This is a genomic window from Vibrio caribbeanicus ATCC BAA-2122, from assembly GCF_000165125.1.
Classification (GTDB): Bacteria; Pseudomonadota; Gammaproteobacteria; order Enterobacterales; family Vibrionaceae; genus Vibrio; species Vibrio caribbeanicus.
The window spans coordinates 1-115343 of the sequence record NZ_AEIU01000088.1; the positions used below are offsets into that span (position 1 = coordinate 1).

At 40.8% G+C, this 115343-nt stretch carries 86 protein-coding genes, 2 tRNA genes and 4 pseudogenes (1 of these 92 running past the window's edge); 52 read left to right on the forward strand and 40 right to left on the reverse strand.

What is annotated here, in order from left to right; genetic code table 11:
• From RH40_RS14145 to RH40_RS21105, 4 genes and pseudogenes are all read right to left on the reverse strand, one after another.
• On the reverse strand, positions 1 to 744 hold a 744-nt coding region (locus RH40_RS14145; protein WP_009602270.1), incomplete at its 3' end, for a hypothetical protein.
• A gap of 15 nt (positions 745 to 759) precedes the next feature.
• The gene (locus tag RH40_RS14150; RefSeq protein ID WP_009602271.1) at positions 760 to 7407 is read right to left on the reverse strand and encodes a non-ribosomal peptide synthetase; all 6648 of its coding nucleotides are present in this window, start codon (positions 7405 to 7407) and stop codon (positions 760 to 762) included.
• A gap of 306 nt (positions 7408 to 7713) precedes the next feature.
• Positions 7714 to 8664, reverse strand: coding sequence for a 2,3-diaminopropionate biosynthesis protein SbnA (sbnA, locus tag RH40_RS14155; protein WP_009602272.1), 951 nt, complete (start codon positions 8662 to 8664; stop codon positions 7714 to 7716).
• A gap of 296 nt (positions 8665 to 8960) precedes the next feature.
• Positions 8961 to 9122 (reverse strand): annotated as a pseudogene (locus tag RH40_RS21105) (ISAs1 family transposase); the annotation flags it as partial.
• Between the two features lie 78 nt (positions 9123 to 9200).
• On the opposite strand from RH40_RS21105, the pseudogene RH40_RS20540 reads away from it, so the two are divergent.
• From RH40_RS20540 to RH40_RS14185, 6 genes and pseudogenes are all read left to right on the forward strand, one after another.
• Positions 9201 to 9317 (forward strand): annotated as a pseudogene (locus RH40_RS20540) (IS3-like element ISVpa4 family transposase); the annotation flags it as partial.
• A 306-nt stretch (positions 9318 to 9623) separates the two neighbouring features.
• A pseudogene (locus RH40_RS21110) lies at positions 9624 to 9764 on the forward strand (thioredoxin domain-containing protein); the annotation flags it as partial.
• 242 nt (positions 9765 to 10006) lie between these two features.
• Positions 10007 to 11167 (forward strand): MFS transporter, encoded by a 1161-nt coding sequence (locus tag RH40_RS14170; RefSeq protein WP_039954768.1) that lies wholly within the window; start codon positions 10007 to 10009, stop codon positions 11165 to 11167.
• Between the two features lie 388 nt (positions 11168 to 11555).
• Positions 11556 to 12020 (forward strand): DUF4174 domain-containing protein, encoded by a 465-nt coding sequence (locus RH40_RS14175; RefSeq protein WP_009602275.1) that lies wholly within the window; start codon positions 11556 to 11558, stop codon positions 12018 to 12020.
• A gap of 696 nt (positions 12021 to 12716) precedes the next feature.
• On the forward strand, positions 12717 to 13877 hold the full coding sequence (locus tag RH40_RS14180) for an alpha-xenorhabdolysin family binary toxin subunit A (protein WP_241209899.1): 1161 nt from the start codon (positions 12717 to 12719) through the stop codon (positions 13875 to 13877).
• Between the two features lie 92 nt (positions 13878 to 13969).
• Positions 13970 to 16369 carry a hypothetical protein gene (locus RH40_RS14185; RefSeq protein ID WP_009602277.1) on the forward strand — a complete coding sequence of 800 codons (2400 nt, stop codon included), beginning with the start codon at positions 13970 to 13972 and terminating at the stop codon, positions 16367 to 16369.
• 113 nt (positions 16370 to 16482) lie between these two features.
• Here RH40_RS14185 and RH40_RS14190 read toward each other — a convergent pair whose 3' ends face one another.
• Positions 16483 to 26286 carry a retention module-containing protein gene (locus RH40_RS14190; protein ID WP_009602278.1) on the reverse strand — a complete coding sequence of 3268 codons (9804 nt, stop codon included), beginning with the start codon at positions 26284 to 26286 and terminating at the stop codon, positions 16483 to 16485.
• A 705-nt stretch (positions 26287 to 26991) separates the two neighbouring features.
• On the opposite strand from RH40_RS14190, the gene RH40_RS14195 reads away from it, so the two are divergent.
• Positions 26992 to 27963 (forward strand): GntR family transcriptional regulator, encoded by a 972-nt coding sequence (locus RH40_RS14195; RefSeq protein WP_009602279.1) that lies wholly within the window; start codon positions 26992 to 26994, stop codon positions 27961 to 27963.
• Positions 27964 to 28221: 258 nt separating this feature from the next.
• Here RH40_RS14195 and RH40_RS14200 read toward each other — a convergent pair whose 3' ends face one another.
• The 8 genes from RH40_RS14200 to RH40_RS14235 form a co-directional block, all read right to left on the reverse strand.
• Positions 28222 to 30534, reverse strand: coding sequence for a methyl-accepting chemotaxis protein (locus RH40_RS14200; RefSeq protein WP_009602280.1), 2313 nt, complete (start codon positions 30532 to 30534; stop codon positions 28222 to 28224).
• 236 nt (positions 30535 to 30770) lie between these two features.
• Positions 30771 to 31529: an SDR family oxidoreductase gene (locus tag RH40_RS14205; RefSeq protein WP_009602281.1), complete on the reverse strand. Its 759-nt coding sequence runs from the start codon at positions 31527 to 31529 to the stop codon at positions 30771 to 30773.
• Between the two features lie 12 nt (positions 31530 to 31541).
• Entirely contained in the window at positions 31542 to 32444 is a 903-nt protein-coding gene (mmsB, locus tag RH40_RS14210) for a 3-hydroxyisobutyrate dehydrogenase (protein WP_009602282.1), read from the reverse strand.
• 16 nt (positions 32445 to 32460) lie between these two features.
• Complete coding sequence (locus tag RH40_RS14215) at positions 32461 to 33591, reverse strand: enoyl-CoA hydratase/isomerase family protein (protein ID WP_009602283.1); 1131 nt, start codon at positions 33589 to 33591, stop codon at positions 32461 to 32463.
• A 15-nt stretch (positions 33592 to 33606) separates the two neighbouring features.
• The gene (locus RH40_RS14220) at positions 33607 to 34395 is read right to left on the reverse strand and encodes an enoyl-CoA hydratase (protein ID WP_009602284.1); all 789 of its coding nucleotides are present in this window, start codon (positions 34393 to 34395) and stop codon (positions 33607 to 33609) included.
• Between the two features lie 11 nt (positions 34396 to 34406).
• The gene (locus RH40_RS14225; RefSeq protein WP_009602285.1) at positions 34407 to 35561 is read right to left on the reverse strand and encodes an acyl-CoA dehydrogenase family protein; all 1155 of its coding nucleotides are present in this window, start codon (positions 35559 to 35561) and stop codon (positions 34407 to 34409) included.
• A gap of 11 nt (positions 35562 to 35572) precedes the next feature.
• Complete coding sequence (locus tag RH40_RS14230) at positions 35573 to 37066, reverse strand: CoA-acylating methylmalonate-semialdehyde dehydrogenase (RefSeq protein WP_009602286.1); 1494 nt, start codon at positions 37064 to 37066, stop codon at positions 35573 to 35575.
• A gap of 28 nt (positions 37067 to 37094) precedes the next feature.
• Positions 37095 to 38315, reverse strand: a complete 1221-nt coding sequence (locus RH40_RS14235) for a thiolase family protein (RefSeq protein WP_009602287.1) — start codon at positions 38313 to 38315, stop codon at positions 37095 to 37097.
• Positions 38316 to 38557: 242 nt separating this feature from the next.
• On the opposite strand from RH40_RS14235, the gene RH40_RS14240 reads away from it, so the two are divergent.
• Genes RH40_RS14240 through RH40_RS14260 form a run of 5 tightly spaced genes read left to right on the forward strand, consistent with a single transcriptional unit; the run spans position 38558 to position 43522 of the window.
• Positions 38558 to 38935 (forward strand): MerR family transcriptional regulator, encoded by a 378-nt coding sequence (locus RH40_RS14240; protein WP_009602288.1) that lies wholly within the window; start codon positions 38558 to 38560, stop codon positions 38933 to 38935.
• A 53-nt stretch (positions 38936 to 38988) separates the two neighbouring features.
• Positions 38989 to 40158: an isovaleryl-CoA dehydrogenase gene (locus tag RH40_RS14245; protein ID WP_009602289.1), complete on the forward strand. Its 1170-nt coding sequence runs from the start codon at positions 38989 to 38991 to the stop codon at positions 40156 to 40158.
• 12 nt (positions 40159 to 40170) lie between these two features.
• Entirely contained in the window at positions 40171 to 41778 is a 1608-nt protein-coding gene (locus tag RH40_RS14250) for a carboxyl transferase domain-containing protein (RefSeq protein ID WP_009602291.1), read from the forward strand.
• 11 nt (positions 41779 to 41789) lie between these two features.
• Positions 41790 to 42593, forward strand: coding sequence for an enoyl-CoA hydratase-related protein (locus tag RH40_RS14255; RefSeq protein WP_009602292.1), 804 nt, complete (start codon positions 41790 to 41792; stop codon positions 42591 to 42593).
• A gap of 2 nt (positions 42594 to 42595) precedes the next feature.
• The gene (locus RH40_RS14260; RefSeq protein ID WP_009602294.1) at positions 42596 to 43522 is read left to right on the forward strand and encodes a hydroxymethylglutaryl-CoA lyase; all 927 of its coding nucleotides are present in this window, start codon (positions 42596 to 42598) and stop codon (positions 43520 to 43522) included.
• An 84-nt stretch (positions 43523 to 43606) separates the two neighbouring features.
• Here the strand turns inward: RH40_RS14260 and RH40_RS14265 are convergent, their stop codons facing one another.
• Positions 43607 to 44005 carry a ribosome recycling factor family protein gene (locus RH40_RS14265; protein WP_009602297.1) on the reverse strand — a complete coding sequence of 133 codons (399 nt, stop codon included), beginning with the start codon at positions 44003 to 44005 and terminating at the stop codon, positions 43607 to 43609.
• On the reverse strand, positions 43983 to 44915 hold the full coding sequence (locus RH40_RS14270) for a LysR family transcriptional regulator (RefSeq protein ID WP_009602298.1): 933 nt from the start codon (positions 44913 to 44915) through the stop codon (positions 43983 to 43985). Before RH40_RS14270 ends, RH40_RS14265 begins: the two co-directional genes overlap by 23 nt.
• Before the next feature lie 167 nt (positions 44916 to 45082).
• Between RH40_RS14270 and RH40_RS14275 the strand changes: the two genes are divergently transcribed.
• Positions 45083 to 46240: an MFS transporter gene (locus RH40_RS14275; RefSeq protein ID WP_338131536.1), complete on the forward strand. Its 1158-nt coding sequence runs from the start codon at positions 45083 to 45085 to the stop codon at positions 46238 to 46240.
• 73 nt (positions 46241 to 46313) lie between these two features.
• Here the strand turns inward: RH40_RS14275 and cra are convergent, their stop codons facing one another.
• Entirely contained in the window at positions 46314 to 47300 is a 987-nt protein-coding gene (gene cra / locus RH40_RS14280; RefSeq protein ID WP_009602300.1) for a catabolite repressor/activator, read from the reverse strand.
• A 316-nt stretch (positions 47301 to 47616) separates the two neighbouring features.
• Here cra and fruB point away from each other — a divergent pair, with 316 nt between their 5' ends.
• The 7 genes from fruB to RH40_RS14315 all read left to right on the forward strand — a co-directional run bounded on the left by fruB (position 47617) and on the right by RH40_RS14315 (position 55894).
• Positions 47617 to 48750, forward strand: coding sequence for a fused PTS fructose transporter subunit IIA/HPr protein (gene fruB, locus RH40_RS14285; RefSeq protein WP_039954773.1), 1134 nt, complete (start codon positions 47617 to 47619; stop codon positions 48748 to 48750).
• A 10-nt stretch (positions 48751 to 48760) separates the two neighbouring features.
• The gene (gene pfkB / locus RH40_RS14290; protein ID WP_009602303.1) at positions 48761 to 49750 is read left to right on the forward strand and encodes a 1-phosphofructokinase; all 990 of its coding nucleotides are present in this window, start codon (positions 48761 to 48763) and stop codon (positions 49748 to 49750) included.
• Positions 49747 to 51465, forward strand: a complete 1719-nt coding sequence (locus RH40_RS14295) for a PTS fructose-like transporter subunit IIB (protein WP_009602305.1) — start codon at positions 49747 to 49749, stop codon at positions 51463 to 51465. Before pfkB ends, RH40_RS14295 begins: the two co-directional genes overlap by 4 nt.
• A gap of 281 nt (positions 51466 to 51746) precedes the next feature.
• Positions 51747 to 52706, forward strand: a complete 960-nt coding sequence (locus RH40_RS14300; protein ID WP_009602306.1) for a tripartite tricarboxylate transporter substrate binding protein — start codon at positions 51747 to 51749, stop codon at positions 52704 to 52706.
• Positions 52707 to 52820: 114 nt separating this feature from the next.
• Positions 52821 to 53300: a tripartite tricarboxylate transporter TctB family protein gene (locus tag RH40_RS14305; RefSeq protein WP_009602307.1), complete on the forward strand. Its 480-nt coding sequence runs from the start codon at positions 52821 to 52823 to the stop codon at positions 53298 to 53300.
• A 1-nt stretch (position 53301) separates the two neighbouring features.
• Positions 53302 to 54822 carry a tripartite tricarboxylate transporter permease gene (locus RH40_RS14310; protein ID WP_009602308.1) on the forward strand — a complete coding sequence of 507 codons (1521 nt, stop codon included), beginning with the start codon at positions 53302 to 53304 and terminating at the stop codon, positions 54820 to 54822.
• A gap of 115 nt (positions 54823 to 54937) precedes the next feature.
• Positions 54938 to 55894 carry a tripartite tricarboxylate transporter substrate binding protein gene (locus tag RH40_RS14315; protein ID WP_009602309.1) on the forward strand — a complete coding sequence of 319 codons (957 nt, stop codon included), beginning with the start codon at positions 54938 to 54940 and terminating at the stop codon, positions 55892 to 55894.
• A gap of 96 nt (positions 55895 to 55990) precedes the next feature.
• Here the strand turns inward: RH40_RS14315 and RH40_RS14320 are convergent, their stop codons facing one another.
• The 6 genes from RH40_RS14320 to RH40_RS14345 form a co-directional block, all read right to left on the reverse strand.
• The gene (locus RH40_RS14320; RefSeq protein ID WP_009602310.1) at positions 55991 to 56758 is read right to left on the reverse strand and encodes a MipA/OmpV family protein; all 768 of its coding nucleotides are present in this window, start codon (positions 56756 to 56758) and stop codon (positions 55991 to 55993) included.
• Positions 56759 to 56998: 240 nt separating this feature from the next.
• Positions 56999 to 57511, reverse strand: a complete 513-nt coding sequence (locus tag RH40_RS14325) for a hypothetical protein (protein WP_009602311.1) — start codon at positions 57509 to 57511, stop codon at positions 56999 to 57001.
• Positions 57512 to 57664: 153 nt separating this feature from the next.
• A complete protein-coding gene (locus RH40_RS14330) occupies positions 57665 to 58117 on the reverse strand; it encodes a GNAT family N-acetyltransferase (protein ID WP_009602312.1) in 453 nt (150 codons plus the stop codon).
• Between the two features lie 313 nt (positions 58118 to 58430).
• Positions 58431 to 58505, reverse strand: a tRNA-Gly gene (locus tag RH40_RS14335).
• A 29-nt stretch (positions 58506 to 58534) separates the two neighbouring features.
• A tRNA-Gly gene (locus RH40_RS14340) sits at positions 58535 to 58609 on the reverse strand.
• A gap of 197 nt (positions 58610 to 58806) precedes the next feature.
• Positions 58807 to 60807 (reverse strand): HAMP domain-containing methyl-accepting chemotaxis protein, encoded by a 2001-nt coding sequence (locus RH40_RS14345; protein ID WP_009602314.1) that lies wholly within the window; start codon positions 60805 to 60807, stop codon positions 58807 to 58809.
• A gap of 448 nt (positions 60808 to 61255) precedes the next feature.
• On the opposite strand from RH40_RS14345, the gene RH40_RS14350 reads away from it, so the two are divergent.
• The 7 genes from RH40_RS14350 (at position 61256) to RH40_RS14385 (ending at position 69272) form a co-directional block, all read left to right on the forward strand.
• Positions 61256 to 62803: an alanine/glycine:cation symporter family protein gene (locus tag RH40_RS14350; protein WP_009602315.1), complete on the forward strand. Its 1548-nt coding sequence runs from the start codon at positions 61256 to 61258 to the stop codon at positions 62801 to 62803.
• Between the two features lie 478 nt (positions 62804 to 63281).
• The gene (gene pdhA / locus RH40_RS14355) at positions 63282 to 64388 is read left to right on the forward strand and encodes a pyruvate dehydrogenase (acetyl-transferring) E1 component subunit alpha (protein ID WP_009602316.1); all 1107 of its coding nucleotides are present in this window, start codon (positions 63282 to 63284) and stop codon (positions 64386 to 64388) included.
• Positions 64381 to 65364 carry an alpha-ketoacid dehydrogenase subunit beta gene (locus tag RH40_RS14360; protein ID WP_009602317.1) on the forward strand — a complete coding sequence of 328 codons (984 nt, stop codon included), beginning with the start codon at positions 64381 to 64383 and terminating at the stop codon, positions 65362 to 65364. The genes pdhA and RH40_RS14360 overlap by 8 nt, the downstream gene beginning before the upstream one ends.
• A complete protein-coding gene (locus RH40_RS14365; RefSeq protein ID WP_009602318.1) occupies positions 65364 to 66509 on the forward strand; it encodes a dihydrolipoamide acetyltransferase family protein in 1146 nt (381 codons plus the stop codon). The genes RH40_RS14360 and RH40_RS14365 overlap by 1 nt, the downstream gene beginning before the upstream one ends.
• A gap of 593 nt (positions 66510 to 67102) precedes the next feature.
• The gene (locus tag RH40_RS14370) at positions 67103 to 67594 is read left to right on the forward strand and encodes a helix-turn-helix domain-containing protein (RefSeq protein ID WP_009602319.1); all 492 of its coding nucleotides are present in this window, start codon (positions 67103 to 67105) and stop codon (positions 67592 to 67594) included.
• A gap of 342 nt (positions 67595 to 67936) precedes the next feature.
• Positions 67937 to 68569 (forward strand): VUT family protein, encoded by a 633-nt coding sequence (locus RH40_RS14380; RefSeq protein WP_009602321.1) that lies wholly within the window; start codon positions 67937 to 67939, stop codon positions 68567 to 68569.
• Positions 68547 to 69272 (forward strand): metallophosphoesterase family protein, encoded by a 726-nt coding sequence (locus tag RH40_RS14385; RefSeq protein WP_009602322.1) that lies wholly within the window; start codon positions 68547 to 68549, stop codon positions 69270 to 69272. The genes RH40_RS14380 and RH40_RS14385 overlap by 23 nt, the downstream gene beginning before the upstream one ends.
• A 72-nt stretch (positions 69273 to 69344) precedes the next feature.
• Here RH40_RS14385 and RH40_RS14390 read toward each other — a convergent pair whose 3' ends face one another.
• Both RH40_RS14390 and RH40_RS14395 read right to left on the reverse strand, forming a co-directional pair.
• Positions 69345 to 70301: an electron transfer flavoprotein subunit alpha/FixB family protein gene (locus tag RH40_RS14390; RefSeq protein WP_009602323.1), complete on the reverse strand. Its 957-nt coding sequence runs from the start codon at positions 70299 to 70301 to the stop codon at positions 69345 to 69347.
• A gap of 11 nt (positions 70302 to 70312) precedes the next feature.
• Positions 70313 to 71065, reverse strand: coding sequence for an electron transfer flavoprotein subunit beta/FixA family protein (locus RH40_RS14395; RefSeq protein WP_009602324.1), 753 nt, complete (start codon positions 71063 to 71065; stop codon positions 70313 to 70315).
• A 108-nt stretch (positions 71066 to 71173) separates the two neighbouring features.
• Between RH40_RS14395 and RH40_RS14400 the strand changes: the two genes are divergently transcribed.
• The 8 genes from RH40_RS14400 to RH40_RS14435 all read left to right on the forward strand — a co-directional run bounded on the left by RH40_RS14400 (position 71174) and on the right by RH40_RS14435 (position 82866).
• A complete protein-coding gene (locus RH40_RS14400) occupies positions 71174 to 72832 on the forward strand; it encodes an electron transfer flavoprotein-ubiquinone oxidoreductase (protein ID WP_009602325.1) in 1659 nt (552 codons plus the stop codon).
• Between the two features lie 379 nt (positions 72833 to 73211).
• On the forward strand, positions 73212 to 74444 hold the full coding sequence (locus RH40_RS14405) for an L-lactate MFS transporter (RefSeq protein ID WP_009602326.1): 1233 nt from the start codon (positions 73212 to 73214) through the stop codon (positions 74442 to 74444).
• Between the two features lie 61 nt (positions 74445 to 74505).
• Entirely contained in the window at positions 74506 to 76134 is a 1629-nt protein-coding gene (locus tag RH40_RS14410; RefSeq protein ID WP_009602327.1) for a VRR-NUC domain-containing protein, read from the forward strand.
• A gap of 85 nt (positions 76135 to 76219) precedes the next feature.
• Positions 76220 to 78577, forward strand: a complete 2358-nt coding sequence (locus tag RH40_RS14415; RefSeq protein ID WP_009602328.1) for a fatty acid cis/trans isomerase — start codon at positions 76220 to 76222, stop codon at positions 78575 to 78577.
• 325 nt (positions 78578 to 78902) lie between these two features.
• Complete coding sequence (locus tag RH40_RS14420) at positions 78903 to 79091, forward strand: hypothetical protein (RefSeq protein ID WP_009602329.1); 189 nt, start codon at positions 78903 to 78905, stop codon at positions 79089 to 79091.
• A gap of 249 nt (positions 79092 to 79340) precedes the next feature.
• The gene (locus RH40_RS14425) at positions 79341 to 81230 is read left to right on the forward strand and encodes a putative nucleotidyltransferase substrate binding domain-containing protein (protein WP_009602330.1); all 1890 of its coding nucleotides are present in this window, start codon (positions 79341 to 79343) and stop codon (positions 81228 to 81230) included.
• A gap of 7 nt (positions 81231 to 81237) precedes the next feature.
• Positions 81238 to 81957 (forward strand): 3'-5' exonuclease, encoded by a 720-nt coding sequence (locus tag RH40_RS14430; protein ID WP_009602331.1) that lies wholly within the window; start codon positions 81238 to 81240, stop codon positions 81955 to 81957.
• 33 nt (positions 81958 to 81990) lie between these two features.
• Positions 81991 to 82866 (forward strand): PhzF family phenazine biosynthesis protein, encoded by an 876-nt coding sequence (locus tag RH40_RS14435; protein WP_009602334.1) that lies wholly within the window; start codon positions 81991 to 81993, stop codon positions 82864 to 82866.
• Positions 82867 to 82893: 27 nt separating this feature from the next.
• Here RH40_RS14435 and RH40_RS14440 read toward each other — a convergent pair whose 3' ends face one another.
• Positions 82894 to 84465, reverse strand: coding sequence for a BCCT family transporter (locus RH40_RS14440; protein WP_009602335.1), 1572 nt, complete (start codon positions 84463 to 84465; stop codon positions 82894 to 82896).
• A 366-nt stretch (positions 84466 to 84831) separates the two neighbouring features.
• Between RH40_RS14440 and RH40_RS14445 the strand changes: the two genes are divergently transcribed.
• The 3 genes from RH40_RS14445 to emrD all read left to right on the forward strand — a co-directional run bounded on the left by RH40_RS14445 (position 84832) and on the right by emrD (position 87123).
• On the forward strand, positions 84832 to 85308 hold the full coding sequence (locus RH40_RS14445) for a MarR family winged helix-turn-helix transcriptional regulator (RefSeq protein ID WP_009602336.1): 477 nt from the start codon (positions 84832 to 84834) through the stop codon (positions 85306 to 85308).
• Between the two features lie 84 nt (positions 85309 to 85392).
• On the forward strand, positions 85393 to 85710 hold the full coding sequence (locus tag RH40_RS14450) for a cysteine-rich CWC family protein (RefSeq protein ID WP_412104805.1): 318 nt from the start codon (positions 85393 to 85395) through the stop codon (positions 85708 to 85710).
• 207 nt (positions 85711 to 85917) lie between these two features.
• Positions 85918 to 87123, forward strand: coding sequence for a multidrug efflux MFS transporter EmrD (gene emrD, locus RH40_RS14455; RefSeq protein WP_009602338.1), 1206 nt, complete (start codon positions 85918 to 85920; stop codon positions 87121 to 87123).
• Positions 87124 to 87253: 130 nt separating this feature from the next.
• On the opposite strand, the gene viaA is transcribed toward emrD, so the two are convergent.
• Positions 87254 to 88699, reverse strand: coding sequence for an ATPase RavA stimulator ViaA (gene viaA / locus RH40_RS14460; protein ID WP_009602339.1), 1446 nt, complete (start codon positions 88697 to 88699; stop codon positions 87254 to 87256).
• Positions 88700 to 88706: 7 nt separating this feature from the next.
• The gene (locus RH40_RS14465; RefSeq protein WP_009602340.1) at positions 88707 to 90359 is read right to left on the reverse strand and encodes an ATPase RavA domain-containing protein; all 1653 of its coding nucleotides are present in this window, start codon (positions 90357 to 90359) and stop codon (positions 88707 to 88709) included.
• 253 nt (positions 90360 to 90612) lie between these two features.
• Here RH40_RS14465 and RH40_RS14470 point away from each other — a divergent pair, with 253 nt between their 5' ends.
• A complete protein-coding gene (locus RH40_RS14470; protein ID WP_009602341.1) occupies positions 90613 to 91137 on the forward strand; it encodes an NUDIX hydrolase in 525 nt (174 codons plus the stop codon).
• A 10-nt stretch (positions 91138 to 91147) separates the two neighbouring features.
• On the forward strand, positions 91148 to 92161 hold the full coding sequence (gene ltaE / locus RH40_RS14475; RefSeq protein WP_009602342.1) for a low-specificity L-threonine aldolase: 1014 nt from the start codon (positions 91148 to 91150) through the stop codon (positions 92159 to 92161).
• Positions 92162 to 92200: 39 nt separating this feature from the next.
• Here the strand turns inward: ltaE and ppiC are convergent, their stop codons facing one another.
• Positions 92201 to 92479 (reverse strand): peptidylprolyl isomerase PpiC, encoded by a 279-nt coding sequence (gene ppiC / locus RH40_RS14480; protein ID WP_009602343.1) that lies wholly within the window; start codon positions 92477 to 92479, stop codon positions 92201 to 92203.
• A gap of 191 nt (positions 92480 to 92670) precedes the next feature.
• On the opposite strand from ppiC, the gene RH40_RS14485 reads away from it, so the two are divergent.
• The 3 genes from RH40_RS14485 to RH40_RS14495 all read left to right on the forward strand — a co-directional run bounded on the left by RH40_RS14485 (position 92671) and on the right by RH40_RS14495 (position 96382).
• Entirely contained in the window at positions 92671 to 93606 is a 936-nt protein-coding gene (locus RH40_RS14485) for a chemotaxis protein (protein ID WP_009602344.1), read from the forward strand.
• Positions 93607 to 93725: 119 nt separating this feature from the next.
• Positions 93726 to 94739: a GGDEF domain-containing protein gene (locus RH40_RS14490; RefSeq protein ID WP_009602345.1), complete on the forward strand. Its 1014-nt coding sequence runs from the start codon at positions 93726 to 93728 to the stop codon at positions 94737 to 94739.
• Positions 94740 to 95011: 272 nt separating this feature from the next.
• Positions 95012 to 96382, forward strand: coding sequence for an L-serine ammonia-lyase (locus RH40_RS14495; RefSeq protein ID WP_009602346.1), 1371 nt, complete (start codon positions 95012 to 95014; stop codon positions 96380 to 96382).
• A gap of 86 nt (positions 96383 to 96468) precedes the next feature.
• On the opposite strand, the pseudogene RH40_RS20410 reads toward RH40_RS14495, so the two are convergent.
• The 3 genes and pseudogenes from RH40_RS20410 to RH40_RS14505 form a co-directional block, all read right to left on the reverse strand.
• A pseudogene (locus RH40_RS20410) lies at positions 96469 to 96669 on the reverse strand (GFA family protein); the annotation flags it as partial.
• A 184-nt stretch (positions 96670 to 96853) separates the two neighbouring features.
• Entirely contained in the window at positions 96854 to 97141 is a 288-nt protein-coding gene (locus RH40_RS14500; protein WP_009602347.1) for a GFA family protein, read from the reverse strand.
• Positions 97142 to 97299: 158 nt separating this feature from the next.
• Complete coding sequence (locus RH40_RS14505) at positions 97300 to 98424, reverse strand: M14 family metallopeptidase (RefSeq protein WP_009602348.1); 1125 nt, start codon at positions 98422 to 98424, stop codon at positions 97300 to 97302.
• 266 nt (positions 98425 to 98690) lie between these two features.
• Here RH40_RS14505 and RH40_RS14510 point away from each other — a divergent pair, with 266 nt between their 5' ends.
• Positions 98691 to 100169, forward strand: coding sequence for a peptide MFS transporter (locus RH40_RS14510; RefSeq protein WP_009602349.1), 1479 nt, complete (start codon positions 98691 to 98693; stop codon positions 100167 to 100169).
• Positions 100170 to 100210: 41 nt separating this feature from the next.
• On the opposite strand, the gene RH40_RS14515 is transcribed toward RH40_RS14510, so the two are convergent.
• The gene (locus tag RH40_RS14515) at positions 100211 to 100912 is read right to left on the reverse strand and encodes a UTRA domain-containing protein (protein ID WP_009602350.1); all 702 of its coding nucleotides are present in this window, start codon (positions 100910 to 100912) and stop codon (positions 100211 to 100213) included.
• 125 nt (positions 100913 to 101037) lie between these two features.
• Here RH40_RS14515 and RH40_RS14520 point away from each other — a divergent pair, with 125 nt between their 5' ends.
• Both RH40_RS14520 and RH40_RS14525 read left to right on the forward strand, forming a co-directional pair.
• Positions 101038 to 101343: a hypothetical protein gene (locus tag RH40_RS14520; protein ID WP_009602351.1), complete on the forward strand. Its 306-nt coding sequence runs from the start codon at positions 101038 to 101040 to the stop codon at positions 101341 to 101343.
• A 186-nt stretch (positions 101344 to 101529) separates the two neighbouring features.
• Positions 101530 to 102213 carry a helix-turn-helix transcriptional regulator gene (locus RH40_RS14525; RefSeq protein WP_009602352.1) on the forward strand — a complete coding sequence of 228 codons (684 nt, stop codon included), beginning with the start codon at positions 101530 to 101532 and terminating at the stop codon, positions 102211 to 102213.
• A 10-nt stretch (positions 102214 to 102223) separates the two neighbouring features.
• On the opposite strand, the gene yjjG is transcribed toward RH40_RS14525, so the two are convergent.
• Positions 102224 to 102898, reverse strand: coding sequence for a pyrimidine 5'-nucleotidase (gene yjjG, locus RH40_RS14530; RefSeq protein ID WP_009602353.1), 675 nt, complete (start codon positions 102896 to 102898; stop codon positions 102224 to 102226).
• A 95-nt stretch (positions 102899 to 102993) separates the two neighbouring features.
• Here yjjG and RH40_RS14535 point away from each other — a divergent pair, with 95 nt between their 5' ends.
• The gene (locus RH40_RS14535) at positions 102994 to 103929 is read left to right on the forward strand and encodes a LysR family transcriptional regulator (protein ID WP_009602354.1); all 936 of its coding nucleotides are present in this window, start codon (positions 102994 to 102996) and stop codon (positions 103927 to 103929) included.
• Between the two features lie 81 nt (positions 103930 to 104010).
• Complete coding sequence (elbB, locus tag RH40_RS14540) at positions 104011 to 104661, forward strand: isoprenoid biosynthesis glyoxalase ElbB (RefSeq protein WP_009602355.1); 651 nt, start codon at positions 104011 to 104013, stop codon at positions 104659 to 104661.
• Between the two features lie 54 nt (positions 104662 to 104715).
• On the opposite strand, the gene secF is transcribed toward elbB, so the two are convergent.
• From secF to RH40_RS14560, 4 genes are all read right to left on the reverse strand, one after another.
• Positions 104716 to 105618 (reverse strand): protein translocase subunit SecF, encoded by a 903-nt coding sequence (secF, locus tag RH40_RS14545; protein WP_009602356.1) that lies wholly within the window; start codon positions 105616 to 105618, stop codon positions 104716 to 104718.
• A 2-nt stretch (positions 105619 to 105620) separates the two neighbouring features.
• Positions 105621 to 107468, reverse strand: coding sequence for a protein translocase subunit SecD (secD, locus tag RH40_RS14550; RefSeq protein ID WP_009602357.1), 1848 nt, complete (start codon positions 107466 to 107468; stop codon positions 105621 to 105623).
• A gap of 79 nt (positions 107469 to 107547) precedes the next feature.
• Complete coding sequence (locus tag RH40_RS14555) at positions 107548 to 108021, reverse strand: hypothetical protein (RefSeq protein ID WP_009602358.1); 474 nt, start codon at positions 108019 to 108021, stop codon at positions 107548 to 107550.
• 122 nt (positions 108022 to 108143) lie between these two features.
• Positions 108144 to 108806 (reverse strand): hypothetical protein, encoded by a 663-nt coding sequence (locus tag RH40_RS14560; protein WP_009602359.1) that lies wholly within the window; start codon positions 108804 to 108806, stop codon positions 108144 to 108146.
• Positions 108807 to 108861: 55 nt separating this feature from the next.
• On the opposite strand from RH40_RS14560, the gene RH40_RS14565 reads away from it, so the two are divergent.
• On the forward strand, positions 108862 to 109416 hold the full coding sequence (locus RH40_RS14565) for a hypothetical protein (RefSeq protein ID WP_009602360.1): 555 nt from the start codon (positions 108862 to 108864) through the stop codon (positions 109414 to 109416).
• Between the two features lie 38 nt (positions 109417 to 109454).
• Here RH40_RS14565 and RH40_RS14570 read toward each other — a convergent pair whose 3' ends face one another.
• Both RH40_RS14570 and phhA read right to left on the reverse strand, forming a co-directional pair.
• Positions 109455 to 109787 carry a 4a-hydroxytetrahydrobiopterin dehydratase gene (locus RH40_RS14570; RefSeq protein WP_009602361.1) on the reverse strand — a complete coding sequence of 111 codons (333 nt, stop codon included), beginning with the start codon at positions 109785 to 109787 and terminating at the stop codon, positions 109455 to 109457.
• Positions 109780 to 110583 (reverse strand): phenylalanine 4-monooxygenase, encoded by an 804-nt coding sequence (phhA, locus tag RH40_RS14575; protein ID WP_081455019.1) that lies wholly within the window; start codon positions 110581 to 110583, stop codon positions 109780 to 109782. Before phhA ends, RH40_RS14570 begins: the two co-directional genes overlap by 8 nt.
• Positions 110584 to 110793: 210 nt before the next feature.
• Between phhA and RH40_RS14580 the strand changes: the two genes are divergently transcribed.
• Entirely contained in the window at positions 110794 to 112788 is a 1995-nt protein-coding gene (locus RH40_RS14580; protein WP_009602363.1) for an acetoacetate--CoA ligase, read from the forward strand.
• A 137-nt stretch (positions 112789 to 112925) separates the two neighbouring features.
• Here the strand turns inward: RH40_RS14580 and RH40_RS14585 are convergent, their stop codons facing one another.
• Entirely contained in the window at positions 112926 to 113492 is a 567-nt protein-coding gene (locus RH40_RS14585; protein ID WP_009602365.1) for a class I SAM-dependent DNA methyltransferase, read from the reverse strand.
• A gap of 407 nt (positions 113493 to 113899) precedes the next feature.
• On the opposite strand from RH40_RS14585, the gene RH40_RS14590 reads away from it, so the two are divergent.
• Together RH40_RS14590 and RH40_RS14595 are read left to right on the forward strand one after the other, a co-directional pair.
• A complete protein-coding gene (locus RH40_RS14590) occupies positions 113900 to 114778 on the forward strand; it encodes a LysR family transcriptional regulator (protein ID WP_009602366.1) in 879 nt (292 codons plus the stop codon).
• A 172-nt stretch (positions 114779 to 114950) separates the two neighbouring features.
• Positions 114951 to 115343 carry the start of a cation efflux transmembrane domain-containing protein gene (locus RH40_RS14595; protein ID WP_009602367.1) on the forward strand. Its footprint extends 501 nt past the window's final position, so 393 of the gene's 894 nt are visible here — the first part of the coding sequence; its start codon is at positions 114951 to 114953; its stop codon lies beyond the right edge, outside the window.

Sequence of the window (115343 nt, forward strand, 5' to 3'; positions counted from 1 at the left end):
GTCTATAGCATTATTATTAAACTCTTCCTGCAAATTGAGTTCCGCTTCACTTAAAAAGTTTAGCGACTCTAAAGGTTCGTATAAATTTCCAACAATGTTAGTTAGCAGACATACAAAGTTATTTATGAATAGCTCATTCAGTTTGGTATGTGAATTTTCGTAAGAGGAGAAGTTTAAGCTGAATCTACCATTTGAATTATAAACATGTAGGTGTGCACTACAAGCAAGATTTGATATTTCTTCTTTATGGCATGAGTCATATGTGATTAAAAACTTTGATTTACTTTCTACGTGTAGCTGCCCACTTACGCTTTTTAATACATCAATATTCCCTTCGCAATGACTTAAAGACTCTATAATCTCAGACTTGCATTCCACAAATGCCTGTTTGAAGCTCATCTTACAATCAATATCATTGTTAAAGTAGACTTCACTTAAGGATTTAAATTCATTTACCTTACTAAAGGCTGGTGAGAATACCACAAGATTCTTTTTATAACGTGATAATAAAGCCTCTAGTGTTGTAAGAAAAAATCCGAAAACAAGTAAAGGTGAGTTGTTACATAACTCTCGGACTCTTTCGCTTAGCGCTGGTTCTAGCTCTATAGAATATTCTGACTTTAAACGTGGTTCTTCCCTATCAACATACTCTGACAAAAATAAACCTACATCTTTTGCAAGATTAAGCTCCCTAAATTTTCTTATCCAATACTCATTGTTGTTTTTTTCAATTATATTTTTCATTATACAGCCTAAATTTTAGAAAAGTTCCACTAGATTAGACATATTGTCCACTTCAATTTCTACAAGCGACAAATCAATATCACGGAGTAAAACGCTAGGCTTTGTTACAATAATATCGATAAGTTTCTGTAAACGGGCCTGCATCGTCTCTATAGTAAGTTTGCTGAATTTCGTACGATCGAATTCAATTGAACAAGTTAGCCCCTCGCTATCTGCTGCAAAGTCAAAAGATAACTCATACTTACTACTAAAATATTTCGTCGCGACTGAGCTCAAAGAAACAAGATCGTCTTTAAGTAGCTGAACATCTTCAAATGTAGCTGTAGAATCCGTATTAAAATCAACGTACGTATTATATAGATTTTCGCTATAAGATTTTGGAATAACCCCTAAGATCTCAACGAATGGATAAGCTTTGTGTTCTAGAGCCTCCATTACAAGCTCATTAACTTGCTCTATGATTTCACAGAAGTTACTCTCTGGTGAGAACTTTATTAGACGCAATGGCAAGCTATTTACAAAGTTTCCAATTTGACCTTCTAACTGAGGATGGTCTCTAAGTGCATAGGAACTACCGATAGTAATATCGGTTACTCCTCCATAATAGTAATATAGGCTGTAGATTAGGCTAAGCACACCAACATATGCAGTCGTGTTGTGATCCTTTATCAAAGATAAAAATTTTCTTGATGCTTCCTTTTCAAATCTTATGTTTAACCTATCTCCTCCTTCACCAGTATGGACACTATTACTGTAATCGTAAGGTAGTGTAGGCTTAGGAGACGGTCCATTATAAAATTGTGAGGCCCAATATTTCTTACTATTGAGCATTTTGTTACTCTCGACGGCCTCGTTGTACCAGATAGAAAAATCCTTATGTTGAATATCAAGAGGGGAAAGGCTAGAGATTCTGCCCATTAAGTTATCTTTGTAAGCTGAATAAAACTCATTGATGAATATGTCAGATGACCAACCGTCAAAGATTATATGGTGAAAATTAAATACTAGGTAAGATATAGAATTATCACATCTTATATAACTCAACCTAGATAGCGAATCACTTCCTAAGTCAAAGCAGTACTTAGATTCACTTTCTATTACTTTGTTAAGTAATTCCATGTCGTCACTTTGCCCGATAGAATCGTATGACCTAAAGCTGTTAACTAGTGGCAAACTATCTGGATCCAATACTGACTGCTTCAAACCTTCCTTTGTATTGATAAACTGTGTTCGTAAACTTTCATGTCGTTCAATTACAGTAAAATAAGCTAGACTTACTGCTTTTTCATCTATTTTACCTTCTAACTTAAAGACCATTGGCACATTATAGGCATACGCGTTTTTATTAATTTCGCTCGCAGCCCAAATACCCAACTGAAGTGGAGTGCACGGGTAATAGCTTTCATGTGGAATATTTCTTATAGGCTCTAAATTTGATTTAGATTTGTCTTTTATATAATTAGATAGAGATTCTATAGTTCTATATTTAAAAAGTTCTGCTAAAGTAATTTCTATCGATAACTCCTTACGAACTCTCGAAATCAACATTACCGCAGTCAAAGAATGTCCACCAATGCGAAAGAAATCGTCCTTTATACTAATTTCACTATTATTTAGTAAACTACTCCATATTTCTTTAAGCCTAATATCCGACTCGGCCCTGGGTGCATGATACTCAGTTACAGCGCTCTTATCTTCAGGCTTCGGAAGGCGTTTTTTATCTACTTTGTCGTTCTCATTTAGTGGGATTTCTTCTATTTGAATTATATATTCCGGAATCATAGCTTCGGGTAGTTTCTGAGCAAGATTAATTTCTACACTGCTAATATCCAACTTTTTGTTGTCTACTGAGCATACATATGCGCATAAGGTTAATTCACCAGATTTCTTCTCGGTTGCAATAACAACACTATGATTTATTTGTTCTAGGCTACATAGCTGGCTTTCTATCTCTCCCAACTCAATCCTATGCCCTCGAATTTTAATTTGGTTATCTTTTCTTCCGAAGAAGTCAAAATATCCTTTCGGATTGTACCTTCCTAAATCACCAGTTCTATAGAGTCGTTCTTGACCATCTACAAACGGATTATCTATGAAAGCGGCACTAGTCTTCTCAAGGTCATAGATATAACCACGCCCAACCCCTATTCCAGCCGCACAAATTTCACCTTTTATCCCGATAGGGCAAAGGTTCATGTTTGCGTCTGTTATGTACATCTTGAAGTTTTGTATTGGATTACCAATTGGCGTTGTCAACTCCGACACTGGAGATGTAATAAAATAGTGTGTAAAACCATCGGACGCTTCCGTTGCACCATATGCGTTTAGCATAGTAATCGTAGGGAAGTATTCTAACCATCTGGCGACGGCATTAGGTTGTAATGTCTCTCCCCCCATAGCCAGATATCTTAGCGGTAAGTGACATCTTGAGTTTAATGTGTCTAAATAATCGAGAAAGATAGTCAGGAATGAAGGCGACATTTCCAAAATGCTCACTTCTCTTTCATTTAAACGTTCAATCAGTTTTGGGAGGTCTAACATTGTACCTTTACTAAAGATACTGCTTTTCCCACCTACTATATGTGCCGTAAACAGTTGCCATATCGATATATCAAAGCTTTGAGAAGCGTCTTGAACTATAACTTCTTCAGAAGTCATCCCGAGGTCCACTACTTTGGCGACCATATGATTTAGCATGCCCAAGTGTTCAATCATTGCTCCTTTAGGCTGCCCTGTAGAACCGGAAGTAAAACAAATGAAAGCAACATCCTCGTCAAAACTATGATGTTCTTTCAGTAACTTCGGTTGATTATCAATATCGCTTGAACAATATCGACCGGGACCTTTCTCAGCATCGGTTTCATCAATGTATAGGGTATGCTTGATACATTTAGCTCGCGCAATTATTTGTTCTGACAGTGGTTCATGAGTTAGTTCGCTTATAACAAGCACTGATTGGGACTTTTTTATCATCGTTGCCATTCGATCTTGAGGCAAGCTTGGATCTAATGGCAGGTATATCATTCCCGCTTTCCATATCCCTAGGATGCTCACAGCCCAATTAACGGAACGTTCCAATATAACACTAATGACCGACTGATGATTTATCGATAAAGACAGTAAAAACTGTGCGAACTGATTACTTTTCTCTTCTAATTCAAGATATGTAATTGAATCGTTCTCGTCCTCAACAGCGATTTCATTGGGGTATTTTTTTGATGTTTCTATAAAGCAGTCAATAAAATTACTATGATTTGTCAATCCAACTGCTGTGTCATTGTACTTATCTATTATTTCAAGTTCTTTTTCCAATATAATTGGGAATGAGCATATTGTTTTATCTAAATCAGACATAGCCACTTTAACAATATTTTCAAAGTGCCCACATAAGTTTTCAATTTGAAAGTTCTCAAACTTACTTGAACAATACTTAATTTGGATGTTCAACTGCCCATTTCGCTCAAAGAATATGATATTTAAATCTACCAAAGAGTTCCTGTTGGTGGGTACATGATTAATATAACTTATATCTATCTCACTTTCACCAGAACCAATCTTAATTTGGTAATCAAAATCTTGATACTCAACTAAAACATTAAATAATGTATCTGAAGACTTGGCAATATTTTTTTGCAAGTAATAATATGGATAGCGTTGATTTTTAAAGCTATCATATATTTCTGACTTTGTGCTTTCAATTACATCAGATATTTTTTGCTCATGGTTAACCTTTGTACTCAGCAAAACTGTGTTTGAAAAGGGACCTATTAGGTCTTTTAGATCATGTCGAGATCGGCCATGAGCAACGGTAGCCAAGACAATATCATTCTGTCCCGTGTACCTATGAAGTAATATATTTAAAAATCCAACTAAAAGTGTATAAACACTTGTCTCTTGAACTCTAGCCTGCTCCCGTAGTGTATTTGTTAGCTGGACCGATAAATGATAATTATAATGAGATGAGTATAGCTCTGTTTCAGTTTTATCCGGTGATTTAAGATAAGGTAGTTCTAGCTTGTGACTTTCGTTAGAAAGCTTCTCTTTCCAGAATTTTTCACTCTCTATAAAGCTTTTAGAGCTTTCTTGTTCTATTAAACGTTTTGAGTATTCTGGGTACTGTAAACTTAACTCGGCTAAATCACAAGATTTCTGAGTGGATAAAGAGCTATATATGATAAATAGTTCATTTATTAGGTTACCTATAGAGAACCCATCAAAAATAATATGATGTAGTACAAGTTTTAATAAGTAACTTTTCTTACCTTCTTCAATTAATGAAGCTCGTATTAAAGGAGGTTTTGATAGGTCAAAGAAACCATTATTTACTTCGCTTTTATCAACACTATTCGTAACGTTAAGCCCATAAAATTTAGTATTAGATTGAAAGTCAATATTAAATTCCAAATCTTCTTTTATTATCTGTCTTGGTTCCCCATCTATTTCAACAAATGAGACCCTTAATATATCATGCCTTTCTATAAGTTTTAAAAATGCTCTTTGTAGAATTTCCTTATTGATTTGACCAGAAATATTTAGTTCAATTGGGCAATGATAAATATCCTGCATAGGTGCCAATTGGTGACTGATCCAAATTTGTTTTTGATTATAGGATAAAGGGAATCCTTGTTCTGTCTCTTCTTTATCATCTTTTCCTATATCCAATGAATCTGGAAGTATATAACTTGCCAGTCCTTTAGGCGTTGGCACTTGATAGATATCATTTAAATCAATCTCAAAATTATATTTAGATGAAATTTTAAAGCACAGTTCTATAGCTTTGAGTGAACTTCCGCCTAATGCAAAGAAATTATCTTCTCGATCAACATTTGTCCTTCCCAGTATCTTCTCAAATTGTTGACAGAGCCAACTTTCCATATCCGACATATTCTTATCAATGGTCTCTATACATGACAACTCGTTGCCGATATATTTAGCTAGCTCTTGAGGTGTAGAAGCTCTATAGATTTCGTTGTAATCTATCTGAAAGTCGTATTTAGAGGAGATTTCAAAACACATTTGTATGGCTTTAAGTGAATTGCCACCTAGTGAAAAGAAATTATCATTTATACCAACATCTTTTCTTTCCAGAATATCGTCAAATCGTTGACATAACCAACTAACGACATCGGGTTGTATTTCCTGCTTTTTATCTCTCTCTTCGAACGTATCTTCTGAATTTTTAGATATGAGTAAAAGTTTATCCTTATCAACTTTGCCATTTACAGTTAAAGGTATTGAGTCAACTACAAATGTTAGGGATGGTTGCAAGTGTTTAGGGAGGATTTCTTTCAACTTGTCGTTGAACTCAGACAAGATAAATTCTTTCTCGGTTATTAAAAAAGCTAGTATCTGTTTGCTTTCTTTCTGGATGATAACTTCCGCTCTCTTTACTAAAGACACAGCCGTTATTGTTTTTTTTATTTCTTCTAGCTCTACTCTTATTCCATTAATCTTTATTTGATCGTCTCTTCTCCCTAAGAATATTAAATCTCGATCACCACTCCTTTTTCCATAATCGCCCGTCCTGTATATTCTCAAGCTTTTTTCTGTATCTATCGTTATGAACTTTTCTTCTGTTAAAGACTTATTCCTCCAATAACCACGTGCGAGACCAGCACCCGAGATGCATATTTCGCCAATATCATCACCTTCAACTGGCTTTAGTTCATCATTTAATAATATTATTTCTACATTCGATATCGCGTCTCCTATACTAACTTCATTACTTTCAAGTGAGCACTTTTTCACACTCGAACACACAGCACCTTCAGTTGGGCCATATTCATTATATAGTTCGCAGTTGTTCGTCAATTCGAAATGTGATTTCACTAAGTCTAGTGTTAACGGCTCACCTGCTAAAGTAACCGACCTTACTGAATCGAAACTGCTAGCTAAATTTCCGAGTAGTATCTGATAGTAACTTGGAGTAAATAAAACATGAGTAATACTGTATTTCGAAATCAAATTGAGTATAGACTGTTTGGAAAATTGCTCAGACGAATTTTGAAGTACTAGTTTACCTCCAGAAATTAGTGAGGAAAATATATCTTCTAACGATGTATCAAAAGCATATGAAGCAAACTGTAAATGTGTGTCAATTTCGCTAAGATTATAATATTCCTTACGCCATTTTAGTGTATTAACAATATTTCTGTGTTCAACCATCACCCCCTTAGGGTGCCCTGTTGTACCAGATGTATAAATCATGTATGACAGATCAGATGATTTAACAGTTGGTAGTTGAACTTTTTTATAATTAAAGTCAACATCTTCCACTAAACAAGCTATGTCACTATTTAAAGAGCTAGTTTTCATCAAGTCTTCAGTTGTTAACACCAAATCTAGTTCAGCATCACTAATGATATGCTTAACTCTTGAACTTGGATAGCACGGATCTATAGGCACATAGGCATAGTTAGCTTTCATTATACCTATTAATGAGGCTATCATATGGGGAGACTTTTCCAACATCACCCCAATAAATCCTCCCGAATTACGACTCTTAACCTTAAGAATATGGTCAGCAATATTATCACTAAGTTTGTTTAACTCTGAGTAAGATAACCTCTTATCATTATATATAAGTGCAGTATTATCTGGAGTCAGTGTAGCCTGCACTTCAAAAAGTTGAACTAATGTGTTATTTGTTTCACGTTTAGACATTTTAAGTCCTTTAAATTCTATAAACTATGATTTAATAATGCAGATTTTTAGTAAGCCAAAACGTTCTTACTCGTTAAATAAGTGTGACACTGAAAACTATACAAGCTCAGATATATTCAACTTTTTGGAATATTGTTCTTCTAGTACTTCTGAAGCAGCTGTACGATTAGCATTTATCTACGAACCTTCTAGATATGCAATTGAATAGCCCGTCTCGTAATCATTAAGTAACATCAGTGCAGAAGCACGTTGTAAGTTGATTTAATATTTTCCATTTAGCTATCCACTTTATTCCGCTCATTTAACTTAAACCTCACAATTAGAATAATTTTTATGCACCCATTCATCGCAGTATATTGTGCTCACATACCTTTCACCGGAATCTGGACTTATCGCAACAACACTGCTTCCTTTGGGTATTTTCGATGCATATTTTTTAATAGCCGCAACTACAGTGCCTGTCGATCCTCCTGGTAAATAACCGTATTTGGACGCTATTTCCCTACACATTTTTATCGTTTCTATCTCACTCACTTGTATTTTATCCGTAAGATACTCGTCATCGAAAAAGAAAGGCATTACGCTAGCACCTAATCCCGGTATATGACGCTTACTTCTGGGCGCACCAAATGTCACAGATCCTATGGAGTCAACCGCAATAATCTTCGTTTTGGGTAATTGGTTCTTGAATGCATCTACACATCCCATTAGTGTCCCTGTAGTACCTGCTCCTACAAACAGATAATCTAAATTTGGAAACTCGTTGATAATTTTTTGAGCTGTCTTACTTGAGTGGGCTTCTATATTTGCAGGATTTCTATATTGGTTTAGCCATATTAAGTCTTTGTCATATGATAGCTGCTCTTTAATATATCTTATACGACTACCTAAATAACCATCTCGGTTATCTGGCTTGTCTATAACAATTACTTTAGCGCCATAAGCTTCCATTTGCTTTATATTGCTTTTCAATGTGTTTTTATCTACAACACATGTGAAATCATAGTTTCTAGAAGCACAGATCGCGCTTAGAGCAACTCCTAAGTTACCTGAACTAGATTCAATTATTCTATTTTTAGAAGCATCTATTCCATCGACTTCAGCAGCATCAATCAATGCTTTCGCAGTCTTTAGCTTAATTGAATGTCCTAGGTTAAAGCATTCTAATTTAATAATTACATCTAGATCATCAATTAGCCCATTAATTTCTAAGAATACGTCGTCATGAAGAACATCATCAATTTTTTTGAAAATCATAATAGTGAATCCATACGGCTAGAATGTGCTTATACTAAATTTCCAGTCTATAATGTGCACTAGTTCCCTCTCGATACCGACTAAATATAGACTGAACTACACTCCCAGTTAGCCTCTATTTTCGTACACAAATCGAACCTTTCATATATCAGTTTTTAAATTACCAAAGCATATGAAACTAATGTAACAACAAGATTTTAAAAGACAACATAATTCACGTAATTAATTGATAATTATCACATGATTTTAATTTTATATAATAACAAATCAATCGTAACCAATGGTATGGACTACGGCTAGCGCATTTTAATCCCAGGCTCCAACAGAGTTGAACGGCATTCATCATCCAGCCCCACCATTTTCTTTTTGCGTGCCATAATTTCAGATTTGCTTTCATCTTGCTTAATCAGATTTAACGCTATTTTTCTCATCACATTAAAGGCTAACGCGCCATTACCAGAGTGACCCCTGATTTTCGGACATGGCTTTAAGTTATTAATCTGTTTCGATATTACACCGAATGACAGGGACAGATTATGATTAGAAAACGTAGAAACCACTCTCCTAAGTTTAAAGCTAAGGTGGCACTTGCTGCCGCTAAAGGTGATAAAACTGTCGCTGAAGTAGCGCAGAAATATAATTTACACGCCAACTAAATATCGACTTGGAAAATGTTCTTATAGTCGCAAGCTTCGTGCCTTATTGCTCTGCATATATAAAACCAATAAGGTTGTCTAGATGCTCTTGAAACTTAACTTTATCATTAAGAATTCCAATGCCACTGAAATTCGTTAGCTCTTGAGAATATAATTATCAAACCTTACAAAAAGACTAAATTCAATAATAAACAATATATTAATCTCATTTTGACAATAAATTGAAATCCACAGAATGCTTGCGTTGGGTTTGTGCCTGTGTTCTCCGACGTTGTAGCCTAAAGGTCAAAATCTGCACGATTTGTAAAAGTCGATGCTGATCTTCAGCAAAACTTAGCCACAAAATACCAAATAAGAAGCCTGCCAACCATTATGGTGGTCAAAGATGGAAAAATGATTGACACCATGAATAGAAATTTAACAAAAACATCATTTAGCCAATGACTTACAAAAATAACTGGGTAATTAAATTAGTTATTTTAAAACGAATTTTAAGCTTTAATCACAGCCAAAAACATAATTTTATTTGCTCTTGATGACGATAAATTATTTTTGTCGTCAAGATCAAAAGCTTTCGCTTTACCTCAATGCCATTTAATCAGATAGTTGCGCAAAATTATCTCCTATACCTAAGTAACTTCAAAAATACTTGGAAACATAACAACTCATGATTTGAGGGCATGAAATTGGAAAATTCAACCTTTCCACATTCAAACGCACGCGTTTCAGTACCTGTTATCTCTCTGGCACTGTATGCCATAGCGTCAGGATATTTAATGAGCCTAATTCCTTTAATGCTCCCCCTAAAGGGCATGGATGAGAGTTTGGCAAGTATGCTAGCGAGTATATTTTACGCTGGTTTGCTTTTGGGTGCACTCGGTGTTGAACCTGTAATCAAACGATTCGGACACAAACGAGTCTTTTTGTTGTGTCTTTCAACATTTGCCCTCACAACTCTCAGTATTTCATTATACACAGACAGCTTTATATGGCTGACCAGCCGTTTTATTGCTGGTATCTCTGTTGCAGGTATATTTGTTACCGTTGAATCATGGCTAATACACGGTGCTGAACATGCCAGAGCAAAAAGACTCAGTCTTTATATGGCCTCTCTATATGGTGGTAGTGCGTTAGGACAATCTGGTATCGGTTTGATTGGTGTTTCTGGACATGTTCCTTTTATTGCTATTGTTTCCCTGCTTATTGGGTCGATCTTAATTCTAATCTTTGGACAGAGTGACCAACCAGCAAGTGAAGATTCTTATTCGATAACATTTACTCAATTAAAAAGGCTCAACCATTCTGCAATTATAGGCTGTATGGTATCTGGTTTGACCATGAGTACAATATATGGATTAATGCCACTGGAATTACAATCTTTAGGAATTTCAAATACCGATATCAGCGGCCTAATGGCAGCGGTTATCCTAGGTGGAATGAGCATTCAGCCTATATTGCCATGGATGTCAAAGACTCTTAGCCATACTCTTTTGATGGCTCTATTTGCACTTCTCGGCGTAACAGCAATTGCTATAGCGACTTTAATTGGCACAACTGGAGCCTTAGCTTGTGCACTGTTTTTGCTCGGAGTATCAACCTTTGCTCTATACCCTGTAGCTATCAACCTGGGTTGTAAAGGCCTAGATAAAGAATATATTGTCTCTGCAACCCAAGTTATGCTGATAAGCTACAGTTTGGGCTCTGTTATGGGTCCAATAATGGCTGAGCAGTTTAACCATGGTTCCGAGGGAGTTATGCAATATTTGTTCATCACACTGCTAACAACTTGTGTTTATATGATTATACATAGCGTTAAAAACATGAAAGCCGCTATTACCAAGGCATAATATACTGACCCATTTAACCTCTAGATGCTAGGTTAAGCAAAAACCGCTTGTTTTACAGGCAACAATGTTTAACCTAGCCATCGAAATTAAACTTCGGTAACGACCTATACCCACCTCTTTGTGACACACCACAGCGTCTATTTTATAGTCAAATAACTTGTTGAGAGCCCACGATTACGCTACGTTATTTGCCTTAAACTCAGCACTGTGGCGTCGCTCTGAATCCTAAATGTCGAAATCACTTGGGTATATAGTGCTTCATTTAGCCTCACATCTCGAAGTCGCTCAGTTACACGGTCAGTCATCAATAAATAAACTATGCTTATTTTATAAAATTGCTCTTTTTCTGAGTTTGAGCTGTGAGCACAAATAATTCGTAGTTAAGAGCATGTTGAGTAATTTTGATGGTTTGTTTATGCGATGTATGTTGCTTGTACTCCTCACGATGGCATTATCTACCCCCATCTGGTCATACCCATCTCATCATGGTTTTTGGTCTCATCGAAGTGTTATTTACTTCGCACCCAGTTACGATAAGCATGTTGAACAATTTTTACTTGAAACACTTATAAATCAATGTGAGCTAGACGATAGAGATTTAATTACTTTAGTTATTACTGAAGATGGTTTCACTACTCCAAGTTGGGTTGAAGAGTATTTTGATACAAAAAGCTTATTCACAATCTTTGAGGTCAAACAAGGCTCACATACCACCCTGCTAATCGGTAAAGATGGTGATGTGAAAATGCGTTGGGGCAAGAAAACAGATTGGAAGAAAGTGAAGCAGACCATCGATCTTATGCCACTCCGACGTCAGGAAAGAACAAGCACTTTGAGTCCCTGCTCTGCCTAAGAGCTCCTTAATTCAATCTAAACTTGCCGTAATTCCAAAACTCCTCATTTGTATTTTCCTTTTACTGAATACTGTCGCATCGCTCTGGACCCTGCATTTTGAAATCACTTGGGTATATGTAAACCAGTGTTCTCACAATGACCACTTAAAGAGCAATTAGCAGCGCATGATGTCAAAATAATTTAGACCGCCACTTTTTATTTATCACTAAATATAAAAATAAAACTATAAATAATTATAATTAATTTTGCGGTTAATATCATTTATTAACTTGACAATATTATCACTAATTGGTTTTTTAAACATTTGTTTTGAATAATTACTTTAAAAAATATCATTTTTTTACTGCAAAAAAATTATTCTTTTGAATAAATATAACGTCTTGTTTTAACGAGAAAATAATATCTAGAAATAAAAAACAGCCTACAAAAAAAACCTTATCGATCAATTGTTGATCTATAAAAGTACATTTATGTGACCAATGACTCTTTTTATTGGTCATTTAATATTATAAGTTGAAATTAAGGAAATTACAGAGAGGTATTCTATTTAAGGAATAAATATACAGATAATCTTTATAATTTAGTAATAGTAATAGAGTTAGATTTAAAGGAATAATAATGGAATATATTAAGAGACCAATTTTTTTTATCCGCTCTTTGTATGGGCATATTGGCTTCCACTGTACAAGCATCAATGTCAGAAAATCATACTGAATCCAATTTTTCAGAACCATATATCGAACCAATAAGTTACGAAACAATAATGGGGGAAGGAGGTGCTTTTATAGATCTCAATACCGAAGAGTTTTTATTGAATCATCAGGAATGGTTTCAAATACAAACCTATATCGAAGGTGCACTATCTTTACCCATTACTCAAACCAGCATGAAGTCTGTTTTTGGAATTTCTAATGATATCCCATTTTCCGATTTTCAGGCATTATTGGATCAATACAAAAATGTTCATTCCAATGCGTACTATTGGAAAACAGATTTGTATCCGAATATTGTCGATTTGGCACTCTCTCTGTCAAATTATCACGATATACAAAGGTACATGCTTAACCCATTGAGTGCACAATTAAATATCATCCTCAGCAAATCTTTTTCTCCCCTCCCTGATGATATTGAAGCTGTAGAACAAGCAAGAAAACTCTCTATTGTTTATCTAACATCACTAAAAAACTTTTCACTCAACAACCAAATAAAAGTTGAAAACGCAAGTGATGAGCTTCTTGAATTTTCAGCAAAAATGGAAGCCCAAAAGTTACAATTAGATGTACTAAAAGAAACACATAGCGCCTATTTGGAGGATGACGGAAGTGAGCTTCAACAACGTATCGATGACTTAAACAATAGAGTTAAATTACTCAATTCCGATTACGATCATTATGTCACGGTTGCAGCTACTGCTGTTACTTATGCTTGGTTTCCATGGGCTGCTGTACCAGTAATGGGAGTCTTTGGAGACAAAGCTGAAAAAGCTCGAAAACTTAGAAATGAGCTTCAAAAAGAAGCAGAAGAGCTCGAGTCTAAGCTATCAATGACGCAAAAGATATTCAACTCTTATCAACGTTCAAGCGGAAGTATTGCTGAAATTTCTGAGAAAATTGAAAATGCAATTCCATATGTAAATAAATTGAAACTGCATTGGCAAAGAATGAATAATGACTTCGATACACTGATTATCGCTCTCGAAGCAGCAGAAGCAAATACTGAAATCTTAACCTCTAACGCAATGATGGGCGCTGTTGGTGCACTCGCAAATACTGCAGTTGCCGAACAAAACTGGAACAATATTAGTCAAAAAGCAAAAACTTTTGCTAATAAAGCTTACATCCAACCAGCAGATTAACTCTCTACGTCATTTAAGATAAATACTCTCTACCTAATCTAGGTGGAGGGTATTAAAGGCATCCTAATAGATCGAACATTAAGGAAACTCCAATGAAAAAGAGTATTACATTTGCACTGAGCATCGTTTTCTCACCTTTTGTATTCGCAACAAATTGGAGCGATGCAAACAACCTTCCCAGTGATATCTCTTATCCTTCATGGATAGAAACACCCTACTCGAAGTCAGACCGATTACAAAATGCCACATCAAATCTTTATGTGGATTTGAAACAATGGATTGAAGAACAAAATTTATATCAAACTCAACCTACTTCAATATACGTATTTGCGGACACCATTGAAATAAAGGAAAACTTTAACCTTGTAATGCAAAATCAGAATCTTGTAATATTTGCTCGCAGGGTTATTGGCCCTGGCAGTCCGACTTTTGTTATTGGTCAAGGTAACACTTCATCCTCTGTAACCATCATTTCACCAAACGTAGAATCCCCTTTCAATGTCATCTCATTTATTCCTAATGGTGAAATAAAGTTCGATAGCATTGATAATGCTTCCTCTAGTGGTACTTCGATAATCGCGTCAGGTAATAATTATTTTAAACAAGTACATGATGATAGTTATGACATGTTTTTGGCGAAAGACGATGGTCAGTTTAGAGATATTGTAAATCGAACATTCGATATGGCGGTAAGTGTTTACGACAGCAATAAAAGCCTCAGTCTTGATCTCATCAAATGGATTGAAAACTCGTTACGCAAAACCAGAAATCTTGTTGAGAGCGATCCCATTCTTATTGACTTATATTCTCAAACTCTCGCATTCAGACAATTCATTGAACTAAGCATAAAATCAAAAAATGTTGTCCCTTATCTAGACCGCTCTTTATATCGGGATAAGTACCAGATATATCTAAATACAATGATGATATTTGAACAGCACAGAGAACGTATCATTGATAGAAATACTTCAGAGCAAGACAAGATAGAAACAACGAGATTGGCGATTTCTAGCATCAACGATGTATTAAAAACACAAGATACCGTTATCTCTCAAACCAAACTAAACATTGATAAGCTTTTCAAAAGTGTCACTGATGTTGAATCTCAGTATCAAACCCAAGAAATCACAGTTCTTAGTGCCCGCAGTAATTATTTGTATGGCGTTGAAGTGTGGAAAACGCAGCAACAATTAGAAGCAGCGCTTGCGATATTTCAAGCTATTGCAGACATAGGTTCAGCAGTAAGCGGTGTTTACACTGGAAGCTTAGCAGGAGTAAATAACCTAACTGAACAATTGTCAAAAACACCAGAAGCACTCGACAAGGCAAAAAACCTTGTGACGAATCTCAAAGCAGTAACAGAAGTTATCGGAAACATAACAAAGGTTGCCACGGGAATTGCAAGCTTAACGTCAGAAGTTAAGTCAACAATGAAATACCAAAAAATAACCAATATTATGGACTCATTTGATTTTGCTGTGCCAACGCTTAATGAAAGTAATTTAGCATGGGATATGATGTTAGCAGAAGTGAGGAGTAATTTAAGGTACGCGGACTCTTTAGGAATTCGCGGGGCTCGTAACTTTCTTCTTGAGCTAGAGAAACAAGTTCTATTAGGTAAAGCGATTAATTCGTCTCAACTTAACTTAGTGCAGGAACAAGCAAAATTAGTCGATCTCTTGCTTACAAGGTCAACAACGATCAGCCAGAAAGAGAGACTGGAGGAGCATCTTCAAAACGCCTCGGACGATAGCATTCGACTCGAACTCATTGAACGAGAGTTAGCGAGAACATCGCAGCATTTTAAACGTCCCATGTTTATTGCACTATCAAACTACCTAGCTGCTTTTGAATATTGGTCTCTGGCAAAAAGTCAAATTTCGCCAAGTTTGAACAAAAGCTATTTAGACTATCAATTCGATCTAGCGGCGATTGAAACCGAGTATCTCGATGCACTAAACCATTTCCAGCCTGCACCACAAGACTTTTCGATCACTAACTACAACATTGATGACAAAAAACAAATAGCCGCTATCAAGAATACAGGGCAGTTCAATTTCTCTGTTTCTCTCGATGCCCCCTCATTTTGTGCATTCGATAGAGTTCGTTTAAACAAAATCAGAGTGTTTTTGGAAGGCGCTGAGCTTCCTTTTGGGAAACAGTTTAATCTTAATATTACCAGCACTGGTAACTATCTTGACCGGTTAGGAGCCGAAACCCATAAATTTAATTCTAAGCCACTCCAACTTGCATTTTACTACCATTTAGATGACCCAATAAATAACCAAACGACCATCACAACCGATGGTTCATTATCGGGACGATTTAACCACATATACTTTGAACCAACACCTTTTAGCAACTGGAATATTTCATTAAACGGTTTCGACAAAAATATGCCTGAGAATAACCAATATTTAGAGCATATTTCGAACATACGAGTTGAGTTCTATGGTAATGGAATTCCAAATGGCGACCATTGCAGTAACTAAGATTGAGATAAGGAGGGTTTACAACTGGTAAGCCCTCTAATTAAATGAATAGAACTGTACTAAAACGTCCTCAACCTTACAAAAGTAGGATTGAGGACGTTGCTGAATAGAAATTACTGACCGTTTAATATGATATTGTTATCAATTAAAGTTGAAATTATTTGTGATGAATCCATATTGCTAAAGTCAATCTGGAGCCCCAAATCCTCTACTAAAATTGTCTGCCCAGCACTACCATCGGGGTGGACATTAAGCTTGATATCGTCGCCATCAATTAAATTGGCGTCTAGTTGAGCAAGTAAAGTATTCATATCAACATTTTCTTGTTTAAGCTCTGTCAGTACTTCACGCAGGTCAATCTTATCTCCTTCGGTAACATTGAAGTCAGTGATAGTATCAGTGACACCACCATCAATTTCATTCCAAATAAAGATGTCCTCTCCTTCACCGCCTGTTAGCATGTCTGAACCCAAACCACCATCAAGAGTGTCTCCACCCGTGCCGCCAACAACTCTGTCGTCTCCAGCTCCCGCATACAATTCGATTCCTTCATCACTACCCAATAGTCGGCTATCTTGACCTAATAAAGAGTTATCGATATTTGAACCATCGGCGGTCACTGTTAAGTTGATATCAATTGGAACTGACTCAGCTGTAGAGCCATCTGTCTCCATTGAGATAGCCGTTAATTGGATTGTATGCGCTCCCTCTTGTGCTCCCACAATAGAGATACTATCAATCTCACTCGCAGGAACGACAAGCTTTCCACCTACAGGAACGAGTGTTCCGGATGAAGTTTTAACACTCGCTCCAGTTGGAATATCCGATAATTCAAGCGAAAGCTCTTCATGCACATCCGTAAGAGCAGCAACAATACCCGACAAAGCAATACCATTGTTACTGGCAGTTACGCTTGAATAAATGTTTTTGATATCATTATTATCAGCTGCGATGGACAAGGTTACCGAATTGGCAACTGGTGTGATATTTATTAGTTTCTGCTCAGTCTCCAACATACCTGATGGATTACCCACATCGGTTACTGCTATGGTCAGCGTAACACTATCAGAGGGAGCATAACTGGCATCAATTTGAATCCCCATTCCCGAAGCCGGAGAATCAAGCAAAGCGTTGAGCTCGCTAATGGGACCAGTTAAACTAATTGAGCTTTCTGAAACACGAATGAATGATACCGAGTGAGCAGGGATTAAATTGACATCTAATCGGCCAAAATCGACACTCACTGTTACTGTCATGGCTTCATCATTAATGGCATCTACGTCACCGACAACAATGCCAGACAATGTTTGATTTGCAGACTCGCTAATCACTGAGGTGATATTAGTAATATTGATATCTGGCTTATCATTGATGGCTTCGACGTCAACTACCACATCAAAAACTTGGTTCGTCGTTGGGCCTAGGTATTCATTTCCATTCGCATCTTTATCAATCGATTGAACCGTAACCTTTAAACTAGACTCATTCCAATTCTCTTTATTATTATCGCCAGAGTTAAATACGATTTTTTCCAACTCCTGAGCATCAACACGCTGTTCCCACTTACCGTTACCGAGGTTGGTCGCGGCTGTTATACCATCAGGATAGTAAATCGTTGCGCCGTCAGGTACTTGCTCAACAGTGATCAACAGTGTTTCGGGTCGGTCTTGATTAATATTTCCGGCTGACAAATCGCTTTTATCGACAATATTTGCATCAATAACAATATCGATGTTCTCACCTTCATCACCAGCAGCATTATATACAGGGTCAATGTCCACAACATCGCCGACAGGTCTCACCTCGAACGCAAACTGCCCATGATGTTCCTTTGGTTCCTGAAGCAATTGCTCCTGAGTAAACACTGTAATCCCGATGTCAGCAGTGCCACTAAAATGTTCTGCTGGACGAATAGAAATTGCCGACAAATCAATGGTTTTTATGCTTGAGTCGGTTAATTGGATCACCCATTCACCACCACCACTACTCTTAACCACAAATTCAGATGATTGACTACTTACCGTAAAGTCCTCAGGCACACCGGTTAACTTAGCTGACAAAAACTGCTCTGAACCATCGGTATCATTCAATTCGATAGACAACCCTGAGCCACCAAATGTGAGCGCTATATCCGTGTCTTCATCAGCAACAACGATAATGTTGTCAGTCGCCGTTGGCATATTTACTGAATCGGCAACAGGTACGATATCTATGTCTACATTTTGTGTGAAAGTTCGTTCCGCCCCAATATTAGTGACTTGAGTAGTCCCTGTTGTATCAAAAATCGTTTGATCGACAACAGTAGCTTCTACGGTAAAAGAAACCGAATTACCACTTATATCTGTTGGGTAATTATCTTGAGGTACAAAATATAGGCTATCTAACGCGGCCTGAATAACCGAAGGATCATTTGAATCGACAATAAATACGCTGCTATCTGGCTGAATCGGAGCTCCGTTCACATCGGCAAAATAGCCAATGTTAGCATCAGATACAGTAATCTTGAGTTTTGTTACTGTCTCCTGACCTTGATTACTGCTATTACTGGTGTCTGCCAGAGTAATATCAAAATCTAACTTTATAAGATTATCTTCGAGTGGTTTAACATCCAAAACATTACCCGTGACTTTTGCGACTGAAGTTGCCGTTAGGTTCACTTCAGGCAAAATGTCAGCGTCGAGAGGTTGACTTTGCTCACCCGTATCTGGAGTAATATCTACGACTGGTGATATAGCGATAGGAATATTTAGATCAATACGATTCTCATCACCTGACTCAATATCGGTCGTTACAAAAGTAATGGGTAATTTGAAGTCCCCTGCGTAATCTTCTGGAAGTACAATCTTGAGCCCATCAGGAATATCTATGCTGCCATCATGTTTAACCATTGCCTTAAACAGATAAAGATTGTTGGCAAAGTCGTGATGAGCACCAATTACTTTTAACCCCGTTACTTCTCCCGGAATTTTGCTTGGATCGATCACAATGGACAACTCATCTACCACATTATCGGCGGTGCTTGAGTTGCTGTCACTGCTTATTTTGATGACATTGCTTAATTGATCACTCAGATCAAGGTAGTTATCTTCGATACCTAATAAGATAGCGTCTGCTGAAATGATTTGTTCGATGACAGATGCTTTACTATTTGGACCAGATATACTGTCCGGAAATGTTAAATCTACTGTTGTTGATTTTTGGCTAACCGAGCCAGTTTCACCCTCATCGCCTTTATCGTATACTTGCGCGACAAATTCGACTTTTAAGCTGTTCCCACCGGCATAATTCAATCCGTTAGGTGCGATGATACTGAAGTTTTCCTCGTTAACGATGGTCCAGGAACCATCACCATTGTTGATAGCACCTTGGACAAAAAGCTGATTCAAATCATCGCCTGATATACCAACAAAGCGCACTACCACGTCTTTAATCAACTCTTCTGAACCAGGGTCAAGAGCTTTAAAATTGATAACGTTTGCACCGCCATTTTGATCATTAATGGTAAAATCAATGCGGCCATCATCGTTCGCATCATCAATTGTGGTCACAACTGTGTTATTCGATGTAACCTGAAGAACACCATCAATCTCAACGACAGGCATTACTACAACTGTTAATGATCCCGTCACCTCTTTCGGGTCTACGTGGTCTCCATTATTATCTGCATCATACTCTTCAATGGTCAATGTTGACTGCAGATCCATATCGAGACTTGAGTCTTCTGGAGGCTTTACGCGAATAATTGGCTGACTAGAACTTTCATTAAGTCCAGTTATCGTCAAAGTATTGGTTACCTGATCATAATTCGCAGTACCACCCGTATAGTTACTCACTGACAATCCATCAATGGTAATCTCGACATTTTCCGGGAAACCAGAAATAGTAATCGATGTAACATACTCATAATCACGGCCATTAGCATCTGAGACTCTATCGGGATTCTCTTCATTTTGCAGGTTCCAAGGAACGACAATGAAACTATCTTCATCACCGAAAGAAGTTCTGCTGTACTGAGCGTCATGTCCACCTGCATCTATAACAGGCACCACTTTAATCAATATACTGCCATCGACCTCTCTGATATGACCATCATTCTCGGTAATAACAGCTTTGGTTGAGATATTGATGTCTTGTGTCCAGTACTCAGGCGGCTCAACAGTAATACCGGACTGATATTGCTGCTGGGTAATATTTGCTTGATAGATGGGGCCATTAGCGTTATTCCCGACATATACTAAGTCGACGACACCACCATTATTATCATACAACTTTACCCCTTCAGGAATATCAGAGAGAAGAACCGTAATGGACTCGGAATTATCATTCACTCCATCTTTCTCTTCACCCGATAGTACTGCATAACTCAGCTCAATACTTGAGTTTTCATTGATAACGACTTGGGCACCCGCATTGCCATTTTTGTCTGTGTAGTTATACCAAGTATCAAGATCAGCTCCAGTCACTGGAATATCTTCAATGTCTGGGATATGAGGAATGTCTGCAACACCTTTTACAGAAACATGAACGAGCTTACCCGCGCTCATTTCAACCACATCAGTTACTTGAGAGCCATCACCGAGTGTTGCAGTATCTTTTACGATACCGGTTACTTTGAAATTAAAGTCATCGTTGGAATGCAGCGGCGGTTGGATCTCAACTTTATCCAAGTCTGATTGTCCAATCTCGTAATAAGTATTACTGCCATCAATAATCAGTGACAACGGAGACCCAGAGCTTACCCAACGTACTTCAAACCCAACAAGAGGTTGACCATTTTCGTCAGTAAAATTGGAAAGACGGACATAAAGAACTTCAGAGGTATCTCCTGTTGTATTGATGTCATCTGTCGAGTTAAGTGTGATTACTTTATCTAGTGTAAATGACTCATGGTCGATCTCTGGATCGATAGTATTTTGGCTCGCGGCGTTATCCTCAAAGATAGAAATACGATTGACAGAGAAACTACTTTCATCCGCTTTAGGGGTTACATTAAAGATCAATACTTTAATGTCGCTCTCTGCCGTTTCCTTCCCGGAAACAGCGTTGGTTGTCTCAGTGGTAATTGCTGTAGTTTCAAACTTAATTGCACCAGAGAAGTGCTCTCTCGGTTTAAGCTCCACGCTGTTAATCTGGTCTGAACTAATTAAGTAAACACCGCTCGATTCCTCGGCAATAACTTGTCCTGATGCATTCAATAACTCGAACTCACCCTGCCCTTGAGTCACCTCAAGTCTATAGGTCATTATTTCAGGGTTGCTGTTATCTTGTGTAACCGCATTTAGTCTGAGAGTTTGACTATCACCATCCTCTGCAAGCATGTATTCGTAGGTGCTATTCGCACCATCCCATACTGCAGTATCTGCAATACTTTCCACTTCAATTCTGAAACTAGCATCCAAACTATGGTCAAATACTCCACCATTATGAATTTCAAGCTGATAATCAATTTTGATACCAGACTGATTTGATGAATAGTTTCTATCTGGAACAAAATACAGATTATTAATCGTTGCTATCTGGTCGCCTGCAGAATTCACGCTGGACGACTGATCGATCACTGCAGCATCAATATGGATCTCGCCAGTGTTATTGGGTGCTATTTCGACGTAGTGGTGGCCATCAAAGTAGTAAAAACTACCATGATGCTCCCCTGGCTTAATCGTCATTCCACCGATGGACTCATCATTGTCTGCGTCGTGTAGATTGGTTTGAAGCGAGATCTTTAATGGTGCATCTAAACCCGAAACACTGCTGAGGTTATCCTGTGCATTCGCCAACTCAACATTATTTGGATTATAGTTAATCGACTGAACTCGACCGGAATCTTCAAAGGTTTTGACCTCGAGAGCAATAGCTGACGCCTGTCTATCAACGATACTTAGGTCAAGCTGTGCCTTCGACTTATCGTTATCTCCATCGGTAGCTGTAACATCAATAGTAAAGTTGAACACATCACCACTGTGCTCTAGGTTGTCGAATGCTTTAAAATCGATAGTGCCGTTTGAATTGACTCTGAGCTCACCAAGCTCACGAATCTCCGTTATTCCGCTGGTTGCTTCGTATTCTTGATAGACTTTAACCGTTTGAATACCCGATTGAATATCTACGCTATCGACATAACTTCCATTCACTCCGCCAAACTTAATGACTGAATTGCCATCAGTACTACCTTCTATCAATGTAATTTGGGCGTCGTCTGCGCCCTTATCACTTTCTGAGTCGAACATATTGACTGTTGCAAACTCACTCCCTTCCACACGCGATATCGATTTTTCTGACAATAACGGAACATCATCAATAATGGTAATAGGAAGAGTAACTTCGTCAGATTTATCGCCATCAAAGTCTAGGGCCTTAACCTTTAGGGCTAATTGAATGTTATTTTCACCACTGCCATCTGCATGATCAAACGACTTATACAAGTCAAATTGATAGCTATGGTTTGACGTATCAAAAATAATCCTCAGTACAGGTTCATTGCTGCTTTGAGTGACTGCTGTGTAAATAAAAGTTGTGCCGCTTGTCTGGGTTGTCGACCACTCTATGTTTTCACCACCAACAGATAATCCGTCTAGCACACTATCCGTATTAGTAATTTCATATCCTATTATGCCATCAGCGCCTTCAGTAACATTAAGGTCACCTCGAATACTCGTATCATCGGAGCGATCGGAGCCAATAACAGCAATATCATCTTCATCAACAGTCGTTTCACCTGTTACCCCAGAAAGTGTTGGCTGATCATCAATAACTTTTATTGGTAAACGAATAGGATCGGATACGTCGCTCTCTCTATCAATAGCCACGACATCAAATGGAACCGTGAGACTGTCTGTGTTTTCATCATGGTCGAGGGCTTTTAATTGTGTATATGCGTACCCACCATTATCGGAGAGAACTAACGTGAAAATGACGTCACCGCCAGCGGTACCTTGATAGGTGGTCGCTCCAGACACACCCGTGACTTCAGATATCGTTACCACTTCTCCATTGGACTTTAGAGCGTTTTGGGTATCTGACAAGTTCACCAATTTATAAGAAACGACATCATCAGCGCCAGCAGTGACAAAACTGCCCGTAGCAATTGCTGGCGTGCTAGAGCCTGCCACCGTATTTTCCTCATCAACAATAAAGGTACTGGATGAGTGGATGGATAGAATAGAGGGGCTATCATCACCAATGGTTATTGGCAAAATTATTCTGTCTTTGTCACCATCAATATCCGTCGCTTCAACCGTAAAGTCCATTTGTTTACTGTCGCTGTTGGCATCATGATCAATCGCAGTTTTAAGCTCAAATGTATAACGACCGTCTTGGAACAAGGTCAATATAAACACTTCGTTATCTGAAGTTGATGCCGTATAAGTTACCACACCGTTAACATCAACAGACTCAGAAAGTATGATCGCCTTGCCTTGAGACGTCACACCATTGATCGGATCAGTACTCAAATCAAGTCGGTAACTAACTATATTATCAGCACTTTTAGTAGTTAAATCTCCCTCTTTAGTCAACTGAGTCCCGTCAGGACTCGAGCCAGCCACCAAGTCATTCTCTTGAATGGATAGGGAATCAACAGATACAATTTTAGGTTGATCATCCCCAATAGAAATTGGGAGTGTGATTCGGTCGGTATCACCGTCACCATCAGTTGCCACTACTATAAAATTGATGGGGGCATTGTTACTATTAGTATCATGATCAATGGGAGCCTTAAGGGCAAAAGTATAACTGCCATCAGGTCGCAAGCTTAGTCTAAATATTTCCTGAGTATTTGTAGAGCCAGTATAGATATAGCTATTGATAGCACTATCGTAAGTTTCAGTGAGCGATATTACTAAACCATTTGATGTTAGGTTCGCTATTGGGTCAGTGGAGGTATCTAGACGATAGTTAACCACTCTATCAGCACCTTCAACGATAGAAAACTGACCAGTTACCTCTAGAGAGCTACCATTAGGCGCAGATCCTGAAGCAAGAGTACTCTCACTAACAGATAGAGACTCTGCACCTTTAAACGATAGTATATCGTCTTTAACTTCAATAAGAATCTTGCCGGCCTCTTTTGACCCGGTCCCACCCAATAATTCAGAGCGGTCGCCACCTGCATCGACTGCGTAGACAGGCAATTCAATTGTCAAAGATGCATTATTAGACCCAAGATGATCAAGTTGTTCTGATAAAGTAAAGTGGTAATCACCTTGTGCAGGCCAATCTAACTTGATTTCAAATACAGTAACTCGATTTCCATTTAGTTCGATAAAGCCTTCATATGCGCGAACGCCATTATTACTATTGACAAGTTCAAGAAGGACTGTTTGACCGTGCGCTGTCAGTGACCCATCAGTGTTAAATTCATTCGGCTCTAACTCAAAGTGATCGATAATATCACTACCAGCCAATGCTGAAATGACGCCCGAGCCAGATACTAAATCGATATGAGGTTGAGAACCGTTTACAAGGCCTGCCTCATCAAGAGTGAGCTCAGAGATACCAGTAATTATTGGATTTGTACCATCGACAATTTCAATATTAATAACATTACTAACCCTGTCTTGGTCATAATCCACTATGGTGGTTGTCAACGATAAAGAGATCGTATTTGAGCCATTCTGTTCGAGTGGTTTATACTGCTGGTAATAATACTGGCCTTGCGTATCTACACTAACGGTTAATACTGTCTCTCCGGTGCTATTTGCTCTTAGAGTGATCGTTGTTCCATCTTCAGATATCGAGGCTGTCGTATTTTGGTTATCGCTCAACAAGCCATCGAATTGCTGCAAAGAAGTATTATCAAAAGTCACTGACAATAGATAATCACTTCCTATTTCAACAAGTTGACCTTGAATTAAGCTTGAATCCGATTCAACTGCACGGATAAAAGTATCTTGTGGAGTTGGATTAACACCGTCATCAATAAAAATTTGTGCATCAATAGGTGATTGAATAGCATTACCACCTGAATCTGCCCCTGTTATTTTGAAGCTAACAGAAACTTGGTCACCAATTATTGCGACTTGACCTTCTCCAATAGAAGTTACGTGGTCAATCGGTTGCCTTACTGTTGTTGTCAATTCTATGTTGACGTCTTTACCAACAAGCTCTGAATCAATATCGATACGTAAAACCTCGCCCTGCGAGTTCACACCAATAAAGGCATTTTCCACTTCATCGTAAGTGAAGGTAACTGATTCACCTGAAGAGGTAATTTTTGAATTTAATTCAGATAATAGGCTTATCATTGAAGCAGGTTCAGGAACAAAGCTCTCCGCATCAAGAGAAAGATCACCAGCGAAAATTGTTGCTGTAGCCGTTTTTACTTGCGGATACGTACCTGCTGATAGATCACCTTCACCGAGTACTTTTGAAACCCTCTCACCGCCAGAAGCAAACACGAATGTTCTGAGCCCGTCTATAAATTCCTCATCGTCTTTTTGACTCTGATTTGATGTTTCAAAGAAGGTAGTCGGCAATGCTTCAGCGCGATTGTATTCAATGGTTACAAAGCCAGTGTTGGCAGAGCCTGCAATTCCGTCACCAGCAGCAGTTGCCTCCAAAATTTGGGTCGGATCAGCACCCTGTAAAATTGCATCTTGAATTGCTGCAATATCATTGCCATCGAGACTGCCGCTTAGTTGTTCTAAATTAAACTCAATGTCGCCGTTAACCGGTGTAACACTTGAGACTTTGGTTTCTTCATTTTCTAAGTCAATAAAAATGCTATTTTCGCTCACTTTTGAAGGAACACCATCCGTGCTCAGTACCACCGACGCATTACGTGAAGTCATCATGATCTCATTCGACTGAAGTTTTTCGCCTTGAGTCAGTTTTCTCACCGCCCCATCTCGCCCTATAGCGACAACTTCGCCATTTACTTCGTCCAAAATACGAGGCTGGCGTACTATTTCGAAATGCATAGGAGTTCCTTCAATTTGATTTAACAAATTAATAACAATTAACAACTTATAAAAATATTGGTGACAAAAGTATCAAATTTAGTTTTTATATCTAGTACCTGATTTCACGATTTCGCTATCAACTACTTTATAGGCAGAAGTATTGATAGTTAAATCAATGAAATTTCTGTGTTAATTTTTATAAAGAACCAGCATTCTCAAATATGAGAATGCTGGTTAAAAGTTGTATAGATATCTTTTTAAGTCGAACTCGATGGAAGCTACTAAACAGTTAAACTTTAAATTTTTAGCCAGGAATACCTTGGAAGGAAAAGGATTATAAGAAGAGAGAGCTTTTTAAAAACAGATTTGCATATTAAACAAAGCTCACATGAATAGCCCCCCAGTTTTAGTATTTTCAACATGATTAAAACCTTACTTTGTACTGTTAAAAATATTATACGGGAAAAGCTCTATAAATAATTCGCACCTGTAACTCGATGTTAAAACCCATTAATAATAATTAAATTATTGTTTTTGTTATCAATTCTTAACACAACAATCATAAACCTTTAAACTACCCATATCAAAAATCAAACTTATCATACCAAATTTAAATATCTCTCTATTTTACACTCGTTATTTTTGATTCCAAAGTTAGATTTGTCGTATAGTAGGAAATATATGTTTAATACAAATGAAAATAGATAGTTTTTTATCGACACCATGGAAAATAAAGATATTACAAAACTTCAGTATGATTTATTGCTTAGCCTAATTAATAAACTAAGAGCCAATAAAATTAAAAAGGGAACCATTTTAAATGAGTCTATCATAGCAGAATATTTTCATGTTTCACGGACACCACTTCGTAAAGTTTTGGAGTACCTTTCACATGAGAATATCTGTGAGAAAATACCTAATAAGGGCTTTATTTTATTGATTGATTCAGACGATATTGAGAGCTTTGAAGCCTACAACACACAAAAATCTAATCAAGAATTATTATACTTGAAGTTATTGATGGACATCTTTTTAAATAAAGTAGGCCCATCCTTTTCAGAAAATGAAATCCAAAAGCGTTACAGCGTAACAAAAAATGAAGTACAAAGCACTCTCAAGCTTATGGAAAATGATGAAATCTGCTCCCGTAGTCCGGGGTACAAATGGCAGTTGAATGGTGTTTTTAACACTTTGGAAAGACATTCAGAAAGCTATAGGTGTCGAATAGTTTTTGAACCAGCAGGTCTACTTGAACCAACGTGGAGCCTAAAACGAGAAAAGTTAGAGGCATGTAGAGACAAACATATCAAAGCAATATCCCACCCAGAGAGTATTGATGCTATTCAATTGTACAATTTAAGTGCAGAATTTCATGAGCTTCTTGCCGAGTGCTCAGGGAATCGTTTTTTCCTCAATAATATGCAAAAACATAATCGTTTGCGTAAAGCTGCGGACTTAATATCAATGTATTTCAAATCGTCGGTACGACGCTCATGCCAACGTAGATTGGATATTATTGAATTGGTGCTTACCCGCGATAATAAGGCAGCCTCAGATAAACTTATTGAGCTATTAAAAAATGATATCAAGGTAATGGAGCATTCTTACCGTGAAGGTTTGCTCGATATCAACGACCAAGAATGTGAAGAAATAATAAACGGTGCTAAAATCCATAGCCGTACAAAGTTTTCATAAACTCTCGCAATACACTCCTTTATTCAAACAGCCTCAAAATAGCCCGCCACTCCCCTTGCCTTCTGTGCGTATCGAATTAATAGCAACCTCAAATTTGCCATGTATCCCTAAGTAATCTCAACGAATTTGCAGAAAGCGTAGCTCACCTTGCAGACAAAGCGACGATTTGAACAGACCATATCTAAGAAAACAGTAACGACGACACTTTTGTAATAAATAAAAAGGGCCCACGGGGGGCCCTGTAACTTTATAGTATGATTAGTACTTAAATTGAGACACTTCGGAATTGAGACGCTCGGCTTCGTTTGACAGGCCCTGCAGCAAGTCATCGGCGTCTTGTACCTGAGATGTCACATTCGCTGATGCATCCGAGATATCAGTGATATTGCCACTTATCTCTTCCGTGACCGCTTTTTGCTGATCCGTCGCAGAAGCAATCTGAACGTTCATTTCATTTAGTTCATTGAGCATGGAAACGATCTGCTCGAGCATTTGAGTATTCTGATCACACGTCGAGACACCCTGAGACACTGTGCTATTCGCGCTCTCGATACTTTTTGAAACGCTGCTAGTTTCCCTTTGCAACGATTCGATTTTACTTCTTATTTCTTCAGTTGACGTTTGAGTTCTACCCGCGAGTGAACGAACTTCGTCAGCAACTACCGCGAATCCTCTTCCTTGCTCACCAGCCCTTGCGGCCTCGATAGCTGCATTCAGGGCGAGTAAGTTGGTTTGCTCAGCAATCCCTTGAATAACGTCCAAAACTTCACCGATTGAGTTTGACTCATTATGAAGACGTTTTATCGCTGAAACTGCTGTTTGCATCTCATTGTCCAAGCGAGAGATCTCGTCGCCTAAGTTTCGGCCCACTTGAACCCCTTCGCTTCCTGTTTCATTCGCTTGCTTCACAAATTCTGCGGCTCTTGTAGCAAACTGCGCGACTTCTGCAATAGAAGCACTCATTTCGTTAACAGCTGTGGATACAGTTCCAGTTCGATTGTTTTGGTCAGAAATAGAACCACGAGCATTGTTCATATTACCAGCCATGGTGCTGGTATTTTCATTTAAATTACTGCTTGCCTGAGCAAACTTGCCAAATATTTCTTGCAGATGAATAAACAACCCGTTCATAGAGACGGCTAAATCAGTCATTTCATCCCTTCCAGCGACTTCAAACCTCTGGGTCAAATCATTATCTCTACTAATAAGTTGTATTTTTCCTATTGCTGCTTTTATTGGGTTAGCAATACTATTACCTAAGATGTAAGAGATAATTATCGATAAAATAACGACAATAATGATACTTGTGATCACCGTGGTTGTAAGGGAGCCCGTCAGCTTTCTTACATCAACAAGAGCTTCATCCTCGTGGATTTCCGTGATTATCCCCCAAGTCAGACCCGCAGCATCAACAGGTGCATAAGCAGACAATACCCTATGTCCTTTAAAATCTCGCACCACATCCGTTCCACTTTTTCCAGACAATGCTGCTTTCGACGTTGATGTTGCAACTGGTTGACGCCCTATCGCAGAACCCTTACCGTTAATTTGAGCAATCGTAGAAGCAGATAAGCCAGATGCCTCTAGAGATTCAAAGTACAGTTTGGGCTGCTCAAGCAGTAGACGAGATTCACTTCGTTTAAGCCCATCAGGACCAATTAAGAAAGCTTCGCCCGTTTCACCCAATCCTGCGTTTTTCCAATTGGATTTAAACGTCATTATCTTATTTATTTCATCAACAGGCATCTGGAATATTAATACACCCAGACGTGTACCATCTTTGACAATTGGAGTCGCGATAAACGAAGCTGCGGCTTCGTAAGAAGGGTAATAGGGAGCAAAATCCTCCAAATGATAGTCGCTTGGGGACAAATTAAGAGCGCCTTTAAATGCTTTTGATATACCACTATTAGAATATGGACCAGAGTTGAGGTTTGTCGCGAAGTCTAGTTCCTTAAAGACTGAATAAACAATGTTACCGTCGTTGTCGACAAGAAAAATATCATAATAACCAAAGGCCTCAAGGAAGCCTTTAATACTAGGGTGATAGGTTGCATGAGCTTTGTCGTAATCGGTACCAAGCGAATCGCTCATTAGTTGATGTTTATCACCGAGCGGATTAGGATTCACACCAATGTATCTGGCCTGTAGTGCCTTAGCCAGGGGGGACAACATATTGAGTTTTTGCATCTCGTTGGCAGACTCACCGTCATTGAGCTGCTTGTAATTGGCACCGAATGCAGAACTATAGTAATCGCCCAACTTCGATACGTCGCCCTCAGAAACTTCCCAGACGGGATACCTTCCAAAGGCTTCGTCAAACATTAACATTGCGTCTCTAACACCAATCGAATTCGCCGTCGTTAGCATTTGATACTTTATCTGATCAAAATAATCCTCTATCTCGTTCTTTTTATTCTCTCGGACCGAGACCATTTGTTCATTTGCACGTTTAAAAAGCGCTGTTTCGGACAAATCGGAAGAGCGCCAGCCGACAATTACACCCGTAGCTACAACCGCCAGCGTACACAATACTGTTGATGCTAGCACGATTTTTGTTGCAATTTTCATAACGACAACCTCTCACGGAATCTCACAACCGCAGAATTGAATTTGAGGACAAAATTGCCGACCAACGCTTTCTGTACTTCTTTTTATAAACCACATTTACACAGTGCTGGTGTAACAACAAGACGTGGTAGTATTAGTATGGGTATGCACTCAGTTCTATAAGTATATGCAGAAAACTAAAAGTTTTCGAAAATAATAATTTAAAATTTCTATTATTTTGCATAACTTCTGACCTGCTACATTCTTATACCTCCATCAACCTCTATAACACGACCATTTACGTAGTCATTTTCAAAAATGAACTTTACAGTATTGGCAATTTCAGATGTCTCTCCCATTCGATGGCAAGGAATCATAGCTTCAAGACGCTCTATGGCCTCTGGCCTCATCTCTGCTGCCATTGGTGTTTTGATTACCCCAGGCGCTATCGCAACGCAGCGTATGTTGTATTTCGCTAATTCACGGCTCCAAGTTGTGGCAAATGTAGCGACACCAGCCTTAGAGGCTGCGTAATTAGTCTGACCAATGTTTCCTGCCCTAGCTACGCTAGAAATATTCAAAATAACACCAGCGCAGCCCGTTTCGATCATTTTTGCAGCAGCCTCACGACCACATAAAAACGTTCCCGTAAGGTTTACATTAATCACAGAGGAAAATTGTTCTAGAGGCATTTTGGAGATCACTCCATCCTTTGATTTAACCAATAAGCCATCTCTCAGGATCCCTGCATTATTCACCAAGCCATTTAACTGACCAAAATCATCAACTATCCGTTCAAATGTCGCTTCAACATCTTGCTCATCCGTCACATCAGCGCAATAAAGTTTAATATTGGTATCGAAATCAGTACAGGCCTGCAACGTCTCTTCAAGGCCTTGGCTATTCAAATCAATCAACGCCAGATGAGAACCAGCCTGAGCAAGACTAATCGCCATACTTTGCCCAAGACCCTGACCTGCACCTGTTATCGCAATAACGCTATTTTTTAATTCCACTGTTCATTCTCCTCATAGCTCAGATTTTTGATAGAACTCAAAGAGACTTGAGAAATCAAGTTCATCATTTCCAGCCATTGCATGCAGTGCAAAAAGATTGCGTGCTAATGAGCCCATAGGTACCGCAGATTGACTTTGTGCAGCAGCCTCCAAACCAAGCCCCAGATCTTTCAACATTAACTTACTCATAAAGCCCGGCTTGTAATCGTTAGAGGCAGGCGCATTTTCCATCACACCAGGGCAAGGATTATAAAGCTCCAAGGCCCAGTTACGCCCTGAGCTCTGCAGCATAATATTTGACAAAACTTTGGGGTCTAGTCCGTTATTAACACCAAGTGTTAATGCCTCGCATGTACCAGACATGAGAATTCCGAGCATGAGGTTATTACAAATTTTGCCCATTTGACCACTGCCGACACCACCCGCATGGAAAATGTTCTTTCCCATATGAGATAGGATCTTCTCAGCTTGTGAGAAAGCACCTTCGTGTCCCCCCACGATAAACGTTAAAGTCCCTGCGGCTGCACCAGCTACTCCACCGGATACAGGAGCATCAACGAATTGAATCCCTTTTTCATGCGCTACCTCACCAACAATCCTTGCTGATTCCGGATCTATCGTCGAAGAATCAATCACTAAGCTATTCTTTTTAAGTAATGAGAATACGCCTTTCGAAGTTTCATCACCCAAATAAACTGCCTTAACATGCTTGCCAGCAGGAAGCATAGTGATGACAACATCGACGTCAGCGACTGCCATTTCAATGGTCTCACAAACATTGGCTCCAAACTCCGCAAGCGGCCTAGCAAGCTCACTGACCAAATCAAAAACATTGACCGATAGACCTGCTGATAACAGGTTCTTTGCCATAGGGGCACCCATATTACCAAGGCCAACAAATGCTATCCTTTCCATAAATCGATCTCCATTATCAAAATTGTCCGAGCTGAGATAAAGGGTGTTCCTCTTTATCCCAAAGAGGGGTGAACATTTGGTCGATCATTTTTTTGTCGACCTCTGAGACATTTGAATACCTCCAATTTGGGCTGCCGTCTTTATCAATTAGTCGAGCTCTTACTCCCTCTTGAAATTCACCTAAAAGCGAGCTTCTTACCGATAAATTAAGTTCTGTTCTAAAGCAATCTGCTAAGGAGAGGCCCTCTAATTGAGTTAACTGCCTGTAGCAAATATGAGCCGTTATCGGGCTTCCAGAGAGTAAATTTGATTTGGCGGTTTCAAACCACGGTTCTTTAATCTCAAGCGTTAATATCCTGTTAACTACATTTTCAATACCATCGGGACGACATGCAGATTCGATGCGATCCATAAATGGCAATAATTGATGTTCAGGCATTTTGTCAGCGACGTTTGTTTCCATTGTTTCCAATAAATCAGACACGGCTTCGTAGGAATCAATACATGTATTCCAGTCCACCATTTGCAGTTGCTCAACCAATGCTGGTTTATCTTCGGACAACAAAAGGTGATTCGCCATTTTAAGCTCTTTTGCATCACTGGCATTAACCATAATGCCAGTCATACCAAGAAACATTCCGATATTGTGGTTAAGACGATTTAGAAAATACGTCCCCCCAACATCAGGATATAGACCAATAGAAATTTCTGGCATGGCCAAGCGAGATTTGGGCGTTACAACCCTATGACTTGATGCCATAAAGAGTCCCATTCCCCCGCCCATAACAATTCCCTCTCCCCAAGCAATCACAGGTTTGCTGTAAGTATGGATTAGGTAATCGCATTGATACTCAACAGTGAAAAAGGTTGTGCAAAACTCTTGAGTTTGTTCATCGTCGGTGTCCCGCATAACGTTGTACATAGTGCGAATATCACCGCCGGCACAGAATGCTTTTTCACCAGAACCCTGAATAACAACACAAATAATGGATTCATCATTATGCCAAAGTTCTAATTTATCTTTTAGGCTCACCAACATATCGAAAGATAATGCGTTCAATGAAGATGGATTATCTAATGTCGCAACACCTATTTTGTGCTCATTGTTTGAGCATGCTAATTCTATAAATTCTACTGTATCGCTCATCCTAGCCTCCTTAAATCACTGGTTCTTCCACAGTGGTTTTCTCTTTTCTAGGAAGGCATTCACCCCTTCGGCTTGGTCTTGTGTGTTGAACAAATCAACAAAGTATTTACGCTCAAGTTCAAGACCATCATTAAAGGAAGAGACGCGGTGATTTTGTATCAGCTTTTTGCACGCTGTAACCGAAACAGGAGACTGTTCAGATACAGATTTAGCTAATTCTAGGGCAGCTTGAAATGCACCGCCCTTTTCGACGACTTCTTCAATCAGACCAATACTTTGTGCTTTTTTCGCCGATAATTGTTCACCGCACAAAATCATTCTTTTCGCCCAGCCTTCCCCAACAAGTGACGTCAGATTTTGGGTGCCGCCCGCACAAGGGAGGAGCCCTACCTTAGCTTCTGGTAGCGCGAGCAAAGACTGCTCTTCTGCGATGCGTAAATCGCATGCCAGAGCGACTTCTAGACCACCGCCCATGGCATAGCCATTGATCGCAGCAATTGACACTCCTCTGAAGTGAGAAAGGGCTTCAAAAGCTTCTCCAAAAGCTCTAGCCATTTGTTCCGCAATCGCAGTATCTCCCGAAGCAAATAACTTCAGATCAGCACCGGCAGAGAAAAACTTGTTACCTTCACCAGTAATAACAAGTGAGTAAACTTCTGAATTATCGTTCAGTGTTGCAATAATAGATTTTAATTGGCCTAGGCTCTCCTTTGTCCAAGTATTTGCTGGTGGGTTATTGATCTTGAGAATCGCAATATTGCCATCAATTGTACTTTCAATAAGGTTATTTACACTTTGTGTCATGAACACATTCCTTAAAATATTTGTAGACCGTCAGTCAGTAATCGGCGCGCTATGATCAAGCGCATAATCTCGTTCGTTCCCTCTAAAATTTGATGGACACGTACGTCTCTAAAGTGGCGTTCAAGTGGATATTCTCGGATATAACCATAACCGCCATGAATCTGAAGAGCTTGATCACATACTTTGAAACCAATATCAGTGGCAAAGCGCTTGGCCATCGCACAATAAGTCGTTGCTTGCGTGTCACCATTATCAAGCTTGCTCGCAGCTAGGCGTACCATTTGCCGCGCTGCAACCAACTCTGTAGCCATGTCGGCAAGTTTAAATTGCAAAGCCTGAAAATCCGCGATGGGCTTGCCAAACTGCTTCCGCTCTTGCATGTATTGGGTTGCTTGTTCAAGGGCATGCTGTGCGGTACCAACTGAGCATGTCGCTATATTAATTCGTCCACCATCCAAACCTTTCATCGCGAAGATGAACCCTTGCCCCTCTTCACCGAGCAAATTACTTTTTTCTACCAGCACGTTATCAAAAGTAATGCTTCGCGTTGGTTGAGAGTTCCAACCCATTTTCGGCTCTCTCCGACCGTAGCTAATGCCATTTGCATTGGCAGGCACAACAAATGCAGACACACCTTTCGCACCTGGTTCGCCAGTTCTTGCCATCACGACTAAGACATCGGTGTCCCCTGCGCCAGAAATAAACACCTTGCTACCATTGAGTACATACCCTTCATCTGTAAGCTTGGCACTGGTCGTAAGAGCAGCAGCGTCTGAACCTGCATTTGGCTCAGTCAGGCAATATGAGCCTAACCACTCTGCCGTAATAAGCTTTGGACAGTATTGCTGCTTAATTTCTTCCGATCCGAATGAACCAATCATCCATGTCACCATATTGTGTATGGTCATAAAAGCAGCCGTAGACGTGCAGCCCATAGCCAACTTCTCAAAGACGATGGATGAATCAAGACGACTCAAACCCAAACCACCTTGTTCTTCTGGCGTATAGAGACTCATGAAACCAAGTTCACCGGCCTCTCGGAGGACAGACTTGGGAAACTCATGTTTTTCATCCCATTCAGCAGCCATTGGGGCCAAGCGTTCTCGTGCAAATTGCTCTGCGGTATCTGCAAAAGCTCTCTGTTCTTCTGTTAATTCAAAATCCATTTCACCTTTCCTTACTTCAATTGAATGGTCATGTTGGGTCCTGTCGGAATATCATCTTCAAACCAACGAGTAGTCACCGTTTTTGTCTCAGTATAAAAACGTACCGCTTGTTTACCGTATGCATGAAGATCACCGTAAAAACTGCCGCGCCAACCTGTAAATGAAAAGAAAGGTAGTGGGACAGGGATTGGAACATTTATTCCCACTTGACCAACTTGGATTTCATGTTGATATTTACGCGCCGCTGCTCCATTAGCTGTGAAGATTGAAGTCCCGTTTCCATATGGGTTTTCATTAATGAGCTTTATTGCGTCCTCTAAGGTCTCGACTTCTAAACAAACCAGAACTGGACCGAAAATTTCCTGTTCATAAATGGACATGTCTGTCGTCACACCGCTGAAAAGTGTGGGGCCCAACCAGTTTCCATTTGGGTATCCATCAACCACGCATTGAGTTCCATCAAGCTCGCACTTCGCACCTTGAGCTTTTCCTTCATCAATAAGGCGAACAACACGCGATCGCGCCTCTTTGCTGATCAGTGGACCATAACCCGCTTTTTCATCGTTCCAGACACCTGGACGAACCTTAGCCAGCTCAGTTGCAAGATCCCCAATCCATTCTTTAGAATCCCCGACAAAAACAGCGACTGATATCGCCATACATCTCTGACCTGCAGCACCTACCGAAGCACCAACTAAGCTATTCACTACCTGAGCTTTATTCGCATCAGGCATCACAACCATATGATTCTTAGCTCCAGCAAAAGCTTGAACTCTCTTATTGTAGGAGGTACTCGTTTGATAGATATATTTCGCAACAGGAACCGACCCAACAAAAGACACAGCTTTGATGACAGGATTAGCAAGCAAAAAGTCGACTTGTTCTTTGCCACCATGTACGACCTGAAGAACACCTCTTGGAGCTCCTGCTTGTTCGAAAAGCTCCACCAACCTCATTGCTGTTAAAGGAACTTGCTCAGATGGTTTCAAAACGAAGGTATTACCTGCCGCAATAGCAAGTGGGAACATCCAAAGTGGAATCATTGCAGGAAAATTGAATGGTGTAATTCCACAGCATACTCCCAAAGGCTGTATCAGCGAGTAGGTATCAATGTCTGTTGCCACATTTTCAACCGTTTCTCCCATCATGTTGCTGGCAATATTGCCTGCTTGTTCTACAACTTCAATACCACGCCAAACGTCACCTTTTGCATCAACAATCGTTTTCCCCGTTTCTTGAGACAAAATCTCAGCGAGTTCATCATGATGTTCTTTTAGCAGATGTTGGTATCTCAACATCAAGCGGGCACGCTCAGATATAGCGACATTTTTCCATTCATGGAACGTTTCTTCAGCATTAACAATAGCTTGTTCCATTTCTGTCGTCGTTGCATGTGGTACTTTTGCAATCACTTCATTAGTTGCTGGGTTAGTGACCTCAATCCAATCTTTGGTTTCAGATTGACAAAACTCACCACCGATAAATAAAGATACTGACTTAGTCATTTTTGTTTCCTTCCATTAAAACAATAAGTTAAACCGGAATTTCAATTCCTATTGCGGTTGCCTCACCACCGCCGATACAAATCGCCGCAACGCCTTTCATAGCCTTACGTGTGGTAACATCACCACCAATGCCAAAGGCCTGCTGCTGACGCAGTGCATAAATGAGAGTAGTGAGAATACGAGCTCCACTCGCGCCGATAGGATGCCCTAGAGCACAAGCACCACCCTTAATATTGACTTTTTCTGCCTCTAGACCCAGCTCACGAACTGCAATCTGAGCTACGACTGCAAACGCTTCATTAATTTCCCACAAGTCAATATCAGCCAATTCCCAATTAAGCTTATTGAGAAGATCTTTAATGGCATCGACAGGTGCAATGGTAAACTCGCTAGGAGAGCGCGCGTGACTTGCATGAGCGCGAATAATGGCAAGGGGCTCTAGATTATGTTTTCGCGCTAAATTCGAGTCCATGACCATTAATGCAGAAGCTCCGTCGGAGATAGCACTTGAATTTGCTGCCGTTATTGAACCCTCTTTAGAGAATGCAGGTTTCAGCTTTGTGATTTTGCTGGTATCAATCGTTCTTGGTAGCTCATCGTAAGAAAGCACCTCACCATTTTTTAAATCAACTGATGTTATTTCATTGGCAAAGAGATTTTGTCTGTCTGATGCACAGGCTCGAGAAACAGACTGCTCAGCCCATTGGTCCATTTGCTCTCTCGAAAAATCAAGCTGATCAGCACTCTGCTGACCATAAACACCCATTAAGTGGCCTTCGTAAGCATCTTGCAGACCATCAAGAAACATGTGGTCATAGGCAGACTTATGACCCATTTTCATTCCTTTGCGAGATTCTTTAAGCAAGTATGGGGCGTTTGTCATACTCTCCATTCCACCTGCAATGGCTGCTTGGATACTACCTGCTTTGATCAAATCATAAGCCAGCATGACGGCTTTCATACCTGATCCACACACTTTGTTTATGGTGGTACAAACTGTTGATTTATCTAATCCAGCATTCAAAGCCGCTTGTCTCGCAGGAGCTTGGCCACAGCCTGCTGGTAGGACGCAACCCATAAAAACTTCATCGATTATTTCAACAGGTAGACTAGCTTGCTCCACTGTGCTCTTTATTGCCATTGCTCCTAGTTGAGGTGACGTAAATTCAGCTAGTGCTCCTTGAAAACATCCCATTGGTGTTCGCTTTGCAGCAACTATCCAGATTTCACTCTGCCCTTTTGAATCCATTTTCTGTACCCCATTACTCACGTTGATTATTCAAGAGGGATGATTTGCTTCACCTTTGAACAACTTTTCATTTGATTGATGTGATCAAGACAAATTTAATTTCTTGACGTTTACGTAAGCATAGCACTAACATTTACGTAAACGTAAAGAAACATAATAAAACATTTACTAAATTTTGTTGAACCACTAAATTTTTCATTCAACAATTGACCCAAGTGTAAACACAACAGGAATAAGCCATTTTGGAAAATTATAAAATTAGCGAGCTCGCAAAAGAATTCGACATAACGACAAGGAGTATTCGCTTTTACGAAGACGAGGGTCTACTGCAGCCAGAACGGAAAGGCAGTATGCGAATTTACAATCGCAAGGATAAGATTCGTCTCAAACTGATTTTAAGAGGGAAGCGCTTAGGTTTTTCGCTCGCCGAAATACGCGAGCTATTTGAGTTGTACGACACACAACAAGGCGACGTCCAACTTACTGAAATGCTAAAGATTATTGATGAAAAAGAAGCGGTGCTTTTGCGCCAACTCGAAGATATCAAGAGTATGCTGGAAGATCTCGATACTGCTCGAGAACGCTGTGAACAAGCTTTAAGCACACGTAAAGTCAGCTAACTCCATGTGACGTCTTCGGGTATTTTACTCGGAACTATTCGCTCGGAGGCGTTATGTTATCCACCTACACCCCGCTCAATTTTGGGCTTGATGAATCTATTGATATGTTGCGTGATCACGTTCGCGGTTTCGCACATGAACACATCTCTCCACTCGCAGCACAAATCGATGAAGATAATAATTTTCCCAACCATCTCTGGCCGATGCTTGGAGAAATGGGGTTGTTGGGTGTCACCGTTGCAGAACAGTACGGTGGTGCTGATATGGGATACCTCGCACATGTCGTCGCTATGGAAGAAATCAGCCGTAGCTCTGCCTCTGTCGCTCTGAGCTATGGTGCTCATTCAAACCTCTGTGTGAATCAAATTTACCGTAATGGCAATACCGCACAAAAAGAAAAGTATCTACCTAAATTAGTTGATGGTTCCCATATAGGGGCTTTAGCGATGAGTGAGCCTAATGCAGGCTCTGATGTCGTCAGCATGCAGCTAAGGGCTGAGTTGGAAGGCGAATACTATCGTTTGAACGGCAGCAAAATGTGGATTACCAATGGCCCCGATGCTGATGTCGTCGTTGTTTACGCCAAAACCGCACCTGATCAAGGCTCAAAAGGGATCACCGCTTTTCTGGTTGAAAAAACGTTTGACGGTTTTAGTCATGCTCAAAAACTCGATAAATTGGGTATGCGTGGTTCCAATACCTGTGAGCTAGTCTTCAAAGACTGCATGGTTCCGGTCGAAAACGTACTTGGGGAAGTAAACCAAGGCGTTAAAGTATTGATGAGTGGTTTGGATTACGAGCGTGTCGTTCTCGCTGCTGGCCCTCTCGGTATTATGCAAGCTTGTCTAGATTTAGTCATACCCTATGTTCACGACCGCAAACAGTTCGGTCGATCAATTGGTGAATTCCAACTAGTTCAAGCAAAAGTCGCTGATATGTACACACGTACCAATGCTGCTCGTGCTTACCTTTATGCCGTTGCAAAAGCTTGCGACGCTGGCCAGACAACTCGAAAAGATGCGGCAGGTGTTATTTTGTACAATGCAGAGCTTGCCACCCAGATGTCGCTCGATGCAATTCAATTGCTCGGTGGAAACGGATATATCAACGAATACCCTGCAGGCAGATTGCTACGTGATGCCAAATTGTATGAGATCGGAGCCGGAACGTCAGAAATAAGACGTATGTTAATTGGCCGAGAATTATTTGAAGAAACACGCTAATTGAGGTTAAAAATGCCTGTAATCAAATCTAAATTAAAAACAGACACACCGCTCTATACCGAAAACTATTCAGCGATGTCCTCACTCGTCAATCAATTGAATTTTGATATTGCGAAAATCAAGATGGGAGGAGGAGAAAAGTCACAAGAGCGTCAACGTCGTAAAGGCAAGAACCCAGTACGCGAGCGGATTATCATGTTGCTCGATGACGGTAGCCCATTTTTAGAAGTGGGTATGTTTGCAGCGTGGAATGTTTACGATGATGATATTGCTTGTGCCGGAGCTGTAGCTGGTATTGGTGAAATTAGTGGTATCAACTGCATGATCATCGCCAATGACCCCTCGGTGAAAGGCGGAACCTATTACCCACTAACAGTTAAGAAGCACCTTCGTGCTCAAGAGATTGCCCAACGTTGTAAATTACCTTGTGTTTACCTAGTTGACTCAGGCGGTGCAAACTTGCCTCATCAAGCGGAAGTTTTTGCAGATAAAGACCATTTTGGCCGTATTTTCTTTAACCAAGCTCGAATGTCTGCAGATGGTATACCACAAATCGCCGTTGTGATGGGACCATGTACCGCAGGTGGTGCTTATATACCTGCAATGTCAGATGTCGCGATTATGGTCAAGCAGCAAGGAACTATATTCCTTGCTGGTCCACCTCTAGTTAAAGCTGCTACCGGTGAAATAGTCTCTGACGAAGAGTTAGGAGGTGCTGACGTCCACTGTCGAAAATCAGGAGTAGCGGACTATTATGCTGATAGTGAGCATCATGCAATGATGTTAGCAAGAGATGCGATAGCTAACACTAACCTGTTCAAAAATAAAATTGATGATGAAGAGTTCATCAATCCTCCTATCTATGATGCCAAAGAAATCTATGGTGTGGTCAATGCGAACTTGCGCTTATCGTTTGATGTCCGAGAAGTAATCGCTCGAATCGTTGATGGCTCTGAGTTTGATGAGTTTAAAGCCCTATTTGGCACTACTCTGGTATGTGGATTTGCCCGTATCGAAGGCAATTTAATCGGTATTATTGCCAACAATGGCATCTTATTTTCAGAATCTGCACAGAAAGGGGCACACTTCATCGAATTGTGTGCAAAAAGGAAAATTCCTTTGCTCTTTTTGCAAAATATCACTGGTTTCATGGTGGGCAAAAAGGTTGAGGAAGGTGGAATTGCCAAAAATGGTGCCAAGCTGGTAATGGCTGTTGCATGCGCCGATGTACCTAAATTTACGGTCATTATTGGCGGATCTTACGGAGCAGGCAACTATGGTATGTGCGGTCGGGCTTACGATCCGACCATGATGTGGATGTGGCCAAATGCTCGAATCTCGGTTATGGGAGGTGAGCAAGCGGCTGGTGTCCTTACTCAGGTCAAGAACCAAGTTTTAAAACGTGAGGGAAAACAATGGCCAGCAGCTGATGAGCAACGTTTTAAAGATGATATTCTTGACCTCTACGACACACAAGGTCACCCCTACTACGCAAGCGCCCGTTTATGGGATGATGGCATCATAGACCCTAAAGAAACACGAAGCGTTCTCGCCCATGCTCTACGTGCAGCCCTTAACGCCCCTATCCCGGAAAGCCAATTTGGCGTCTTTAGAATGTAAAGGAAAAAACGATGACAACGGATACGTCACCTTATTCTGTAGAATGTCGCATTGATTCAGATGGGATCGCGTCACTTATTATCAACCGCCCAGATCGTGCTAATGCTTTTAATGCGGAAACGATAAATGCACTAATTGCAGAGATCGAGAAACTCACTCACACCTCAGGAATCAGAGGACTACGACTAGAAGGAGTAGGCAAGAATTTCTCTGCAGGAGCCGACGCAGAGTGGATGCGCTCCATGGCATCTAAATCCATCGAAGAAAACCAGCAAGATGCAATGCAACTTGCTAACCTTCTGGATAAATTGGATAACTTTCCCAAACCTACTATGGCTATTGTTCAGGGAGCTGCCTTTGGTGGTGCTCTGGGCTTGGTGTGCTGCTGCGATATGGTCGTAGCACATACAGATGCCAAATTTTGCTTAAGCGAGGTGAAACTCGGTCTAGTTCCTGCAACCATTGCGCCCTATGTAATTAGAGCAATGGGAGTTCGCAATGCGCGTCGCTATATGCTTACAGCTGAACTAATTGATGCAGAAGTCGCAATGAAGTTACAAATTGTTCATCAAGTTCTAGAAAAAAACGATATTGAACAATATGTAAAGGGCTGGTTCAAATCGATCCTTAGCTTTGGGCCTCAAGCCCTTATTGAAACGAAAAAGCTATGTCTTGAATGCGATGGAAAAGAGATAGATGCCTCAATGCGCCAATACACAAGTGAGTTGATAGCAAAAATCAGAGCCTCGGAGGAAGGACAAGAGGGTTTGACTGCATTTTTAGAAAAACGCTTACCAAATTGGAGTTCTAACTAAAAATGATTCATATAGACAACGTCAATTCTTTACCCAAAGCTATCGATATTATCGAGGTAGGGCCGAGAGATGGCTTGCAAAATGAACAAGCCGTATCGACCAAGAGCAAGATTCAACTTGTTGATGCTCTCTCACTTTCAGGTCTTTTACACATAGAAACTGGTGCATTTGTTTCACCCAAGTACGTACCACAAATGGCTGATTCTATTGATGTATTTAACGGAATAAAGCGCTCCGACCATGTTGTTTACTCTGCTCTGACGCCAAACCGTAAAGGTCTTGAGGCTGCCATCGAAGCAAATGCGGATAGTGTTGCTATCTTTGCCTCTGCATCTGAAGGCTTTAGCCAACGTAACATCAATTGCTCCATCTCAGAGAGCTTGAATCGTTTTTCTGATGTTATCGAAGTTGCAGAACAATATGGCATCCCTGTGCGCGGCTATATTTCCTGCGTGACCGATTGCCCATATGATGGAAAAACGGACCCCAAAACCGTTGCAAGTCTAGCCAAAACACTTCTGGATATGGGTTGCTATGAAGTCTCGCTAGGCGATACGATTGGTACAGGTACACCAAATACTATTGCCAATATGCTTGACTCCGTACTTGGGTCGGTTGATCCGTTAAGCATCTCTGCCCATTTCCATGATACCTATGGTCAAGCGCTTGCGAATTTATATCAAGCACTTTGTATGGGAGTTACCAAAGTCGATTCCAGTGTTGCTGGGTTGGGTGGCTGTCCGTACGCTAGAGGGGCATCAGGTAATGTTGCAACCGAAGACGTACTCTACATGTGCAAAGGCCTCGGTATAGAAACGGGTATTGATCTCAAAGCGGTCGCTCAAGCAGGATGGGAAATCTGCAAACAGCTTAATAAACAGCCAAGCTCAAAGGTTTCTTGGGCTTTATATCAACAAGCACACTATTAATGCTAATAATTGACTTGGGTATATACCCAAGTCATTTTTAAACGTCTGCTGTCACAAAATCCAGAACATACTTAGAGCAAAACATTAAAAGTCTTCATATTCCGTTCGAGCGAGTCTCACCTCTACTAAGGTACACCCCGTTTTTTCCATTAATTCTGCTGCCGTTAAACTTGGGTCAGAACGAATCATCTCATGCAGTAACAGACTGCCCTGCCCTGTTTTATCATTGCAATTTAAGTATTGATGCAGTTTAACCAACACAAAGTCTTCGGTTTGATATAGCCCACCTAAAACTTTCAAAAGCGCCAAGAGATGACAACGCTCACCACTGAGCTGCCAGTTTCTTGACCGCCTAACCCTTTTCAAAATGCAGTTATGTTTTGCCGCGATTGATCGAATTTCACGAACCCTCTCTGAACCAATCTTTTGAACCAGAGACGGAAACGGGATAATAAGTTGCTCATCTGACATGACTTCTTTCATTTCCTCCATCCATAGCATTTTTATTCACAGACGCTTTTAGATGTTGTATGAACATCCCCACCTTTTTGGACTTAAATTCTCTTGAAGGATAAAAAGCATAGAGAACCAAATCTTCGGGTGTTTGCTCCATTTCAACTACTTCAAGAAGGCCTGAAGAGAGTTCGTTTTTACAAGATTCATACGCTAATATTGCAAATCCTAAACCCTGAACCGCAGCAGACTTCGCCATTTGTCCACTGTTGACTTTCAATACAGATCCTACTTTTTGTACTAAAGTGTTACCCATTTGGTCTCTAAATACCCAAGGATTACCGTGTAATGCCGTAAAACTGCTAATACAAGGACAATTAACTAATTCTTCACAAGTCATCAATTTAGGAAAGGTTTTCAAAACCTGAGGTGAAGCAACAACCACACTCTCAAAACGTATTATCTCATTGGCTATCCAGTTGCTGTCTACTAAACGACCTCTCTGAAAACTAATGATGACATCAAAACCGTCAACGAAGTCCTCTTTCGCGCTTAGGCTTGTCTCGCAACACAAGGAAAGTTCTGGATATTGTTTACAAAATGTAATAACTGCCTGACCAAGCTCTGGGATATCAGGGACTAAGATATTAAATTGCCCAGAGATTTCTGAAGAATATTTCGTCACATCCGAAAGCACGGCATCGAGTTGGCTCAGCAGTGGAACCGTCTTATTGTACAGTTGCTTCCCAGCTTCGGTAGCAGAGATCTTCCTTGTAGTCCTTTCAAACAACCTAATGCCCAAGCATTTTTCGAGCAAAGATATGTGACGACTTACATTGGAGGTAGGTAAGTTGAGAAATGAAGCTGAGCGTTTAAAACTCTTATTCTCATAGACACAATGAAAAGTTTTAAGCCACTTTTGTTCAACTTTTTCAATCATATTTGTCCCATTTCACTGGATTATGAAACCCAATATTACGTCTTTTTCGATGTGCTGAGTAAATTAAAATCGAGCCTCATAAAAAATAAAGGGGACAAACTCAATTGAATAAGATACTTAAAATAGATAAAACCATAATCACTTGTATTGTGGTGCATTTTTTCTTTGTGATCGAGCCTTTAATGATTATCCCATTAAGCACATCAATACTATTCGACCTCCATGTCAGCTACAGCAAAGCCGGTCTAATTTTAGCACTCTATACCATTGGAGCATGTATAGGTAGCCTTGTTTGTAACATAACAGCAAACGAAAGAATTGAACGACAAAAAATCATCTTATTTTTAGTGCTCAGTTCAACTTGCCTACTCATCACTTCATTTACCGAACAATTTTACATCTTTTTGATCATGCGGCTGCTGTCTGGTTTGTTTGGTGGGCTATTATCTGTCACTAATTTAAATTATTTAATTAGATGCTCTCGACCGAATCAAATAAAGAGAAATGTTGCTTGGGTACTCAGCACCTTTCCGCTCGCATTGGCAATAGGTGTACCATTCTGCCTAACGGTTAATTCTCATTTAGGTTGGCCATCCTGTTTTATGTTCTTAGCCATGTTTTTGTGTATTTTATCTGTTTTATTTCCCCAAAGTACACCAGAAATAGTGAGCAACAAAGCATCACCAGAGAGCAAGGATTGCCACCTCAAAATACCTTTAGAAAAAAACTCAATAACATTCATATCTGCCATTTTGACATTAGCAACTGCTGTGTTTGGTACATTCCTTATCGCAACACAGTTTCCCGTCATGCTCATGATCAATTTCGCAATGAGCAACCAAGCATTATCTGGATATTATCTCATCTCGGGAGTTGGAGCATTTATTGCTATGAACATATATGCCAAGTTATCTTTTGAACGGAAAAGAGTCAGTGTTGTTATTTTTCTACTCACAATTTCTATGATTATATTGAGCTGTATAGGTTTTAAAACTAGCATCTCCAATATCGCAGGATACTGTTTTGTCATTTTTATCATCTCAAGTTCATCTAGAACGTTGATCATAAATACAGAGCTAATTGCTGGCTTAACAGCAGAGCAAAGAGCCAAATTCACGAAAGTACAAAGTACAATACAGAACTCAGCAATAAGCGCTGCAGGACTGGTCTCCACGCTACTTTGTAAAGAAACAACTCTTGATGGCTTTAATTATGATCCGTTAGTCTTTGTCGCTTCATTAGTGATGGTATCAACTCCTTTTATTTGGTTGATTTTTTGTCTTAAGTCAGACAGAAAAGAAAAAAGCATCCATGAATATGGATAGAGTTTACTCTTAATGGAGATGAAGCCCGGTTTTCTAGATGAAGGGCTTCTGGCTGCTGATTTCGGTCAAAATATCAGTTAATTGATCGCTGAATGAGTTTTCTTGGGATCAGGGTTGAACCAAGCTGATTTTTTCCCTTGGCACCGCTAAGAGCCAAGTCCATCGCTGACTGCGCAATTAACTCAAATTGTTGAGGAAGAGAGTTGACTTGAAAGGGTAGAAAATCCAATAACCGATTATCACCAAAAGTTGCGAGTCGAATCTTATTCATTAACTCAGGTTTTTCTAACATTACATCCAATACACCCTCTAATAACGTAAAAGACGTGGTGATAAGGGCATCTGGCAACAAGTCAGAACGAACCCAAGTTTCAAAGACTTTCTTTCCCTCTTCTCTCGAAAAGTTCTGACCGTAATTTATTTTTAGCTGTTTGCCTTTTTCGTGACATGCAGAACGAAAGCCTTCTTCACGATGTTTTGAAATGGGTAAGTCTTGAATGGCACCGATCATACCCACAGAACGAATCTCCGCAGCAAAAACCGAACATGTTAAATCGAAAGCCGCTTGAAAATCTTCGCTGATCACACAACTGAAGTGCCCAGTGTTCATCGGTCGGTCCAATCCAACAACAAGGGTACCCGAGTTCTTTAATTCTACATAATAGCCATCATTCTCGGCCATGCAGCTCGCAACCATCAATGCGTCAACTTTACGACTCACTAAAGCTTCAGCAACCTCTCTCTCGGTTTCCGGGCAATCATCAGAACATCCGATTAAAATTTGATAGTCCGCGTCCCTCGCTTTTTTCTCTATAAGCTTCGCAAGCCGAGCATAACTATTATTTTCTAAATCAGGGATAATAAGGCCCAGAGATCGCGAACTCCCCGCTCTCAGTGAAGAAGCCGCCATATTAGGCTTGAAATTATGCTCTTTTACCACTGCATTGACTTTTTCTTGGGTTTTATTGCTTATCCGATATTGTTTTGCCTTACCATTAATTACATAACTTGCCGTTGTTTTCGATACACCAGCCAACTTTGCTATTTCGTCTAATGTCATATAACAAGCCCTATTTTGTGCGCTAGATCATATTAACAATCTATTATTTTTCTTGTGAGTTGAATTATATGCTGAATCGATTCACTATCAACAGCTGAATTGGTTCAGCAAATTTAAAATTGTAACTATTCATTGCATTAACATACAAATATGAATGGAGATTTTAGGTGTGCCGCCAAAAAGCCAGATTCGATTGGCAAATATATGACATTTTTAACTAATTATGTCTCGGAAAATGATTGAGTTATCAGCGAGTGCTTATCAGGACTCCAAGTCTCTCAACTATGTAGCGCAACCTTTGATTAGGAGAGTCGTCGTGCTTGATATTAATAAACGTGACATCAGTTTTGCTCAGACTGCTAAAAACAAGACAGATGCCCTAACAATGATTGTCCACGACCTCATAAGCAAAGGTTGTGTAGACTCTGGTTACTTAAAGGGCGTTTTCCAAAGGGAGGCACAAAGCTCTACCTATCTTGGACATGGCATAGCCATACCACATGGCACTGTTGAGACTAGAAGCAAAGTCAACAAAACAGGGCTTTCTATTTTTCACTTTGCTGATGGCATTGATTGGGACAACGGACAAACGGTTCATCTAGTCATAGGTATTGCAGCAAAGTCAGATGAGCACTTGGATATATTAAAAAGACTGACCCATTTACTCAGCGATAAAGACATTGACAACAACATTGCTAATCTGGAAAACATAGAGCAGATTGTTGAACTTTTAAGTCCAACACCGCAGTGTAAAGCGGAGTGCAATCCCTCATTGATCAAACTCAATTTTCCTGCCAGTGATATGGTGCAGATAACTGCAGTCGCTGGGGGGCTGCTCAAAAATGCAGGTCATGTAGGGTCAGGGACTTTAACCGATATGATAACTCAAGAACCAATTCATTTGGGTAAAGGGCTCTGGTTAGTAAGTAGCAGTAAACAGGTAACATACACTGCAGTATCAGTGGTGACTACCGCAAATGATTGCCAGTATGACAATCATAAAGTTAAAGGATTAATAGCCATTGCTGCATGTAATCAGACCCACGTCCCTATTCTAGAAAATATCTCACAATGGCTATTTGAGGGCCAGCACGCAGACTTATTTAACTTATCAACGGATGAGATCATTGAGAAACTTACAGGGGACAAGTTAACTACTGTCTCTGAAGACATGGATCATAACGAAATATTCACGATTCACAATGCACATGGATTGCATGCGAGACCAAGTGCTGTTCTTGTCGCCGAGGCTAAAAAGTTTGAAGCGACTATTCTAGTTTCTAACCTCAACGGTAGCGAAAAAGTCGTCAATGCAAAAAGTTTAATGAAAGTAATTACATTGGGAGTGAAATGTGGCCACCAACTTAAATTTTCAGCACAAGGCCCTGATTCAAAGCAAGCAATTCTCTCGATCGGCGCTGTGATCAAAGCCGGATTAGGCGAACATTAGGAACAAATTCATGACTCAAAAAAATCGAGTAGTAACTATCACGCTTAATCCCGCTTACGATATGACTGGGGCACTCGCTGATCTCAAATTAGGTCAGGTCAATCAAATTCAAACTGGGCAGATAAATCCTGCAGGTAAAGGTATCAATGTTGCCAGAGTGCTTTCTGATTTGGGCGCACAGGTTACGGTGACTGGCTTTATGGGCGCTGATAATTCCGCTTCATTTGAGCAACTTTTCCAAGATATCAATGCTCAAGATCAATTTGTCCGAATTCCAGGAGTTACAAGAACTAACGTCAAACTTGTCGAAAAAAACAAGCGTGTAAGTGACATTAACTTTCCAGGAATACACGTGACCACTGATGATGTTGATAAGCTTGAAATAACCCTGTTTAAGTTAGCTAAAACTCATGACTATTTTGTTCTTGCAGGGAGTATTCCACCTGGATTTCCGCCAGAAAGGTGCACTGCTTGGATCGAAAAACTACAGCGTCTTGGTAAAAAAGTCTTTTTCGATAGTAGTTCTGACGCATTAAAAGCTGGAATTGTATCTAAACCTTGGTTTATCAAACCCAATATCGATGAACTAAGTCAGCTCATGGGTCAACAGTTTAACTCTGTTGAAGAATGTTACTCTGTGATTACATCCCCTAACTTAATAAATATTGAAAATATTGTCGTTTCATTGGGAGAACAGGGAGTTATTTGGCTTAACCAGGGGCAAATCCTGCGTGCTGTTCCTCCCAAAATGAATGTTATTAGTACGGTGGGGGCTGGTGACACCTTTGTTGCAGGCTTCTGCTGGGGAGTAATGCAAGAGATGCCAAAACATGACTTGCTACGATTCGCCACCGCCCTCTCTGCTCTAGCCGTTACAAAGATTAACGTTGGGTTGGACAATAGCAAAAACCAATCTCAAATCGAAAGCAAAACGACAGTGACCGAATACGATATTGCATGCCACCAACTCAATCCAGACAAGCGAGGGGAAATTCGATGAATATTGCCATAGTCACTGCATGCCAAAGCGGAGTAGCCACTGGTTTTATCGCGGCTAATTTACTCAATAAAGCGTCGACAAACTTGGGCTGGAAAGTGACCACCGAGTGTCAATCTGACATCATCGCACATTCAGCCCTTTCTCAAAGTGACATCACCGATGCCGATTTCATCATTGTTGCTTCTGACAATCCAATAGACCTACAACGATTTATAGGTAAACGTGTCTACCAAACTTCAATTAATAACGTAATTTCAAATTTTAACGACCTGCTAAACAGTGCTTACTCTAATGCTCATGTTCTATGTGAGGATGATGTACAGATTGACGAATCAACTCCAGATAACTCCAAGAATATAGTCGCAATTACAGCTTGCCCTACCGGGGTAGCGCATACTTTCATGGCCGCAGAGGCCTTAGAAAATGAAGCTAAAAAACGCGGTTACTTTATAAAAGTAGAAACTCGCGGCTCAGTCGGCGCTAAAAATAAACTGAGTACAGAAGAAGTTGCTGCCGCAGATTTGGTTATTGTGGCGGCAGATATTGACGTTCCTTTAGATCGATTTGAAGGAAAAAACGTATACCTAACTCAAACTGGCGCAGCTGTTAAAAGAACAAGCGAAGAATTTGACCGCGCACTCAGTGAAGCGGCACCATATCATGGTGCAAACACTGTACAGTTAAAAACATCTGAAGAAAAAAAAGGGATTTATCAACATCTGATGAATGGGGTTTCACACATGTTACCTATGGTGGTGGCAGGTGGGCTTATCATCGCTTTATCTTTTGTCTTTGGCATCCAAGCGTTTGAGGAAAAGGGAACGTTAGCTGCCAGTTTGATGGATATAGGTGGCGGCGCAGCATTTAAACTCATGATCCCGGTTCTCTCAGGCTTCATAGCCTTCTCAATCGCTGATAGACCTGGGCTTGCACCTGGGCTGGTAGGAGGCATGTTAGCAAGTTCTATAGGTGCTGGATTCTTAGGTGGAATAGCCGCAGGATTTATCGCAGGTTATTGTGCAAAGCTACTCGCACAAAAATTAAGCCTGCCACAATCAATGGAAGCTCTCAAACCGATACTCATTATCCCATTTATAGCAACGCTATTAACTGGCCTTATAATGATATATATCGTTGGGGAGCCGATATCTAGTGTGATGAGTCTTCTCACCGATTTTTTGAATAATATGGGCACAGAAAGTGCTATATTCCTCGGCTTAGTTCTTGGCGGCATGATGTGTTTTGACCTTGGTGGTCCAGTAAACAAGACGGCTTACGCTTTTGGTGTAGGGCTTCTAACATCACAATCTTATGCTCCTATGGCGGCGATTATGGCAGCTGGAATGGTGCCTGCACTTGGAATGGGTGCAGCAACATTTTTTGCAAAACACAAATTCGATGATAGTGAACGTGAAGCAGGCAAAGCCTCTTTTGTGCTCGGACTTTGCTTTATCTCCGAAGGAGCTATCCCCTTCGCTGCCAAAGATCCAATGCGTGTTCTTCCGTCTTGTATACTAGGTGGAGCGGTAACTGGTGCTCTATCAATGTTGTGCGGTGCCAAGTTGGTGGCACCACACGGTGGCCTCTTTGTACTACTTATTCCAAATGCAATTTCACCCATCGGTCTGTACGTCCTCTCAATAATTACTGGTACCGTTATAACTGGTATTTGCTATGCGACATTAAAAACAAGAAAAACGCTATCAAATATTTAAACAAACCTTTTAAAAAATCTTTGATCTAGTCATATTGGCTCGGCATTTGCCGCCTCCTCTTGCAACGGCTTGAGGAGGTTTTTTTATTAAATTCCTTCCTTTTTTAAACTTAACTAATTATAAAAAAGACAATAAAACACATATAACAACTTGATAAATATATGGATTTTTAAAAAAATAACTTTTTTGCAACATAAAGATAAGTTAGTATTTCAACCTTCTTCATTTCAGACAATTAAATCTCATAACGTTTTTAATGCGTTATAAAAAAGGAATTTTTAATGATAAAAAAAATACTTATTCCAGCACTTTTTTCATCACTAGTATCATGGAATATAAATGCCGCAGAAATGGAAAAAATACACTTTCTCATTCCAGGCGGCGCCGGAGGCGGATGGGACATGACAGCAAGGGGGACAGGAGATGCTCTACTTAAGTCTGACCTCGTCGACAATGTTTCATTCCAGAACCTCTCAGGTGGTGGCGGCGGTAAAGCAATTTCCCACTTGATAGAGACGGCTCAACGTCAACCAAATACACTGATGGTCAATTCGACTCCGATAGTTGTCCGCTCTCTGACTGGAGTTTTCCCTCAGTCTTTTCGTGATTTAACACCAGTTGCCGCGACAATTGCAGACTATGGGGCTATCGTTACCTCTGCAGATTCAGCTTACAAAAGTTGGCAAGATGTTGTTGACGCATTTAAACAAAACCCTCGTAAGGTAAAGGTTGCTGGCGGATCTGCTAAGGGAAGTTTAGACCACCTTGTTGCTGCAGCGGCATTTAAAGGTCAAGGGTTTGATCCTAAAGCTGTCCGTTACATTGCCTATGGTGACAGCAGTAAAGCAACTGCTGCATTACTGTCAAATGAAACCCCTCTACTGTCAACAGGGCTTGGTGAAGTATTAGAAATGTCTAAATCAGGACAAGTTAAAATCTTAGCGGTCACTGCACCTAAAAGGCTTACTGCAGCGCCTGATGTACCAACTCTTACTGAATTCGGAAACCCAACAGTTTTCGCTAACTGGCGAGGCTTCTTCGCGGCCCCCGGCACACCACAAAAGAAAATAGCGCAATACAACGAGGTGCTGGAAAAAATGTATCAGAAGCCTGAATGGGTCAAAGTTCGTGATAGAAATGGTTGGATAGACAACTATAAGCCCAATAAAGAATTTAATCTCTTTTTAGAAGATCAAGAGAAACAAATGGGTGCATTAATGCAAGAGCTCGGATTTCTATAATATTGCTCCAACTGTTCCAAGATGATTAATTAAAAAGCGACGCACAGAACTTTCATTTTAAAAAAAGAGAGTAGCCCTTTGACGTTGGGCACTCTCTACACATTGGAAACAGAAATGTCCTCTCTAGTTTTAAATACTGACCGAATTGCCGGACTCATTTTACTCGCCTTCTGTTTGGCATATGGGTATGAGGCTGCGCTGATTACCAGTCTACCAAGCGATGAATATGAATCCTTCACCTCTAAGACTATGCCCTATTTGCTTTCTTTTTTTGGGACAGTCCTATCACTTATATTGATCGTTACTTCCAAACCACATTTAGACAATAAGCAAAAGCAGAATAAACATTGGCTGTTGCTGCTTTCATTTTTGCTCTTAATAGCTTCGTACGCTCTAGGGCTAAAATACCTTGGCTTTGTCCTTGCCACAGGACTTTTTTTATTTTTCGGCATCTATCTGCTGGGCGAACGAAGGAAACGTCTTCTCTTTGGTGTACCCCTACCTTTCACGATCATATTTTATTTTGTTCTCACGAAGGGGCTAGATATTTATCTCGAACCGGGTTACTTGCAATCGATATTTGGAGGTAACTAGTATGTTAGAGGGAATAATAACTGGCCTTGCAACAGCTGTAATGCCCATAAATCTGATAATGGTTATCGTCGGCTGTTTTGTCGGAACTCTAATTGGAATGCTTCCTGGTTTGGGACCAATTTCGGCTATTGCATTGATGATACCCATCACCTATGGGATAGAACCCTCATCGGGTTTAATATTAATGGCTGGCGTCTATTATGGTGCAGTATTCGGAGGCTCAACTTCCTCTATATTGATTAATGCACCAGGGTGTTCAGCAACCGTTGTGACTGCTTTTGATGGCTACCCAATGGCTCAAAAAGGAAATGCTGGTAAAGCGTTAGCTCTAGCCGCCTATTCTTCTTTTATCGGAGGCACGCTTTCAGCCATAATGTTACTTTTGGCAGCACCGGTACTTGCTAAGGTTTCTTTGAGTTTCCAATCCTCTGATTACTTTGCTCTAATGTTGCTTGGTTTATCTGCTGTCGCTGCTTTTGCCGGAAAAGGCCAGAGAATTAAAGCATGGCTGATGACTATTGTCGGCTTGATGCTTTCTACCGTTGGCATAGACAAAGGGGTTGGTGTCGAAAGGTTCACTTTTGGTATAAACGACTTAATGGATGGATTTAGCTTTTTATTGGTCGCAATGGCAACCTTCGCCCTCGGTGAAACTTTGTTAGGCATTTTGTCGCCTGAGACTCCTGCATCCAATGAGCAAAAGAACGATGAAATCGGTAGTATGAAAGTTACCAAAGAAGAGTTTAAAGAACTCGCCCCCGTCTCGATACGCTCATCAATCATCGGGTTCTTCACAGGCGTCCTGCCCGGTGCAGGTGCTACCATTGCGGCTTTTCTGAGTTATGGCCTAGAAAGAAGTATCGCCCCCAAGGATAAGCAAGCACAGTTCGGTAAAGGAAGCATTAGAGGTCTTGTTGCTCCTGAGTCAGCAAATAACGCCGCTTCCAACGGCTCTTTTGTCCCATTATTAACCTTAGGGATCCCGGGGTCAGGAACAACCGCAATTATGCTGGGTGCGTTAATTGCCTTCGGTGTGCAGCCTGGGCCCAGACTGTTTGCAGATAACCCTGAGGTTTTTTGGTCTGTCATTATTTCAATGTATTTAGGTAATATTGTATTAGTAATACTAAACCTACCGCTAATACCTTATATATCGAAGTTGCTTGCTATACCGAGAACAATCTTATTACCTATGATTTTATTTTTCTCTATTACGGGCGTCTACCTCGTCTCATTTAATACTATCGATATATACATAATGCTAGCCTTTGCGATTAGTGCCATTGCACTTCGCCTTGCTTGCTTTCCGTTGGCTCCATTGTTACTGGGATTTATCCTAGGCGGCCCAATGGAAGAAAACCTTGGTCGAGCCCTCATGATCTCTGATGGCGAACTGAGCTTTCTATGGCAACGTCCACTCACATTCGCATTTTTGTTGGTCGCAGTTGCCGTCGTCTTGGTTCCAATAATAACGACAAGATTCAAAACATCAGGTCAGAAGAACACAATATTAACGGAATAAGCTCAATGTTTGACCTTTAAGTAACAGGCATAAGAGCAACCTTCTACAATCTGTACCCAGAGTATTGTTTTCACTTTGGTATAGGTAAGAAAAATAAAAAATTAGAGGCAAAAAAATGAGAATAAATCGAACAATACTGATTTCGTTATTTTTTACACTTTCTTTTTCAAGCTTAGCGAGCACCGCAGAACTGAAAAATATTCATTTCCTTATTCCCGGGAGCCTGGGTGGAGGCTGGGATATGACAGCTCGAAATACTGGAGAAGTCCTAGTTAAGTCTGGTCTAGTAGATAATGTATCCTATGAAAACGTGCTTGGCGGTGGGGGAGCAAAAGCCATTTCTCACCTGATTGAGACGGCCGAAACTCAGCAAGATACACTAATGGTTAGCTCAACTCCTATCGTGATTCGAGCCCTGACTGGGTTATTCCCTCAATCATTCCATGCACTCACACCAGTAGCCGCAACAATTTCTGATTATGGTGCTGTCGTCACTGCGAACAGCTCAAGGTTTAAAACATGGCAAGACGTCATTGAGGAGTTTAAAGTCAATCCTAAAAACCTCAAGATAGCAGGTGGTTCAGCAAGAGGCAGCATGGATCACCTTGTTGTCGCGGCGGTATTCAAAGGTCATGGCTTTGACCCAATCACTGTTCCCTATGTGGGTGTAGATGATAGTGCCAAAGCCGTCGGCCAACTACTGTCAGGAGAAGCCGATCTACTCTCAACGGGGCTCGGAGAAGTTTTAAGTATGTATCATGCTGGTCAAGTAAGGATCCTGGGAATAACAGCACCAAAAAGGGTACCCGAGGCACCTGATGTCCCCACATTTACAGAACTAGGTAGCCCAACTGTGTTTAATAATTGGCGTGGATTCTTCGCTGCACCGGGAATATCGAAAGAAAAAATTCAGCGATACAACCGGCTTTTCAAAAAAATGTACAACACCGTAGAATGGGCAGAAGTTCGAGAAAGAAATGGCTGGACTAACGATTACAAACCTCACCAAGAGTTTGCCCAATTTTTGGAAGACCAGCGCAGAGGATCACTGATGAAAACGTTACAGCTTTAGTCATGCTCGCCACAGATAGGACTGCACTATAAACGCTCAGCCACCGTTCTCTAACCAACTAGAGCTACCATGGGTAACATTCCTTACCCATGGTTCCTAAAAGACATAGGCAATGCCAATATTTGCCGATGTATAGACGCCACGCCTTATAATAGGGCTTTTAGCAATATCACCATCAAGATTGGTATACCTCACTCCCCCAACTAACCGAATATTAGAAGTGAGGTAAGCATAACCACTCAATCCAGCAAAATACTGACCATTCCAACCCGCATCAAATGACTCAAAACGAGTTCGAGCAGCTTCTTGTTGTGAGACGCCATAAAGATGGTTATTAAGGCGCTTGCTGTTATAGCTGTAACCTATTGAGGGTGTCATCCCCCATGGCCCTTGTCGGATAGGTACACGCCACGCTGCCTCTGCGTACAATCCATCATGAGTAGAACCGATATCAGTACCTGCGGTAACCTCGAACATCCCAACAGAAGAGAGAAATTGATAACTTACCCCACCCAATACGGATGCTTTTCGTTCATCTAGCTTCTGCATATCAACATCTGTTGAATCTTCTGGCTTTAAGGTCCTGGGATCGTAGCGCGCTCTTAATACTAAGTTTTGTGTACTGCCTTTCGGAAAAATACGATACCCGATCCCGAATCCACGTAGAAAAAGATGTTCCCCTTCATAACCAATCACAGGAATCACAGTTCGATTCGAAGGCGTATCATTATATACCGCAGGAGAATATGAGGCTGCTACACCAAGCGACCATTCTGAACCTTTGGCCAAGGTATCACTAGAAACACTCACAAAAGCAATAAGAATAGCGGCATTGATTCGATGACTCGTCATTTTTAATATCATAAATATCAATCCATTGAAGTAAGCAGAATCAAATTAGCATATCGCTTTGAATTTATCCCATAGTATTTATTACTTTGTTAAGGCGGTAGTCAATCAGAAATAAATTAAGTAAGTGAGTAAATTAAGGACATATAGGGTCACCTCGCAGATTGCAAGGTGACCATATGTATCCTGAATGATTTTAAAATGTGAAGCGAAACGGAACCAGCATACTAAAAATTGTCAGCTTGACTTGCTTTGTTATACGTAATTAACGCAATTTTTCCAGTATGTTACATCTTCTAAAATAACTTGATTACCCCAGCCACCATTATCTGAAAATTTAGAAAACTTGAATGGAGTTAAATTCGGTAGATCTTGAACAGAAGATTGTTCTATTACAATGTTTAGGGAATTTAAGGATTGTTCGTTTTCACAACCGCTCCAGAAACTACCCCACAGAATTTCTACAATTCCACCTATAATTTTACGAAACCTAGATTCATTTACACGGGATTCAGACAAAAGCAGATTCAACTCGGAGTTCACATCATCACCAATACCGTAGTGTACTAAAAATGGCTTAGAGGATTCCCACAGAGTAAATTGTTCTGGTCCGTCGATGAGAGGCCACTCCCATAAATAATTTGTAAACTCATTTATTAAAGGGCTACTCAATGAATTTTCTGCACAGAAGCCATCAAATACTTTTAAAGCTATTGCCACTCTCGCCGTTAACGACAATTCACTGCATTTTTCAAGATATGTAACCATAGTTTCCTCTACGTATAACATTTTATTAGTTCGCATGCACGTTTATGTCGTTGGCCTGTAAAAACACGCACCTTAACTATTTGAATTATTTGAAGATATGTGCCCTAAATAATTTTTGCTCCAGCACTTGTTGTCAAAACACTTTACCAAAGACTAGAGAGTCAGCCTCGCCAAAGTTTCACCATCACTGTTTTTACCATACTCTTCGAAACCAAGACTTAAATAAAGCGCCTTTGCAACCGTGTTATCTGGACAATAAACGATGTGGATTGCTTTAGGTCGATTCTTCTCTATTTCATTTAGCAGTGACTCCATTAACTTTCGTCCATAACCATTTCCTTGGTATGATTTGTCTACCATAACTCTGGGAATGTAATATTCACCGGGCTTCTGCTCCTTCATCCACGATGCATTTACCCACTCGGTGTACATTGCAAACCCTACAATCTTGCCATCAACCATTGCTGCTCTTGTTTGATAGTCAGGATTAACTGATGACTCAGCGATTGAAAATGCATTTGAAGAAACAAAACCGATTTGATCATCCTTAAGTTTTAAACGAAGAACATCGTAGATATTGTGCTTTGTAATACTGATTAGTTCCACTATCCGTCCTTTGAAGTCCTTTCTATACGCCAACACTTTTTATGCTGCACATGCCCATCTCTGATGATGAGATAATGCCTTTTATATTTATAAATTTCAATTAATAATCAATATGATAGCATTTCAGCTGGGGAGAGCTCATATCTAGGTTGTGAATGGAATGAATGGTTTAGGAGATATTGGGAAAATAACGGAGTACAATAGAAAAATAAGCAAAAGATTTGAGGGTAAATGCTGTGAAAAATGATGCGATATGGTAATGAATCGAAGTCTTCTAAATTTAGAGTGTATCTAACGGACCAGAAGGAAGAATTGGAGCGTACTGCGGGAATCGAACCCGCATCATCAGCTTGGAAGGCTGAGGTAATAGCCATTATACGAAGTACGCAAATTTTAGTGCGTTGCATATTTAGCAACTGGAGCGTGCAGCGGGAATCGAACCCGCATCATCAGCTTGGAAGGCTGAGGTAATAGCCATTATACGATGCACGCACATCGTGAAGACGCTGTTAATATGCCACACCCAACTGAAAAGAAAAGCCTTTTTTTACTATTTCACGCTCAAGTGGCGAACTTGCAATCAATTTACAGTTTGAACGACGGTTTTACATACAATTTCGCGAATAAAGGTTGAGAAAACCCAACCTTTACCTTTAGTACGAAAAGCCACATCGCCAAAAAAGAGAGTCTTACTGTACTCTAAAACGGTTCATTTCTTCACTGAGCGCGGTGACCTGATGTTGTACCTGCTTAGATACCCCAGCCGATGACTGAGATAAGTTTGATACATCATCCACAGACTCGACCACTTGATTCATTAGTTGTTGGATCTCATTAGTCGCTTGCGACTGAGACTGTGCTGAGGTCAAAAGATCTTGCATCTGCTGATTAAGCATCTCAATCTGCGTCGTGGTCGAGTTTAAAGTACCATAGGCTTGTTCGGTGTGCGCTGCTCCCTCACCCGCCAATGTCTTACTTTTATCGATTTCTTTTACCACCGACCTTGTAGAGGTTTGAATAGCATGAACAATGTTATTGATTTCGGTAGTGGATTCAGTCGTTCTCATTGCAAGCAAACGAACCTCATCAGCAACCACTGCAAATCCACGCCCATAGTCCCCAGCTCGGGCAGCTTCTATCGCGGCATTAAGAGCTAATAGGTTGGTCTGCTCCGCCAGGCCCTCAATCACTTCAGTAACACGACCAATGGACTCACTCTCTTTGCTCAGCTTTGTTACTTCATTACTGGCCTGCTCAATCGTGGCATGGAGCAAATCCACCGTCTTTTTATTACGGTCAAGCGCATCTGAGCCGATTGCGATTTGTTGCTTAGACTCAATTAGATTCGCCACCGACTGCTCTGCTTGTACGGCTGTATCAGTTGCAGAGTAGCTTACATCTGTCACTTGTTGCCCCACTAACGCAATGGCGTCACGCTGGTTTTCAACTTGGTTGACGGTAATCGAGCTTGCATCAATTAATGAGCGCATGCTATCAACAACTGTTGTGGCTTTGGTATTCACACCTTGGACAATATTTGCCAACTCTTCATTCATACGATTAATGGAATGAGTTAAAGTCGCCAACTCATCAGAGCCTTTCACTTCAAGTTTTTCCTGTGAAATATCACCATCTGCAATAGATTCTGCTCTTTGCGACACAATCGCAATACGACGTCCAATATTTCGGCCCATAAAGTGCGCAATAGAGACAGCAACGATAACCACAACGGCGATTGAGACAATAATAACGCCGATCACCTGTTGTACTGCCGAAAATATCCCTTGGCCGCTAGAGTCTGCCAACTTTTGCTGTGTTGCTATCATAGTATCGAGCACACCATCAAGTGCTAACACAGCTGGCACCAGTTTGTTTTCCATTTCTTGATTCGCTAAGTTCCAATCTCTTGCAAGACGCAGTTTTACCACTTGTTCGGCAAGGGGCAAATACAAACTCTGCATTTCTTTAAACAATTCCCATAACCCTTGATTGCTAGACGATAGTAAATTTATTTTTGCATCAATTTCAGCGACGGACTTAGCGTGTGACTTGAGAAAATCTTGATATTTATCAATATGCTCTTGCTTACCATAAATAAGAAAATCTCGCATTGAGGCGAGTGCATTAGCTAAAGAAGTATAACTATCAGCATACAATCTAAATAAGCGCTTACGCTCTCCCCCATCTTTATTACTCGCTTCATCGTCAATAAGACCTTGCAATTGATCGAGCGCAACCTCTGCGATGGGTGCTGCTTCATCGATAAACAGCGCGTGAGCAGGTAAATTCTCATTGGTGTGGCTCAAAGTAACAATTTTTTCTATTGAAGCCATAGCTCTGTCCCACTCTTGAGTGAGATTTTGATGATCTTGCGCTGTGATTAAAGGCTTCATTACCAACATCCTACGCGCCACTTTTTCTAAAGCGGTATCGAGCTCATTTTTTTGTTTAGTCTTAGAGGGCTCACTTGCGGCTAAAATCATATAAGCGCGTAATGATGAAACGGTTTCGTGGATAGATTGTTGAAGAGAACGCCCTGCATCAACGGTAGGTAAATCTCTTGTTAATAATGAGGTTGTCTTGACCTCGACAGTCTCTAAACTCCGATAGATAAAAAGGGCAGAAACGATAAAAAGTACCGCAAGCGACAGAAAACTAAGCTGTAACTTTCCTGATATCGTCAGCTTCATTATTCACCTCCTGTATTAAAACTGCGACTACTATAACCAGACAAATCAATAATGTTAACTACTTGTAATAAATAACAATTCAGATAAGTCACAAAATCGTCATTGAACGACTTTGACACTTTTCGTCATCATATGTGCTCATTCACTTTATTTTTGGGCAAATAATCACCAGAAAAATTAAAATGGATGAAAAGCTCAAACTATTAAATATCAATTAAACATAAACTTAAGAATAAAATTGCTATAAAAGAGCAATATTACAGGTAAAGTCACCACATTCAGGTGACCAATACAGTGCGATTAAGAAGTGTTCACTAGATCATACTTTGGACTAAAGAACTTGCCTGCTTATAGATAAAATGAATAATAAGCCCGTTACATAATTGCAACAAACACAACATTATACGAATAACACTTACATGAACGAATAACTACAGGCAGGAAAAGCATGAAAGAGCGAATTTCGCTTGCTTTATTAGCGAGTCTTTATGCAGGTAATGCTGCAGCGTCCAATCTGGATGATAAGATAAACGAGGTCATAGCCCCTATCGTCAACCCATTTGTAGGAATGATTTTTTCGACCATTCCTTTCCCTTTTACCGACGTACAGGTGCCTTGGATTGTTTTATGGTTGGTCATTGCAGCGTCATTTTTTACTTTTTATCTCGGATTTATTAATGTTCGCGGCTTTAAGCATGCGGTCCAATTAGTCTCTGGCAAATTCTCAGATCCTAAAGCAAAAGAAGATGGTGAAGTTTCTCATTTCCAAGCACTCACCACAGCCCTTTCTGGCACAGTGGGACTCGGAAATATCGCAGGGGTTGCCGTCGCTGTATCCATAGGCGGTGCTGGTGCGACTTTCTGGATGATACTGGCTGGCCTTCTGGGTATGTCGAGTAAGTTCGTCGAGTGTGCGCTCGGGGTAAAATATCGTAATACCAATCCTGACGGCTCAGTCTCAGGTGGTCCAATGTACTACCTAAGCAAAGGATTAGCCAAACGCGGAAACGCGGCTTTTGGGCGTACTCTAGCTGTACTATTTTCGATTTTTGCCATTGGTGGATCTCTTGGCGGCGGTAATATGTTCCAAGCTAACCAAGCTTTTAAGCAAGTTGTAAGTGTCACAGGCGGTGACGCATCATTCTTTGCTGATAAAGGATGGTTGTTCGGTCTTATCCTTGCTGTCATCGTTGGCATTGTGATAATCGGTGGTATTAAATCTATCGCAAAAGTTACCGAAAAAGTGGTTCCATTTATGGCCACCATTTATGTAGGTGCCGCCTTAATCATTATTTTAATGAACTTTGATCGTATTGATGACGCATTCAGCGCAATCTTTAACGGAGCGTTCACAGGTGAAGGTATCGCGGGTGGTGTCATTGGTGTTCTAATCCAAGGCTTCAAACGTGCAGCTTTCTCAAACGAAGCGGGTGTGGGTTCTGCAGCTATTGCTCACGCAGCAGTAAAAACCAAAGAGCCAATGTCGGAAGGCTTCGTATCTTTACTTGAACCTTTTATTGATACGGTCGTAATTTGTACCATGACAGCCCTTGTTATCATCATTACAGGCTATTTAGATACAGATACTGGTCTTGCAGGTGTTGAGCTCACATCAGCAGCCTTTGGTAGTGCCATCAACTGGTTCCCATACATCTTAGCAATTGCGGTTGTACTATTCGCTTTTTCAACGATGATCTCATGGTCTTACTACGGTCTAAAAGCTTGGACTTATCTATTCGGTGAGGGGAAAACAGCAGAGCTGGTTTTCAAAGTTATGTTCTGTATCTTCGTCATCATAGGCGCAGCAATGAACCTTGGCCCTGTTATTGATTTCTCAGACGCGATGATCTTCGCTATGGCCTTGGTTAACATTGTTGGTCTTTACATTCTGGTTCCTGAAGTTAAACGTGACCTAGCTGATTACCTAGAGCGATTCAATGCTGGCAAAGTTTATAAAGTACAGCAAAAAGAATCACTAAAAGAGCAAACAGAATAATCGTCTACGGGTTGTTTTAAACAAAAGAGCAGTGCTACGCCTGCTCTTTTGTGTTTCACAGCACATTTTCACAAATTCATTAAACAAATTAATATTCCAAGTTAAATCCGACACTTAGCACATTTCACCAAAAATCACGTCCCTTGCGCAGAAATTATAAAATCATTATCCATATTTCATAAAACTGTAAGCTTTATTTTACTGTATAAGAAATGTACATAACGAGCTAATTTTAACAATTTGGTTACACTTAGTATTGAGCGTGAAATATGAAATTGATCGCTGACATATGAGAAAATTGTAGTTAAAAAGCACGGAGAATCATTGAAATAGCAGCATGTTATTTTATTTCGAGCTTTTTAGTGTTTATGGAAATATAGGTATCTACCTTGGCTCTGCAGTACCGAAACATGGTCCTGAGTCAAATAGCGTTTCTCTCTGGTGTGATCCACCTTTGCGAAACAACAAGGAGATAGTAATGAATGTTCAAACGCTACCCATGCTGCGTTTTATCGATCACTCTGGTGCGTCGATAGAGAAGCTTCCTGCATGGGCAGACTTACAAACGTTGATCACCTTCTACAAGGATATGGTTCTCACACGAACTTATGACAACAAAGCGGTTGCTCTACAACGTACTGGTAAACTGGGCACCTACCCTTCTCACCTTGGCGCAGAAGCTTTCGGAATTGGCATAGGTCACGCCCTACATCCCCGTGATGTGTTCGTACCATACTATCGAGATATGCCAGCGATGTGGGTTCGCGGTATCCCGATGGAAAAGAACCTCCAGTACTGGGGTGGAGACGAGCGCGGTAGTGATTTTAATGTCATGCCAACAGATGGCGGTCAACCAGAACATTGTAACGACTTACCATTTTGTGTTCCGATCGCAACTCAATGTACCCACGCTGTTGGCGTTGCTTCAGCATTGAAAATCGACAACCATCACCACGCAGCACTAGTAACTTGTGGGGATGGCGCAACATCAAAAGCCGACTTTTTAGAAAGTATCAACTGTGCTGGTGCATGGAACCTGCCTTTGGTGTTTGTCATCAATAACAACCAATGGGCGATTTCTGTTCCGCGCGCCCTTCAATCCTCGGCTGAATTCTTATCAGACAAAGCCAAAGGTGCAGGAATACGTGGCATCACGGTTGATGGCAATGATGTTGTCGCTGTTCATGATTCTGTGCGTATTGCACTGGATCGAGCTCGTAAAGGCAAAGGCCCTACGCTCATCGAAGCTGTCAGTTACCGACTTAGTGATCACACAACTGCAGATGATGCCACCCGGTATCGTAGTAAAGCCGAACTTCAAGAGGCCTGGGACTTTGAGCCTGTTAAACGCTTAAAAGCATTTTTGGTTGCTCAGGGAGTCTGGAGCGACTTCCATGAGGAACAATGGCTGAAAGAATGCAAGCATATGGTTGAAAAAGCGGTCGATAATTACATTAATCTTCCCCCTCAAGCACCTGAGACCGCATTTGACTACCTATACGAGCAAGCGCCTGTAGAACTAAATAGCCAACGCGATGAGTTGATCAATAAAGCAATGCGTATGCAAGGAGGCAAGCATGGCTGAAATAACATTAGTTGAGGCAGTGAATCTTGCTTTACACCACGAAATGACCAAAGACTCAAATGTGGTTGTTCTTGGTGAAGACGTAGGTGACAATGGCGGTGTCTTCCGTGCAACCATAGGTCTAAAACAGAAATTCGGCCTACGTCGTGTGATTGATACACCACTGGCAGAAGCACTTATCGGTGGCGTAGCTGTGGGTATGGCTTCTCAAGGCTTACGTCCCGTTGCAGAGTTTCAATTCCAAGGCTTTGTTTTTCCAGCACTTGAACACTTAATGTGTCACGCTGCTCGTATGCGCAACCGCACTCGTGGAAGACTAACTTGCCCCGCTGTTTTCAGAGCACCTTTTGGCGGAGGCATACATGCTCCAGAGCATCACTCAGAAAGTGTCGAAGCGCTGTTTGCACACACGCCCGGCTTTAAAGTGGTGATCCCTTCATCACCACAGCGTGCTTACGGTTTACTGCTTGCTGCGATCCGCAGTAATGACCCTGTGATGTTTTTTGAACCCAAGCGGATATACAGGACCGTAAAATCGGAAGTAATAGATAGTGGGGAAGCGTTACCTCTTGATACATGCTTCACACTGCGCAAAGGTCGCGACCTAACTCTCGTCACTTGGGGAGCGTGTGTTGTTGAGTCATTGCAAGCAGCACAAACTCTATCAAGTCAAGGCATCGAAGCCGAAGTCATTGATCTAGCCTCAATCAAGCCTATCGACATGGAAACCATACTTCGCTCGGTTGAAAAAACACGCCGTCTGTTAGTAGTGCATGAAGCAAGCCGCACTTGTGGTGTCGGTGCTGAAATTGTTGCTAGAACTGCGGAAAGCGCTATGTGCTTGCTTAAAGCACCACCACGCCGAGTTACGGGAATGGACACTGTAATGCCTTACTACCGAAATGAAGATTACTTCATGATCCAAGAACAAGATATCGTACTTGCAGCCCGAGAATTAGTGGAGGGGTGGAAATAATGAAAACTTTTTTACTACCAGACCTAGGTGAAGGTCTCGCTGAATCAGAGATCGTTGAGTGGCATATTAATGTCGGAGATACAGTAGAGTTAGATCAAATCGTCTTGACTGTTGAAACAGCTAAAGCCGTTGTTGACGTTCCTGCTCCCTATTCTGGTGTTGTGGTGAGCCGTTATGGTGAAGCAGGCGATGTAGTTGATATTGGCGCACCACTAATGGAGATAGAAGAGCAAGCAGAGCTTGTCGGATCTGAGCCACAAAAGTCTGAACAGAAAGATGCTGCAACTGTTGTCGGTAATGTCTCTAACACCGCACACAAAGTCGATGTAGACGACTTCTGGATCGGTAGCACGCATAACCCTTCAGCTGAAGACCTTATTACAGCCCTACCCTCAGCACGTATATTGGCAAATAAACTCGGTGTGGAACTCAAGTCCGTCAAAGGAACAGGCCACAACGGAATGATAACAGACAATGATGTCTATGCTGAAGCAGGAAAACAGAGTCCAGGTACGGAGGTCCTCAAAGGAGCGAGAAGAACCATGGTCTCGACCATGGCTGAATCTCATCATCATGTTGCTGCCGTGACGATCACGGAAGAAGCCAACTTAGGGGATTGGTTGCCTAAAGAAGACATCTCCGGTCGTCTGGTAAAAGCAGTTGTTCATGCTTGTAAAGAGGAACCAGCATTAAATGCTTGGTTCGATGCAGAGACAATGACGCGTTGTGTTCACGATAGCGTTAATATAGGAATGGCCGTTGATAGTAGCCACGGGCTCTATGTACCTGTCTTGAAAAATGCTGATCAATTTGATGACAATGGCATCCGCAACTGGCTCAACGAAACAGTAAATGGAATTAGAGAACGTAAAATTGGCAGGGAAAGCTTACAAAATGCCACTATTACTCTGTCTAACTTTGGCTCTATCTCAGGGTTGTTTGCAACACCTGTTGTTTCTCCACCGCAAGTCGCTATCGTTGGCGCGGGTCGCATTATCGAACGAGTAGTGATGAAAGACGACAAGCCTGTCGCCGTTAAAGTGATGCCACTTTCTATCACTTTTGACCACCGAGCATGCACAGGTGGTGAAGCAGCGAGGTTCATCAAGGTTCTAGTACAACATCTACAGCAACCTAGCCAATAATAAAAAAGGGAGCATTCGCTCCCTTTTCTTTATCTAATGAAATACTTTAACCACCGACAACATGGATTTCATTCGATCTACAACATCAACAGGCACGTCTTTCACTAAAACAAAGTTAATCGTCGAATAACTTAGACATAGATTTCTGTCTCACTTAACTACTTTGCCTGAACCAGCCTCTTTTATAGAACCAAGTAACTTCAACATGCAGGATTCAGAGCGATACCACAATGTTGAGTTCAAGGAAAATAACACAGCTTGAAACCCACCAGTCAGAACTAGATCAATCAATTTATAATAAAAGTGATTCTTTTGTTGAAGTAAGACGATGTCCAACGAGAGTGTTTGCTATAAAATAAGCCCATGGAGAATACCATGGGCACAAAAACAAAATTGTTGATGATTTTAAAAATAAATAGACTCTATTTTATAAATTAAGTCAAATGTTCAGATCTAGGCAGAAATAAACCTAGAACATTGAGCTAAAAAAGAATAAAGTCTGAGTCAGCAAAAAGATATTACCCAATTTATTATAATAAATCAAAAAATTATTAAAATTAATATTGATTTATCGATCTTCTAGGTCTCAGTACGTGATAAAAAAAATTATAGACTTGATAGCAGAGAAAAAAGACGACGTTGGCGGTGTAAAGTGGCTGGCACAAGATATGAATATAAAGTATAGCACTTTATATAGTTTATATTCTGGAAGAAACGATAATCCCACCATAGATACTATTCGTAAGATCTGTGACTACTTTGACGTTTCAATTTCTGATTTATCAGAGGATAGTCAGATACTTTGTATCTTCAAGTCACTTGATCCTCAAATAGCAAAACTTGCAAAGTGTCACATACACAAAATAACCGTGATAAACAACGATCTGATAAGCGAACTACCGAAAAATAGTAAACTCATTTTTGAAAAATACACACCACCTTTAAAGAATAAATTTCACTATCTCTGTGAAACGGAATCTGGCTCTGTGACACACAAAAAAGCCATAATACTTGACGGTACCATTTCTCTAAATGGAGAAAAAAACGAATTACCAATAATGCAGTTAAAAAATGTTGAAATTTAGATTTATAATAATGAACACAATAAATAGGTACTTTGGTACGGATTGCAAGCTATCGATTTATATTAATCAAATAAAAACTCATTTTCACTCAATAGCTACCAAAAGACTAAGCTATTTCTTTTGTTATAAAATACAGTTAAAAGACTCAGATAAGTTCAAGCTATCTGATAAGAGAATTCACAAAATTAATATACAAAATCAAACCATCGACATTGCAATTTCTGGCATACCTGTACCAGTCACTGTTTCAAAAACTAGCTTATTAAATCCATCTGTTCGAAGAAAACTAAAAATAAATCGAAACAACTTTTTAGCAATCTGCCATAAAATGGAGCTAAAAGAATGAATTCAATCGAAAAATCAACCCTAATAGCAACTATGGGGCTAATGTGTTTCCTGACTGCATCGAACCTCTCTGCTGCTAAAGCTATACAGCTCTATGACATTCGATTAACTGCTGGCTTTTTTACTTATCCTTTTGTTTATCTTTGCTCAGCCGTAATTGCTGGCACAAGGACACCCGCTATTTACAATCAATCAATTAGCTTTGCCTATGCTGGATACCTTTGTTTTATAACCTTAATGTATCTTTCATCCCTACTACCAAGTATCGATCCGTCTTCTTCTTATAATCAGAGTTTTAATACTATTTATAATCTGTCTAATTACCGTATTTTCCTATCTTCATTATGCGCCTACTTCGTGTCGATGTACTTATTTGGTGTATTGTTTCACACCTTAGCAATACAAAACATGACTTTAAAAATCGGCTTCGCAACATTTATCGTCGCTCTTATTGATGTTAATTTATTCTTAATTTTGGCTTTTTGGGGTGTTAAAAGCTTTGACGTACTATTTGACATCATGTTCTGGGCAAGCATTAAAAAGTTATTAGCTCAAGCCCTGCTCATTGCACCTTCTGTCTGGATCATCAATTATATTAGGAACCAAAATGAGTATTGTTTTTCAAATTAGCGACTGTCATTTAAGTGACGAAACAAGCTACTACAACTTCGAGAGGGCGTTGGGTGAAGTGAGTAAAGATACTGCTCATGCTGCCGTGCTCCTCACAGGTGATCTCGTGTGTGGCCCAAAGCCCGGAGATTATACAAAGCTCAGTCGCATTATTGATAAGTACATTAAAGACAAACCCATTTATGCGATTGCGGGTAATCATGATGACCTTGTTCTGATGAAGAAGGAGCTCAGAAACAGCCGCATTAAAGTGGTGAAATATTGTCGAATTGCTGGCCGAGAAATCGTATTTTTGGACTCCAGTCAAAAACCCATGAATTCAGTGCACCCGCTAGGCTCTGGTCGTCTTGATAGGCTGGAGCTCTCTTTATTAAAAAAAGTGGCACGTAAACGCAAAAAACCAATTGTTGTCATTCATCATCCTGTTATACGGGTGGGCTCTGATTGGATGAAAGCGATCTGCTTAGAGAATGATGACTACACGTTTTCTATCTTAAAAAGATTCGGGGTTAAAGACGTCATTTGTGGGCACGGTCACGACCACATTGTTACAACCAAAGAAGAAGTTACTCAACATATGGCTCCTTCGACAGCCTACGGTTTCGACCACAAGATCTCAGAATATAACCGAAGTGCTTTAATAGGTATTAACAAATTAACGCTCTTTAACGGCCAAGTAACCAGCGAAATAATCCGACTCTAGGTCAAGTCGACTCAAAATAAAAATGGTGTTGTGAGCCATCGCGCAATAACACCACTTTCAAAAACCGATAAGTTAAAAACTATTTGTTAACTCTGGCAAAATTTCAAATAGATCTCCGACCAAGCCGTAATCAGCGACCTCAAATATTGCTGCATCAGGATCGCTGTTTATCGCCACAATCACTTTTGAATCTTTCATACCAGCCAGATGCTGAATTGCACCGGAGATTCCTACCGCAATATAAAGCTTAGGAGCCACTATTTTACCCGTCTGTCCAACTTGAAGATCGTTAGTCACAAAACCAGCATCAACCGCGGCCCTTGATGCCCCTATAGCCGCACCAAGTTTATCAGCAAGCTGTTCAATCAATGCGAAATTTTCTTTACTTCCAAGACCTCGGCCACCAGATACAACAACTTCTGCACCATTTAAATCCGGACGCTCTCGTTCAACGCATTCACGGGAAACCAGCTGCGTCTTTGATGCTGAAGTAAAGGGCTCGACCGCCACTATTTTTGCTGACTCTGAACTCGATAGAGTAATTTTGTCAAAAGCAGTTGACCTTACCGTTACCAACTTAATCGAATCATTAGAACGGACTCGTGCCAACGCATTTCCTGCATAAATCGGTCTTACAACGGTGTCGATTGCCTCGACAGCCATAATGTCTGATAGCATTTCGACATTCAACATCGCAGCGACGCGAGGTAAGATGTCTTTTCCAAAGGTATTTGCAGGCATTAAAACGTGCGTATAGCCCTCAGCAACTTGCTGAATGGTAGGAGCAACATTTGCCGCTATACAATCAACGAAGTCTTCGTGTTCTGCACAAAGTACGCTATCCAAAATCTCGCAACTGGCGAGCTGCTTATTCACGCTTTGACACCCTGACCCCACGACCAGCGCATCGATCGAGCCACTGTCTGCAACTTCTAAAAATGATTGAGCTGCTTTTAATGTTGACAAAGTATCAGCAGAAATTTTCTGGTTGTCATGTTGAGCAACAACCAATACTTTTATTTCACGCATTGTAATTCCCTTTAATCTACGACTTTAGCTTCATTTTTTAGTTTGTCTACCAGCTCAGACACACTGGATACCATTACGCCTGCTTCTCGCTTCGATGGTTCAAATACCTCTAGGATCTCTTGTGAGTCTGAAGGTTCAATATCCAAAGAAGAAAGCTCGATAACATCTAGGGGTTTGCGCTTTGCTTTCATAATATTAGGTAGAGAAGCGTAACGTGGTTCGTTTAACCTAAGATCGGTACTGACCACAGCAGGCAAAGAAAGCTTTAGAGTCTCTAAGCCACCATCAATTTCTCGAGTTATTGTCGCGGTCTCATCCTCGATTTTGACTTCTGACGCAAACGTTGCTTGAGGCCAACCACAAAGCCCGGCCAGCATCTGGGGCACCTGATTATTATCATTATCGATCGATTGTTTCCCCAGTAATACCAAACCAACCTGCTCTTGTTTAGCGATCTCTTTAAGTATCTTCGCAACACTAAGTGGATGACATGTTTTTGCAGTATCAACCTGAATCGCTCTATCAGCACCCAGAGCAAGCGCACCACGCAACTGCTCTTGACAACTTTTATCACCTATTGAGACGACAACAACTTCCGATGCAACACCTAATTCTTTAAGACGAATGGCCTCTTCAACCGCTATTTCACAAAACGGGTTAATCGTCATTTTGACGTTATTGGTTTCAACTCCAGAGCCATCAGACTGAACCCGAATTTTCGCATAGGGATCAATGACGCGTTTAATCGCTACCAAAATTTTCATTGTTTTCTCCGTGAACTGTGTAGGTATTTTTAGCATAGTAAAGTTTACGTTTACGTCAACTGAAACTATAGTATTTAGAGATATTGGTTTGGTTGTTTAGGTTAAAACATGGAAAGAGAAAGCTTAGATTTTGATGTTGTTATCGTTGGAGCAGGCCCTGCTGGACTTTCAGCTGCCTGCAAACTCGCACAATTATCACAGCAAGAACAAACTAATTTAACGATTTGCGTGGTAGAAAAAGCGCCTGATATCGGCGCACATATCCTTTCGGGGGCGGTTTTTGAGACCACTGCACTGGACGAGCTCTTCCCTGAATGGCAAAAAATGGAAGCGCCTTTAACTAACCCTGTCACCAAAGATAGTGTTGTTTACCTAACTAGTGAATCAAAATCAGTAAGTATGCCTGAAATCCTGATTCCAGAAGCAATGAGAAACCACTCTGGTCATCATGTCATCAGCCTAGGTAAGCTCTGTCGCTGGCTAGCGGAGCAAGCAGAAAAGTTAGGTGTTGAAGTTTTTCCAGGGTTTCCCGCAAAACAAATTTGCTACGATGACGAAGGCCAAGTAACAGGCATCATCACCGCCGATATGGGTTTAGATAAAGGTGGGAACCAGAAAGATACATTTCAAGCAGGGATCCAATTAAACGCAAGACAGACGATCTTCGCAGAAGGCGCAAGAGGAAGTTTAGGTAAGGAGCTCATCGAACGCTTCGAACTAAATCAAGGAAAACAGCCCCAACACTATGCATTGGGAATTAAAGAAGTCTGGAAGTTTAAAAAAGACGACAATAGATATCAGCCTGGTCTGGTGATTCACTCTACTGGCTGGCCTCTGAGTAGTTCTGATACAACAGGAGGTGGGTTTCTATACCATCTTGAAGACAATATGATTGCTGTAGGTTTGATAACCGATTTAAATTATACCAATCCCTATCTCAGCCCTTTCGATGAATTTCAGCGGCTGAAGCATCACCCCGCATTTACTCATTACCTAGAGGGAGCGGAACGTATTGCTTATGGTGCAAGAGCCATTGCAAAAGGTGGGCTACTGTCGCTACCAAAACAACAGTTTCCTGGTGGGCTGCTTATCGGTTGCGATGCAGGAACCCTAAACGCCGCAAAAATCAAAGGAAGCCACACAGCAATGAAGTCGGGACTTCTAGCTGCAGAGGCGATACACATGGCGCTCGTGAATTCCTCTTCTGTAGCGGATTATACAGAGCTATTTGAAACTTCTTGGCTGTATAAAGAATTGGAACAACACAAGAATTTTCCTGGCGCAATTCATAGATTTGGCCCGATTATGGGCGGCGCTTTAACGGTTTTCGAACAAAATATCTGGCAAAAGTTTTCATCAGGTTCCTGCCCATGGATCATACATGACAAGCAAGAAGATCATAGTTCGATGCGCCAACTAACTGAATCTAAACCCATTCAGTATCAGAAACCGGATGGTAAGATCAGCTTTGATAAAACATCTTCGGTGTATCTATCCTCGACCTTCCACGAAGAAAACCAACCCTGTCATTTACTTCTTAGTGATAGCAATATTCCTATAACCAAACATTTAGACTTTTACGATGAACCCAGTCAAAGGTACTGTCCAGCTGGTGTCTATGAACTTATCAATGTTGATGGCACCAAAAAGCTTCAAATTAATGCAGCTAACTGCCTACATTGTAAAACCTGTGATATTAAAGATCCTTCTCAAAATATCACATGGACCCCACCCGAGGGAGGAGGCCCGAATTACACCGTGATGTAGTTATATACCCAACATAAACTATGCCTTGTACATTGTATTATCGATATAATGTATGGGGCGGTTATACAGTTAGGATGTCGTCGATTATTTTATTTCCTGTCCATTGTTGGGCCAGAATCTTAATATCCCACTTTTATCTGGTCGCTTTTTGCTCACCCGGATAACTATTAAATAGTATCTTCGCAACTCTTTATTAACACTACAAAGCTCGCTTATATGCCCCTTCAATAAAATATCGGCTTTCGCTTAAAAAGAGATTCCAATCACACTTTATTTGGTTATAATTCGCGCCCACTGCGGATTATGTTGATAAACGCAAACTTAAGTTGAATAAATATTTTTAAAATAAGGCCTCTCTGTAGAGGAAACGAGTAATTCTATGAGTAAAATTGATAAAGCGATGCGAATTCTGCTTGCTGGCTTCTGTATCAACCTTTGTTTGGGTATTCTGTATGCTTGGAGTGTTTTTAATAAAGCGTTGGTCACCGAGTCTGGTTGGAGCGCAGCTGAAGCTTCAGCGCCTTATGCTACCGCGACTATCACTTTCTCTATCTGTTTGCTTATCGCCGGGATCCTTCAAGACCGAATGGGTCCAAGACTGATTTTGCTACTAGGTACAACCCTTACTGGTGTTGGCATGATCGCTTCAAGCTTTATCGACTCTCCTATGATGCTTAATATTACCTTTGGTATTGTCACTGGTGCCGGTATTGGCTTTGGTTATGCGTGTTTATCGCCATCGGCGATGAAATGGTTCCATCCATCCAAAAAAGGAATGGTTTGCGGTATTATCGCTGCGGGTTTTGGTTTAGCTGCAATTTACCTCGCACCGTTAACGTCGATGCTCATTGGTCAAATGGGAATTCAGAGTAGTTTCCTGATCCTCGGAATCGGAATTTTGGTTATTGCCGTACCTTTAGCTGCAACGATCAATAACCCACCTCAAGGATACCAACCCAAGCAACCACATGGCACAGAAACAAAAGCGCAGTCATCAAATCAACAAAATAGCGATCTTGACTGGAAAGCAATGTTGAAAACACCTCAGTTTTACTCTCTTTGGGTAATGTACGCGTTCGCCGCATCCGTAGGTTTGATGGTCATTGGCAACATCACTAATATCGCCAGTGTGCAAGCTAACTTACCAAACGCGGTTTATCTTGCGTCTGTATTAGCCATCTTTAACTCTGGTGGGCGAATTGCAGCAGGTATGCTTGCGGATAAGATAGGTGGTATCCGTACTTTACTACTCGCATTTATCATTCAGGGTATTAATATGGTTTTATTTGCGGCTTTCGATTCAGAGCTAACCCTTGTTATTGGCACTGCAGTAACGGCCCTTGGTTATGGTACCTTACTGGCTGTCTTCCCAACCATTACAGCAGAATTCTATGGTCTTAAAAATTACGGTACCAATTACGGAGTGCTATATACATCTTGGGGTATTGGCGGAGCGATTGGAGCAGCAATTGTAGGATTCTCGATGACATCAGGTGAAGGCTACACACTAGCTTACTCTATTTCTGCAGCACTGATGGGGGTATGTGTACTATTAGGTCTCATCACTCGCCCAATCTCCTCAGCAAAGATAAGTCAGCTAAAACAAGCTTAATAGATTGATTTAGTGAAAAAAAAGCTTAACCTTATGGTTAGGCTTTTTTTATACCTTACTTATGTCTAAAGAAATCGAACTGCCCACTGATTATTACTTAGATAATTTTTTGAAACTCATTCGTCACTCTGTCGAATGGTATGAACCGCTTTTAAAATCGGAAGAGCGAAAGTGGATAAATAAATTTATCTGTCTTAAAAAAAATGAGCAATGTCTTCTTGTTAGATTGTTATCTCGTAAAGGCTGTTGGTTTCGTTCCGACAAGTTGATATATGATGAGATCAAATCAATATCATTAGCCCTGATGGAGTTAGAAGCGGCTGAATTTGTAACCATAAACCCGCATATTGAAGTGAAGGAACTCTGTATTCATTTACTCACCAAACCTGAGATCGTGTCACTTTTTCCGCAGTTAAAGGCAAACCTTAAAAAAGATCAACTGATAGAACTTTTGCCTGCTGACCTTTTTAAACATCACGACTCACTTACTTTTTCGATCATCCATTTAAGTCACGCTGAGATAATTAACGTTTTACTCGCCCTGTTCTTCGGTAATACTCAGCAGGATCTGAGTCAGTTCGTTTTAAATGATTTAGGATTACAACAATTTGAAAATTATTCATTGGAAGCAATCGAGCCTTTCTTCAACCACAGAGAACAACTTGATCAATTACTCACCGTCTCAACACTACAAAGTCAGTATTATCAAGATAAGGCAAAAGATGCAGATTCACTTCTAGCACTTTTAGAAAACTTGCCTAAAGATATCTCTCACCCACATGTTGAACGTAAAAAACAGCATTTCATCAATCTCCTTGCCCGAGATTTAGAACGCCTTGGCGAGTATACGGCAAGCTTAAAATGGTTTTCGCATAATCAATTACCTCCTTCTCGCGAACGACGAGCACGAATTTTTGATAAGCTAAATCAACATGAAAAAATGAGTGACATTGTCACGGATATGCTATCAGAACCACTCAACGTTGCTGAACAAGAGACTGCAACAAAGCTATTGAATAAGTTAAAGAGAATATCAGGGGAAAAAGTGCCTCGTGTGGTCAAACCAAAGATTAAAGAATATCAACTGACTCTTACTAAGACCCATAAAAGAGTGGAATATTGTGTTAAGGAGTATTTTGAGGCTTTAGGCTATGAAGTGTATTACGCTGAAAATGCATTATTGAATGGTTTATTTGGCCTCACTTTTTGGCAAGCTATTTTCGCTCCTATCAGTGGTGCGTTCATCAATCAGTACCAATATCGCCCTCTTGATCTGTACCATTCAGATTTTAGAACCAAACGCCACGTCACGATTGAGGCTTGTTTCAAAAAGCTGACTGAAGGGAGTGCGCAAGATTTAATTAAGATTTATCATGACAAGGCCAACATCAGTAATCCTTTTGTACAATGGTCTAGGTTTGATATTCACTTACTAGAGCGTTCAATTCAAGCTATCCCACTCGATACGATGGTAGAACTTTTTCAAGTCCTTTTTTCAGATTTAAAATTATACCGAAACGGCATGCCTGATCTTATCCTTTTCAAGGATTCGAAATACGAGTGGGTGGAAGTAAAAGGTCCCGGAGATAAGATACAGGACAATCAATGGCGGTGGTTCTCACAATTTTTACGGATTGGCGTGCCATTCGCAGTTGCTAATGTTGATTTTAACAATAGAATTAGTAGCTAAGAGACGTTAATTTGTTAACTGCCTTTACTGATATAGTCAACACTGGATTTTATCGCCTGATAGATAAACGAATGTCAACAGAACAATGAAAATACGTAAAATAATCATTATCGCAGCCACCTTGATTTTTGCAGGCTGCGCTACATACTCTGGACTCAATTACGACTCGTTATTTGGTAAGCCGCATGTCCAAGAACGACGGACTTATACTAATGCCACCCAAGCTGAGTTCTTCGATAAAGAAGTTAAGCCTATCATAGACAATCGATGTGTCGTTTGTCACGCTTGCTATGATGCACCATGCCAGCTTAAACTTTCATCTGTTGAAGGCATTGATCGTGGTTCAAGTAAAGAGCTCATTTATCAAGGCACGCGTTTAGTCTCCGCGAAACCCCACCGCTTGTTTGAAGATGCTCAAACCACTCAGGAATGGCGAGCTTTTGGTTTTTCACCTGTACTTAATGAAAGAAGTCAAACGCCACCGGCTAACATAGAAGCGGGTCTAATCGCCAGAATGCTGATTCAGAAGGAAATGTATCCTCAACCAAAACAAACCCAATTGGAAGGTTTCGATTTTTCCATCGACCGAGAACAGGTTTGCCCAACAATTGAAGAATACGACCACTATCTTGAAGAGTATCCAACATGGGGAATGCCTTATGGAATGCCCAACCTAAATACTTACGAATATACAACGCTAATTAACTGGCTCCAGCATGGCGCAAAAATGCCGGAGCAAGAACCTATTTCCGAGCTGGAATCGAAGCATATTCAACAATATGAAATCTTTCTCAATAATGACTCGCTGAAATCTCAGTTAACCGCTCGCTACATCTATGAGCATTTATTTTTATCTCATTTGTACTTCCCAGGGTTGAAGAGCGGCACGCCCAAATTTTTTACCTTAATAAGATCTGAAACACCCCCAGGACAAAGTGTCAAACGTATCGCGACTCGCCGACCTTATGACGAACCGAACGTAACACGAGTGTTTTATCGATTAATCCCGGTAAGAGCAACGATTGTTGATAAAACTCATATGCCGTTTTCCTTAAGTGAACAGAGACTAACGAACTGGAAAAAATGGTTCATTGACTCCGAATATTCCGTCAATAAACTACCAAGCTATTCGGCTGATGTTGCGGCAAATCCAATGACGGCGTTTACTGACCTACCAGTAAATGCACGTTTTAGGTTTATGCTCGACAACGCGCAAAATACAATCAACGCATACATTAAAGGACCTGTTTGTAGAGGACAGCTCGCTCTGAACGTGATCAACGATCGTTTCTGGGTATTCTTTCTTGACCCAGATAAATCAGATTTACCTGAAGTGAACGAGTTTTATCGCTCACAAGCAGACAACCTCAAACTACCAGCAGAATTGGAAAGTAACACATTACCAATAACAAGTTGGCTAAGCTATTCTCGTCAACAGGCCCGTTATCTAGAGGCAAAATCTGCGTTTATTAATCAGTGGTTCAAAAATGGTAAACACCTCACTACTGATATACTTTGGAAAGGAGATGGAAATAACCCGAATGCAGCCCTCACCGTTTTTCGCCATTTTGATAGCGCATCCGTTGTACAAGGATTAGTCGGCAAGCCTCCAAAAACTGCTTGGATACTGGATTATGCACTGATCGAGCGGATCCACTATCTGCTCGTAGCAGGCTTCGATGTATACGGTAACTTTGGCCACCAGCTTATGACACGAATGTTCATGGACTTTTTGAGACTGGAGGGAGAAAGTAATTTTATCTCTATGCTACCAAAAGATATCCGCCATAAAGAACAATCGAGTTGGTACCAAAACCAAAGTATCCAATTGAGTGATTTCCTACAGAGAAATGTAAAGCCGTTCAATCAACCAACTCAGATACAATATCATACTGACGATCCTAAAACGGAACTATACGCGATGCTGCGTGGCCAACTATCCCCGATACTTACCGACCGCTATCAGATAAAACAAACAGGATTGAGTGCGAAAAACGAAGAACGGCTCAAAACCATTGATGACATCCAAGGAAAAGGACTGCGCTATCTACCTCAAATTATCATACTAATGGTCACATCGGATTCTGGGAAGAGTCAGTTGTTCACTCTTTTGCATAACAATGCTCATATTAATATTTCGAGCTTATTTGATGAGGCAAGCAACCGTGACCCTGACCACGATACTTTAACATTAGTTCGCGGTGTTATTGGTAGCTACCCAGCCGCTTTTTTAGACATCAAGGAGCGAGACATCGAACAGTTTACTAATATGTTGCACAATATTCGCAGCGAAACAGACTACATCGATTTGTTGGATAAGTTTGGGGTAAGAAGAAGCTCCGAACGCTTCTGGTCATTTAGTGATCAAGTGCATCAATGGTATAAAAACTCGTTTCCTATCGAGTTCGGTTTATTGGATTACAATCGCTTTGAAAATCGCTAATAATTAGCAAACCAAGCACTCCCAGACCCTCCTTAAAATCTTCAGTGTCTGGGAGTGACTTTCCTTAAATTTCTTGAATTTCTGTTTAATTTTAAACTTATGTATTTGCTCAAGAACATTGAAGCAAACATAATAAAGCATTTAATTTCAATTATTTATTCGTTTTGGATAATTATTTAAAGTGCTTTCATTCAGTTAGGTTACCCGACAAAAAAATGGGCTGATCGATAACTTGATAAACCCAGTAAAAGCATCTACACCTACAAAATGGTGGCAAACATTCCGGCCATCTGCATGTAGCTCAATGTGTGCATGGGAGGTAAAAATGGGTATAAGTGACAACATAAGGTCATTGGAACAACAAATTTACGTAGCTTGTTCTGAAGGCGACTATGAGACAGTAAAATTGCTCGAGTATCAGTTGGAAACGCTAAGAGACAAAGCCGAGCATCCTTTCGATGATGACCCCTATGCCCCGGAAGGAAAGATATTCCCTGAAGACGAATGGTATTAGGGTGCACACCAGGTCTGTCCCAAAATATTAGCCGCCCGGTGAGCTCAGCTTACTGGGCGGTGTTATTCAAATCCGGCTTTCCCATCATTCTATTCTTACTCGCATAGACCCTCGGCCAAAGTCCTCAATCACCCCCCAAATATTGGCCTCTATTACTTCAGAGTCGTGCTTTGAATTGTTTACGCTCCATGCACAGAAATCGAAGTTGATGTAACATAGGAAAATTAATAAGACAAAATGGACAGTCTGATGGAAGCGGAGCTACTGGAAATTAAAAATTTCCTCTCACAACACCCACCTTTTGACGAACTCGAAGATGATGTCCTTCATTATGTTACCCAGCATATTGAAATTTCGTATTTTCGAGAGGATACGCCTATCATACACTTTGGCGATGAGATCCATGATCTTTTTGTTGTTCGTAGTGGTGCAGTTGAAGTTTATCGACGTAAAGGAGAACTCTATAATCGCCTTGATAGTGGTGCACTATTCGGCCAGATGGGGCTCCTTACCAACAATAAAGTTCGCTTTCCGGTTAAGGCGATAAGAGACACATTACTCTACTGTATTCCAGAGAAAATTTTCCAAGAGCTCTATGATAAGTACGAAACGTTCGCTGACTTCGTCGAAGTAGAGGACACAGCCAGGCTTAGGCAGACAATCTCAAACTCCAGCGAACAAAATGATCTCACCACATCAAAAGTACGCACTCTGCTTACAAATGAAGCCCCAACCATAGATAAAACCGAATCAATACAAACCGCCGCGATAAAAATGGCTGAAGAAAATGTCTCCTCTTTGTTAATCATTGACCCCGAAATAGCTGAAGATGAGGAAGATGATAACAATCCTCTCGTCGGAATAATAACCGACAGAGATTTATGTACCAGAGTGCTTGCTCAGGGCTTAGATCCTCAAGATGAGGTATCTACTGTAATGACCTCAGAGGTTATTTCACTTGACCACAATGCCTACGTTTATGAAGCCATGCTAACCATGCTTCGATACAATGCTCATCACCTCCCTGTGCTCAAAGACAAAAAACCGATTGGTATCATTGAGGCGACAGATATTGTTCGCTACGAATCCCAAAACTCATTATTACTTGTAAGTAGCATTTTCCAACAACAATCTATCGCTGAGCTAGCCACCTTATCCGAACAGGTGAAAGATAGCTTTGTCCGCCTAGTCAATGAGGATGCAAACTCTCATATGGTTGGAAGTGCTATGTCAGTTATAGGTCGTAGCTTTACCCAGCGTATTATTGAACTTGTTGAGGAAGAACTCGGTGAACCGCCTGTACCCTATTGCTTCCTGGCTCTCGGTTCCATGGGGCGTGATGAACAACTGTTGGTTACGGACCAAGACAACGCGATTATATTAGACAATACATTTATCCGAGAAGAGCACGACGCTTATTTTATTGAGCTTTCAAAACGCGTGTGTGATGGATTGCATCTCTGTGGCTACTCGCATTGTACAGGCGAAATTATGGCAACCAATTCAGATTGGCGGATGACAAGAATAGAATGGGAAGAATGTTTTGCAGATTGGATAGATGATCCAAACCCGAAAGCACTGCTCAATGCCTCAATCTTTTTTGATCTCGATGGTGTTTATGGGCGATTAAAGTGGGCCGAGCAACTTAATGGCTTTATCGTTCGCAGAGCAAGAAAGAACAACCGTTTTCTAGCCTGTTTGGCAAGAAATGCCATGAGTCGTACGCCCCCACTTGGTTTCTTTAAAGACTTTGTTATGGAAAAAGACGGACAACACAAAAACTCTATTAACTTAAAAAGGCGAGGAACAGCACCACTTGCAGATCTGATTAGGGTTCATGCCTTGGCTGTCGGCTCTAGATCTAAAAATTCTTTTGAGCGCCTTGATGATGTGAGTGAAGCTGGGGTCTTACCAAAAGGTAAAGCTCGAGACTTAAGTGATGCTCTTGAGTTTATTTCTATGGTAAGGATAAGACACCAAGCTTATGACGTGGAGAATCAAATCGAACCAGACAACAATATTGAGCCAGAGAATCTCTCGGATTTTGAACGTAGAAACCTTAAGGATGCATTCCAAATTTTAAGTAATGCTCAAAACTTTTTGAAATTCCGTTATCAAGCCAGTAAAAGCTTCAAGTGAGGTAGTTATGTTAGATAAGATCATCAAGCCTCATTCCATAGACTGGCCCACAAAGTTCAAGGAAAAGCTTGAAGCAACTCAGGACAGCGCACTTTTACAGTACTATAAATCTGGTTTACCCTCGATTGTTACACCAATAGATCAAGTTGTTTTTCTCGCAATGGATTTTGAAACAACTGGGCTTGACTCAAACGATGACGACATTATAACAATAGGTACCGTCCCTTTTACTATAGATAGAATAATGATAAATAAAGCCAAACATTGGACAGTAAAGCCCAGAAAGCAACTCCCAGAAGAGTCGGTTGTCATCCATGGAATAACACATTCTGATATATTAGATGCACCAGATTTATCGGGAGTTTATCGAGAAGTTCTCGAGCAAATGGCAGGTAAAGTGATGGTGGTTCATTATCAAAGAATTGAACGAGAGTTTTTCGACAAAGCGCTGAAAACACGTATCAATGAGGGCATTGAGTTCCCCGTTATTGATACAATGCAGTTAGAAACGATTGCTCAACAAAAAATGACATCGGGCCTTATCAACCGGCTAAAAAGACGTCAACCGGAATCGGTTCGTCTCGGGGCAAGTCGTTCAAGATATGGACTGCCTTTATACCCCCCGCACCATGCCCTCACAGATGCCGTCGCCACTGCAGAACTATTACAAGCCCAAATTGCACATCATTATAAGAGAAATATGGCCATAAATCAGTTATGGGTCTAAGCAAATAAAGGAAGAACATTGGAATATTCCTCAATGAATAGCGTAAACGTATTCTTAATAAACTCCTTTACACTTGATGGTAAAGGTGGAAATCCAGCTGGCGTGGTCCTTAATAGCGAACAATTATCAAACGTACAAAAGCAATATATTGCCAAAACAGTTGGGTATTCTGAAACCGCCTTTGTTCAACAATGTAGTGAAGAGAGCTTCGATGTAACATTTTTCACTCCAACAAATGAGGTGGACTTTTGCGGTCACGCAACCTTAGCTGTATTTCATACACTGTTAGAGCAAGGGGTGATTCAATCAGGAAAATACACACAGTATACCAAAGCAGGTATCGTCCCTATCAAGGTCGCTGAGTCCGGCCTCATCACCATGCAACAACAGCGTCCGGAAAAACTAGGGCGTTTTAGCCCCTCAGATATTGCTGGCTTACTCGGTTTGGACAATGGTGTCATCGAATCCACCCAGTTGCCGTGTGAAGTTATCTCCACAGGACTAGCAGATCTTATTGTTCCTGTATCCGTTGGCTACCTAGATAAAGTCGTTCCCAACTCCAAAAAAATGGCGGCTTTTTGCGAAAAAAACAATATTGTTGGCTTGCATGTGTTTGAATTGGTTATAGATAACAATGAAAAAACCGCAAGCTGCCGAAATTTTGCGCCACTTTTTGGTATTGAGGAAGAATCAGCAACTGGTAGTGCTTGTGGTGCTTTAACTTGTTATCTGGCGGAAAATATACCTTCTATGTCCTCTGAACACTATATATTTGAACAAGGCAGAGCAATGGGATGTTGTTCAGAGATTAGGGCAAAGCTGTCTTATGATGACTTCGACCAACCTAAAGTATTGATATCTGGAAAAGCGACAAATAATGGTGAAACAACATTGTCGTTAGATATATGAGCAAAAAGGGCGCACAGCGCCCCTTTTTTAACGTTTTTCAGTCCTCATACCCATCAATAAGCTCACGCACATTAACAGTAATACAAATGTGAAAGGTAATGCGGTAGAAATAGCGCCAGCTTGAAGTGCCTGAACCGCTTCCGATCCACCAACCCATAACAGTGCAATGGCAATTGCCCCTTCCATCAGTGCCCAGAATACTCTCTGCATTACCGGAGCATCAACTTTACCGCCCGCAGTGATACTGTCTATGACCAAAGAACCAGAGTCCGAAGATGTGATAAAAAATACCAACACTAATATGACGGCAATAACGGATAGAATAGAACCAAACGGCAGAACATCAAACATTTGAAACATGGCTAATGAAATATCGGTCAATCCTGAGTTACCTAACTCCCCGACTTTATTTAAAACCTGATCAATAGCCATTCCACCAAAGGTTGACATCCATAAAAGCGTAACGGCTGTTGGTACTAAAAGTACGGCCGTGATAAATTCTCTAACAGTGCGGCCTTTTGACACTCTGGCAATGAACATACCAACAAATGGTGACCACGAAATCCACCATGCCCAGTAGAAGACGGTCCAGCCTTGGAACCATGCTTCATCTTCTCTTCCATGAGGATTGCTGAGAGGGATTATATTTTCGACGTAGGCCATTAAGGTAGTACCAATATTGCCGAAAACGATGGCATAACCCAAAAGAGCCACTAAAATCAACAGCAAAAATGCCATTACCATATTGATATTACTTATGACTTTAACACCACCATCAATGCCTCTAAGCACAGAAAGCGCAGCTAATAGGGTAACGACTGTAATAACTGCTACCTGAAGCCCAAGACCGGAGTCAAGTCCAAAGACATGATGAATACCACTCGCCGCTTGCTGGGCTCCTAGTCCCAAAGACGTCGCCAAACCAAACAAGGTTGCCAAAACCGCAAGGATATCTACGATATGACCTGCCCATCCCCATGCTCTGTCACCCAAGATAGGATAGAAGATAGATCGAATAGATAAAGGTAAGCCTTTGTTATAAGCAAAAAATGCTAGAGACAGCGCAACCACACCATAAATCGCCCAAGGATGAAGGCCCCAGTGGTACATCGTCGCACCCAAGGCTAGCCTTGCAGCTTCAGGGGTGTTGGGCTCTACACCTAAAGGTGTTTTATACCAGCCAGTGAGATAAGCAACTGGTTCCGCAACGCTCCAAAACATAAGCCCTATACCCATACCGGCAGCAAACAGCATAGACAGCCAAGATATATACGAGTATTCGGCTTTAGCAGACTCCCCACCAAGGCGAATCTTACCCAGTGGAGAAATGATCAGCCCGAGACAAAAGATGACAAAAATATTTCCTGACCAAATAAACAACCAGTCAAAGCTACCTATAATTTTCCACTTAATGCCATCCAAAGCGGCTTTTGCTGATTCACCATCCATAATGAGTGTAAAAACCAAAAATGCGGCGATCAGACCCGCACTCCAGCCAAAAACGGGGTTGTGAACATCAAAGCCCCACTTCTGCACGTTATCTTGACCAATCGTATAGTCGGTACTGTCAATACTATACTTATCAATACCTTTAGTCATCGTTCCTCTCTAACGTCTAATTTCTCAATTTGTGCCAGTCTTGTATAAAACAAATAATTAGAGTTCGATTCAATTTTATGTCTTATTATGGCGACACGAAGATTCTCATTGTACTCTTATTACAGTATCGTTCCAGTAATAAGCTGTTTTAAGTATTATTTTGACTAAAAATGCGACATGAACGAACAAACTCAAGAGGATAAACAAAATGCTTAGTCAGAAATAATGTTTGTACACTAAATATATGAGTAACCATATAAACAAGCTAATGCATATTAATTAATGAAAATTTGTGAATCTAAAGACTTTTTTTCCCGTTATATTTAATGTATTTTCGCTTGTCACTATGATAACTGAGGAACTGCATTGGAAAAGCATGAAGAGGTTCTGATATCGATACGCCAAATTATCCGAGCTATCGATCTTCACTCAAAGAAATTAAGCAAGGAATCTGGTTTAACCGGACCTCAACTGATACTGATGCGTTCAATACGTGAATTGGGAGAAGTGACAATACGTCAACTTTCCGACCACACCAATATGAGCCAAGCAACCGCGACAACAATACTCGATCGCCTTGAGCGCAATGAGCTAGTTCAGCGAGTTCGTAGCAGTAAAGACAAGCGCAAAGTACATGCCTACCTGACCGAGAAAGGTCAAGCAATATTAGCGGATGCACCGACACCACTACAACAGAGCTTTATTACTAAATTTCAGCGTCTTGAAGACTGGGAGCAGTCACTGTTACTCTCCTCTGTTCAGCGTATATCATCAATGATGAATGCTGAAGACATTGATGTAGCACCCGTTCTCGAGCTAGGTAGTATTACCAAACCAGAATAATTTCGCTTAATTTCATAAACTCAGTCTTGTCCCATATATCCTGTTGTAAGGTATGTGGGACGTTCTTGTACATAAACCCAATAAGTGATTAATTTGAAGACTCCTTGTATTGCAGCATGTAAAAATACCGACGGTCTTTGCTCCGGTTGCTATCGCACAGTAGATGAAATCGTAAGGTGGTCAAGCATGGACAACAATCAAAGAGATGAGGTAATGGCGATGTTAACGGGTGAACATACTACCCATACCTGCCCTTCTTGCAACCAGGCTTCTTTTTGCGATATCAAACGAGGAGAAGCACATTGCTGGTGTTTTAGTATTGATAAAAAGGCAATACCGGAGCACCTAAAGAATGGGGAGTGCCTGTGTAGAAAATGCCTATCGCAATTAGCCAATGAATGATATCTCCCTCTACAAACACAACAAAAAAAGATTAGTTTTTCTAATGCAAAACTTTAGATTAAATCTTGCTCAATATCACACTTATTTATTGATACATTGACATATGCGCCTTAATATCTGCTGTGTCAAATACCTGAAGGATTAGATTACCATTAGGATATTTTTGGCAAAATCATTATACTCTTGGTTGCATATGGTGTTGTGAAAATGTCTGTCTCACCTCAAATTATTAAGTTAACGGCCTTAATCGCATTACTTGCTGCCGTTGGTCAAATGACTCAAACCATGTACGTACCTTCTATTGGCTACATGGTAAAAGATTTTGCTGTCTCACCTGCTTCACTGCAAGCGGTAATGGCATGCTTTCTTATCCCCTACGGTTTTTCCCAATTTATTTATGGGCCTCTATCTGATCGATACGGGCGCAAACCGATCATTTTATTTGGTCTGCTTGTCTACGTCGTAGGGAGTCTTGTTGCCCTTTTTGCAAACAGTTATGAACTTTTTTTATTTGGTAGCTTTGTTCAGGGACTCGGTATCGGGTGTGGCGGAGCTATGGCTCGTACATTGACAAGAGATCTTTTTGACGGCGCAGAGCTGCACAAAGTGAACGGGCTAATAAGCATGTGCTTAATATTCTCCCCACTTATCGCTCCTGTTCTTGGAGGCTTTCTTACTGAACACTTTAATTGGCGGGCAAGCTATTTGTTTTTAGCACTGTTTAGTATTGCAGTCACTATTGTCATGATGACCAAACTTTCAGAGACACTACCAAAAGAAAAGCGACGCCAAGAAAAAGTAATACACAGCTACCGACATGTATTATCCAATCAGTGCTTTCAAGGTTATGTTATATGCTTAGTTGCAACATTTGCGGGCCTAGCCATCTTTGAGGCCGCGGCGGGTGTTTTACTGGGCGGGGTTCTACAATTACCTGCAACTACTGTTAGTCTATTATTTGTTCTACCTATTCCTGGTTACCTTGTAGGCGCAGGGCTTTCGAGCTATCTCACCAGAAAATGGAATGAACGGAAAGCGATGTACCTCGGCATCCTATTTCTTGCCTCGGGATCTGCTGTTATCCTTATACCAGGGGTAATAAATTCAACCAGCGCTGTCACATTAGTAGGTGGTGCTACCATCTACTTCCTCGGTGCAGGTATTTTATTCCCAGCGGCCACTACAGGCGCACTTTCTCCGTTTCCTAACCATGCTGGAACTGGTGGTGCTGTTTTGGGTGGCTTACAAAATTTAGGAGCTGGAATGGCAACACTCATTGCATCGGTGATACCGACCCCCAATCAAACTCCATTGGGTGCGTTAATGCTGTTCATGACAATCGTAGCCTTGTTGGGGTTATCAAGAATATATCGGCACAAAGATGCAGCAACGGATATCCCTGCGGTAGTATGACCCTAAGTGCGCATCGATAAGCCACTGAGTAACACTCTCAATCTCTTTGGCTTTCTCGCAATTCTTGAACAGAAAACCGACTTTACCCCAATTGAGATCCAAGACTATCATAACCGATACAGCACCTTATTTAAGATCGTTTGATAATACGCCCCACTATGCTGGGATGATATGACCATTGGTGATCAAATAATCCCAAAAGGCTCGGGTTACCATACTTAGAAAGGTTTATAGCATGAAAGCGGTTTTTATGCCTCTTAAGCTGGTCCACTTTTTTTACCGTCTCTTCGTTTTGTTCTGGGGCAATAAAGTCTGAAATCATGACCAAGTCTGCATTCTGATACCTACCGCTGGTCATTAAATCAACTGATTTAAGAAGAACAGGCTGAAGATCGGTCCCACCGTGAAAAGAGTAAGACAAAAAATCACTAGCTTCTCTCAACCCATCTTTTTTCGTTAATTCGTAAGTGATATGTTCGGTTGAGAATAAGATGACGAAACAATCTCGCTTTTCCGCTAAAGCGATCTGCATTAAAGCATAAGCCATTGCCTTAGCACACTGCTCAGGGAAGCCATTCATTGAGCCGGATGCATCGACACAAACAACAAATGGCCCCTTTTCAATATCAGCTCTCAAACTATTTGGTTGCTTAGTTTTCACTTTGCGTAATGTTCGAGCTTTACCCTGCAATCGATAACTCAACAATCGTTTATCAACTAGATGCTTGTAAAAAATAACTTCCAACTCTGGGTAAGCAAGAAACAAGGTTTCATTCGGTAATAACTTATTTAAATCATCACTTTGATGTATACCAATTATATCATCAGTTGCCTGATCCGACCGTTCCTCCACAGCTTCCGGCTCTTCAATGGGGGTAGAACTTAGCGAGGGGTCATAGACTTCCCCCGCCATTCTGCCTAGTTGTTCTGCTATCTCCTGCAGCCCTTTGTTCCTCTTCAAAAAGTCTGCGTGTTTTCGCATCACAGAGATATCTGTTTTACTCAACCTTGCTGCGGCCATATCCCACAATCTTCCGGCTGAGTTTTCATCACCAGTTTCAGCCACTGCGTCCATATTCTTCATCGTTTCCATTCTTTGATAAAGATCTTGAAGCAGCTTTTCTTTGTGTGTTTCCAATTCTGTTAATTGAGCCTGCCGTATTGCATCAGACAAACTCTTATACCATTGATCACAGAAGTAGTGAGGAAACATCGGATTATCCAAGTTTTTATTTTGATCGAATAACCGACGAGCCTCGAGATAAAATGCAGAATGCCATTCAAGTTTCTTGATTACTGAATGAATTTCATCAAAGAATTGTTCTTCATTCCAATAGATAACCTCCTGATATAGAGCGAGTTCCTGCTGAAACCTCTCTGTCTCACAAACATTGGTCATCCGCTTTTTAACATTTCCACGCCATTTCAGAAGGTGATTTTTGACTGATGCTCTAACTCCTCGGCGCTCAGCTACTGCCATTACTTGTGAACGCGCAATCAGGTCATTAACTGCCGTGTCGATAATTCCTGAATCAGCAATTGCTAAAATAAGATTTACACCATCAGCTCCTAACATAAACCACCTATGCGAAAAAGTGTTGTAGCTGTTTAAAGCGCAAAGACCGACGCTCACAATCCACTACTGCTGATTCAAGCTGTTTTTCCAAAGATTGCAAGCAAGATTCCATTGCTATTGGTAGTTCTTGATCAATAAAGTTATGAGGTAATGCACCATGAAAGTCAGAGCGTACTTTTAATAAATGATGTTTGGCATCTTCTAAACGAGCCATTGCAATATCTAGTTTTGCTATCCAACTAGCGTAGCTCGTTTGGCAAAAATCATCTTTCGTCACCGTCGCAACCAACACTGCTCTGTTTGCAATATCTTTTATAACAAGGTTATTTTCAGGATCAAGACCAAAGCGAAGACGGCACATATTGGTATTCTTATTTACGTAACCGTAGAGTTCCCCTTCTCCCTCTTTGATGACTTTCTCTAGTGATGCCTTTGAAACGTAAACCCATCGGCTATCACCTTTTTCACCTTCAGAAACTGACATGTTACTTTGAAGTAATACTAACTTTATTAATCCCGTCTCTGAACCCACTTGATACTTTTTAACATTAGCCAATTTATAGTTTCTAACAGCTTTTTTTAACAATCCAGATTGAGACTCTTGGGGCAATATCAATGCGTATTTTAATTCGATCTCTCGTTGAACATCGTCCAGATCTTCCCGGCTAAGTTGTATCTTCTGCTCGATACTCTTTTGGCCAAATGCATGCTCTAGTGCAAATCGCTGCGTAACCTCTTTGACCATCTCGAGGCTCTCAGGATCATTCCACAAACAATCTTTTAGCAAGAGTAAATCGAGTGGATTTATCCTGTCTCTTCCACAAAAATATGCACTCGCTTTGAGTAATTTGACTGATTTTTTCCACCTTCGATCAGAAACATACAGTGGATTATCGGCTGATTTCTCGGTCGATGCTGTCTCGAGCATCTTTTTGAAGTCGTACAGTTTTTCAAATATTTCCTCTGTGAGTGGAATTTTTTCCAATTCAAGCTGCCAGAGATGGTATTCCTCATCAGTGATAGCGAGATCTTTTGGAATGGTCGCCTCCTGAGGAGTCCCAACAGTTAACATCGATTTAAAGTTCTGTTTATTTTGAATACGATTAACAAAAACCCTCACTAACATTCTGTCATAGAGTGCTTCTAGACCACTATCTTCGTCTGGTAACTCATTTGATGCAGTAATTAGTAGCCTCATCGGTACAGGAAGGATATCACTGCCATTTTTAAACGTTTTCTCATTTACAACAGTCAAAAGAGTATTCAGTATCGCAGGACCAGCTTTCCATATTTCATCTAAAAATACCACTTGAGACGAGGGAAGGTACCCTTCCGTTAAACGCATATATCGGCCATTATCTTTAAGCTCTTGAATGCTCAATGGTCCGAAGACTTCCTCTGGTGTAGAAAAACGAGTCATCAAGTATTCAAAGTACGAGGATGCACTGAAAGCTTGAATCAAACGTTTTGCAATAAGGCTTTTTGCAATCCCTGGAGGCCCCAATAGAAAAACACTTTCCCCAGCCAATGCCGCTAGCAAACAGAGCTTGATCGTGCCTTCCCTCTCGTAGACCCCTTCGGAAAGAGCCTCAGCCAATTTATTAATTCTTTCAGAAAGCAGGGCTCTATTCGAATGATTAGCAAGACGTGAGCTCATCATATTAGGCTCCATTTGAGTTAACCGGATGGTGTATTTTCATAAATGTATACATTTGCTAGTAGATTGTTACAAGTGTAATTTAGAAATCAATTTTAACTTTATGCGTTAGGTCATTTTTACCTAACTTATTGAAATCAATGTTTGCATTTTTGAGAAATACGATCTTGAGTGAGAAATTTACGACCAAAAGTTTCTTTATATATATGAACACTCAAGGTATTGTATTTGCTCGTCAGCGACCAGAAGTAACAAAATGGACAAGGAAATAAAAACCATCCACTCATGGAAAAACATTTCATTGGTTGAAGAGTTTGTCCCTCTGCCAAACGGCAAAAACGTAGTACACACAAGTATCTGTCACCCAGGGGCAGCTGTAATTTTGCCTATTACTGAAGAGGGAGAGATCGTGCTCATTAAACAATTTCGTCCCTCACTGAAAAAATGGTTTTTAGAGCTCCCTGCTGGCACAATAGAACCTAATGAATCGGTTTTGTCCTGTGCTATGAGAGAATTAGAGGAAGAAACGGGCTACAACGCTGAAACCATTATACCTATGGGGCAAGTAACTCCCCTTGCAGGCTTTTGCGATGAAATACAGCATTTATTCATCGCAAAAGATCTGACATCGACCCAACACCTAACCTGTGATGACGATGAAGTCATCGAGGTGGTATTAATGCCTTTAGAGATGCTCGAGCAGAAAATTGTAAGTGGTGAAGTCAGTGACGCAAAAACAATCGCATGCCTAAGCAAAGCAAAGCTATCAGGATTTATATAGGAGAAATCATATGGACTTTCGATCCGACACAGTCACTAAACCAACAGATTTAATGAGACAGGTAATGGCCGAAGCTATTGTAGGTGATGATGTCTATGGTGATGACCCAACAGTCAATGATTTAGAGCAATGGTCTGCTAAAAGGCACGGCTTTGAGGCCGCTCTCTTTACAACGTCTGGGACCCAAGCCAACCTGCTGGCATTAATGGCACATTGTGAACGAGGAGATGAATACTTATGTGGGCAACAAGCACATAATTACAAATATGAAGCAGGCGGTGCTGCAGTTTTGGGCTCTATTCAACCCCAACCTATTGAGAATAATCCAGACGGCACCCTTGATCTGGCCAAACTACAAGCTGCCGTCAAACCCGACGACTCTCATTTCGCCCGTACAAAGCTGCTCAGCCTTGAAAACACCATAAATGGCAAAGTTCTGCCTCTAAGCTATCTGGCTCAAGCTCGTCAATTTGTTGACAAAAATGGCCTTGCTCTACATTTAGACGGTGCTCGCGTTTATAACGCTGCAGTTGCTTTAGAAGTCGATATAAAAGAAATAGCGCAGCACTTTGACTCAATGACCATTTGTCTATCTAAAGGTCTATCTGCACCGATAGGCTCGCTTCTTCTCGGCAATCACGAGTTTATTGCCAAAGCAAGACGCCTCAGGAAGATAGTCGGAGGAGGTATGAGGCAAGCTGGCATTCTTGCAGCCGCAGGAAAGATAGCATTGACAGAACAAATAGAACAACTTAAGCAAGACCACCAAAACGCCAAGTCTTTAGCCTACGCTTTAAACGATATTGATGGATTTGATGTGAATACAAAGTACGTTCAAACAAATATTGTATTTGCTAAGGTATCTCCATCTATTGACCTTGAACACCTTGCCAACCAATTAAAAGCTGACAATATTATTATCTCGCCAAGTAACCCTCTTCGCTTTGTAACCCACAAAGACATTGATCATTCCGATATAGAGACCCTAGTTACAAAATTAAAGGCATTCACTACCGCTCTGTAATCTAAAAATAGCAGCCCTCTTAATGGGCTGTTTCAGTCTCTAGGTTCGATACAGTACTTTGACAACATGCCATCCAAATTTTGTTTTAACTAAATGAGGGACTAAGGTTTCACCAGAAAAACATACCTTATCAAACTGCGCAACCATCTGGCCGCGCTTAAATTCACCTAAATCTCCACCACGTTTTCCTGAAGGACAGGTTGAGTGACGTTTAGCCAAAGTTTGAAATTTAGCCCCTTTTTTAAGTTGCTTAATGATATCTTCTGCTTGTTCTTTATGTTTCACTAGGATATGCAACGCTGCCGCCGTATTTGCCATAGTTAAATTCTCAAAATTTGTAATTTTTTCATCATACATTAAAAAAGTGAGATCTGCATCAAATCATATGGTTAGAAACTAAGCAGCTTATTTGTGCATAAATCGCTACGAATAAAATGCATTTTCTCCATTGATCCTGTGTGTAATTCGTATACTATGCGCGTCGTATAGCCTTATTAATGAGAGTATCCATGGCCAAAATTACCAGCAAAGCAAATCAATCCCAAGGTATGCTAATGTTCACTTTGACCAACAGCAAGCAACAGTTTGCCATTGGTACTTTAAAAGTTCGTGAGATTATACCCTTTCAGACAACAACGAAAATACCGTATTCACATCGCGACGTAATCGGCGCAATCACAACACGCGGTATGACGATTCCTGTCATTAATATGCCAGCAGCCATTGGTTTCCGTCCGATTCAACCTGAAGAGTATGAATCATGCTATCTTATCGTGACTGACTGTTTAAGAACCGTAGTTGCATTTATGGTTCGTTCAATTGAAAAGATCGTCGACTGTGATTGGAAATCGATTGAGCCCGCACCAAAAACAACGGGAAGTAATGCATTTATTACCGGAATCACTCGAATTCAAGATGAAATGATCCAGATGTTGGATGTCGAGCTATTGCTATCTAAAATATATCCACAGTATGAATCGACCTACATTCCGATGCTGACTGATGTTGAGCGTGAACGCCTTAAAGATTTGAGCATTCTATTAGTAGATGACTCATCTATCGCGAGAAAACAACTCTCTGACGCCTTGGATGGAATCAATATTTCCTATCAAATCTGTGAGAACGGTGTAGAAGCATTGCAACTCATGAAAAGCGAAGCTGAAAAAGGAAAACCCGTCGAACTGCTGGTCAGTGATATTGAAATGCCAGGTTTGGACGGATATGAACTTGCTTTTGAGACTCAAAATGAGCCTTCATTAAGTAACAGCTACGTTATTTTACACACATCTTTATCGAGTGAGATCTGTGTTGAGAGAGCACAGCAAGTTGGAGCTCACGAAGCACTTGAAAAATTTAACGCTGCCGATCTCATTCAAGCTATGTTACGTGGTGCTGACCTTCTAGAAAAAGGCAATCTGAGAGAGGACAACGCAATACTTGCTTGAAAAAACGTGATATAACATCAAGTTATAAATAATAGAGCAAATATAAATCATACAAATCAGTGAAAGATCGTCTATTCTTATTGAGCTGTTTAATATAAAGACGTTTTAATTCTCGCAAAATGACTGATGATTTTAAAAGAGCAACGGCAAATCTTCAAAAAGCCGTTCCGTTAATGATGAAGAACCACGTATCCGTAACACCAGCTAACTACGCTCTGTGGTACGCCTACGTGGATAATGCCATACCTCAACTCAATATTGACTTGGATAATATTATCCAAGATGCTGGAATATGTCCTCCAGCAGCTAGTGCGCAATTATATAACAATTACATCGCACACCGTTCAGAAACAGATATGAACCAATTGCGAGAGAGTGTCGAAGTTTTAGTTAACGAAATCGCGAGCTCCGTAACGGATACGCTTTCTGATACCTCTGACTTCTCCAAGCTAATAGATAAGAGCTTCAGTAACCTAAGCCGAGTCGAAAACGAAGCCATGTCAATGGACGAAGTCTTGCTTATCGTAAGGCAGCTACTCTCTGAATCAAAAGAAATAAAACATTCTACTCGATTTCTAGGCAATCAATTAGAGACAGCAACGAAGGAAATAAACCGTCTAAAGGCACAACTTGCCGAAGTCCAACAGGATGCGTTATTTGATGGTCTCACCAGTCTCTATAATCGTCGATCTTTTGATCAAGACATAAACGCTCTTTATCAATCAGAGCAAAAACTGTGTTTAATTCTCGCTGATGTGGACCACTTTAAAGCTTTTAACGACAACTATGGTCACTTACTGGGTGATGCCGTACTCAAGGGACTTGCTCGAACATTGCAGCGCGGATGTAGAGATGGAATCAGTGCGTATCGCTTCGGCGGAGAAGAATTTGCACTAATAGTCCCTAACAAACCTTTAAGGATCGCCCGCCAATTTGCAGAGACGATGCGAAGAGCAACCGAGAAACTCTCTGTTAAAGATCGGCGTTCGGGGAAACACGTAGGGAATATAACAATTTCTCTCGGAGTGGCGGAACTCCAAGAAAAGGAGAGCGTTGAGTCTCTTATAGAGCGTGCAGACGGATTACTCTACGAGGCTAAGTCACTGGGTCGCAATAGAGTGATGCCATTGTAAACTCAAACATCCAATTTCTGAATACTCGCAGCACATTAGGCAAACCGTATTAACAGTTTGATACCTGACTATTTACCGTATTGGTGCCACATTACGGTGTAACCCTAGTTCTCAGTTCCTGAATATAAAACTCATCAAAGCTGTACAATTATGTTGCAAGTCGATAGCGTTAGTAGAAGCATAAAACCAGAAAAATCAACATTAGATTTTAAGTGCCATAATTAATGATAAAAGAGCCTGAAAACAGGCCAAATTAACAGGAAGTCAAGCTTATGCTGTCGATATTTGATATTTTCAAAGTAGGTGTGGGTCCATCGAGTTCCCATACCAATGGTCCTATGATCGCGGGTCACCACTTTACTACCCTGCTCACCCCTTTGCTGAAAACCGTTGACAGAATACAGGTAGACCTATTTGGCTCTCTTTCCCTTACTGGACGAGGTCACCATACAGATAGAGCAGTAATCTTAGGTCTACTGGGCAACCGGCCAGATACTATTAAAATGACAACGGCTAAAGCAGCACTAAAAGTTGCCATAGATGAAAACTCCCTCAACCTTGCAGGTAACAAAGTTATCAATTTCAGCTACGATAGTGACCTGCTCTTTCACAAAGACAACCTACCGCTTCATGAAAATGGCATGACAATTACTGCATTTGACTCCAACAAAAAGGAAATATGCAAAGAGGTTTATTACTCCATTGGTGGCGGCTTTATTGCAACAGCTAAAGAGCTTGAAGAGGGAACGGGAAGCAACAGTGTTTCTGTTCCGTTCCCATTTAAAAGTGCCGACGAAATGCTCTCCATGGCCGAAGATAACGGGCTCAGCTTAGGTGCAATGATTCTTCAAAATGAACAAAACTTCTTCAACGATGAGGAAATCTCTGCAAAAGCCGATCAAATCTGGGAGGTAATGTCACTCTGTATGCAGCGTGGTCTTGAAACAGAGGGAATTCTAGAAGGAGGGCTCAACATTACTCGGAGAGCTCCGAACCTACTAAAAAAACTTGAATCTAATGAAATCATAGAAAATGATCCCATGGCGGTTATGGATTGGATCAATCTTTTTGCTTTTGCTGTCAGTGAAGAGAATGCAGCCGGAGGACAAGTTGTAACCTCTCCAACTAATGGTGCCGCCGGTGTTATCCCCGCTGTTTTGATGTATTACCATAGGTTTATCCGAGAACTTGATAACAAGCAATTGAAAGACTTTCTCGCCGTTGCAGGGGCCATAGGTATTTTATACAAAACAAATGCTTCCATTTCAGGCGCAGAAGTTGGCTGTCAAGGTGAAATAGGCGTCTCATCCTCAATGGCTGCAGCGGGTATCACAGCATTGAGGGGGGGTAGTAACGAGCAGATTTGTATTGCTGCGGAGATTGCAATGGAGCACTCTTTGGGGATGACTTGTGACCCCATTGGAGGTCTTGTTCAGGTTCCTTGTATTGAACGAAATGCAATGGGCGCGGTGAAAGCCATTAATGCCTCTAGGATGGCATTGAAGCGTACGAGTAAGTGTCTTATTTCTCTCGATAAAGTCATTGCGACAATGTACCAAACCGGGAAAGATATGAATAAGAAATATCGGGAAACTTCTTTAGGTGGCCTCGCAGTTATCCATATGTCACCGCCATGCGAGTAAGTGGTTATCATATATGCTATCATTTAGCAGTTAAAAGGAGAGCTTAGCTCTCCTTTGTTATTTTGACATACCAGCATTAGCTACTTTTATTTTTGACAATCTGAGGGATGATTAACACCGTCATAAGTCGGTATTTCTTGAAGCTTCAACGGGTTAATGCCTTCTAAACAGGCAACATTAAATCCATATTGATTTGGGTTAGATCGTCTTTGATGATGAGTATAAATACCACATTCAGAACAAAAGTAATGTTTCGCTTCCTTGGTATTAAATTGATATAGCTTGATACCCAAGTAACCTCAAGATGCTAGATTCAGCGAGAATGACTTGCTTTACAGGCAAGGCAACGATTTGAAAATCTAGTCATCTAAATTGAAAATCGGTAACGACGCATGTAAAGCAAGACAACTCGCCCTTTGGGAGCGTGCTACAGCGCCGATTTCATCGTCAAATAACTTGGTAAGAGTCAGACTATTTCGCTGCGTCATTTTCCTTGAACTCAACACTGTGGCATCGCTCTGAATACTGCATTTTGAAGTCACTTGGGTATAACATCTCATGACCTTTAAGAATCTTAATATTCTTAAGGGGAGCCGATGCAACAATGGCCCCTCTTCGGCGACAAAGAGAGCAGTCACATCGCCTCACATCTTCTAGCCCCTTGGGCAGGTCGAGCTCAATTTCGACACAGCCACAATGGCAAGTCAATTTGTGTTTCTTTTGAATGAAGGTCCCATCCACTTCTCTTAGACCTAGCATGTTTATCGATCCCTCTCTCACAGACGCTATCGTAAAAGCTCAAAAGCATAGAGAACACTAATTGCTAATAAGCCACCTGCTCCATCGTTACTTTCCTAAAGCTCGGTGCTGTAACAACACTATAAATTCCATGCTTTTAAATTACTGAAGTACAAGTGTTATATAGACTTGATCACAGCGTTAACAGCACTTAGCGTATCGTGTCCAAATTTGATACTGCGCTCTGGGGACCAGCCATATAGTGGGTCGGGAAAGTCATTGTTATCTTTAAAAGGCATTTCTATTGTATAAGATAAGCATTTAAACTGCTCACCGACCCAGTTTGACCCTACTGCCAAGTTTGCTTGCCCTGGTTTGTCCTTATCGTAGCCAAATTCATCCTGAAACTCTGGAGTTACCGTCGATAAAGCATTCTTGAACATAGACTCGAGATGAGCAAGTCGATCGTCATAAGATGGAATGCCCTCTGAACCCGCAACAAAGTTATAAGGTATCGCCTCATCGCCGTGAATATCCAAAAATAGGTCGACGCCCTCTTGGAGCATTCTTTCACGCACAAGGTAGACTTCTGGGCTTTTTTCCATGGATGGGTTTTGCCACTCACGGTTTAAATTGACCCCAATAGCATTGCAGCGTAGGTGCCCTCGAATAGAACCATCTGGGTTCATATTAGGAACAACATAGACAACGGCTTGTTCTAGTATTGACCGAGCTGTTACATCATCTTCATCGAGAAACCTTTGAACAATGCCCTCCATAAACCACTCAGCCATCGATTCTCCTGGGTGCTGACGTGCAATCAACCAAACATTTTTCTTTCCTTCTTCTGGCTCTCCAAAGGTCAATAGGCTCATATCATTTCCATCGATAGTGCTACCAAGAGTCTCTAATTGGCAAATATGAGCACTTTGTGCCATGTGAAGTAAATCGAGGTGTCGATCGTGGCTGTAAGGAGCGAAATAAGCAAAGTAAACTGAGCTTCTCTCAGGGATGATGGTGAAGCTCAGAGTGTCACCATCATATGTTGTTGGAACCCTAAACCACTCTTCACGGTCGTAAGAAGCTACCACATCATAGCCATCCCAACCATCTGGAAAGGCAGAGTTCTTGAGATTTTGTAATTCTATCGTGTGTGACAACTCTGTCTCAGTTTCTAGACGGAAATGAAACCATTGATAAAAATCAGATTGATTATCTTTTGGTATCTCAAGTTGGATCTTATCACGAGACTCAATACTATTGACTTTAATATTACCGCTATCAAAATTGCTATAAATTTTCATATCCATGCTCCCTCATTCAATATTTCTTAACTGCTGCAAAGGCTAACACACACTCACCTGATACTAAAAACAATAGCCTTACTAGAAGTGTGAGATTATAGACAAAAAGTTTACATTTTACGGATAGATAACCAACTTTCTGAGAATACGAAAAAAAGAGTTCATCACAAAGCTAATTTGCGCTAATCTTCGGATTTTATAACTCTCCATAAAAACAAAGATTGCTAGATTTTAATTCTAGTAATCCATCATTAAAAGAGACCGATATGTGGAACAATCTCAATAAATCTATGATGTTCTGTCAGGCTATGTTTGGCTTATCATTCTATGGCGTAATGGTTATTCTTACCCGCTTTTTCTTGGAAGATCTGGGCTACAGTGAAGCAGATACCATGATGGTGGTAGGAGCATTTTCTTCTATTGGGCCATTATTTTCGATAGCAGGTGGTTTCGTCTCCGATAGACTACTTGGTCCCTATCGTTCCCTTACACTCGCCTATGGAGCTTTCGCAACTGGCTACACATTGCTGGTTTTGGGAGCATCTGCAACAAACGTCCCAATGAGTCTAGTAGGCATAGCATTGGCAAGCTATGCTAGAGGATTGATGTCTGCATCTTACCCTAGCCTATACAAACGAACCTTTGCATCAAAAGAAGACTTTGAAAATGGATATCCAGTCAACTACTCAATTAACAATGTAGGCGCTTTGCTGGGACAATATCTCTTTCCAATCCTTGTACTGATTGTCGGTTTCCATGGCAGTTTCACTGTATCAGTCGCTATGTCGGTAATGGCTTTTATCATGCTCGTTGCCTTTAACAAACAGCTAGTATCAGTAGGAACTGAGTTGGATCAACACTCAGTCAGTATCAAAAATTGGGTCTTATTCTCATCACTCTCATTAGTCATGATAGCTTCCGTATTTTTCATGTTTTCAAACATGGAAGTGGGCAAAAATATCATCTATTCAATCGGGTCACTTGCCATACTTTATTGCTTCGTTTTAATGCTTCGTGCCGATAAACCAAATGGGCTGAAAATTGGTACCATTCTTATCATGACTGCGCTTACGACGTGTTTCTTCATTTACTACGGCCAAGTGATGACATCGATGACCATAGTAACGATCAACACCATGCGCGGAGACTTGTTTAATCTGATCCCAATCGAGCCCGAGGCTTCAATGGCTATGAACCCTTTATGGTGCATCGTCGCTGGCCCAGTAATATCTCTGATATTTTCAAAATTAGAGAGACATGGCATCAATTTCTCAACAGCGACCAAAATCGGCTTTGCATTCATTCTTACTGCTTTGGCATTTGGGACATTAACAGGCGCTGTCATGAACATTGGTGAAGACGTCATTATTCGCCCAGAACTCTTTCTTGTCGTTCATTTCTTCCAAGCCTTTGCCGAGGTCATCGTTGGCAGTCTTGTAGTCGCTTTTATACTATCTGTTGCTCCGAAAGAGATCGAAGGTTTTTGTGTGTCACTTTTCTACGTTGCGATGGCATTAAGTGGTATCTTGGGCGCTGTTTTCTCAACCTCAATTGCACTAGACAAAGGTCAAACGATTACTCAAGAAATTGTCCAGCAAGTTTATGGCGATTATTTCTTCTTATTGACCGCGCTTGCAATCCTCATGGTTGCGATTGCTTTCGTCTCTTCCTTTATTATTCGTAAGATGTTGAAAGCAGCGGATGAATATACTGACGATAATAACTTAGAGGAAGTCAGAACTTAACTCAAACTTTTCTATAACGCTTGGGGCGGCCTTTGACGCCCCTAGCTCTTGCTGAAAAAAGACTCAACAGAAATCGCGTCATGCCGCCAAAACTCAATACTCGCATCGATAATTTCCCCATTGCTATCGACATTTCTTCTCTCAATAGCCAAAGCGGGAGTACCCTCAGTTGCCCTGAGTGCACTTGCAACCATACCTAACAAACTACCGCTCGATAGTTTAAAGTGCGTACCATGACATAAGACACCATATCGTTCGCGATAAATTGATTTTAGGGAACTTGTTAAATCAGCATTCAGTAAGTCAGAGAAAGGCTTGGTAGGGACATAGTGGGTAACATAAGAGACTGGGCGCCCCTCTAAACATCTAATTCGCTCAATCTGATAAATTTCAGAAAAAGGTTTAAGCGACAAAAGCTCAACAGCTGTCTTGTTGATCAATTTATTTTCAGCCGATATGACCTCTATACTGCCGTTTCTATTTTGGCTCGAGCTCAGCTCAAAAAAACTGGCTGAACATGCAGGATCGTACCTGAGTGGTGGAGGTGAGATAAACCAACCTCTCCTATCCTCTCTATATACTCGCCCCTCACTCTCAAGTAACGACAGTGCTTCTCGCAGCGTAACTCTTGTTGTATTAAATGACTCAGCAAGCTGTCTTTCTGAGGGGAGCTTTTGCTGAGGAGTTAGCATTCCAGAGTCTATTTGTTCCGCTATAAGCTCTTTAATCTTTATGTATTGCACAAGTTATACCTCTGGGTAATAGACGTGATTCAAGCTAAGGTTGATGCACAGAACCCTACTGACAAAATATGACGTACACCAAGGTTACTATTATTTATCTAATCGACAAATAAGGTAGTTTATCAATGGAAAATATCATCGAAATCGTTCGTTTTAAAGCTGCTCCAAATATTACACCCAATCAATTAATCGCGGCCAGTCAACAAAGTCAAAAGTTCGTAGCTGGGCTTCGAGGCTTCAATTATCGCTCTTTAAGCTTCGATAAAGATATTTGGACAGACATTATATACTGGGATAATCTCCATGACGCCAAACTCGGTTGCCGACAATTTCAAGAAAACTCAGACTGCCAATCATATATAAATATGATGGATAGAGCCTCCATAAATATCGAACATCAAAATGTTTGTCTCGGCGTACTGGCCGAATAAACAGACTATACCCAAGTAATCTCAAGATGCTAGGTTCAGAATATACCTTGCTTTGCTGGCAGAAAGATCAGAACCTTAAGAGCCAATCACCTAAATTGAAAGTTGGTAACTATGCATGCAAGGTAAGGCTTGAGTATATCCCAAGGAGAGGAAGTATTCTCTCCTCTAATTTGAACAGAGATAACAATGAATAAAGCTGAGAGACTTTTCTCATTATTAACATTATTGCGCTCAAAACGTTACGCCGTCACTGCAAACCAATTAGCGGAGCAGCTTCAGGTTAGCGAAAGAACTATATACAGAGACATACAGTCACTTTGTGCCTCAGGCATAAACATAGAGGGCGAAGCAGGTGTAGGCTATGTTCTCCGAGAGAGCGGACAGTTGCCTCCACTGATGTTTTCAGAGCAAGAACTAATCGCCCTGGAGCTTGGGATGAAAATGGTACAAGCATGGTCTGATATTGAGCTTGCTACCGCCTCAAAGAGTGCCGCAGCTAAGATTAAATCCGTCTTACCCGATAGGCTCAAAAATGAAAATCCAGCGCCAACGATCTTGGTACCATGTACTCACAAGGAAACAGAGTTTTCAACCTTTAACAAGCCCATCCGCCAAGCGATCGATAAAAAAGAAAAAATAGAGCTCGTTTACCATGACCATGCTGGTATTCAATCAAAGCGTGTACTTCAGCCTCTGGGCCTTGTATTTTGGGGGAAAGTGTGGACCTTGGTTGCCTGGTGTGAGCTAAGAGAAGATTATCGAAATTTTAGAGTCGACAGAATAGATAAGCTTAAAACTTTAGGACAAATGTTCGAGACATCAGGCAATAAATGCCTCGAACACTACATTAGCAGATATTCATCTAAGTGATTTACAACAGTTATCCAGCTACGATGTTTTTCAATTCAGACATACAACGAATGGTGAACGTTGGTGAAATATGACGCTCAGTATGTGAGTTATCATGTCGTAACCAACAAGTATCAATCCCAAAATTATTTCCACCAAGAATGTCAGACTTTAGGTTGTCACCCACCATAAGAACTCGGCTTTTTGAAGGGTAATCCATTTTTTCATACGCATAGCTAAAGATTTCTTGCGCCGGTTTTGCAACGCCCACTAACTCCGAAATAACAATATGATCAAAATACCCAGTGAGCCCATTTTTCTCTAATCTGATATCTTGTAAGTCTTCAAAGCCATTAGTGATAATACCAAGCTTAGCTTTACCATGAACAAACTCTAAAAGCTCGCGCACTCCTGGCAAAAGTGTGCAAACCTCTGCCATTGCCTCTAAAAAACCACTATTGAGTGTATCGGTCGTCGTGTTTAACTTTTCTGCCCACGCTTGAAAGCGTTTGTGCTTCAGTTCGGCAGCCGTGATGTGACCGTTCTGATAGTCGACCCACAACGGAAGGTTAACTTGCTCATAGTCGAGATAGTCTTGGCGGGAAAAATCCACGCCACAACGTTGAAACATTTTAGTTAAACCAGCAAAAGCATCAAAACTAAATAACGTCTCATCTGCATCAAATAGAATCCAATCGTATCTCATTACAACCTCCAATTTAGAATCAGAGGAGTTTAAGTTGTTTTCCAACAAGTGATAATCCTCTAAACTAGAAACAAATCGTTTATTTTATCTCAACAATGCATGCATTTAATACTATCCCTATTTTTGTAGCTGTCGTCGAATGTGGCAGTTTTTCCGCTGCTGCATATAAGCTTTGTATTACCAAATCAGCGGTAAGCAAGCGTATAAATTTACTTGAAGAAGAACTCGGAACGAGGCTATTAAATCGCACGACTCGCAAACTCAGTTTGACAGAGGCGGGACTTCGCTACCATGAATATGTTATTCAATCTTTATCTCTAGCAAAGCAAGGAATAGACGCAGTTGCAGAACTGCAAGGTCAACCACGAGGCACTTTAAAAGTTACCGTTCCGATGTCATTTGGAATCGCTCACATCACACCATTTATCAGTGAATTTTTGGCGTTGTATCCCGATGTTGATATCAACTTGTCACTTGAGGACCGAATGCTAGATCTAGTACAAGAAGGATTTGATATCGGTATTCGAATTGGAGATTTACCTGACTCAAATCTTATTGCTAGACGCCTGACTTCATGCAATAGCGTTCTATGTGCCTCTGACAATTACCTTAAAAAGAACCCTCCTATTTTATCACCTGAAGATTTAAAGCATCATGATTGTATACAATACAGCTATTATCAAGGTGGGTGTGATTGGGTGCTCGCAAAGGAATCAAAGAGGTTTCGTATTTTACCCAAAGGAAGGCTTTCCATAAACAATAGCCAAGCGATTAGACAAGCCACCATCAACGGAGCTGGCATTGCCAACTTACCCACATTTATCGTCGCTGACGACCTTAAGTCTGGACGCTTACAAGTAATCCTGAGTGATTATCAACTACCTCAACATGGCGTTTATGCAGTATTTCCCGATAAAAAACATATGCCAGTAAAAGTCAGAAAATTCCTCAACTTTATGATTGATAAAATCGGCCATGACACACCTTACTGGGAAGAAGGTATTTTATGTTCTACTGAAAAATTTTCTTAGAAACATATGGCTAGCACAATCGAGATAAAGAAAGTTATGTTACTTTAAGGCTCCGTTTTTAAATAGATATGAGATAAAATCATGAAAAAGATAGCAGTCGTACTCAGTGGCTCAGGTGTTTACGATGGAAGTGAAATACATGAGGCTGTCCTCTCTTTACTTGCGATCGAAAAGCATGGCGCTCAATGGCACTGTTTTGCACCCAATATTAATCAACATCATGTGATCAATCACATCACAGGTGAAGAGATGGATACCACTAGAAACGTGCTTATCGAATCTGCAAGGATCGCTCGTGGCAATATTTCAGACATCACCACTCTTGATGTAAATCAATACGATGCATTACTGCTACCGGGAGGATTCGGGGCAGCGAAAAACCTGACTGACTTTGCGTTCAAAGGAGCACAATGCACTATTAATGAATCTGTCGCGACCGCTTGCCGTGCTTTTGCGGAGGTTAAAAAGCCCGCTGGTTATATTTGTATCGCACCTGTCATCATTCCAATGATTTATAGCAAGGGTGTACAAGGAACTATTGGCGATAACAAAGAAGCGAGTGACGCTTTTAATGCCCTAGGAGGCCAGCATATCTCAAGTTCTATTGAAGACGTAGTTTTCGATCCGGAACATCGTGTTCTTTCAACTTCAGCTTATATGGCAACAGAGAACTTATTAGAAGCTTCGGTAGGCATAGAAAGTCTTGTAAAACAATTGGTTGAGATAGCCTAATATTTGACAACTAGCCCAAAAAAGCCCGATATAGTATCGGGCTTTTTATTTCAGTTATGGTGCTGAATCAATTTCAACAGGAAGATAATGTTTTGGCTCAAGTTTAAGCCACTCTGGTAAAACGGTTCCTATCGAGATTGATGACCAAGTACCCGACAAAATACCGATGAACATTGCAATAGAAAACCCTTGCAAGGCTGCCCCTCCCATTATCCATAGTGCAGAAACGGTTAATAAAGTTGTCCCGGATGTAACCATAGTTCTTGAGAATGTAGCTATGACAGCATCATCATTAATTTTCTCAATCGGTAACTCTTGCTTTGCTAACAAGAGCTCTCGAATCCTGTCTGCAATGATAATTGAGTCATTAAGAGAGTACCCCAAGATTGCGAGTATCGCTGCAAATACAGTTAGGTTAAATTCCATTTGGCTAGCGGCAAAAAATCCCAAAACCAAAACAACATCATGTAGCAATGCTAAAAGTGATCCACTCGCTAGACGCCATTCAAAACGAAAGCACAAATAGCCCAATATCGACAACATCGAAATCATTAAGGCTAGTCCACCTTGGTCGATCAAGTCTTGCCCAACTTGTGAACCCACCATACTGTTACTGATGACCTCTACTTGGTTCGAAATTGGAGATAAGACTTTCACTAAATCCGCAGTCTGCTCACCTTCTGCTGGAATAGGATAGCGAACCATCCATCGCCCTGCCTGATCAGCATGAGTAACATTAGTAAATTGACCGAGGGCTGGTTGTAATGTTTCAACCATTTTTTCGTGGCTGATGGAGTTATCTACTTTTACTTCAGTAACCATACCACCAGTAAAATCTAACCCCATATTTAAACCATTGGTCGCTAACGCTCCCAAAGATATTATCATCAGGACAAGTGAGATAATGCTTGTAATTGAGCGAATTTCGCGAATGCGTTGTTTAAAAAATGCAGACATAATTATACCCTCACATCACGACGTGCGTCGCGTCCCCACATCAAATTGATCATCGCTCGCGATGCAAAGACACCGCTAAACATACTCGTGAGCAGGCCAAGCCCAAGTGTCAGTGCAAAACCTTGGATAGGACCATTACCAATTGAATAGAGAACCACCGCGGTGATCATAGTGGTAATATTTGCGTCTAGTATTGTACTAAAAGCGCTATCGAAGCCTAAGTCTATCGACTGAGCAAACGTACGCCCCTCTCTCAATTTATCTTTTATACGTTCAAAGATAAGCACATTTGTATCAACAGCCATACCGACCGTTAATACTAAACCAGCAATACCCGGTAGAGTTAACACCGCGCCCGGTAATAATGCAATTAAACCAAGAAGGCTAACCATATTTATCATCAGAGCAACATTGGCAACCCAACCAAGCTTTCGGTACCAAAGTGCCATAAATGTCAAGGTCATCGCCAATCCCAATCCTAATGCGGCAAAGCCATTCTCAATATTTTCTGCCCCTAAAGATGCACCTATTGTGCGTTCTTCAACAATAGTCACAGGTGCAGTTAATGACCCAGCTCGTAACAAGAGCGCCAGATTTTGAGCATCTTCCATGGAGCCTGCGCCAGTAATTCTAAATTGGCTCCCAAGCTGAGATTGGATAGTCGCAACGCTAATCACTCGCTCAGACCGAACTGTTTCTCCTTTAGCATTCGTTGTATACTCACGATAAACGGTAGCCATTGGTTTCCCTACATGGCTGCCAGAGAAATCACTCATGATCTTTCCGCCAGCATGATCAAGCGAGATATTGACTTCTGAAAAACCGACCTTATCCACTCCTGCACGCGCATTAGTAATGTGTTCACCAGTCAAAACTGGGCGCTTAGCTAGAGTAACATCTCGGTTATCGTTGTCTTTAAGCACAATGTCACCATATGCTTTCCCGTCTGACGAACCGCGTGCTTCATGAAAAGCAAGAGTTGCAGTAGCACCGATGACTTTTTTCGCCAAAGTTGGGTCTTGAACACCTGGTAACTCGATACGAATTGCGTGATCACCTTGACGCTGAACCATAGCTTCGGTAATACCAAGTTCTTCGATTCTATCGCGCATAATTTTTAGATTTTGCTTGATAGTAACCGTTTGAAATTCGCTTTTACTTTCTACCGTTGGTTTCACAGATAAGTATTTGGAATGCCTAATCGTGCTCCAAGTCGGATAGTTCTCTTTTAAAAATTTACCGGCCTTGTTTAGAGCATCACTAGAGGCAGACTTAACCTCAAATGAATCTGTAGTTGTAGCGTTGATTTGTACATTTCTGAGATGTTCTTGGCGCAGAAAATCTCTCAGTTCATCAATCAAACTGTTTCTTTGATCTTCAAAAGCTTTATCGATGTCCACGTTCAATAAAAACTGTACACCGCCACGTAAATCCAAACCCAGCTTGATGGGATTAAAACCCAACTCACTAAACCACTTTGGGGCTACCGACACATAAGAAAATGTGATGGCATCATCTTTAGATAAAAGTTTATCTAGTGCCTGTCGTGCCAGTGTTTGCTGGTTCTCGTTATCGAAGATAATCGTTGTCTTATCACCCGTCTGTTCAATACCAGCCACATGAATGTGCTCGGTCTCGAGATAATGATAAAGTTTGGTTACGTCTTTTAGGGTATTAGATGGAGTATGATCGGCAACACTCAGTTGTATCGATGGTTTTTCCCCATACCAAGTGGGGATAGCGCTTATGGTTAAAATAAGAACGGTCGCCACTAATACTACATATTTCCATGCCGAATAGCGATTGAGCAGGCGCTTAGAGCCAGCCTGAGTTTTTTGTGTTTTTTTCATGATGTTTCAATAACTTAATAACACCTACTGCTAAGTGTCAATATAAAAATTAAGAAGCCTTTACTTCCGCAATCTTGAGTTAAGAAATGGTGTGAAAATGCGCATTCAGGGCAACGTAAAGTGCGTTTGAGTCTTTCCAACCAGAAATACGATATGTCGAAGCATAGCTCAATGGTTTGCCTAAGCTAGAATTCGTCAGGGGTTGGGGATATATTTGGTAATGCAGGACTGAATCAGGTTGATAGCTACTAGGAGGATTACCTGACGGCTCTGTTTCATCGGCATGATGTGCCGGTGAAAACCAACGAGGTGCGTTTAGAAATGCTAAAATGTCTCGAGTGCTACCAGCTTGAGATATAGGTGTTGGATCAGTTTTTTTTGCTCCACTTTCAACGATTTGCGGATATCTGCCTCCTCTATCCGCCACACCCGAAGTCATGGTTAGATGATTATAAATCGCATTATCAGACTGCATCAAATGATCGTAAGCCTGCAACGGCAATACCGCAGCGAGAGCAAACAGCCAAATATATGCAATCACATTTCTAAGCATTGATAATGTCTCATTTATAATCATTAACGAAAATACTAATGCTAAATGTGATCTCAAACAACTAAAATAATCAAAAAACTTTATGATCTCCCCTGAATGTTTGCGCTTCAATTCTCAGAAGTTTAGCGATAAAAAATTTCTCCGCTTTTTACATCAATGTATATTTTATTGGCTTGTTTTAACCCACCACAATACACGAAGTAAGCGCTGCGGTTTTGAAATGTCGTCGATTTAACCCAGCCTTGTGTCTCTTCAAAGTCTTCCGGAGTGCAGGTTTTTTCCTTCAACAATTGATCGGTTGTCTTTATAAATAACTCGAAATGCTTCTTGAAGTCATCTGAGTTTTCGATATAAGAACTTATCGTTTTTTGTCGCTCTTCTTTCGTAATTGTCGGAGGAACTTCTAACAGCGAGTCGAGAGGAACCCATTCTGCCACTTTTGGTCCACCATCTTCGTAAACATAATAAGGCGAGATCCTTGCCCAGCCGTCTTTTTTCTCTAAAACGAATACTTTGTCACCACGGTAAACGATGCTTTCAATGAACGCATCCTTGTTTGGCGCTTCCCTGACCCCAAGCTTATCAGGGCTGACGTAATAATCAGTCGATGTTTTCAATGACTTGTCTTTATCAAGCAACGTGGGCATATTTTTAGGGGGCAACTCAATTTCTATTTCTCGCTGCGCTGCGGCATCCTGTTGTGGTTTGAGGTAAAAAATATAGTACCCCCCACCCGCACAACCGATACCGACCAGTAAAAGGACAATCATCAATACCTTTTTCATACCACTATTCGTTATTTCCTATACTTGAGTTATTACTAACAAAACTATTGTCAAAATGAAATGGTTTATTAACTTTTATATTACTATAGCGGTTATATCGCTGACGAGTGTATCTTCGGAGCAAAACCGTGCCTATTGCGACAAGAAATCTTGGAATAAAGCCCTCAAATCTGAGTTTGCTCTTGAAAGCAAGTACAACGAAAATGCTGAAAGCTTTAATAAAATGCTTGTTCATTATCAAGCTCGACCATTTTTGTATCAAAATTTTTCCAAACAAGAAATTCAAGACATATGGGTGCAGCACCAATCTATTTCCTATTTCACGTGGACAGAAGAGCATGAAAGCGTTGTAAAAACGATTGAACAGCTTGTTCATCGGAAAGATGTGGTGTATCTGCTACTTGAACAAGCTATTAATCAAAAACAGTTATGGCAGGAAATCACAAGTCATTGTAACCATATGGGGGATAAATCGAACCAATCAGCAGGGTCTCGTTATGTTAAGGTGGGTGATAGCCGTATTGGAGATGTTAAGGAATTAATTGACAAGCTCGAAACGCTATTACAAATATACAAAAGAGAAAAAGCAGCGATTCGTTACACTAAGTAACGGGATACCTAGTAAAGCTAAGTATCCCGTTCGAACATTTATAATAACACTTGATCACATTTTGCTGCACAGATAAAGTCGTTTTGGTGAAGCCCTTTTATAGCGTGACTCCACCATGTTACGGTCACTTTTCCCCACTCCAGTAATAGTGAAGGATGGTGAAACTCCCCTTCTGCGAGTTCTGAAACCTTATTCGCAAAAGCCCAGGCCAACTTGTAGTTTTTAAAAGTATAAACCTTCTCTAGTTGTGGAATACCATCGCGCTCTAGCATATGCCAACCTTCAAGTTCAGTTAGAAGCAGCCTCGTCTGTTCGGCATCTAAAGCCACAGCACTACTAGTACAGGACTCACAACGTAATTCATCAAGCATGTGTTACTTCCTTTGGTTCAAATAATGGGGGTAATAATCCAGCAGCCATAGCGTCTCTGACATATGACATTAGATCCTTTTGGCTCAATTCGTATAACTGGCTGATATCGTCCAACACAAAATACTGTGGTTGCATAATATCGATACGATAAGGGGTTCTCAAAACCGTGTGTAAATCGAGAGTTGAGCGCAAAGGAATATCATCATCTAGTGCATAGACCGTTTCACCGGGAGATGAAAGAATTCCACCTCCGTAAATCTTTGTCTTCCCTTGCTCTCTTACTAAACCGAACTCGACTGTGAACCAATAGAGCCTTGCAAGGTAGACTCGCTCTTTGTTACTCGCTGCTTTGCCTAGCCTACCATAGGTAGCTGTAAATTCAGCAAATTGTGGGTTGGTGAGCATAGCACAGTGACCGAATATTTCATGGAAAAAGTCCGGTTCTTGCAGATAGTCGAATTCCTCACGCGTTCTAAGAAATGTAGCAACAGGGAACTTTTTATCTGCTAACAGCGCAAAAAAACGATCGAAGTTAATCAAAGCAGGAACTGGCTCGATTTGCCACCCTGTTGTTTCTTTTAGTACTTTGTTGATATCAACAATCTGTGGAGCTCGATCTAGCGGCAAGTTAAGCAGTTCAAGTCCCGCTAAATACTCTTTGCATGCTCGCTGTTCAACAAGAACCAGCTGGCGTTCAACTAAATCGTGCCAGATACTGTTCTCTTCAGAACTCCAGTTGACAATGCCGCCTTCACTGACGGGCTTGGAGTGATATTGTGTCATCACAATCTCCATTAACAAATCCTTTACATAAAGCGTATCGTTATGAAGCTTTCGTGACAATTTTCTACCCCTATTCAGTTCGTCCATATTTATGTAACATTTTCTTTACATTTGACGGCTTTTTACTTGTTTTTCAATGACTCACTTTTGCTGCTCAAAATTGACTTTGTGCCTGCTTTCATAAAAGCTAATTTAGGAATAAAATTCATGGATGAATAACGCATGTCGCAAGCAGACCAAACACCAAAGAGTCCCATATGGACACCTGATAACGAGCGGGTCAAAGCCTCGAACCTCTATGATTTTGTGCAAAGCTTGGGAAAGAGCGAAATTGATGGAAACAACTATGATTCAATTCATCAATGGTCAATCAATAACAAAAAAGAATTCTGGTCTGCGATTTGGGATCAATGTGATGTTATCGGAGAAAAAGGAGACTGTATAGTTGGTGAGGGACTTTCTAAATGGGGAAGTTTCAAGTCCAGTAGAGATACTATTTGGTTCCCCCAATCCAACCTGAATTATGCTGAAAATTTACTCGCACAAGCCTTCCAGGCCCCTAACGACACAGCAATTTGGTTCAAAAATGAAAAAGGCGATAACAAGAAAGTAACGTGGCAAGAACTGTGCGATCATGTATCAATTCTACAACAATGGTTGAGACAAAATGGTGTTGAACCTGGTGATGTGGTGGCTGGATACTTACCCCATATGCCAGAAACGGTCATCGCCATGCTGGCTACTGCGAGTTTAGGAGCAATATGGACATCAACCTCTCCGGATTTTGGTGCAGAGAGTGTCATTGAACGCTTTGGACAAGTTGAACCCAAGATACTGTTTTGCTGCAACGGTTACCAGTTCAATGGCAAAACATACCGAGTCGACGAGAAAAATCGTCAAATCAGCGACTTAATCCCCAGCATCACTAATACATGTCAAATTGAGTATATAGCCTCCGACTCATCAACCAAGGAATACTGCAATACCTTCTCTGACTGGCACTCGATCTTTAGCAGTTACAAACCTAGAGGAATACGCTACCAAAGAGTCAATTTTAACGCACCCCTTTTTATTCTTTACTCTTCTGGTACAACGGGAAAACCAAAATGTATCGTACACTCCGTCGGAGGAACGGTACTAAATCATTTAAAAGAGCATCAGCTCCATTGTGATATCAAATTAAAGGACAAAGTCTTTTATTACACAACATGTGGCTGGATGATGTGGAATTGGCATGTCTCTGCGTTAGCCAGTGGTGCCAGCCTAGTTATATTTGATGGAAGTCCAATGTATCCGAATGTCGAAACATTATGGCAGCTTTGTGAAGATGCTGGAGTAACGTTATTCGGCACATCAGCAAAATACCTCGAAGCCATCGAAAAAATGGGTTTTAACCCAAGTAACCGCTATCAACTAAGCTCATTAAAAACTCTCTGTTCTACTGGTTCAGTTCTCTATCCTCAACAATTTGAATATGTTTACGCCAACATAAAAATCGATCTGCACCTAGCCTCTATCTCGGGAGGTACGGATATTTGCGGCTGTTTCGTTATTGGGAACCCAATATCCCCAGTATTCCAAGGCGAGTGTCAAGGGGCTGGTTTAGGAATGGATGTTAGTGTATTTAATGATATGGGTTGCGAAATAAAAAGTGCGCGTGGTGAATTGGTTTGTAAAAATAGTTTTCCCAACCAGCCCATAGGCTTTTGGAGAGATAATGGGGAACGCTACAACAGTGCATATTGGAATAAATTCGATAACGTCTGGCATCATGGTGATGATGTTGAGCTTACAGCGCGAAATGGTATGATCTTTTATGGTAGAAGCGATGCAACACTGAATCCAGGTGGAGTTCGAATCGGGACTGCAGAGATCTATCAAAAGGTGAACCAGCTTCCCTCAATCCAAGATTCTATTGCCGTTGGACGGAGAGTCGAAGGAGATGAAAAGATCGTTCTATTTGTCCAACTGGCGCAAGGTTACGAATTGAACCAAGAAGTTTGTGACAGCATCAAAAACACGCTTCGTAGTCAATGTTCACCGAGACATGTTCCGGCAGAAATCCACCCTTTGAGCGAAATTCCAAAAACGAAATCGGGTAAGTTGGTGGAACTTGCTGTCAAACAGGTACTGCATGGTGAAGAGATTCAGAATGTGGGTGCTATTGCGAACCCAAGCATCTTAGATGAAATAAAACAATTTCAGAGTCTTAGTTAGTATTGCACCTTCCATATCAAGCCCAGCATGTTGTTGGGCTTGAATGAAGTCTAAGAACGTAAAGCTATATTGGAACTACTTCATTTCCTCGCTTATAAATCGGCGTTATCGCCTATGTCTCATCGTGCTGCCTACGCTTACTTACGAGCAACTACCATAATAATCTTTTCTGACCCGACTGAGAATGGCGTCGATATATCGACAGTTTGAAAACCGACACTGGTTAAGACTTGATTCGCATGAGCCATCGATATACCACCCTCAGAACTATCATCGGACAGGGTATCCCAGTGAACAAAATAGCTTCCGGGATCGAGTAGACTAAATACGATATCGGCAATATCAGAGTAATTATTGAGGTAGTTACACACAGAAGAGGCCACTACTAAGTCAAACTGAGCTCTAAACGCAGGATGCATGGCAGCTAAGCCACGGCTGAGCATATCAACAACGGGCTCTACATTCTTTAGCTCTTTCTTATCAAGCTGCTCGATCATAGCTTCGGAGCTATCTAGTGCAACAATATCTTTAGCTAAAGGCGCCATTTTTTCGCTTAAAAGGCCTGTCCCACAGCCAAAATCAAGTATGTGCAACCCTTTGAGGTCTACCAGTTCTTGTAGTGACTCGAAGGCTTTATTCGCCAAATCATTACTTTCAGGGTTTAAGTCCCAGCTCGCTGCGACATCATCCCAAATATTCGCCATCATGATCTCCCTGTAGCTGCATTCACTTGGCTCTGCTTTAGCTTACCAAAAATGCATGAAATTCATAGCGTTTCAATACCGAAAACAGACAATGGTTTAAGATTATACCCAAGTAACCTCAAGATGCTAGGTTCAGCGAGAATGGCTTGCTTTAAAGCCAAGGCAACGATTTAAAAATCTAGTCATCTAAATTGAAAATCGGTAACGACGCATGTGAAGCAAAACAACTCGCCCTTTGGGAGCGTGCCACAGCGCCGATTTCATCGTCAAGCAACTTGGTAAGAGTAGACTATTTCGCTGCGTTATTTTCCTTGAACTCAACACTGTGCCATCGCTCTGAATACTGCATTTTGAAGTCACTTGGGTATACTATATTATCGCGGTTATTCGGCATGAACAAAAAAAAGATGAATTTATCACAGATAGAAGCATTTTGTATTGTTGCAGACACAGGTTCGGTCTCTGAGGCAGCACGACAACTAGAATGTAATCGAACCAAACTTAGTATGGCGATCAAAGCTTTAGAAAAGGATTTAGGCACAGATCTTTTCATTCGTAGCGGAAATAATTTGATTCTGTCTGAAGCTGGTAAGGCCATTTATAAAGACGGTCAAGACATGTTGGTGACAGCAGCAAGAATTCGTCAAACTTGTGCACAAGTAACAGGTGAATTCAATGCTGAAATCTGGATTGCAAGGGATGACTCGCTCCCTGATGTACTTTGGCAGGATCTTTCACATCGATTAAACAATCAATTTCCCGCCACTTCTTTTAATATTGTTTTAGCTTCGAGCGGTGACCTGACTAATTTGGTTGCTACTTCTCAGGTCGATTTTGCATTTGGTGTAGATTACGAACGCACCGATGATCCTCATATCAACTTTCAACCATTGGGGAAAATTCGGCTGATGTCAGTTTGCCGTACCAGCCACCCACTTGCCAAGTTAAGACGTGTGTCTGATGACGAACTAAGAAAAGCAATGCAAGCGGTGATGGTATATTTGAATGAAAAAGATAACCCAGAGCTGCAACCGTTTTCTCTCCGTCATATCGGGTTTTCTAGTTTCGATTACATGCTCAGCACAATTTTAGAAGAGGATGCTTGGGGGGTACTCCCTGAACCCTTGATTCGACATTTGTTAAGGAATCAATCTTTGTCTGTCATAAAACATACTTATGGTCTCACTCAAGAAGATTATTGTATGTTCACTGCCTCTGGCATGGCAGAACATCCAGGAATGTCCTGGCTTGCTGACAAGCTTAACGAATATCTCTTTGATTTCTAGAACTCACATCACTGAGCGTCAAATTTAATGACACCAAGAGGAATTTTAACCCACTGATTATATTGAACTTATCCTACCACTCACCAAATAGAACAGATTTTGAGCAATTTTGTATTTGTCAATTTGGATATTATTGCGAAAAATGTAAAGGCTGATTGTCAACGGGGGTTCTATGTGTGATGAAGCCAGCTCTAACGAAAAAAGAATATTGATTTTCTCTGCCCTACTCGCAGCCCTATTTGCAACGGCCGGACTGTTCTTGGGGTTAATAATGGGTTCGATCGTTATCACCTTTGACGGCGTATATTCACTACTCAGCCTACTGTTAACTTTATTGTCGCTGGCCGTTTCTTGGTTTATTCAGCACCCCTCTAAGCGCAACTTTCCCTTTGGAAAGGCTATTCTTGAGCCCATCGTTATTACAATAAAAGCCAGTGTTATTTTACTCGTCGTTGCAACTTCGCTTTATTCTGCTGTGACAGCCATGTTTAGTGGTGGCCGGTCTGTAGATGCGGGTATTGCAACCATTTTTGGCGTAGTCAATGTCTTAGGTTGCGGCTACGCA

Excerpts from the sequence above, each read along its gene's own strand:
- RH40_RS14150 (WP_009602271.1), bottom strand. The coding sequence starts at position 7,407 with ATGTCTAAACGTGAAACAAATAACACATTAGTTCAACTTTTTGAAGTG.
- sbnA (WP_009602272.1), bottom strand. The coding sequence starts at position 8,664 with ATGATTTTCAAAAAAATTGATGATGTTCTTCATGACGACGTATTCTTA.
- RH40_RS14175 (WP_009602275.1), top strand. The coding sequence starts at position 11,556 with ATGTTGAGTAATTTTGATGGTTTGTTTATGCGATGTATGTTGCTTGTA.
- RH40_RS14180 (WP_241209899.1), top strand. The coding sequence starts at position 12,717 with ATGTCAGAAAATCATACTGAATCCAATTTTTCAGAACCATATATCGAA.
- RH40_RS14185 (WP_009602277.1), top strand. The coding sequence starts at position 13,970 with ATGAAAAAGAGTATTACATTTGCACTGAGCATCGTTTTCTCACCTTTT.
- RH40_RS14190 (WP_009602278.1), bottom strand. The coding sequence starts at position 26,286 with ATGCATTTCGAAATAGTACGCCAGCCTCGTATTTTGGACGAAGTAAAT.
- RH40_RS14195 (WP_009602279.1), top strand. The coding sequence starts at position 26,992 with ATGGAAAATAAAGATATTACAAAACTTCAGTATGATTTATTGCTTAGC.
- RH40_RS14200 (WP_009602280.1), bottom strand. The coding sequence starts at position 30,534 with ATGAAAATTGCAACAAAAATCGTGCTAGCATCAACAGTATTGTGTACG.
- mmsB (WP_009602282.1), bottom strand. The coding sequence starts at position 32,444 with ATGGAAAGGATAGCATTTGTTGGCCTTGGTAATATGGGTGCCCCTATG.
- RH40_RS14215 (WP_009602283.1), bottom strand. The coding sequence starts at position 33,591 with ATGAGCGATACAGTAGAATTTATAGAATTAGCATGCTCAAACAATGAG.
- RH40_RS14220 (WP_009602284.1), bottom strand. The coding sequence starts at position 34,395 with ATGACACAAAGTGTAAATAACCTTATTGAAAGTACAATTGATGGCAAT.
- RH40_RS14225 (WP_009602285.1), bottom strand. The coding sequence starts at position 35,561 with ATGGATTTTGAATTAACAGAAGAACAGAGAGCTTTTGCAGATACCGCA.
- RH40_RS14230 (WP_009602286.1), bottom strand. The coding sequence starts at position 37,066 with ATGACTAAGTCAGTATCTTTATTTATCGGTGGTGAGTTTTGTCAATCT.
- RH40_RS14235 (WP_009602287.1), bottom strand. The coding sequence starts at position 38,315 with ATGGATTCAAAAGGGCAGAGTGAAATCTGGATAGTTGCTGCAAAGCGA.
- RH40_RS14245 (WP_009602289.1), top strand. The coding sequence starts at position 38,989 with ATGTTATCCACCTACACCCCGCTCAATTTTGGGCTTGATGAATCTATT.
- RH40_RS14250 (WP_009602291.1), top strand. The coding sequence starts at position 40,171 with ATGCCTGTAATCAAATCTAAATTAAAAACAGACACACCGCTCTATACC.
- RH40_RS14255 (WP_009602292.1), top strand. The coding sequence starts at position 41,790 with ATGACAACGGATACGTCACCTTATTCTGTAGAATGTCGCATTGATTCA.
- RH40_RS14260 (WP_009602294.1), top strand. The coding sequence starts at position 42,596 with ATGATTCATATAGACAACGTCAATTCTTTACCCAAAGCTATCGATATT.
- RH40_RS14265 (WP_009602297.1), bottom strand. The coding sequence starts at position 44,005 with ATGAAAGAAGTCATGTCAGATGAGCAACTTATTATCCCGTTTCCGTCT.
- RH40_RS14270 (WP_009602298.1), bottom strand. The coding sequence starts at position 44,915 with ATGATTGAAAAAGTTGAACAAAAGTGGCTTAAAACTTTTCATTGTGTC.
- cra (WP_009602300.1), bottom strand. The coding sequence starts at position 47,300 with ATGACATTAGACGAAATAGCAAAGTTGGCTGGTGTATCGAAAACAACG.
- pfkB (WP_009602303.1), top strand. The coding sequence starts at position 48,761 with ATGACTCAAAAAAATCGAGTAGTAACTATCACGCTTAATCCCGCTTAC.
- RH40_RS14295 (WP_009602305.1), top strand. The coding sequence starts at position 49,747 with ATGAATATTGCCATAGTCACTGCATGCCAAAGCGGAGTAGCCACTGGT.
- RH40_RS14300 (WP_009602306.1), top strand. The coding sequence starts at position 51,747 with ATGATAAAAAAAATACTTATTCCAGCACTTTTTTCATCACTAGTATCA.
- RH40_RS14305 (WP_009602307.1), top strand. The coding sequence starts at position 52,821 with ATGTCCTCTCTAGTTTTAAATACTGACCGAATTGCCGGACTCATTTTA.
- RH40_RS14310 (WP_009602308.1), top strand. The coding sequence starts at position 53,302 with ATGTTAGAGGGAATAATAACTGGCCTTGCAACAGCTGTAATGCCCATA.
- RH40_RS14315 (WP_009602309.1), top strand. The coding sequence starts at position 54,938 with ATGAGAATAAATCGAACAATACTGATTTCGTTATTTTTTACACTTTCT.
- RH40_RS14320 (WP_009602310.1), bottom strand. The coding sequence starts at position 56,758 with ATGATATTAAAAATGACGAGTCATCGAATCAATGCCGCTATTCTTATT.
- RH40_RS14325 (WP_009602311.1), bottom strand. The coding sequence starts at position 57,511 with ATGGTTACATATCTTGAAAAATGCAGTGAATTGTCGTTAACGGCGAGA.
- RH40_RS14345 (WP_009602314.1), bottom strand. The coding sequence starts at position 60,807 with ATGAAGCTGACGATATCAGGAAAGTTACAGCTTAGTTTTCTGTCGCTT.
- RH40_RS14350 (WP_009602315.1), top strand. The coding sequence starts at position 61,256 with ATGAAAGAGCGAATTTCGCTTGCTTTATTAGCGAGTCTTTATGCAGGT.
- pdhA (WP_009602316.1), top strand. The coding sequence starts at position 63,282 with ATGAATGTTCAAACGCTACCCATGCTGCGTTTTATCGATCACTCTGGT.
- RH40_RS14360 (WP_009602317.1), top strand. The coding sequence starts at position 64,381 with ATGGCTGAAATAACATTAGTTGAGGCAGTGAATCTTGCTTTACACCAC.
- RH40_RS14365 (WP_009602318.1), top strand. The coding sequence starts at position 65,364 with ATGAAAACTTTTTTACTACCAGACCTAGGTGAAGGTCTCGCTGAATCA.
- RH40_RS14380 (WP_009602321.1), top strand. The coding sequence starts at position 67,937 with ATGAATTCAATCGAAAAATCAACCCTAATAGCAACTATGGGGCTAATG.
- RH40_RS14385 (WP_009602322.1), top strand. The coding sequence starts at position 68,547 with ATGAGTATTGTTTTTCAAATTAGCGACTGTCATTTAAGTGACGAAACA.
- RH40_RS14390 (WP_009602323.1), bottom strand. The coding sequence starts at position 70,301 with ATGCGTGAAATAAAAGTATTGGTTGTTGCTCAACATGACAACCAGAAA.
- RH40_RS14395 (WP_009602324.1), bottom strand. The coding sequence starts at position 71,065 with ATGAAAATTTTGGTAGCGATTAAACGCGTCATTGATCCCTATGCGAAA.
- RH40_RS14400 (WP_009602325.1), top strand. The coding sequence starts at position 71,174 with ATGGAAAGAGAAAGCTTAGATTTTGATGTTGTTATCGTTGGAGCAGGC.
- RH40_RS14405 (WP_009602326.1), top strand. The coding sequence starts at position 73,212 with ATGAGTAAAATTGATAAAGCGATGCGAATTCTGCTTGCTGGCTTCTGT.
- RH40_RS14410 (WP_009602327.1), top strand. The coding sequence starts at position 74,506 with ATGTCTAAAGAAATCGAACTGCCCACTGATTATTACTTAGATAATTTT.
- RH40_RS14415 (WP_009602328.1), top strand. The coding sequence starts at position 76,220 with ATGAAAATACGTAAAATAATCATTATCGCAGCCACCTTGATTTTTGCA.
- RH40_RS14420 (WP_009602329.1), top strand. The coding sequence starts at position 78,903 with ATGGGTATAAGTGACAACATAAGGTCATTGGAACAACAAATTTACGTA.
- RH40_RS14425 (WP_009602330.1), top strand. The coding sequence starts at position 79,341 with ATGGAAGCGGAGCTACTGGAAATTAAAAATTTCCTCTCACAACACCCA.
- RH40_RS14430 (WP_009602331.1), top strand. The coding sequence starts at position 81,238 with ATGTTAGATAAGATCATCAAGCCTCATTCCATAGACTGGCCCACAAAG.
- RH40_RS14435 (WP_009602334.1), top strand. The coding sequence starts at position 81,991 with ATGAATAGCGTAAACGTATTCTTAATAAACTCCTTTACACTTGATGGT.
- RH40_RS14440 (WP_009602335.1), bottom strand. The coding sequence starts at position 84,465 with ATGACTAAAGGTATTGATAAGTATAGTATTGACAGTACCGACTATACG.
- emrD (WP_009602338.1), top strand. The coding sequence starts at position 85,918 with ATGTCTGTCTCACCTCAAATTATTAAGTTAACGGCCTTAATCGCATTA.
- viaA (WP_009602339.1), bottom strand. The coding sequence starts at position 88,699 with ATGTTAGGAGCTGATGGTGTAAATCTTATTTTAGCAATTGCTGATTCA.
- RH40_RS14465 (WP_009602340.1), bottom strand. The coding sequence starts at position 90,359 with ATGATGAGCTCACGTCTTGCTAATCATTCGAATAGAGCCCTGCTTTCT.
- RH40_RS14470 (WP_009602341.1), top strand. The coding sequence starts at position 90,613 with ATGGACAAGGAAATAAAAACCATCCACTCATGGAAAAACATTTCATTG.
- ltaE (WP_009602342.1), top strand. The coding sequence starts at position 91,148 with ATGGACTTTCGATCCGACACAGTCACTAAACCAACAGATTTAATGAGA.
- ppiC (WP_009602343.1), bottom strand. The coding sequence starts at position 92,479 with ATGGCAAATACGGCGGCAGCGTTGCATATCCTAGTGAAACATAAAGAA.
- RH40_RS14485 (WP_009602344.1), top strand. The coding sequence starts at position 92,671 with ATGGCCAAAATTACCAGCAAAGCAAATCAATCCCAAGGTATGCTAATG.
- RH40_RS14490 (WP_009602345.1), top strand. The coding sequence starts at position 93,726 with ATGACTGATGATTTTAAAAGAGCAACGGCAAATCTTCAAAAAGCCGTT.
- RH40_RS14495 (WP_009602346.1), top strand. The coding sequence starts at position 95,012 with ATGCTGTCGATATTTGATATTTTCAAAGTAGGTGTGGGTCCATCGAGT.
- RH40_RS14500 (WP_009602347.1), bottom strand. The coding sequence starts at position 97,141 with ATGCTAGGTCTAAGAGAAGTGGATGGGACCTTCATTCAAAAGAAACAC.
- RH40_RS14505 (WP_009602348.1), bottom strand. The coding sequence starts at position 98,424 with ATGAAAATTTATAGCAATTTTGATAGCGGTAATATTAAAGTCAATAGT.
- RH40_RS14510 (WP_009602349.1), top strand. The coding sequence starts at position 98,691 with ATGTGGAACAATCTCAATAAATCTATGATGTTCTGTCAGGCTATGTTT.
- RH40_RS14520 (WP_009602351.1), top strand. The coding sequence starts at position 101,038 with ATGGAAAATATCATCGAAATCGTTCGTTTTAAAGCTGCTCCAAATATT.
- RH40_RS14525 (WP_009602352.1), top strand. The coding sequence starts at position 101,530 with ATGAATAAAGCTGAGAGACTTTTCTCATTATTAACATTATTGCGCTCA.
- yjjG (WP_009602353.1), bottom strand. The coding sequence starts at position 102,898 with ATGAGATACGATTGGATTCTATTTGATGCAGATGAGACGTTATTTAGT.
- RH40_RS14535 (WP_009602354.1), top strand. The coding sequence starts at position 102,994 with ATGCATGCATTTAATACTATCCCTATTTTTGTAGCTGTCGTCGAATGT.
- elbB (WP_009602355.1), top strand. The coding sequence starts at position 104,011 with ATGAAAAAGATAGCAGTCGTACTCAGTGGCTCAGGTGTTTACGATGGA.
- secF (WP_009602356.1), bottom strand. The coding sequence starts at position 105,618 with ATGTCTGCATTTTTTAAACAACGCATTCGCGAAATTCGCTCAATTACA.
- secD (WP_009602357.1), bottom strand. The coding sequence starts at position 107,468 with ATGAAAAAAACACAAAAAACTCAGGCTGGCTCTAAGCGCCTGCTCAAT.
- RH40_RS14555 (WP_009602358.1), bottom strand. The coding sequence starts at position 108,021 with ATGCTTAGAAATGTGATTGCATATATTTGGCTGTTTGCTCTCGCTGCG.
- RH40_RS14560 (WP_009602359.1), bottom strand. The coding sequence starts at position 108,806 with ATGAAAAAGGTATTGATGATTGTCCTTTTACTGGTCGGTATCGGTTGT.
- RH40_RS14565 (WP_009602360.1), top strand. The coding sequence starts at position 108,862 with ATGAAATGGTTTATTAACTTTTATATTACTATAGCGGTTATATCGCTG.
- RH40_RS14570 (WP_009602361.1), bottom strand. The coding sequence starts at position 109,787 with ATGCTTGATGAATTACGTTGTGAGTCCTGTACTAGTAGTGCTGTGGCT.
- phhA (WP_081455019.1), bottom strand. The coding sequence starts at position 110,583 with ATGGAGATTGTGATGACACAATATCACTCCAAGCCCGTCAGTGAAGGC.
- RH40_RS14580 (WP_009602363.1), top strand. The coding sequence starts at position 110,794 with ATGTCGCAAGCAGACCAAACACCAAAGAGTCCCATATGGACACCTGAT.
- RH40_RS14585 (WP_009602365.1), bottom strand. The coding sequence starts at position 113,492 with ATGGCGAATATTTGGGATGATGTCGCAGCGAGCTGGGACTTAAACCCT.
- RH40_RS14590 (WP_009602366.1), top strand. The coding sequence starts at position 113,900 with ATGAATTTATCACAGATAGAAGCATTTTGTATTGTTGCAGACACAGGT.